Here is a 115343-nt window from a genome sequence, read left to right on the forward strand (position 1 = left end):
CGAGAAGGGTGGTGTCGCCAATGGTTCGGGTGGTGTGGTTGCCAGCGGCAACGTGCTGACCAACGACACCGATCCGGATTCCGGCGACACCAAGACGGTGAGTGCGGTCAACTTCGGCGCGACGTCGGGCACACTCGGCTCGGCGCTGAACGGCACCTATGGCAGTCTCGTTCTCAATGCATCTGGTGCCTATAGCTATGCCATCAACGAGAGCAATGCGGCCGTGCAGGCGCTGCGGCAGTCGACCAATACGCTGAGCGATGTCTTCAGCTATACGATGCGCGATAGCGCCGGCGCGACGGCCACGGCAAACCTGACGGTCACCATCCACGGGGCCAATGACGCGCCGGTGCTGGCCGTCCAGACGGCGACCCAGAATGCCACCGTCGGCTCCGCCTTCTCCTTCGTGCTGCCGACGACCACCTTCACCGATGTCGACAGCGGCGAGACGCTGACCTACTCGGCAACGGCCGCCGATGGCACGGCGCTGCCCGCCTGGCTCGCCTTCAACGCCACGACGCGGACGTTCAGCGGCACACCGACGGCAGCCGGCACCTACGGCGTCAGGGTGACGGCGACCGACCTTGGCGGCCTTGCCGCCAACGAGAGCTTCAACATCACTGCGACAGTGGCGCCTGTGACCTACAGCCTGTTCAACGCCTCCAGCACGCCGACCCAGACGAACCTCAACGACGGTCAGCAGCTCGAGGTCGGCGTCAAGTTCCAGTCGAACGTCGTCGGTGATGTCACGGGCATCAAATTCTATCGCAGCGCCAACGACAACGGTCAGAACGTCGTCGACCTGTGGACCACGACCGGCACCAAGCTCGCCACCGCCACCTTCGCCAGCACTACGGGGAGCGGCTGGCAGACGGTGAACTTCACAACCCCGGTCACGATTGCCGCCAACACCAACTATATCGCCTCCTACCACACGACCGGCGCCTACGTGGCAACGGATGGCTTCTTCGCCAGTGCCGTCACCAACGGTCCGCTGACAGCCCAGTCAAGTGCCGTCGCCGGCGGCAACGGTGTCTATGCCTATGGCGGATCCGCCACCACAGGTCTCTTCCCGACGAACTCCTTCGATTCAGCGAATTACTATGCCGACGTTGTCTTCCGGCCGCAGCTCGTCGGGTGACGAAAAGTATGAGGTTAGGGATCGGTTTCGAATGAGGCGCATACGACGCAAATGCTGGTCGCGGCGAAGAGCGCTTCGATCGCCCACGTTCAAGGAATGCCGATGAACAGGATCGAGCGGCTCCCGGTGACCGTGCTGGCTGGCTTCCTCGGAGCTGGCAAGACGACGCTCCTCAGCCACGTCCTGATGAATCGTCAGGGCCTGCGGGTCGCCGTGATTGTCAACGATATGAGCGAAGTGAACATAGACGCCAGTCTCATCCGAGACGGCGGCTGCAACCTGTCGCATACGACGGAGACATTGATCGAGCTCAGCAATGGCTGCATATGCTGCACCCTGCGCGACGACCTGCTGGCGGAAGTGCGGCGACTGGCCGAAGAGGGGCGATACGACTATCTGTTGATCGAGGGGACCGGCATTGCCGAGCCATGCCCTATCGCGGCAACCTTTTCATTCCGCGACGAGAAGGGCGTCTCGCTCGCCGATTTTGCCAGCCTCGACACAATGGTGACCGTGGTCGACGCTGCAAACCTGTTAGCCGACTATAGCAGTGCCGATCTGCTCGCCGACCGCGGCCTGCAGCGCGACGGTGAGGATCGGCGCACGCTCATCGACCTGCTGGTGGATCAGATCGAGTTTGCCGATGTTGTCGTGATCAACAAGATCTCGGAGGCGAGCGAAGAGATCCGCGCTGATGTTCGCAAGATCGTTGCCGCGCTCAACCCGGATGCGCGCCAGGTGGAGACGGACTTCGGCAAGGTTTCTCTGGCAACCATCCTCAATACGGGCCTCTTCGATGAAGCAAAGGCCGCCGCGCACCCGTTGTGGCACAAGGAATTGTACAGCCCGGGCGACCATGTTCCAGAGACGGAGGAATACGGGGTCTCGAGCTTCGTCTATCGCACGAGGCGTCCCTTCGACCCCATGCGGTTTCGAGCATTCCTGGACGAGCCCTGGCCGGGGGTGATGCGTGCCAAAGGCCACTTCTGGCTTGCCACGCGCCCGCGTCATGTGGGCCTGATGTCGGCTGCCGGCATCCAGCGGCGCTGCGAGCCCATGGGGCTCTGGTGGGCAGCCGTGCCCCGGCAGGACTGGCCGAACCATCAGCAGTTTCGTCAGCATCTCGAGAGCCGGTGGGATAGCGCTTGGGGCGATCGTCGGCAGGAATTGGTCTTTATCGGCGTTGATATGGACGAGACAGCTGTGCGGACCGCACTGGACGGATGCCTCGCCAGCGCCGATCCGCGCGACTGGGCGACCCTCGAAGATCCGTTTCCGGCGTGGTAGCACGGGGCGGCGCAGGACACCCCCTGCGTCAACTGGCTTGACCAGCCGGACCGGCCCAGAATTCCCTTTCAACCAGCGTCAGCCACTGAGAGCGCCGCGCGTCTTTTCAGACGCGCTAAGGACGCTCTAACACTTTGAATGGGCGCATAAATCCTTCCAAAAATCGATTCCGATTTTCGGGGTCATGCGCTGGCAGTAGCCGCAGGCAGCTTTGGCGCCTTGTCGGTCGGGTATGCGGTGAGGGTCATCATATCGGCGTATGGGGTACCACCCACATACCCCAGATTGGTGTCATACGTTCCCTTGGCAAAGGTGCCAGAATGAATGTCTTCTATAGCGGTCGAAGGGCCGGCCGGTGCGGAAGGGGACGCCGCTAATGCGGAGAATTCATGTGAGTAATCGTGAGTACCTGAGTACATTTGGTGGAGCGTTGAGTATCTGTCGTGCATCCTCTGCCTGGAGCGCAGTCCTTGGATCCGCGACGGTCGTATCTTCGAGTACCGATGGTTCCCCAAGCTTTGCCAATCAGAGCAGCGCAACCGTCCAATCCTCGTTCACCGGCACGGTCACATCGTCCTTGATATCATCAGGCGACGTGCAATCGTCCCCTGCATCGTCGACCCCGATGCCGGCGTCTGCGGCCGATGGCGGGGCGCAGGACACGTCCACGAAGACGGTGTCGGCTGCGACGGTCTTCCAGGCGGCTTCCTCGCCGCCGCAACGCACTGTGCTTGGCCCGGATCCTTACGAGGAGGCTGCGACGCTGCCTGCCGCTCCCACCCTTACGGGTGTTACCGGCGACGCCGATACCGGCAGCGCCAAGACGGTGGCGCCGGTCAGTTCTTCCAGCAGTCTCGACACGGCTTCGTTGCGCCTTCAGGCGTCGATAGCATCCATCTCGGTTGAGCCGAGCCAGGACGTTTCTGCCGAGACGACTGCGGCCCCGACAGCACTGGCGGCACCGCTGGCGGCGGCCGCGGCTGCGGCGACGCCCAACAAGATCGCGCTCGAAAACCTGAAGCAGGGCAACCCGATCAGTGAGTGGGGTCTGGAGGGCGACGGCGGCGGCACCATCCAGGGCTTCGCCACCGAGATCAGCACGAATATCGGCCAGACCGTCGATTTCAAGATCGCCACCGATTCCACCCATTACCGCATCGATATCTACCGCATGGGCTATTATGGCGGGGACGGGGCGCGCAAGGTCGGCTCCATCGAACAATCGCTGACCACGGCGCAGATCCAGCCGCACCCGATCGTCGATATGTCGCTCGGCCTGATCGACTGCGGCAACTGGTCGGTCTCGGCGAGCTGGCAGATTCCGACGGACGCGGTCTCCGGCGTCTATTTCGCCAAGCTGGTGCGCGAGGACGGCGTCGAAGACGCCAGCATCATTCCTTTCGTCGTGCGCGACGACGCCTCCACCAGCAATATCGTCTTCCAGACGTCCGACACGACATGGCAGGCCTATAATGCCTGGGGCGGCGCCAGCCTCTATTATGGCGAAGTGCCCGTCGATCCCGCAGACATGATCGGCTACCTGCCGCCGAATTGCAGCTGCGGCCTGCAGGCCATCGGCCGGGCCTCGGCGGTCAGCTATAACAGGCCGATCATCACCAATACGAGCCCGATCGGTGGTTCGCACGATTACATCTTCGGCGTCGAATCCTCTGCCATCTCGTGGCTGGAGCAGAACGGCTACGACGTTTCCTATATTTCCGGCGTCGATGCGACGCGCAACGGCGCGCTGCTGCTCAACCACGATGCCTATCTCTCCGTCGGGCATGACGAATACTGGTCTGCCGAACAGCGCACCAATGTCGAGGCGGCGCGCGATGCCGGCGTCAACCTCGCCTTCTGGAGCGGCAACGAGTGCTACTGGAAGGTTCGCTGGGAAAGCAGCATCGACGGCAGCGGCCAGGCCTACCGCACCATGGTGTGCTACAAGGAAACCTGGGGCACGAGCACGGATCCGAGCAATGTCGGTACCGGCACCTGGCGCGATCCGCGTTATGCCGATCCGGGGCAGCAGCCGGAGAATGCGCTGACGGGCACGATGTTCCAGGTGGACAGCTACCGCCAGGATACGATCTCCATCCCTTACGACTATTCGAACCTGCGCTTCTGGCGCAATACCGACGTTTCGGAGCTGCAGGAGGGCGAGACCTATAGTCTCGTGCAGAACCTGCTCGGCTATGAGTGGGATTCCGATGTCGAGAACGGTTTCCGTCCAGCTGGACTGATCGACCTGTCGCTCTCGTCGGTCTCGGTGAGCACGTATCTGCGCGACTACGGCGCGACGGTCGGCGATGCGGTGGCGACCCATAGCCTGACCATGTACCGGGCGGCAAGCGGCGCGTTGGTCTTCGGCGCCGGCACCGTCTTCTGGTCCTGGGGGCTGAGTGACAACCACCAGGGCCCGGCCACGTCAACCGATCGCAACGTGCAGCAGGCGATGGTCAACATGTTCGCGGACATGGGCATTCAGCCGACGACGCTGGATGCGAGCCTGATCCTTGCGACACAATCGACCGACACGCTGAAGCCCACCTCGTCGGTCACCTCGCCGATCGTCGGCGCAAGCTTCCTGGAAGGGCAGCATGTGACGATCACGGGAACGGCGCAGGATTTCGGCGGCGGCATCATTGCCGGCGTGGAAGTCTCGACCGATGGCGGCCAGCACTGGTTCAAGGCCACCGGCCGCGAGAGCTGGAGCTATAACTGGGTCGTCCAGGCGAGCGGAACCTACACGATCACGTCACGGGCCGTCGACGACAGCGTCAATATGGAAGCGCCATCGGCGGGCAAGCAGGTGACCGTTACCCTGCCGGGAGCGACGGGCCTCTGGACGCTTGCGGAAAAGCCGGCGGTCGAAGTGGCGATCGATCGCGATTCCGTCGAGCTCGGCCTGCGCTTCCAGACGACGACGGCAGGCTCCCTGGAGGGCATCCGCTTCTACAAGGGCTTCTACAATATCGGCGACCATGTCGTCAGCCTCTGGAGCGCCAACGGAACGCTGCTGGCGACCGGCGTGTCCGTCGGTGAGTCGCTCTCCGGCTGGCAGACAGTGATGTTCTCCAGCCCGATCCAGATTGCCGCCGGCACGACCTATGTGGCTTCCTATCACAGCAGCGGCTTCTACTCCGCCACCGAGAATTATTTCGGCAGCCCCTATGCCAGCGGTGCGCTGAAGGCCGTCGATGGCGGCGGCGTCTATGCCTATGGCGACAATGCCGGCACATTCCCCGGCCAGAGCCTCGGCACCGGCACCAACTACTGGGTCGACGTGGTCTTCGATGCCGGGCCCAACAGCGCGCCGGTTGCGACCGACGATACGGGGCTGACCATCACCCGCAACGACAGCGTCGTCATCTCGATCGCCTCGCTCATCGGAAACGATACGGATCCCAATGGCGATGCGATGACGATTTCGGCCGTCGGCAATGCCGTCAACGGCACGGTGACGCTCAATAGGCAGAACGGCACCGTCAACTTCACGCCGACCAACAATTATTCGGGGCCGGCAAGCTTCACCTATACGCTGTCGGATGGGCGCGGCGCCACGGATCAGGGCAACGTCAGCCTCACCGTAAACCAGGGCCCTGCCGGGGAAACGCTGTTTACATCAAGCGAAGGGCCGACGGGCGCAAGCTTCAACGAAGGTCAGTCGCTGGAACTCGGGATGAGGTTCGTCGCTTCGTCCAGCGGCATGATTACCGGCATCCGCTACTACAGGGCGGCCGGCGATACCGGCGCCCATACCGGCTCCCTGTGGACGGCCGACGGCACGCTGGTCGCGACCGCCAGCTTCGCCGACAGCGGATCGGTGAACGGCTGGCAGACCGCGACATTCACCAACCCAGTGCATATCGCGGCCGGCACGACCTATGTCGCCTCCTACCACACGACAGGCTCCTACGTGGCGACGGCAAGCTATTTCACGACAGCCCATACCAATGGCGCGCTGACGGCGCTGGCCGGCAGCAATGGCGTCTACGCGGTCGGGGGCTCGGCATTCCCGACCTCCAGCTACCAGTCGTCGAACTACTGGGTGGATGTCGTCTACAATCAGTCGACGGGCAACGCGGTGCCGGTCGCTGCCAATGACAACGGCTACACGACGTATTCCAACACGGCGCTGTCGATTGCCGCAGCCAGCCTGCTTGCAAACGACACCGATGCCGATGGCGACCCGCTCAGTATCACCGGCGTCAATGGTGCGGTCAACGGAACGGTGACCTTCGACAGCCAGACCAAGTCCGTCATTTTCACCCCGACGGCGGGTTATACGGGTGCGGCAAGCTTCTCCTATTCGATCTCGGATGGATATGGCGGCATGGCGTCAGCCACGGCCAGCCTCACTGTCAGCACGCCGCCCGCGGGAGGCGCGACGTCAAGCCTGTTCACCGGCGCCGACACGTCGGGCGTTACCGCCGCCAATGACGCCAACTCGGTCGAACTCGGCGTCAAGTTCATCGCTTCCGCCAGCGGCCAGATCACCGGGCTCACCTATTACAGGAGCGCCCAGGATACCGGCACGCATGTCGGCTCGCTCTGGACGGCGAGCGGCCAGCTTCTGGCCCAGACGACCTTCATCAGCGAGACGGCGAGCGGCTGGCAGACGGTTTCCTTCACCCAGCCGATCAATGTGACCGCCGGCGCGACCTATGTGGCGAGCTACCATTCGAACGGCTTCTATTCCGCAACGGCGAACTACTTCACGACGGACCATACGAACGGCGCGCTGACGGCACCGTCGAGTGCTGCGAGCGGCGGCAACGGCCTTTATGCCTATGGCTCGGGCAGCCTGTTCCCGACCGCTTCCTACAATGCGAGCAATTACTGGGTCGACGTGCTCTATCAGCAGGGCGGCGCGCAGAATGCGGTTCCGGTTGCCGCCAATGACAGCGGCTTGTCGACCAATACCGGCACGCCGATCACCATCCAGGCCTCAGTGCTCCTGGCAAACGACACCGATGCCGATGGTGACCCGCTTGTCATCACCGGCGTCAGCGGCGCGATCAACGGCTCGGTCGCCTACGATGCCCAGGCACAGACGCTGACCTTCACGCCGACGGCAGGTTATTCGGGACCGGCGAGCTTCAGCTACGCAATTGCAGACGGCAAGGGCGGCACGGCGTCGGCGCAGGTGGCACTCACCATCACCGGCGGCCAGACGGCAGGGCCGGAACAGAACCTCTTTGCCGCCAATACGACGCCTTCAATCGTCTCCGTCAACGATAACCAGCCGGTCAATCTCGGCATGAAATTCCAGGCCGATACGGCAGGCTGGGTCACCGGCATCCGCTTCTACAAGGGGGCAGACAATACAGGCGCGCATACCGGCTATCTCTGGACCGCCTCGGGCACATTGCTCGGCAGCGTCAGCTTCAGCAACGAAACGGCAAGCGGCTGGCAGACCGCGACGCTCACCCAGCAGGTCGCGGTCGCCGCCGATACGACCTATGTCGTATCCTACAGCACCAACGGCAATTATTCGGCGACCGGCAATTACTTCAGCACCGATGTGACGAACGGCGACTTGACGGCGCTCAGCGGCACCAACGGCGTCTATGCCTATGGGTCGAGCGGCGTGTTCCCAAATGCCAGCTATAACAGCACAAACTACTATGTGGACGTAGCATTCAGACCGCAGCTCGCGGCGTAAAAGAAGCGAGCGGGGAGTACCGATGATGAGTGCAGACAACAGACTTCCGGTCACGGTCCTTGCCGGTTTTCTTGGCGCCGGCAAGACGACGATCCTCAACCATGTCCTACGCAATCGCGAGGGACGCCGGGTCGCCGTCATCGTCAACGACATGAGCGAGGTGAATATCGATGCAGATCTCGTCCGCGACGGGGGAGCGAACCTGTCGCGCACGGACGAGACACTGGTGGAGCTCACCAATGGCTGCATCTGCTGCACATTGCGCGACGATCTCCTGAGCGAAGTGCGCCGCCTCGCTGCCGCCGGCCGTTTCGACTATCTGCTGATCGAGGGCACCGGGATCGCCGAGCCGCTGCCGGTCGCAGCCACCTTCTCCTTCCGCGACGAGAGCGGGGCAGCCCTCTGCGACGTCGCGCGGCTCGACACGATGGTTTCCGTCGTCGATGCGGTCAATCTTCTGGCCGATTATGCGAGCGCGGAATTCCTGAGGGATCGCGGCGAGAGCCGAGACGGAGACGACGAGCGCAGGCTGGTGGAACTGCTCGTCGAGCAGATCGAATTTGCCGATGTCGTGGTCATCAACAAGGCGCAGGATGTGCCGCCTGCAGCGCTTGCCGAGGTTCGCCGCATCGTTGCCGCACTCAACCCCGATGCCCGCGTCATCGAGACCGGTTTCGGCCGGTTGAAGCTCGACGCTATCCTGAACACCGGCCTCTTCAGCGAAGCGAGAGCTGCCCGCCATCCGCTGTGGCACAAGGAACTCTTCGGTTGGGGCGACCATGTGCCGGAGACGGAGGAATACGGCATTTCGAGCGTCGTCTATCGCAGCCGCCGGCCGTTCGATCCCTCCAGGTTGCGGGATTTTCTCGACAGGAAATGGCCGGGCCTCATCCGCGCGAAAGGCCATTTCTGGCTGGCAACAAGGCCCGACGAGATCGGACTGCTGTCGATTGCCGGCACGCAGTGCCGCATCGACACCAAGGGCTTCTGGTGGGCGTCCGTGCCGAAGGCGCAATGGCCGCGTTATCCGCAGTTTCGCCAGCTCATCGACCGGCATTGGGACGAGGTCTGGGGCGACCGCCGCCAGGAACTCGTTTTCATCGGCGCCGGCTTCGACGAAGACGCAATCCGCACCGCGCTCGGCGACTGCCTGATCGGTGAGGAGACGGGCTTCGATCCGCAGATCGCCGCCGGGCTTCGGGACCCGTTTCCGGCCTGGCAGCACGCACATTCAAATAGTTAGGGCATCCTAATGGACGTAAGACGCCCTGAGATGAAGACGTTTTGATTATCAACCGGAGGAGAGAACAATGAGCAACGAACTTTACGCAGATGGCATCGGCGAAATCACCATCACGGGAACGATCGTGCGGATCGACCTGATGTCGCTCTCGGCCACCGATCGTGACGCCAACAACAATCCGAAGCCGGTTTTCCGCCAGCGCATCATCATGCCGGTCGATGCCTTCGCCAATGCGGTCGATCTCATGCAGAAGGCGCTTGGCGGTTTGGTCGAGGCGGGTGCGGTCCGTCGCGTCGGCGATATGTCAACTGCGGCGGCTGCCGATATCCAGTCAGTGCAGGCCGGGGCTTCGAACGCCTCGCCGAACTTCAACTGACAAAACAAATATTGCCTCGGTCTCGTATTGTTTCGGGTGGGCCATGAGTGGTTTTCTGCATACTAACCTGCACTGTCTTGCGCTGGTCGCGCGTCATCACGGCGTCGATCTTGCTCCTGAACGATTGCAGCACGATTATGCCGTCGGCAACGATCCTGTTGCCTTGCGGCAGCTGCTGCGCATGGCCAAGGATGCCGGCCTTAGGGCAAGGCATCTGACGCTCGACTGGCGATCCCTGTTCCAACTTGGCGAGGCATTCCCGGTGCTCGCCGAGCTGACGAACGGCAACTGGGTGGTCATCGCCGGCGCTGTCGGGAGCGGAGAGGATGAGAGAATCCGCGTTCTCGACCCGCTGGCATCACGCGCCGAAGTGATGATGCTCAGCGAAGAGCAGTTCGCCAAGGCCTGGCTCGGATCGGTGATCCTGCTGAAGCGCAACTATCGCATGTCCGATGAGGACCGGCCCTTCGGCTTCCGCTGGTTCGTCCCCGAGATCATCAAGCAGCGCAGCTTCTTCCGCGATGTCGCGCTCGCCGCCTTCGTGCTCTACGGGCTGGGGCTGACGACGCCGATCTTCTTTCAGCTCGTCATCGACAAGGTGCTGGTGCATCAGAGCTATGCGACGCTGACGGTTCTGACAGTGGGCATTGCGATCGCGCTCGTCTTCGACGCGACCTTCACCTTCCTGCGCCGCTATCTGCTGCTCTATGCGACGAACAGGATCGACATCCGCGTCGCGACCCGCACCTTCGGCCATCTGCTCAACCTGCCGATCGCGCTCTTCGAGCAGGCCTCGGCCGGCGTTCTCGTCAAGCATATGCAGCAGACGGGGCGCATCCGCGAATTCCTGACCGGCCGGCTGTTTCTCACACTGTTGGACGGCGTTTCGCTCCTGGTCTTCGTGCCGATCCTGCTTCTCTACAGCGTCAAGCTGACGCTTGTCGTGCTCGGTTTTGCCGCCCTCGTCGGGCTCGTGGTGATGATGCTCGTCGGGCCGTTCCAGCGCCGGTTGCAGGCGCTCTATCAGGCCGAAGGCGACCGGCAGGCATTGCTTGTGGAAACCGTGCACGGCATGCGCACCGTCAAATCGCTGGCGCTGGAGCCGCGCCAGCGCAAGGTGTGGGACGATTATTCGGCCCAGTCGATCTCCGTGCGTTTCCGGGTCGACAAGATCTCGACCATCGCCCAGGCGATGACCGGACTGCTGGAGAAGCTGATGAGCGTCGCGATCATCGGCCTCGGCGCGCTCGATGTCTTCAGCGGCGCGATGACGATCGGCGCGCTGGTTGCCTTCAACATGCTCGCCGGCCGGGTCTCGGGACCACTGGTGCAGATCGTCACCATGGTGCACGAATATCAGGAAGTCGCGCTCTCCGTGCGCATGCTCGGCGAGATCATGAATCAGCGGCCGGAGCAGGCGGGCCGCGGGCGAGGTGTTCGGCCGCATCTGCAGGGTCGCATCGAATTCGACCGGGTCACCTTCCGCTACAGCCCGGATAGCGCGCCGGCGCTCGACAATGTCTCCTTCGCCATTCCGACGGGCTGCCTCTTCGGCGTGGTCGGCAAGAGCGGCTCGGGCAAGACGACGATCACAAGGCTCATCCAGGGCCTCTATCAGAGCCAGGAAGGCCTCGTGCGCATGGATGGCTATGACAGCCGCGAGATCGACCTCGTGCATCTGAGAACGAGCATCGGCGTCGTGCTGCAGGATAGTTTCCTGTTTCGCGGCTCGGTGCGCGAGAATATTGCCGCCGCCAAGCCCGATGCCAGCATCGAAGAGATCATGGAAGTTGCCCGTATCGCCGGCGCCGAGGAGTTCATCGAGCGCCTGCCGCGTGGCTTTGACACGATGCTGGAGGAAAACGCCTCCAACCTGTCAGGCGGCCAGAAGCAGCGGCTTGCCATTGCCCGCGCGCTGATCACCGATCCGAAGCTGTTGATCTTCGATGAGGCGACGAGCGCGCTCGACCCCGACAGTGAGGCGATCATCCGCGAGAATCTGAGCCGCATCGCCGCCGGCCGCACCGTCATCATCGTCTCGCACCGGCTTTCGACGCTCGTAGATGCCGATGCCATTCTCGTCATCGATCGTGGCAAGGTCGCCGATATCGGCCGGCACGATCAGCTTGTATCGCGCTGCATGACCTATCGCCACCTGTGGTCCCAGCAGATGAGGCAGGTCGCATGAACGCGCACACCAGAAAACCCAGCGAGAACCTGCCGGTCCCTTCAGGCAAAGGCCCTTCAGACAAGGCGCCCTCAGGCAAGGGAAGGGAACTGACCGCCCGCCCGCCGCTGCCGCCGGCAATTGCGGAGTTCCAATCCGATGCGGTCGAGCTCGAGGAACGCGCGCCGCCCAGAGTTGCGCGCATGACGCTCTATTGCGTGACGGCGCTGATTGCTTCGGCGATCATCTGGGCCTCGGTCTCGTCGATCGACGAGGTGGTGATCGCGCCCGGCAAGCTCGTCACCACCCAGCCGACCATCGTCGTCCAGCCGCTCGAAACCTCGATCATCCGCACGATCGAGGTGAAGGCCGGCGAAGTGGTGCATGCCGGCCAGACGCTCGCGACCCTCGACGCTACTTTCAGCCAGGCCGATGTCGACCAGCAGCAGGCGAAATTCTCCGCGCTCGACGCCCAGGTGCGGCGCATCGAGGCCGAGCTTGCCGGCAACGATTACACGGCGGGAGATACGCCCGACCAGATGCTGCAGGCGCAGCTCTTCGGCCAGCGACGGGCCTTCTACACGGCGCAGCTGCAGAATTTCGAGCAGCAGATCGCCGGCCAGTCGGCCGCTCTTCTAGCGAGCAAGAACCAGGAGGCCGTGCTCAATGACAGGCGCGATGGGCTCTCTCAGATCGAGGCGGCGCGGGAGCGGCTCTACAACAAGCAGAGCGGCTCGCTGATCACGCTGCTCGGCTCGCGCGACGCCCGCCTCGACGTCGAGTCCGATCTGACGGCCGTCCGCGGCCGGGCCGACGAGGCCGCGCACGCCTATGCCAAGCTGAGCGCCGACCGCCAGGCCTTCATTGAGGATTTCCGCCGGGCGGCGATGGAGCAACTGGTGGAGCTGCGCGGCCAGCGTGACATGGCGGACGAGGAACTGAAGAAGATGGCACTGCGCCGCAACATGGTCGTGCTGACGGCGCCGGCCGATTCCGTCGTGCTCGACCTGGCGCAGCGCTCGGTCGGTTCGGTGGTGCGGGAGGCGGAGCCGGTGGTCACACTCGTGCCCATTAACGTGCCGCTGGAAGCGGAAGTCTCGATCAACACGCGCGATATCGGCCGGGTCGCCGTCGGCAAGGAAGCCCGTGTCAAGCTCGACGCCTATCCGTTCCAGAAATACGGAACCGCGACAGGCGAGGTGAGGACCATCAGCCAGGACACGTTCCTCACGGGCCAGCAGGAGCAGACAGCCACGCCCAGCCAGCCGGCCGCCCCCTTCTTCAAGGCGCGGATCCTGCTTGCCGATACCCGGCTGAATGCCACAGATGTGCCGGTGCGACTGCTTCCCGGCATGACTGTGACCACGGAAATCAAGGTCGGCAACCGTACGGTGATCTCCTATTTCCTGTATCCGCTGCTGCGTGGCCTCGACAACGCAATACGCGAACCGTAGGTCGTGACGATCAGTTTGCCCCGAACGAGATCCCGAGTGAGATTCAAGGCAGATATTTCGCATCCCATGGCCGCGGCCTGGCCCGCCCGCATGTCGTGAAGTCGGATTTGCCCGGCTTTCAGGGGCGCGCACTATCAACGAATCGCCGAACGCGCCAAGCTTTCGCTCAGCATTAACTTCGATCGATTGGGAATGAGTGTCGCAATGATTCACGACGTCTGCATCATAGGCGGCGGTATAGTTGGTCTTGCCACCGCCATGGCCGTTCTGGAAAAGCGCCCCGGTGCAAGTGTCGTTCTCCTTGAAAAGGAGCCTGGCTTGGCCCTCCACCAGACAGGCCACAACAGCGGCGTCATCCACGCGGGAATCTACTATGCGCCAGGCAGCTTGAAAGCGCGCCTTTGTCGGGAGGGGGCCGATGCCATCAAGGCGTTCTGCAGGGAGAAGGCTGTACCCTATGAACAATGCGGAAAACTGGTGGTTGCCACCAACGAGCTCGAACACCGCCGCCTGAAGGATCTGGCCGAACGGGCAAAGATCAACAACATCGATATCGAATGGCTCGATCGGAAGACGCTGAAACATCGGGAGCCCATGGTCGAAGGCGTCGCGGCAATTTTCGTTGGGGCGACGGGTATCGTTGACTACAAGGCTGTGTGCGTCGCCATGGGCGCTCATCTGGCCGCTCAGGGCGTGGAAATCGAATTGAATACGCAGGTTTCCGCGATCCGCGAAACCTTGGATCTCGTGGAGATTGCAGCGGGTGATCGCCAATGGCGGGCCAGACAGCTGATCGCCTGCGCCGGCCTGCAGTCCGACCGCATCGCCAAACTTGCGGGCCTCAAGATCGATCATCAGATTATACCGTTCAGGGGCGAATATTTCCGTCTGCCGCCGTCGCGGAATGGACTGGTCAGGCACCTGATCTATCCGGTGCCCGATCCGTCGCTTCCATTCCTTGGCATTCATGTCACCAAGATGATCGACGGCAGCCTTACCGTCGGACCCAATGCGGTTCTGGGAATGGCGCGCGAGGGGTATCCGAAATTCAGCATAAACATCCGGGATCTCAGCGAGTGTCTCTCGTTTCCGGGCCTATGGCGGCTTCTCTGGAAGAACGCAGGGGGCGCCGTGAACGAATTCAGGGACTCGCTGTGGCGGAAAAACTATCTGGAAGCGTGCCGCAAATACTGCCCATCGCTGACACTCGAAGACCTTCAGCCGATGGAAGCGGGCATCCGGGCCCAGGCCGTCATGCGGGACGGGCGCCTGGAGCATGATTTCCTGTTCCTAAAAACGGGTCGCATGCTGCACGTCTGCAATGCGCCGTCGCCAGCGGCCACATCGTCGATCCCGATCGGCCGGGATATCGCCGACAGGTGCTTTTCCGCCGGCTGAACGAAGCCGTGAGAGAAACCGCATGACGTTCAAGACAAGATTTCTCGAAGCCGGAATGAACGATGCCGGTCGCTCCGGGCTGCGGAGCCAGCGGGAGGTCGACCTCGTGCCAGGGCAGGACAGGGAGATCTGGCATAGCTTCGATGCGACCGGCGCCGCGCCGTTTATCCGGCTCCGGGTGGCAGCCTTTTTCGTTTCTTCATTCTGCCGTCGCCGGAAGACGGGCTGACGCCTGAGATCGATCGAGAGATCAACGCGACAGCCGCACCGGAGTACAAAATCCATGCCTGTGCCGATCTACGACATCTTCGACGGTATCGACCGGTTCGTTGAGCCCCATGCCGCGAGTACGCTGGTCCGGTTCGATGGAGGCGATCCGCCAAGCCTTGCGTCCTCACCAGAAGCTTTGTCAGTCTTGCTCGGTTGCCCTGAGCGGTAGGGCATCCCTCCCTGTTGCCCCGTTCCAATAGGCCGGGGCCTGCGCCAGAGACAAGAACTATTGGTGCTTCCTTCCGCCGACGGCGTTCCTTACAATCTTGCCTGTTCTCCCCGCCCTGGAAATGAGGTTTTCATGAGCACGCTTACCCGCTTCTCCGTTCAGCCGCTCTCGACCATGACCCGCCGTCTTGCCGATGTCGCCTCCGCTCGTCGCGAACCAGACCTGGTCATCCAGGGCGCACGCGTCTTGTCCACCTATTCGGAGCGCTTTCTCGACGGGCGGGAAGTCTGGATTTCGGGGGGCCGCATTGCGGCCGTCAAGCCGGCCGGCAGCTACAGGGGCGCGAGCGCTAAGCTCTACGACGCCAAGGGCGGCATCATCGCGCCCGGTCTGGTCGATCCGCATATCCATATCGAATCCTCGATGGTGACGGCCTGCGCCTATGCCGAGGCGGCGCTCCTCAACGGCACGACGACGATCTTTTGCGACAGCCACGAGATCGGCAACGTGATGGACGTCGCCGGCGTCGAGGCCATGCTCGAGGATGCACGGCAGGCGCCGCTGTCGATCTTCCTGACCGTACCGAGCACCGTGCCGGCGACGACGCCGGATCTGGAAACAGCCGGCGGCGACCTGACGCCGGACAAGATCGCGGCGCTGTTCGACAAATGGCCGGAAGCGGTGGCTCTCGGTGAGAAGATGGATTTCGTCCCCGTTGCGATGGGCGACGAGCGCAGCCATGCGATCCTGGCTGCAGCACTCGAGCGCGGCAGGCCGGTATCGGGCCATGTCTACGGACGAGAGTTCGTTGCCGCCTATGCCGCATCCGGCGTTACCGACACGCATGAAGCCATAGACCGCGACATTGCCGACGACCTGCTGGAAGCCGGCGTGTGGATCTTCCTGCGCGGCGGCCCGCCGACGACTCCCTGGCATTCGCTACCGCAGGCGATCAAGACGATCACCGAGCTCGGCGCCTCCCACAAGCGCGTCGCCGTCTGCACCGACGACCGTGATGCGGAGGATCTGCTCGCCTTCGGCCTGGACTGGGTAACGCGCGAAGCCGTGAAATACGGCATGAGGCCGGAACAGGCCTGGGCGATGGGTTCGCTGCACGGCGCGACGCGGTTCGGAATGGAAGGTGAAATTGGCGGTCTCGGCGGCGGACGCCGCGCCGACCTGGTGCTTCTCACCGACGACCTTACGCCGGTCAGCACCTGGTATGGTGGCGAACTCGTCGTCGACGGCAAGAAGATCACGCCGATCCTCGACGAAGCCCTGTCGAAACCGTACCGCTATCCGGATGCCGCCTACCACACGGTCAAGCTGCCAAAGAACCTCAAACTGACGCCGGACCTGCCAACGGAGACGGTCGTTGCTCATACGATCAAGACGGAGCTGCCTGGCATCACCCTCGGCCATGTCACCGTCACGCTGGAGCCGGCCAATGACTGGCAGGCGCATTTCGACAAGCACGACCTCTGCTTCGTGACAGTGGTGGAGCGTCACGGCAAGTCTGCCGGCAATGTCGCCCACGGACTGCTCAACGGCTTCGGCCTCAGACAAGGCGCGGTCGCATCTTCGGTTGGCCACGACAGCCACAACATCATTGTCGCCGGCACCAATGCAGCGGATATGCAGGTGGCGCTCGATGCGATCGCCGAAAGGCAGGGTGGCGTCTGTGTCGTCATGGATGGCAAGGTGACGGCCATGGTGCCACTGCCGATCGCCGGGCTTTTGTCCGACAAGCGCGTGCACCAGGTTGCCGACGAGGTAAAGGCCTTGAAGCTCGAATGGGAAAAGGCAGGCTGCACCATCGCCTATATGGGCTTCAACCTCATCCCGCTATCGGTCATCCCGGAAATCCGGATAACCGACAAGGGTCTGGTGCTGGTGCCGGAAATGGTGATCTCGCCACTCTTCGAAAAGGCCTGACCGGCAAAAAACAGTCGGCGCGTGCGGCGAGGATGCCGACATATAATAGCGTTTGCGCCAAAGGCAGCCTCGGCAGACGCTACTCGGCCTGCCCGCTTTGATCCTTCGGCAGCAAAATCGTCATCGCCGCCGCGACGGCGGCCGTGACTGCAACGGCGAGATAGATGCCGCTGAAACTCTCCGTCGATGTCTTGATCACGCCGCCAAAGAAGTTCCCTGTAGTGCCGCCGATGCCTTGGAACACGGTGCAGATGCCCAAGACGGTCACCGCAAGGCGTGGCGTGGCGCGATGTGAGACGTAGGCCGGCAGCAGGCCATAGATCGGATAAAAGCCCAGCGAAAAGAAGATGCCTGACAGGATCGAGAGCTCCATCGAGGGATCGAGGACGACGAGGGCGCCGGCGGCGAGGAAGCTTGAGTAACAGGCTAGCATGGCATAGCGCGATCCGAGGCGCGACGATATTGTGCCGATGGCGAAGCCTGCGCCGATCCCCACGGCCCCGATCGTTGCCCAGAGCCAGGAGGCAAAGCCGACGGAATAGCCGAGTTCCTCGCGCAGGAACGGCGACAGGTAGGTGAGATAGGGATAGGGCATCAGGCCGTTGATGAAGCCGAGCGCGAAGATCAGCACCACCCATGGCATGATGGAGCGCAGGCTTGCTGAAGCGCCGGCAGTTGACGCGAGCGTTTCGTGACTTGTCCCGCCGTCGAAGAGGCCGGCCCGCCCGAAGAGGATGTGGGTGACAATGGCCAGTGTGATCGTGGCGGCGCCTGTGAGATACCAGACCATCTGCCAGTGACCGCTTCCGGCGTATGCCGCCACGAGTGCGCTGTTGATGAGGACGCCAAAGGCCGGGGCGCTGGAGATCAGGCTCATGGCAAAGCCGCGTTGTTCTGCTCTCACCACCCGCGAGGCGAGGTTAATCATCGGCACGAAGGTCGATGCGCCCGTCGCGCCGGCGACCATCAGCAGGCCGGCAACAATATAGAGATTGTCGATGATGGGGATGCCCGACAGGCAAAGCCCACAGAGCGACACGGACGCCACCACCGTCCGTGCGGCACCGATGCGATGGACGAGCCAGGTACCGAGCACGGCAAATGCCACCGTGGAAAACTGGACCAAGCCGGTGACAGTGCCGACGAACGCATAGTCGAAGGCAAGATCTTTCCGCATGTCGGGGATGATCTGGGGAAACAGGCTGAGGCCGAAGCCGTAACACGTGGCGACGCAGGCGATCATGACGGCGACGAGAACGTTACCCGGGAGACGCACGCTAGTCATGATGATCGGCCTCTGTTGGCATCGCGGTCACGCCTGTTCGACACGATGATCATCTAGCATGGGCAGCCGGCGGACTGTCGGGTCTGCGACGCCGGCTGCCGATATTGCCGGCACTCGAGTTCACCGGAGGCTTCGGCCATATAATGCGTCTCGAGCCATGGTGGCAAAATACCTGACAGTCAGCAGTCGTTCAGTGCCGCGTGCCGGGCAGAAAACTGTCCTGATCGTTTGCCTGGGAGAGGGATACGCCGCTTCCATCCAGGTCCTGCAGCAGGGCGCCCAGCGCAAGATCCAGGCAATAGGCAGAGAATTCGGCGTTCAGCTCCCTGGCGTTCTCTCGGGCATAGGCGACCAGCCTGGCGAGTGATGCCAGCTCCTTGAGCTCTTCCTCACTCTTCCGCGTGACTGTTGCTTCGGCTGTTTCGTGCATCTGAGTGTTCCCCCGGCTTCCTTTGCCGGCACATGCCGACAAAGCGGAGACAGCTTAGTCCTCTTCAAGGAAGGACGCGCGTGACACGGGCGTGACAGGACTTTCCCGCCGTTCGGAACCAGATCTCAGAAACCGGCCCGGCGCAGCGCCTCACGATACTGCTCCTTCTGCCACTGCTCCTTGAAGGGAACGACGGAAAGCCATTTGTCGACATCGAAATCCGGATAGATCGCGCGCACCTTGCGCCTATAGAGACGCGCATTTTTCGTATCGCCGAGCATGGCCCAGCAGCCGTGCTCGGGAATGTGTGAAGCCGGCAGCCGGAAGGCGGCCAAGGCCCGCCAGACGCCAAAACCACGCAGTCATCGTTCCAGGTCGAATAGTGCTTGCGTTCGGGATATGATTTTCTATTATTTTAGTAGAGAATTATGCGACTGGTCGGATCGGGCGAATTTAGATCGACCGGTCCAACGCAGAAGGAGCCGATGAATGACTCTTCTCTCGTCACGTTCTTCGAATTCGAAGAGCCAGGATGCGGACCACCTCGCAAGGATTGCGATTGTCGGCCGAGGCTTCACGGGGATCATGACCGCAATCGCTCTTTTCAAAAGAGTTGATCGGCCTTTCCATCTGGTGATGTTCGATCCGCGAGCAAAGATAGATATCGGCGAGGGCATAAGTCAGCCCGCGTCGACGGTGCTGACCAGCCGCGTTCGCGACCTTTCCGTTGATCCCGAGCTGCCGGACGATTTTCGCCGGTGGCTCGAAACCGATGACACGTGCCGCGATCGGCTGATCTCGGATCCTACCGGTCTCGAACACGCCTTTGTGCCGGGAGAAATCTTCAGCACCTATGTGTACAAACGCTTCGCCGAAGCCCTGGCCGATCGGCCTGATGTCATCGTCCAATTTGGCTCCGATACTGTAACGGCGATCGATAGGCATCTGGACGGAGGCTATTCCGTATTCCTTGGAGCGGAGCAGCGAACCCGCTTTGACGCGGTGTTTCTCGCCACTGGTTACGGGATGCGGGAAAATTCGGACACGGCGCCTGCCGGTGGAGCGCAAAGCGCCGTCGTGATCGGCGGCGGCATCCACGCGGTCGACAGGGCGCTCGGACTGCTGGCGGACGCCAAGATTTCCCATGTCACGTTGATCTCGGAATCGGGCTTCCTGCCTCAGTCGCATGCTCCCGCCGCCGTCGGAGCTATTGTCACCGACCAACCCATGCCGGGGACGCTACGCGGCGCGTTCCGTTTCCTGCGTGAGGCCGCCGGCAAAGCCGATCTGGAAGGTTCGGGATGGCAAGGCATTATGAACGGGTTTCGTTCACGTGCGCGCGACCTCTGGGCGGGATTGACGCCGGAAGAGCGGGCGCGGTTCAAACGCCACGTGAAGGCCATTTACGACAGTCATCGCAACCGCTTGCCGCCGGAGCACTATCAGCGCCTGCATCATGCGATCGCCAGCGGCGCGATCGCCGTGAGGAAGGGAAAAGTGAATTGCATCGCCACGAACGGCGTGCTGTTTTCAGGCCCGGCCGGGCTCGAGGTCCTTCCCGCGGACCTGACGATAGACTGCCGCTTCCGGCCGTCCGGGACCGATAGCCCGCTTGTCCGTTCGCTTATCGTTGCGGGGCTTGCAACGCGTGACGAACTCGAGATCGGTATCGTCGTAGATGAATGCGGGCGGACCAAGGCGAGCGCGTTACATGGGCTGTTCGCAATGGGACCGCTCGGCCTGGGCAGCCTTCCGGATATCGATCTGGTGCCTCAGATCGTCGTGCAAAGCCATGCGGCTGCGTCGTTGCTCAACAGCTGGATTGGTGACGTGGCCAAAAGCGCAGCACGTCGTCAAAGCCTGTGACGATGTGTGAGAGTCCCAACCTGTGAATGGATGGCAACAGCTGACCAATGCTGCATCGCCGCGCTGGGCGATGCAGCGGGTCGCGAATGGGGCGCCGTCAGGCTGTTCGCGATGCCTGGATGACTGTCGGTGGCGCAAGCGGCGGCAGGCACCGCGGCATATGAAGCTGCACGGTCGCCCCCTGTCCGACCGCGCTCACGCGGCCTTTGCTTTCGGCTTGGCGGCCTTGACGTGGGTTATGCTGCGGCGGCCGTCGACGCTGACGGGGACGTCGCCGTCAACGGTGGCGCGGCGCACGACCCGGTGCTGGTCGCCGTAGTCGTTGACAGCATAGTGCTGGGTCGCGCGATTATCCCAGATCGCCACATCCCCGGCTCTCCAGCGCCAGCGCACGGTATTTTCCGGGGCGGTAACGTAGGACTGGAACACCTCGTAGAGTTTCGCGGAGTCGCTTTTCGACAAGCCGACCAGGCGCTGAACGAAATTGCCGAGCAGCAGCGATCTTTCGCCGGTTTCGGGATGGACACGCACGACCGGATGCTCGGTCTCGTAGATGGTCGAGGTGAAAACGTCCTCGAAATGCTTCTTCTCTTCAGCGGTGGCACGAGGGCGCACGGCTGCGTAGTCATAGGCATTGCTGTGAATGGCCCATAAATTGTCCGCCAGCAATTTGAGCGATGCCGGCAGACTTTCGTATGCGGCATGGGTGTTGGACCAGATCGTATCACCTCCAGCTGCCGGAATGACGACGCCGCGAAGGACCGAGAATTTAGGATAGGCATCCACGAAGGTGACATCTGTGTGCCATTGGTCCGCCCTGCCGCCGCCGCGGCTGGAATCGAGATTGAGGATGGAGGCCGTGCCGGTCACCGGACCCTGGGTTGGATGAGGCACAAGGTCGCCCAGGCGGCGTGCGAATAATTCCTGTTGGGCATCGTCAAGATGTTCCTGGTCGCGGAAGAAGACGACCTTGTGTTTCAGGAGAAGCTGGTTGATGGCCGCCACCGTTGCATCCGAAAGGTCTCCGCCGAGGCGGATACCCCTGATTTCGGCGCCGACGCGGCCAGTCAGCGGCTCGACATCGGACTCGGGAATGATCTGATTGACGAGAACTGGATTGCTCATGGAAATCTCCTGGTTGATCTTGGAAGAAGACGGCAAGTCACATGCGCCGAGCGAAGCATCCGCCGGGCGTTCGAAAATCTCATTGTCAAAATCGACAGGGCGATGGAACGATATAATCTATGAAATCCATAGATAGAATTTTCTAATTTTGGCCGCTTGCCCGAAACAGCCGCCTTCGATAGCCTCTTCTTCCCAACGAATTCCTCACTTGGGGCCTTCAGCGATGCATCGTTTCACCGAAGGCGTTGGTGCGCTTCTGCAAATCAGGGTCCGCAGACCAGCAGTGCCTTGGCCAACCGGTTTTGTTCAGCAAGACGCTCAGCGTGGCAGGGATCCTGCTTGTTTCTTCGGAGAATTTCGGCCCCGATTCGTTACGCCGTGGCGTGGGGATATGCCGCTCAGCGCTTCCGTCCGGATATGTCGGATACTTCGGGCGCTTGGCACTCAACACGTGCCATCAAGAACTGTTCGCAGCATCGGGTTCACTCTGTGACGCGAGACACGAACCCCGTCGATCCGACGGCTTTCACCTCCGCGGCTTAAAAAAGAGAATATTCGCCCAAAAAAGAAACAGCCTATGCGTTCATCGCATAGCTGAGGTGAGAGATTGTCGCTGTTTTAAACCGATTGAACCTCCTATATTCCAATCATCGAAACGACGCCGGAGCCAAGCAAGGTTGCTGACGTCAGACAGCCCTCAGGAAAGGGGATTATCATGAACGTAGCACGCTCTTTCAACAACTGGCGCAAGTTCCGTCAGACCGTCACCGAACTCGGCCGCATGTCCAGCCGTGAGTTGCAGGACCTCGGTATCGACCGCGCTGACATCCGCAGCGTTGCCCGCGCATCGATCGCGCGCTAACCGCACAGCATTTGATATCGAACGCCGCTTGACGCCCGCTCCTGATGCGGGCGTTTTTGCGTCGAACTCCGTGGCTGAGCTCGTTGGGGTCCTCGTTCGTATTGTAAGCTTTCCGCCTTGTTTTCCTTGCATAGCTGCAGTGCAGCATAAGACATTGGCACCATCCATGGTCGGTGTATAATCAGACCCATCGAAGCAATGCACCTCCTCCCGCAAAGCTTCGACTTTCAGACGGCCCACTCCTCCTCCCAAGGGACGTCTGTCGGAACAGCGGCACTCCTCCTCCCAGTCGCTGTTTGGTTTTCAGAAAGCCTGCCGCACCTCCTCCCGCGGCAGGCTTTTTCGTATGCCGAACCTTCCCTGTTGCGGATCGAGTGCGACTGTTCCAACGTCGCGTCACTCCACTCATCTGGACCCGTCTTCCTTTGGAATCGGTTGGAGGCCACTGGAAAACCCACGAGGCCGGCGAAATTCTTGATCCGGCTGCTTCCCTCGATCATCAGATGCGTTTCGAGCCATAATGGCAAAACACCTCGGCGGTCGGTCCGTGCCGCATGCCGGGCAGAAAACTGTCCTGAACGTTTGCCTGAGACAGGGACATGCCGCTTCTATCCAGGTCCTGCAGCAGGGCGCCCAGCGCAAGATCCAGGCAATAGGCAGAGAATTCGGCGTTCAGCTCCCTGGCGTTCTCTCGGGCATAGGCGACCAGCCTGGCGAGCGATGCCAGCTCCTTGAGCTCTTCCTCACTCTTCCGCGTGACTGTTGCTTCGGCTGTTTCGTGCATCTGAGTGTTCCCCCGGCTTCCTTTGCCGGCACATGCCGACAAAGCGGAGACAGCTCAATCGCCTTGAACGAAAGACGCGCGTGACGCAGGCGTGACAGGACTTTCCCGCCGTTCGGAACCAGATCTCAGAAACCGGCCCGGCGCAGCGCCTCACGATACTGCTCCTTCTGCCACTGCTCCTTGAAGGGAACGACGGAAAGCCATTTGTCGACGTCGAAGTCCGGATAGATCTCGCGCACCTTGCGCATATAGAGACGCGCATTTTTCATATCGCCGAGCATGGCCCAGCAGGCAGCCGAAAGCCGGTCGGCCGGTGTGCGGTCGTCCATTGCGGAGATCTGCTCGAGCGCCTCGGTATAATGGCCGAGTGCGAAATTGGCGCCGGCCGCCGTCCATAGATAATCTGTCGGGCTCAGCGGGTTGAGCGAGATGGCCCGATCGATCTTGATCAGCGCATCGGCCGGACGCGACGCATGAACGAGGGTATCGGCATAACTTGCAATGCCGTCGGCATAATGCGGACTCAATTCTTCCGCGAGCTTCAGCGCCAGAAGGCTTTCATCGATGTCCCCGAGATAAAGCTTGGCGACGCCGAGCTCGCGAAAGCCGGCAGCGAGCGATGGATCGGCGACAATCGCCCGGTTCGCATAATCTTCTGCAAGTCCCAAAAGCTCTCTGTCGCCACGTGCCGTCAGCAGCCATTCGACGACAAAGGTGCGCGACAATCCGCTAAGTGCAGGGGCAAAATGCGCGCTGTGTTGAAGCGCTTCGCGGAACGCCTTCCGGGAGCGGCGAATATCGGGAAGGGAAAGCCGCTTCACGTCCCGCAGGCCAAGAAGGTAGCTGTGATAGGCGGCCGAATTGCCCTCGAAGGAGTGGCGCATGGTTTCATGCCGGCGAACCTGCCCGGCAAGCTCCCTGGCGATCCGCTGCGCAATGTCGCGCCGGTGACTTATCAAATCATATTTCTCAAGGTTGAAACGCTCGGCCCAGATGACCTCATCGCCGCTGGCATGGATCAGCTGAACAAAGAGCGCATGATCGGTCAGCCTCGTATCGAGAACATAGGAAATCGAGTGACGCAGGATCAGCTCGGCCTTGTCGGCATGACCGGCGATCCGAGCGGCCGTATGCGGCGCCACGACGGACACGGTATTCAGCGCGCAAAGGCCGATCGTCACGTCCTCGATCAGCGGTCCGCAGAGCATCGGCAAAGCACCGGCCGCATCCATCCCGCCAGGTGGCAGCAGCACGAGACGGGGCAGGGGACGAGCAACCCGACTGCCGCCGTCGCTCAGTGGCTCCATAACGCTCGGCGGCGATTGACTGCCGGCAAAGACCTTGCGGACCTCTCTCAAAGCCTGAACGTCAAGGCCGATATCGAGTGCGCTTTCCAAACCATGCCTGCTGGCCTCAAAAAGCCGGCGGGCATTCTCCAGCTGCCCCTCGGATTCGTAGGCTTCGAGAAGGATACGACGAATATTCTCGTCATCAGGTGCATCGCGGAAAATCCTGAGCGCCGCCTCCTTGATCAGGCTTATATCCTCTCGCGACCGGGCCGTAGGCAGCGCCGTCTTCAGCGCATCCACCAGGATCGCCATGTGCCTGTCGCGCTGGCCGGCGATCCATTGCTGCGTGCTGACGCTTTGGTCGGCGAGCACAGCCAGGAAATCCTGGCGTAGGACGGCAACCAGCCGCCGCAAATTTTCAAGTGCGCCACCGCCATCGGGCTTGGCGAGTTCGAAGAGATCGCAAACAAACGCATCCGGCTTGATCCGCACACCGGTCGCCGTGAAGATTAGAAGCTCGGTGCCGAGCTCGGTCTGACGTGCCTGAATGCGCGATATGGTCTTGCGCAGGTTGGCCATGATGTCAGGATTGTCATGGCTGTCCCATAGGAACCGCGCCAACGCCGAGCGCGGATATTCGCTCCCGGCCCCGTTCTGCAGATAACGATCCAGCAAATAGCAAATCGTAAGCAGACCCTTTTCCGGGAACGCCACGGGTTGCCCGGCCAGATCGATCAGCCGCAACTCACCAAATGACTCGAGCCTGAGCTTCATGCGGATACTGCCTGCCGATATCCCTGGCTATTCTCCGAGCGGAAGAGTGATATCCGTTACGGAGGTTCGCGATGTTACGCCGCGACTTTCCGCCTGCGCCATCGCCTTCACCAGCGCGATGACCGTTTCGCGGATATTGCGGTCGGCAATCTTCAGAAAGGCGCGATTGAGCACCAATCCCTCTTTCGTTCGCAGGAATTCGGCAACTGGATCAGTATTCGCCGACAGATCCAGCCCTTGCAGCGTCAACGGCTCGGAGTTCTCCTGTTCGAAGAAGAAGCTCGGCGACGTGTGAAGCACATCGGCGATCCGCTGCAGACGGCTCGCGCCGATGCGGTTGATGCCCTTCTCGTATTTCTGAACCTGCTGAAAGGTCACGCCGATCTGCTCGGCGAGCCGTTCCTGGCTCATCCCGAGCAACTGCCGGCGCATCCTTATGCGCGCTCCGACATAGCTGTCTATCGCATTCGCTGTCTTGACATTCATCGTGTGTTTTCAGCCTCGATCGCTTTTTTCAATCGGTGCAGCTGTAGTATCCCCTGCGTGGCTTTTCCATGGTTGTTTTCACACAGCATACTGGATATGCGATGATCGCGACTGACTGTGATATGAATGCCCGTCTGGAAAGACGCTAAGCTGGGCAGAAATCACTTGTCCGGAGAGCAAATCGAACAAAAGCCGTACCAAAACGGATAAAACTGGGCTGTAATTGCGTCTCCGCTTACGCTAAATGCACTTCAGCGACCGTCGCACGAGAGTCTTCCCAGCCCCGATCGCCCGAAAATCCATCGAACAAAGCGACGTGGCACGGCACCGGCCGTGCCTGTGCAGGAGAAGCATTGATGGCAACCGTTGCCGAGAGCGCCCCCCGTTTCGAAAAAACAACGATGTCCATCCTCATGGCGGTCAGCTTCTGCCACATGCTGAACGACATCATGCAGTCACTGCTCGCCTCGCTCTATCCGCTGTTCAAGGCGAACTACGATCTCGATTTTGTGCAGATCGGCCTCCTTACCATGACTTTCCAGGTCACGGCTTCGCTGCTGCAGCCGCTGGTCGGCATCGTCACCGACCGCTGGCCGATGCCCTATTCGCTGCCTGTGGGCATGGCGAGCACCTTTTGCGGCCTCATTCTGCTCGGCAATGCCGGCAGCTTCGAACTGCTGCTGGTTGCCGCAAGCCTGATCGGCTTCGGCTCGGCGGTCTTCCACCCGGAATCGTCGCGCGTTGCCCGTCTTGCCTCCGGCGGTCGCCATGGTTTCGCGCAATCCTTCTTCCAGGTCGGTGGCAATGCCGGCCAGGCGATCGGTCCGCTGCTTGCCGCCTTCATCGTGCTGCCGCTCGGCCAGCACAGCGTCTCCTGGTTCGCCGCCATCGCCATGGTCGGCATGTTCGTGCTGAGCTGGGTCGGCAACTGGTACATGAGCCACAGGCGCCAGAATGCCAGCAAGCCGGCAATCAGCCGGGCCCTGCCGCTGCCGCAGAACCGGGTCATCTGGGCGCTGCTGATTCTCGTGCTGCTGACGGCAACCAAGAATGTCTACATGGCCAGCGTGTCGAGCTACTTCACCTTCTATGTCATCGACAAGTTCGCGCTCAGCGTACAGCAGGCACAGCTGATGCTCTTTCTGTTCCTCGGCTCGGTCGCCGTCGGCACCTTCCTCGGCGGGCCGATCGGTGACCGCTTCGGCGCGCGTTTCGTCATCTGGTTCTCGATCCTCGGCGTCATTCCCTTCGCGCTCCTGCTTCCCTATGCGAACCTTTTCTGGACGGGTGTGCTCAGCGTCGTCATTGGCCTGATCTTCGCTTCGGCCTTCTCGGCAATCGTCGTCTTCGCACAGGAACTGGTGCCCGGGCGCGTCGGGCTGATTGCCGGCGTCTTCTTCGGCTTCGCATTCGGGGCAGGGGGGCTTGGTGCGGCACTGCTCGGCGATTTCGCCGATACCCATGGCATCGATTTCGTCTACCGCATCTGCTCCTATCTGCCGCTGCTCGGTCTCCTGACGGTCTTCCTGCCGCGTATTCCCAAGCAGAAACCAGTCTGAGGCGACATCGCTTACGGACAATCGATCGAGCCGGAATGTCACCGGCACTCCGGCTCGATGCATCCTGCAGTTACGCGCGTCGCCATCGCCCACAGGCCCGAACGTATTTTTCTCCTCCTATGGGGAAGAGGGATCACCATTCCTTTAATCCACTATTTTTATAGATAATATTCGTGAGAATGATGACGTCGGTTTCGGCACGATATTGGAAGGAAATGGCATGTCTGCTCCCAAACTGGTCGGCCTTGCGGGTAGTTTCAACCGCCCCTCGAAGACCTTTGCGCTTGTTGAAAACATTGCCGGTCTCGCCGCCGAGAAATACGGCTTCGACAACACCATCTACGACCTGACCGATATCGGCCCTTCGCTTGGCCAGGCGCAGCGCCGTGACGATCTCGACAATCGCGCCAGGCAAGTCATCGACGACATCGTCAATGCCGATGTGCTGGTCATCGGAGCGCCAACGTACAAGGGCAGCTATCCCGGCCTCTTCAAGCATCTGATCGACTTGATCGACCCGCATGAGTTGCGCGCCAAGCCGATCATCATCACCGCGACCGGCGGCGGCGATCGGCATGCGCTGATGGTCGAGCACCAGCTTCGCCCGCTCTTCGGTTTCTTCATGTCACACACGCTGCCGACGGCCGTCTACGCGTCCGACCGTGACTTCACCGATTACCGTGTCTCATCCGACCCGCTTTCCAAGCGGATCGGGGAGGTGATCGGCGAGCTCGCGGCCTTCTTTCCCAGCCGGAATCAAGCGCTTATCGCCGCCGAGTGAAGTGTGCGGGATAGGCTTGAAACGGCGCCGCTAAGGCGCCGTTTTCATTTCGGCCATCCCTCTCAACTAAATATAGTCCACAAAATTGATGGAAATTTATCCTGCCGATATCGATGGCAGGGCAAGAGTTTTTCCGGCCCTTCCTCCACATCAGACATTCGTGCTTCGCTCCCGATACGCGCATTTGCCATGATCGGTCTGCTCGGGGCGCTTGGCCTCATTCAGTCAGACGGGATATAAAATGACCAAGAACAAAAATCTTCACGGCTTCCACCTTTCGCGCGGGGCGGCTCTTGCCGCCGTCGCCGTTTCTGCTGCCGCCCTCTTTGCCTTTGCAGCACCCGCTCCTTCCTTTGCCGAGGACAAGTCGATCAAGGTCGGCATCATGGCCGGCGAGGAGGAGGACATCTGGCGCGTGGTCGCGAGCGAGGCGGCCAAGAAGGGCCTCAAGATCGAGACCACCACCTTCAACGACTATACGCAGCCGAATGAAGCGCTGGAACGCGGCGAACTCGACGCCAACGCCTTCCAGCACCAGCCCTATCTCGACAACCAGATCAAGCAGCACGGCTATCACATCGTTCGCGTCGGTTATACCGGGGTCTGGCCGATCGGCCTTTACACCAAGAAGTACAAGTCCGTCGCCGAGATCCCGGAAGGTGCCGTCATCGGCGTGCCGAACGATCCCTCGAACGAAGGCCGTGCGCTGCGCGTTCTCCAGAGTGAAGGCCTGATTAAACTCAAGGATGGCACCGGGATTCTCGCGACCGTCGCCGACGTCACCGACAATCCGAAGAAGATCGAGATCAAGGAACTCGACGCCGGCATCGTCGGCCGCTCGATCGACGATCTGGATGCCGGTATCGTCAACACCGACTGGGCGCTGAAAAGCGGTCTTTCTCCGGCCGAACGCATTGCCCAGGAGCCGATCGCCGACAATCCATACCGCAACTTCATCGCCGTCAAGGACGAGAACAAGGATGCCGACTGGGTCAAGACGCTTGTGTCTTCTTATCAGAACGAGACCGTCAAGGCCGAGTTCGACAAGGTGTACAAGGGCACGGGTCTTAGCGCCTATTGATCCGGGGCAGGGCTGGGGTTAAGGCCTGCCGAGAGGCGGTCCGGGCGTTCTTTGCCCGGGCCGCCTTCAGCATTTGTAAGGAAAAACACATGAATTCCTTTGTTTCCAGCACGGCGATCGCGGCAGAGCCGCAAACGGCGACCGAAGAGGTGGTGAGGCTTACCGACGTGAAGCGGCGGTTCGGAACCACTGCAGCCCTCGACGGCATTTCGCTGACGGTGAAGAGAGGCGAAATCCTCGGCATCATCGGCCGCAGCGGCGCCGGCAAATCGACGCTGATCCGATGCCTGAACGGCCTGGAGCGCGCCGATAGCGGCGAGATCCTCATCGAAGGCCGAGATATCACCGGACTTTCAGAACAGGACCTGCAGCCGCTGCGCCGCCGCATCGGCATGATCTTCCAGCATTTCAATCTGCTTTCCGCCAAAACCGTCGAGGAAAACGTCGCCCTGCCGCTGAAGATCGAGGGTCTTGCAAAGAGTGAGCGCCTGAAACGGGCGCATGAGCTGCTCGAGCTCGTCGGCCTTGCCGACAAGGCGAAGGCCTATCCCTCATCGCTGTCCGGTGGCCAGAAACAACGCGTCGGCATCGCCCGGGCGCTTGCGGCACGCCCGGCACTGCTGTTGTCCGACGAGGCGACATCGGCGCTCGATCCGGAAACGACCCGGTCGATCCTGGCATTGCTCAAGGACATCAACCGTAAGCTCGGGCTGACCATTCTGCTGATCACCCATGAGATGGAAGTGGTCCGCGGCATTGCCGATCGCGTCGCAGTCATCGATGCCGGGCGGATCGTCGAGGAAGGGCAGGTCTGGTCGATCTTCGCCAACCCGCAGGCTGACATCACCAGGAGCCTGCTCGGCGGCATCCGCCCGCAGCTTCCTGAGCATATCGCCGGCCGGCTGTCGGCTGCGGCGGGCAGCGAAGCGATCCTCAGCGTCGATCTCGCCGGCCCGCAGGCGCAGGGCGCGCTGTTTGCCGAACTCTCGGCGGCGCTGCCGCATTCCTTCCGCCTCGTCCATGGCGGCATCGACCACATCCAGAACCAGCCGGTGGCGCGGTTCTTCATCGCCGTTCCCGCGCGTGACCCCGCCCTTGCCGGAAAGGTCGAACAATTCCTGATGGCCCGGTCCGCCCGGGTGGAGGTGCTTGGTTATGACACCGATCATGCTTGAACTGCTTATTCGCTCCCTTTGGGAGACGATCCTGATGACCGTCGCCTCGGGAGTGATTTCGCTCGTCGCCGGCCTGCCGCTCGGCCTTGCTCTGGTCGCAACGGCGCGCGGCGGCATCGCCGAAAACCTCTGGATCAACCGCGTGCTCGGCAGCGTCATCAACGGCTTCCGCTCGGTGCCCTTCATCATCCTGCTGGTGGCGCTGATTCCGCTGACGCGGCTGATCGTCGGCACGGCGCTCGGCACCTGGGCGGCCATCGTGCCGCTCGCCATCGCCGCAACGCCCTATTACGCCCGCATCGCCGAAGTATCGCTGCGCGAGGTCGACCGCGGGCTGATCGATGCCGTGCGCGCCATGGGCGGCAATCGCTGGACCATCATCCGCGAGGTGCTGGTGCCTGAAGCGCTGCCAGGCATCGTCGCCGGTTTCACCGTCACGCTGGTGACGCTGATCGGCGCCTCGGCCATGGCGGGCGCGATCGGCGCCGGCGGCCTCGGTGATCTCGCCATCCGCTATGGCTATCAGCGTTTCGAAACCAGTGTGATGATCGCGGTGGTGGCCGTCCTCGTCGTGCTCGTCTGCGGCATCCAGTGGCTTGGCGACCGGCTGGTTGCCAGGCTGGACCACCGATAAATCAGCGTCGGAACTGGGCTGCGGGATGAGCGGCGGGCAACCTGCCGTTCCCGCCGCCGAAAAGTTTCTGCCGCAGCGGCCCTGCAGCATAGTCCGCCTTGAAGACGCCGCGCTCCTGCAGCACCGGGACGACCAGCTCGACGAAATCGCGCAGGCTTTCCGGCGCCACTGTCCGCGCCAGATTGAAGCCGTCGATGTCACCCTCTCCGATCCATGTCGTGAGATGATCGGCGATCTGGTCGGGCGAGCCCACCATCGGCTTCATCCGGCTGCCGAGTACCATCTGGTCGATGATGTCACGCAGCGTTACCGGCTTCGCTGCCTGTTTCGTGATGGCCGCAAGTGCGGATTGATTGGCGTTGGTCGAGCTCTGGTCGATGACGTCGTCCAATTCATACTTCGAAAAATCGATGCCTGTCGAAGCGGAGTAATGCGCAAGCGAGGCCTCGACGCTCGCATGGCGGCGGTACTCCTCCAGCTTGTCCTGGGCTTCCTTCTCCGTCCGCCCGACGACAACAGTGATCAGGCTCAGGATCTTCAATGCGTCGGCGCCGCGGCCGAATTCCTCCGCCTTCGCCCGCAGCGCATCGACGGTCGGCCTGGCCGCCTTGGGATTCGGCCCGGCGATGAAGACGCATTCGGCGTGGCGGGCGGCAAAGTCCTGCCCGCGTGCAGAGGCGCCGGCCTGAAAGAGCAGGGGCGTGCGCTGCGGTGAGGGTTCTGAGAGATGGATGCCCTCCATCCGGTAATATTTGCCGTCGTGACGGACAGTGCGCACTTTCGAGGGATCGGCATAGGTGCCGCCCGCCTTGTCGCGTAGCACTGCATCGTCGTCCCAGCTCCCTTCCCAGAGCTTGTAGAGTATTTCGAGATATTCCTCGGCCGCATCGTAGCGCGCATCATGTTCCGGCAGCTTGTCGAAACCCATGCTGCGGGCGGCACTGTCGAGATAACCGGTGACGATGTTCCAGCCGATCCGTCCCTTGGTCAGATGATCGAGCGTCGACATGCGCCGCGCCAGCAGGAAGGGTGGCTCGTAGGTGGTGTTGACGGTGACGCCGAAACCCAGATGTTTCGTGACATAGGCCATCGCCGAAATCGGGATCATCGGATCATTGACCGGGATCTGCGCGCCCGTCTCGATCACCGGCGCCGGGCTACCCTTGTAGACATCATAGACACCGACGATATCGGCCAGGAAGATGCCGTCCAGCTTGCCGCGTTCGGCGGTCTTGGCAAACTCTGTCCAGTAGTCGAGATCGGTATAATGCGCTGAGCGGTCGCGCGGATGCGTCCACAGGCCGTGGTTGATATGCCCGACGCAGTTCATGTCAAAGGCATAGATCTGCATGGTCTTCATGAGGCGGGTCCCAAAGCCGGCAATAGAAATCAAGGATTTGCCGCATTAATTATCCTAGAGCATGATGCCGAAAAGTGTGAGCGGTTTTCGGACGACATCATGCTCTAACTATATAATATAGAACAGGATTCAGATTTTGGGCCGGCTCGGCCTAAAATCATCCTGTTCGGGCTCTATCGCACGAGGAGCCGGTGAAATGGCAGGGTGGGAATGAAAAAAGCCGGAGGAACCGCATGACGAAGAAGACGCTGTCGGATTGGGCGGAGCTTGCGCAAAAGGAACTGCGCACCTCGCCCGAAACGCTGATCTGGCAGACGCCGGAAGGCATTGCCGTCAAGCCGCTCTATACGGCCGAGGATCTCGACGGCGCCGGGCATCTTGATTCGCTTCCCGGCTTCTCGCCTTTCACCCGCGGCCCGAGGGCGACGATGTATGCCGGCCGGCCCTGGACGATCCGCCAATATGCCGGCTTCTCGACGGCAGAGGAATCGAATGCCTTTTATCGCCGCAATCTGGCCGCCGGCCAGAAGGGCCTGTCGGTCGCCTTCGATCTTGCCACCCACCGCGGTTACGACAGCGATCATCCGCGCGTCGAGGGCGATGTCGGCAAGGCGGGTGTGGCAATCGACAGCGTCGAGGACATGAAGATCCTGTTCGACGGCATTCCGCTCGGCGACATGTCGGTGTCGATGACGATGAACGGTGCCGTCATCCCGATCCTTGCCTCCTTCATCGTGGCCGGCGAGGAGCAGGGCGTTCCACGGGCCGAACTTTCTGGCACCATCCAGAACGACATCCTCAAGGAGTTCATGGTCCGCAACACCTATATCTATCCGCCCGAACCATCCATGCGGATCGTTGCCGATATCATCGACTATACCGCCCGCGAGATGCCGAAGTTCAACTCCATCTCGATCTCCGGCTACCACATGCAGGAAGCCGGCGCGACGCTGGTGCAGGAACTGGCCTTCACGCTCGCCGACGGCCGCGAATATGTCCGCGCCGCCATCGCCAAAGGCCTGAGCGTCGACGAGTTCGCCGGCCGCCTGTCCTTCTTCTTCGCCATCGGCATGAACTTCTTCATGGAAGCCGCCAAGCTACGCGCCGCCCGCCTGCTCTGGACGCGGATCATGGAAGGGTTTCACCCGAAGAAACAGTCCTCGCTGATGCTGCGCACCCATTGCCAGACCTCCGGAGTCTCCCTGCAGGAACAGGACCCCTACAACAACATCATCCGCACCGCTTTCGAGGCGATGTCGGCCGTGCTCGGCGGCACGCAGTCGCTGCACACCAACTCCTTCGACGAGGCGATCGCGCTGCCGACGGAATTCTCCTCACGCATTGCCCGCAATACGCAGCTGATCCTGAGCCACGAAACCGGCGTGACAAAAGTGATCGATCCGCTCGCCGGCTCCTACTATGTCGAAAGCCTGACGGCCGAGCTTGCCGACAAGGCCTGGGCCTTGATGGAGGAGGTCGAGGCACTGGGCGGCATGACCAAGGCCGTGGCCGATGGCCTGCCGAAACGGCTGATCGAGGAAGCGGCCGCACGCCGCCAGGCGGCGGTCGACAAGGGCGAAGAGGTCATCGTCGGCGTCAACCGCTACCGGCTCGACAACGAGCAACCGATCGACATTCTGGAGATCGACAACAGCGCGGTGCGCAAAGCGCAGATCAGACGTATTGAGGAAACGAAGCGGCGGCGCGATGGCGGAGCCGTGCGCGAGACGCTGGCGGCCCTGGCGAAGATCGCACAGAACGGCAAGGGCAACCTGCTGGAAGCCGCCATCGAGGCGGCGCGCGCCCGCGCCACGGTCGGCGAGATATCGGATGCGATGCGCGCTGCCTTCGGCGATCATTCCGCCATTCCTGAAGTCATCAAGGGCGTCTATGGCGAAGCGTATGAAAATGAGCCGGAACTCGCTGTCTTGAGGACCCGCATGACCGAAGTGACGGAAGCCATGGGTCACCGGCCGAAGATCATGGTCGCCAAGCTCGGTCAGGACGGACACGACCGAGGCGCCAAGGTGATCGCCTCGGCCTTCGGCGACATCGGCTTCGACGTGCTCGCCGGTCCCCTTTTCCAGACACCGGAGGAAGCTGCCGGCGTCGCACTCAGCGAAAAGGTCAACGTCGTCGGCGTCTCGTCGCTGGCGGCCGGTCACAGGACGCTGCTGCCGCAGTTGATCGACAGGCTGAGGGAACAGGGCGGTGGTGATATCATCGTCGTCTGCGGCGGTGTTATCCCGCGGCAGGACTACGAATTCCTGCATGAACACGGCGTTGCAGCCGTGTTCGGCCCTGGGACAAACGTTCTCGAAGCGGCAAACTCCGTTCTCGACTTGCTGCAGGGCAGGCGGCGAAACCAGTAGTTTAGAGCAGACCGCGCTTTGCGAGGTTGCTCATCAGCGCCGAAATACCGAAGGTCCAGGGCGGGCATTCGGTGGAGAGCCGAACGGTGTTGACGAGCGCGCCGAGGCCCGCCGAGGAAATCTCGACGACATCACCGATCTTGTGGGTGAAGCCTTGCTTTGGCGCGTCGCGGTCCTGCGTCGGCGCAAACAGCGTGCCGAGAAAGAGCATGAAACCATCGGGATATTGGTGATGGGCGCCGACCGTCTGCTTGACGAGATCGGTCGGGTCGCGGCTGATCTTTGACATCGAACTCTTGCCGTGCAGCACGAAACCGTCCTGGCCGGTGACTTTCAGGTCAAGCTCGGCATTGCGGACGTCATCCAGGCTGTAGCCGGCATCGAACAGGCGGATGAAAGGACCGATCGAGCAGGAGGCGTTGTTGTCCTTGGCCTTGCCGAGCAGCAGTGCCGAGCGGCCCTCGACGTCGCGCAGATTGACGTCGTTGCCGAGTGCCGCCCCCTTGATCTCGCCGCGGCTATTGACCGCGAGCACGATTTCCGGCTCGGGATTGTTCCAGGTCGAGATCGGATGCAGGCCGACATCCGCACCCCAGCCGACCGAGGAGAGCACCGGCGCCTTGGTGAAGACTTCGGCGTCCGGCCCGATACCGACCTCGAGATATTGCGACCACATGCCCTCGTCGATCAGCGCCTGCTTGACCTTGGCCGCCTCCGGCGAACCGGCCTTCAGATTGGTGAGGCTGCCGCCGATCAGCGTGCTGACACGCTCGCGGATCGAGGCGGCGCGTTCCGGATTGCCGGCCGCCTTCTCCTCGATGACGCGCTCGATCATCGACTGCGCAAAGGTAACGCCGCAGGCTTTGACTGCCTGCAGGTCGACGGGCGCAAGGAGATAGGGGCGCGTTTGATCCGGAGCTCCGGTACTGTTGGCGGCGATGTCCGCCAGCGAGCCAACCGCCTTGCCACTTGCTGCACGGACGAAGCCGGCGGCATCCTGCCGCTCGAGCAGGGCGCTCAGCGTCGGCGCCTCGCGCGACGTGATGTCGACCAGCACGCCCTTGCGTGATGTCACAATGCTCGGTCCGGCAACCTCGGGATTCCAGATGCGACCGACAAAAAGACCATCCGAAGCGGCGACATCGAGAAGAGCTTGAGACATGGTGATCTTTCATCAAGACGAGCGAGAAGCGCTCTTTTTAAAATTGCGGGGTATTGCCGCCCTCCGACCCGGCGGCGACCAAAATCGATCACATTCATGAAGACGGGGCAAGATGCGTTGGGGAAAAAGACTTTTTCTCGATCGGCTCAAGCGCGGCCTTTCTCGGGAATCCAATCGCAAAACCTCACAAAATAACTATTTAGATACAAATTAACTGTTAAATTTCAAATATTTAAATACAGGCTGTGACGATTTTGCCCTCCATCTCGCCTTGACAGGAGCCGGCTTTCGTTATCTGTTTTGCCCAACATGGAGGAGGCTGGCATTAGCCGGCCGCACGAAAATCCCAGGAGGATATTGCAGCGATGTTGAGATTTGCCGTCGTCGGAATCGACCATGGGCACACGTTCGATCACGTGAAGGGATTGCTGGCCGCAGGCGGAGAGTTCGTCGGCTATTGCCCGCAGACCTCGGTGCCGGCATTGCGCGAGGCCTTTGAGAAGACCTATCCTGACGCGCCGCAGATCGACCGAGAAAAGCTGTTCGACGATCCGTCAATCGATGTCATCTGCATTTCCGCAATCCCCCGTGATCGTGCCGGACTTGCCATCCGCGCGATGAGATCGGGCAAAGACGTGATGACCGACAAACCTGGCGTGACGACCTTCGCCCAGCTCGAGGAGGTCAGGCGCACCGTTGCCGAGACCGGCAAGATCTTCTCGATCTGCTTTTCCGAACGCCACTGCGTGCGCTCCGCCGTCAAGGCCGGCAAGCTCGTCGCCGAAGGCGCGATCGGCAAGGTAATCCAGACGCTCGGTGTCGGTCCACACCGGCTGCAGCTGCCGACCCGACCGGACTGGTTCTTCGACCCGGAAGCCTTCGGTGGGATCATCGTCGATATCGCTTCACACCAGGTCGACCAGTTCCTGTTTTATACTGGCTCGACCACAGGCGAGGTCATCGCCAGCTCGATCGGCAATTTCGGCATGCCCGACAAGCCCGCCTTCGAGGATTTCGGCGAGGTGCTTCTGCGGTCCGACAAGGCGGCGGGTTATGTCCGTGTCGACTGGTTCACGCCGGAGGCGCTGCCGACCTGGGGCGACGGGCGCCTCACCATTCTCGGCACCGAAGGCTACATCGAACTGCGCAAATATATCGATATCGCCGGCCGGCCGGGCAAGGATCACCTCTTCCTGGTCAACGGCAGGGAAATGACCCATATCGATTGCAGCGGCGAAAAGCTTGATTATTTCGACGCTTTCACCGCCGACGTCGGCAACCGCACGCAGACGGCGATGACCCAGGATCACGTTTTTGAAGTCTGCCGTCTTTCGCTGGAAGCCCAGGCGAAAGCCGCGCGCATCGGCGCTCGCTGAGGAGGATATCATGACCAGGAAATTGCGCGTCGGCGTCATCGGCGCAGGCATCGCTGCGCGGCATCTGGCCGGCTTCGGCTGGAACAAGGAGCTTTTCGAAGTTCCCGTGCTCTGCTCGCTCGATGAGGAGCGCGGCAGGGCGCTGTGCGAGGAATTCGGCATTGGCGAATATACCCAGGATGCGGATTCGCTGTTTGCCCGTGACGATCTCGACATCATCGACATTTCGACGCCGCCGAGCTCACATTTCGAGTTGTGCCGCAAGGGTATCGAATCCGGCAAGCATGTGATTTGCGAGAAGCCGCTGTTCGGCTCGATCGCCGAGGTCGACGAGATGGGCCGCATTCTTGCCCGTTACCCCGGCAGAAAGCTGATGCCGATCTTCCAGTATCGCTATGGCTCCGGGCTGCAGAAACTGAAACTGCTGATCGAGCGCGGCCTTGCCGGCAAGCCGTTCCTGACGACGATCGAGACACATTGGTGGCGCGGTCCGGATTATTATGCCGTGCCGTGGCGCGGCAAATGGGCGAGCGAACTGGGCGGCGGCCTCCTCGGCCACGCCATCCACGCCCATGACATGCTGAACTATGTGCATGGCCCCTGCGCCGAGGTGTTTTCCTATGGGGCGACACTGGTCAATCCGATCGAGGTCGAGGATACGGCAGCCCTTTCGGTGAAGATGCAGAACGGCTCGCTGGCGACGCTGTCGATGACGCTTGGCTCGCGCAAGGAGATCTCGCGGCTGCGCTTCTGCTTCAACGACCTCGTCGCCGAAAGCATCATCGAACCCTATACGATGGGCCGTGATCCGTGGACGTTCGTCGCCGGGACAGAGGAACATCAGGCCCGGATCGACGAAGTGCTCGCCGCCTATGTGCCTGGCGAGGATGGCTACACCCGTCAGTTCGAGCTCTTCCACAAGGCGATCGTCGAGGACACCGGCCCACCGGTGACATTGCAGGATGCCCGCAATTCGCTGGAACTGGTAACGGCCGCTTATTTCTCGCAGCGCACCGGACAACCAACGCCGATGCCGATCGCCGCCGATCATCCGCTCTACCGCTCCTGGCTGCCGGCAGGGGAATGGCGTGCTGCGGCCACCGTCTGAACCGGGAAGGGCTTTCCCATGCTGAAATCCTTCGAGCATGTCGGCATGACGGTCAGTGACATGGACCGCACCATCGATTTCTACTGTGGCCTGCTCGGCCTCAGCCTCGTGCTGCGCAAGACGATGGCGAATGGCATGCAGGTCGCGTTCCTCGATGCGGGCGGCGGCATGCTGGAGGTCTTTGCGCCGCGCGGCGGCGCGTCGAGGGCGATCGACGTGCCTGAAGATACGGCCGGCGTCCGGCACCTCACCTTCCATTTCGACAATGTCGACGAGGCCTTCGCCCGCCTTGAACAGGCGGGCGTCGAGATCAAGGAGCGGCCGCGCTTCGCCGTCCACTCCGAGATGCTGAACAAGATCGCCTTCGTTCGCGATCCCGACGGCATCATCGTCGAGCTTGCCGAACGCTCGCAGAGCCGCCAAGGCTGACACAGGCGCCGCCGATCGCTTCGCTGCGGGCGGTCAGACCGTCCCGCAGCAGATCGATCAGGCGCCGGATGAGCTTTGCTGCCATGCAAGGCTTCCCTCAGCTCGCCAGCTTGGCGCTGATATAGTTGCGCCAACCGCCAAGCGCCGTGATTTCCTCGGCACCTTTCACCGCATGGGCCTCGCAGACGAAGCCGGAGACGCTGGAACCGTCTTCGAGCGTCAGCTTACCGATGCCGAGGGGTGCCGGAATCTTCTGGACGAACCGGCCGAAGGCATCGGCCGGCAGTGCCCAGACCTCGACCTCCAAGCCCTGACCCTTATGGCCGGGGTCGCGCAGCAGCCCTGGTTTCGCTGGCGTGGTATTGGGCAGAACGAAGAGGCGATAATCGCCGGCCGTGCGGCAGGTCTTGACCAGACGCCCGCCCGAGCCTGCCAGTTCGTGATTGAGCGGCATGCCAGTCAGATGCGCACCGACGACCGCGATCTCGATGAAACCGTCATCGCCAGGCACAACACGGCTTGCTTCGGGGATCGCAGCCTGCCGGTCGATGCCCATGCCGGAACCTGCTGCGCGGTGCAGCGCATCGGCAAGCGGCGCCAGCGCATCGTCGGTGAAGGCAGGTGCGATAACGGTAACGCCGCCCGGCAGGCCACCTTTTCCGAAGCCGGCCGGAACGGCGATCGCCGCGCAATCGAGCAGGTTGACGAAATTGGTGTAGCGGCCGAGGCGGCCGTTGAGCACGACGGGATTGGCCAGCATGTCGGCGACCGTATAGGTGGTCGGTGCGGTCGGCAGCAGAAGCACGTCGGCCTTTTCCCATTCGGCCTCGGTCTTGCGACGCAATTCTTCCAGCCGATATCGGCCGTTGAAAGCCTCGACCGCGGTCTTGCCCTTGGCGCCTTCGATAATCCCCCTGACCGTCGGGTCGAAATCGGCCGCGTTCGTGGCGAGGAAGGTCTCGACCGCCGCCAGGCGTTCGGCGACCCACGGCCCGTCATAAAGAAGGGCGGCCGCCTCGCGGAATGGCGCGTAATCGAACGCCACGATGATGGCGCCGAGCCCTCGGGCCCGCTCGATCGCCTGGTCGTAGAGCGCCTCCACCTCCTTGTCGCCGAAGAATTCCCGTTCGGCGTCGGCGAGGACGCCGATGCGCAACCCCGACACAGGCAGGTTCGCCGGCTTGGCGCGACGCGAGAAAGCATCGGCGGCATCGAAGCCTTCGGCGACCTTGCGGATCGTAACACCGTCGCCGACGGTCGCGGCAAAGATCGTGATGCAGTCGACGCTCTTGCAGGCCGGTATGGCGCCGGTATTCGGCAAGAGACCCGGCGTCGGCTTGATACCGACCAGATTGTTGAAGGCAGCCGGCACCCGGCCGGAGCCTGCCGTATCGGTGCCGAGTGCGAAGGCCGCAAGGCCGGAGGCCACCGTGACCGCCGATCCGGAGCTCGAGCCGCCGGAGATATAGGCCGCATCGAAGACCGAGCGCGGCGCGCCATAGGGCGAGCGCGTGCCGTTGAGGCCGGTCGCGAACTGATCGAGATTGGTCTTGCCGATGATGATGGCGCCGGCTGCCTTCAACCGGGCAACGACGGTGGAGTCCGCTTCCGGCCGATACGCGTAGGCCGGGCAGGCCGCTGTCGTCGGCAGGCCGGCGGCATCGATATTGTCTTTCACCGCGAAGGGAACGCCCCAGAGCGGCAGGCTGTTTGCCTCAGGCGCGCGTGCCATTAAGGCTTTCGCGGCGGCACGCAGCTCGTCATCCGGCACCGGGGTGATGAAGATTGCCGGATCTTTCGAGGCGGCACGCCGCGCGATCACCTCTTCGATGGCGTCGAGCGGCGTCAGGCCGGATTGATAGGCGGCGCGAAGGCTTGAGAGATCGAGGATGGTCGGCAGCATGTCAGCATTCCTCCAGAACGACGATGATATCGCCAGCTTTGACGTTTCTTCCCGGCCCGGCGCGCAGGTCGCGGACGCGGCCTGCCGCATGGGCGGTGACGTTGATTTCCATTTTCATCGATTCGATGATGGCGAGTGTGTCGCCGGCCGCAACCGAGGCCCCCGGCTCGACCAGCAATTTCCAGATATTGCCGGGTACGGCGCTGGCAACACCGAAACAGCCGTCGGGAATATCCCCGTCTGGACTTTCGCCCGTGCCTTCGTCGGTGACGAAGCTGTCGAGCCCGGCTTCCTTCCAACGCTGGCGCTCAGTATCGAAGGCGGCCTGCTGTGTTGCCTTGAAACGGCCGATCGACGCCGCGTTCGCCTGCAATTCCTTCTCGTAGGCGGCATAGGAGAATTCCGTCTCCTCGATCCGGATCGGATAACCCCCGTGCGGGAAGGCGGCGCGCGCCTCGGTCAGCTCCTGATTGCTGACCGGGAAGAAGCGGATCTGGTCGAAGAAGTTCAGCAGCCAAGGTTTTCCCTTGGCAAAGACCGGCGTCTCCCGCCAAGTGTTCCAGACCTGGATGGTGCGGCCAAAGAGCTGGTAGCCGCCCGGTCCCTCCATGCCATAGATGCACATATAGGCGCCGCCGATGCCGACGGCATTTTCCGGCGTCCAGGTGCGGGCCGGATTGTATTTCGTCGTCACGAGACGGTGGCGCGGATCGGTCGGGGTCGCAACCGGCGCGCCGAGATAGACATCGCCGAGTCCCAACACGAGGTAGCTGGCATCAAAGACGATGTCGCGGACGGCCTGTTCGTCGGGAAGACCGTTGATGCGGCGGATGAACTCGATGTTCGACGGGCACCAGGGCGCATTCGGGCGCACCAGCTCCTGATATTTGCGCATCGCAAGCTCCGCATCCGGATCGTTCCAGGAAAGCGGCAGGTGCACGATGCGGCTCGGCACCGTGACCTCCTGGGCTGCCGGAAGCGTGGCCTCGATCTCGCAGAGCAGCCCCAGCAGGCGCCGGCGCGTCAGCTGCGTGCCGTCATAATGGATCTGCAGCGAGCGGATGCCGGGGGTAAGGTCGACGATGCCGGGAAGGCGAGCCTCGACAACGGCCTGCATCAGCAGATGCACCCGCAGCCGAAGCGCGATATCGAGCGTCATCGGTCCATATTCGACGAGCAGGTTGTCGTCGCCCTGGCGGCGATAGACGACCGAAACCGGTCCGTCCTCGCTGGTGCCGACGATCGGCGAACCCGTCTCTTCCGCGACCCGCCGTACCGCTGGACCAGCGACCGGGTCTTCCGGCCGCACGACTGCATGAAAACGGATGCGGTCGCCGGGCTTGAACTGGCCCATCTTCCACTGCTCGTCGCGGGCAATCACCGCCGGGCAGACGAAGCCGCCAAGGCTCGGCCCGTCAGGACCGAGAATGATCGGCATGTCGCCGGTGAAATCGATTGCACCGATCGCATAGGCATTGTCGTGCAGGTTGGAGGGGTGCAGCCCCGCCTCGCCGCCATCGTGGCGCGCCCAAACCGGGGCCGGGCCGATGAGGCGAACGCCGGTGCGGGCGCTGTTGAAATGCACTTCGTAGGCCGTCGAGAACAGCGTCTCGATATCGCTGTCCACGAAGAAATCTGGCGCGCCGTGCGGGCCGTAGACCACGCCGACATCCCATTCGCGCGTCAAGGCGGCTGGCTCCGCCGCGGGTATCACCGGTTCGGCCGGCACTTGGCGGGCAAAATGCAGCACGTGCCCCGTTTTCAGCGTACCGGTGGCGTTGCCGCCGAACTGACCAAGACCGAAAGTCGCCCGCGAGCCGAGCACGACGGGTGCTGCAAAGCCGCCGGCGACGGCGAGATAGGCGCGCTGCCCCGGTCCATCGATGGTGCCGATCGATAGAATCTGACCGGCGCGGATCAGGACTGGCGCATCGTGCGGCAACTTTATGCCGTCACATGTCATCGCCATCCGGGCGCCGGCAAGCGCGATCGTCTGGTCGGCATAAAACCGCAGCGTCGGGCCGGAAACCGTCAGTTCGAGTGCCGCTGTCACGTCGGCATTGCCGACGAGGCGGTTGGCATGACGGAAGGAGCGCTCGTCCATCGGCCCGCTCGGCGGCACGCCGACATGCCAGAGGCCGAGCCGGCCCGGTAGTTCCTGAATGCTCGACTGCGCACCCGGCGCAAGCACCTCGACGACATCGGGAACGAAGGCGAAGTCACGAAGCGCCGTCGTCGCCACCTTGGCGCCGGCAAGCAGTTCGGAAGCGGCGATCGTTTTCAAATAATCGAGATTGGTCTCGATGCCTGATATCGACGTTTCGGCGAGTGCTGCCTTCAGCTTCTCGATCGCCGCCGGCCGGTCTCTCGCCGCCACGATCAGCTTGGCGAGCATCGGATCATAGAAGGGCGTGACCTCGGTTCCCGTCTCGATCCAGCCGTCGACGCGGGCATTGTTCGGGAAGACGACTTCGGTCAGCAGGCCGGCACTCGGGCGGAAATCGGCATGCGGCATCTCGGCGTAGATCCGCATCTCGATCGCCGCGCCCTTCGGCATCAGGCTTCTAGCGCCCGAGAGCACGTCCTCGCCGGCCGCCTGCCGGATCATCCATTCGACGAGGTCGATGCCGAAGACGGCTTCCGTGACGGGATGCTCGACCTGCAGGCGGGTATTGACCTCGAGGAAATAGAATTCCTCGCGCTGGGGATCATAGATGAATTCGACGGTGCCGGCCGATTCATAGGAGACCGAACTTCCCAGATCGACCGCCGCCTTGTGCAGCCGCGCCCGCGTTTCCGCGGAAAGACCGGGGGCAGGGGTTTCCTCGACGACCTTCTGGTTTCGCCGCTGGAGCGAGCAGTCGCGCTCGCCGAGCGCGATCACCCGGTCCTTGCCGTCGCCGAAGATCTGCACCTCGACATGGCGGGCTTCGGCAACGAAGCGCTCGATATAGACGCGCGCATCGCCGAAGCTGGCCCGCGCCGTCCGCTGCACGCTTTCGAAGGAGGCCTTGAGGCCTGCTGCATCGGCGCAGAGCTGCATGCCGATGCCGCCGCCGCCGGCCGTGCTTTTCAGCATGACGGGATAACCGACGGTCTCGGCGGCCGAAAGCGCCTCTTCGACGCTCTGCAAGAGATCGGTGCCGGGCAGCAGCGGCACGCCGCTCGCCTTTGCCAGTTCGCGCGCCGTGTGCTTCAGGCCGAAGGCCGACAGATGTTCCGGCCGCGGGCCGATAAAGGCGATGCCTTCGGCGGCAAGCCGCTCGGCAAAGCCGATATTCTCCGAGAGGAAGCCGTAGCCCGGGTGAACGGCCTCAGCACCCGTCGCCTTGCAGGCGGCGATGACGGCGTCCACGTTGAGATAGCTTTCGGCAGCGGGCGCCGGACCGAGGCGTATGGCCTCGTCGGCGGTCAGCGCCGGCATCGAGAACCGATCGGCATCGGAATAGACGGCGACTGAGGCGATGCCCATCCTCTTCAATGTGCGGATGACGCGGACGGCGATTTCGCCGCGGTTGGCGATCAGGACCTTGGTGAACATCGATCAGTCCTCGCCGTCCCAGATCAGCACCCGGATCGGCGTCGGATCGAAGCCGTTGCAGGGATTGTTGATCTGCGGGCAGTTGGAGATGACGCAGAGCACGTCCATCTCCGCCACCAACTCGACATAGTCACCAGGCGCGGAAATGCCGTCGACGATGGTCATCTCGCCGTTCGGCTTGATCGGCACGTTCATGAAGAAATTGATGTTCGGCACGATGTCGCGCTTGCTCATGCCGTGCTTTGTCACCTCGAGCACGAAATTGTCGCGGCAGGCATGCAGGTATTTGGTGCCGTGGCCGAAGCGCACGGTGTTGCTCTCGCAGGAGCAGGCGCCGGCGGATGTATCGTGCCGGCCGCAGCTGTCGGCCGTCATAATGAGCATGACGTTGCCTTCGTTCGAAATGATCTTCGTGCCGGTGCCGATATAGGCGCCGCCCTGCGCCCGCATCGTATCCTGGTTGGAATAACGCTCGGCAAAATCATCGGCGCGATAAAACAGCGTGTCGATCGCCTGCTGGCCGTAGCTGTCCTCGATGCGGATGGTCTGGCCCTTGCGGACGATGCCGGACCATGGCGCTTCGGCCGGGATGAAGTGGTCCTGCACGGCATTTTCGAGGCTGCGCGAAGCTGAAGTCTTGATGAAATCGGTCATCGTCATCCTCCTCAGGCCAGCATCGCGGCGTTATTCTCGAAGCCGCGAACGGCTTCGGCGGTCGCCGTGCGCGAGAGGTCGTCGACTGCAGGTGCGGGCGCGCGAAAGCGCGTGACGATGACCGGCTTCGGCGCATAGACCGGATCGGGATCGAGTGGATGCGGGCAATTCGAAAAGCCGACGATCATGTCCATCTCGGCGCGCAGTTCGGCATAATCGCCGCTGTTGGAGAGCTTGCCGCGCCACTGGAAGCCGCCGTCATCGTCGACTCGGACCGGGGCGAAGAGGTTGAGAATCCCAGGGATGTCGCGCCTGGTGAGACCAAGCTTGCCAGCGACGAGCACGAGATTGTCGCGGGTGTTGCGGGTCTTGACGCCGGGATATCTTGCAGCGTTCGAAGCTGCCGTCGAGCCGCCCATCAGGCAGTCATGGGCGCCGGAACTATCCTCGATCAGCGAGAACATCACCCGGCCCATATCCGAGAAGATGACGCGGCCCTTGCCGAGGGCGGTCGTCCACTGCACCTTGACCGTATCGACGAGATTGAGCCGCTCGCTGGTATCAGTGGCGTTCCAGGCAACGAGCGCCACGGTCGATCCGCCTTCTCCCTGATCGATGCGGAGCGCCTCGCCGCGCTTGACCGTAGTCGACCAGTACCAGCCGCCGGGGATAGTCTCCTGATGGATGATCGCAGCCGCATCGATGGCAGGCGCAGGCAGGGGGCTTGGCGCCGGCAAGGCCTTCGGGGCAAATTCCAACCCCTTCTTCTGATGTTCCTCGTAGCGCTGCCGGTTGGCGGCAATTTCTTCGGGTGAACGCCTGACATGCATCATGGTTTTTCTCCTGACGGACTGGAAGCCGGGTCGTCCCGGCGAAGGCCCAGAGAAATGACCGGGCCGTCCCGGTCGGGGCTGAAGATGGAGGGCGCGCCGGCAAGCCTCGGCGGCCAGATCGAAATATCCTTGGTGATCGTCGCGCCGTAGCGCTCCTTTTCTTCCGGGCGGTCACGCTTGCGCTCGAAGGCGACGACCCGCGTCGCCAGCGTGAAGGCCTCGCGCATGTCGTGCGTCACCATGACGACGGTCATCTGGGTTTCGTGCCAGAGCCGCTTCATCAATGTGTGGATTTCGGCGCGAATGCCGGGGTCGAGTGCGCCGAAGGGCTCGTCGAGGAGCAGCACCTTCGGTTTCATGATCAGGGCCTGCGCCAGCGCCAGCCGCTGCTGCATGCCGCCTGAAAGCTGCGCCGGATATTTGTTCTCGGCGCCGGAAAGGCCGACTTCGGCAATCAGCCGCCGGGCTTCGTCAATGGCGTTGCGACGGGCAGCGCCGAAAAGCTTGGCTTTATAGCGAGACGCTGTGAGTTCCCGCCCAAGCAGCACATTGCCGAGCACGGTCAGATGCGGGAAGACGGAGTAGCGCTGGAAGACGACGCCGCGATCCGGCCCCGGCTCCTGCGGCAGAGCTTTGCCGTCGAGCAGGATTGTCCCTCGCGTCGGCCGCTCCTGGCCGAGCAGCATGCGCAGGAACGTCGACTTGCCACAGCCGGACGGGCCGACAAGGGCGACGAAGGCGCGCGAGGCAACCGTCAGCGACACGTCCTCAAGCACGATCTGGTCGCCATACTCTTTCCAGACCTTTTCGATCACCAGTTCGCTCATGCCTGCTTCTCCAGTTCAGACCAGGGGAAGACAGCAATGCGGATGCGATCGAGGATATAATTCATGACCACGGCCAGCAGCGTGATCCAGACGACATAGGGAAAGATGATGTCCATCGAGAGATAACGGCGGACGAGGAAGATGCGGTAGCCGAGGCCGGAATCCGATGAGATCGCCTCGGCTGCGATCAGGAACAGCCAGGCCGGGCCGAGCTGAAGCCTGAGGCAGGTGATCAGCCGCGGCAGGATCTGCGGCAGCACGACGCGAAGGCCGATCTGCCAGGAGGAGCCGCCGAGCGTTTCAGCCTTGACGATCTGTTCGCGCGGCAGCTCCAGCGCCTTCAGCGCAAGGTCGCGGATCATCGTCGGCGCAACGCCAATGACGATCAGCGCGATCTTCGAGGCTTCGCCAAGACCCATGGCGATGAACAGGATCGGCAGCAGCGCCAGCGGCGGCACCATCGAGATGACGGCGACGAAGGGCGAGAGCAGGGCTCGGAGATAAGGCAGCATGCCGATCAGCATGCCGATGATAAGCGCGGTAAGCGTCGAGATGCCGAGGCCTGCGAACAGCCGGACCAGGCTCGCGCCCGTATCGGACCAGAGCAGATATTGTCCGGTGCGCGGATCGGCGATGAAGGCCAGGCGATCGATCGCATCGGCAAAACCGGCAAGACCAGGCAGCAGCTTGTCGTTGGCGTTTTCCGCCAGCCGTGCCGCCGAGCCGACCGTGTAGGCAACGATCAGCAGCACGAAGGGCAGCAGCGTCAAGGCAAGCTGCGCGCCCCGGCTCGGCCTCGTGTTGATCCAGCGCATGAGGAAAGCTCCGCTGATGAAGGTTGGGCGGTGCGGTCAATGCCGCACCGCTGCTTGGACATCGCTCAGAGCGAGCCGTCGGCGGCTGCCTTCATGTAGGTCTCGGTGAAGCGCAGCTTGACGTTGCCGCTATCGCCGAGGATCTTGCCATCCGGCATTTCGATGCCAATGACGTCGGCCGATGGCGCGCCATTGCCGAGCAGGCCCTTTTCGAACAGGAAGTTGCGGACGAGATCCATCGTCTTCGGCAGGCTGGCCGAGGCGGTGAAGGCAACGGCATCGGCCGGCTTGGCAAACAGCTTGGTGACGGCAAGCTGGGACTCGTAGCCCTTGAGATCGGTGCCCGATGCCTGGCCCATCGCCTCGCGGGCGGCTTTGCCGTCGGCGCTGTCGGCGGTCAGCAGTGCTGCGGTCTCATACCAGATGCCGGCGAGCGCCTTGCCGAAATTCGGATTGTCCTTCAGCACGCCTGAATTGGCGACCATCAGGTCGATGATCTCACCCGGCACCTGCGAGCTGTCGAAGACCTTCTTGGCCGTGGGATCCTCGAGGATGGTCGAGACCAGCGGGTTCCAGGTGACGACTGCGGTGACATCTGCCGTCTTGTAGGCGGCGACCATATCGGCGTCGGACGTGTTGACCACCTTGACGTCACGCTCGGTCAGTTTGATGCTTTCGAGCGCGCGGGCAAGCAGGTAGTGCGAGACGGAAAATTCGACGAGATTGACGTTCTGGCCCTTGATGTCGGCAAGGCTCGCCTTGTCCTTCAGGATGACGGCATCATTGCCGTTCGAGAAGTCGCCGACGATGACGGCTGTCGTATCGACGCCGCCGGCAGCCGGGATCGACAGGCCGTCCATGTTGGTCAGCGTCACGGCGTCGAAGGCGCCTGCTGTATACTGGTTCATCGATTCGACGTAGTCGTTGAACTGGGTGACCTCGATCTTGATGCCGTATTTGTCGGCCCATTTCTTGACGATGCCGTGATCAGCAGCATAACCCCAGGGCATCCAACCAACATAGATCGACCAGGCGACCTTGAAGTCGGTCTTCTGTTCGGCCTTGGCGATGGAGCCGAGTCCCAGCGCCAGGGACGCCGTCAGCGCGGTAATCGATAGAATCTTCGAAAAAGTCTGCATTGAAATTCCCCTTTTGCTTTTCTTCAAAAGGGATCGGCAATGACCATCGTGCCGCCAATCCCTTGGCTTACGAGGTCTCCCGGGCTTTTGTCCCGCCGTGCACCCGGCGGGATGTCTCCCCTGCCGGTGGTAGCTCTCGGACCAGCCACGCCTTGCGACGCCGGAACCCTAGCCACCAACTCTGCAACTATCGAAGCAAAGTGCGTGCCAAATTATAAATCATTGATTTTATTGAGAGTGCGATGGCACCAATTTCCTGGAAAATGCAATAGTGCATGCACTTGCACAGAAAATGTGCGTATTCTGCCGCCACCTTAGGCGTTGGTTCTTTTTTGCCCAGTGAAAAACAAGTCGCAGGCAGCCGCACCAGAACGCCGAATTGCGGCTGGCTCTGAGCTAGTTGCGGAAAGCGCCGGAGGGCATCGTCGTCACCAGCCGGATATCGCGGCGGAAGTCCGACGGGGACATGCCGGCGATGTGGCGGAAGGATTTGTTGAAGGCGCTGATCGAGCCGAAGCCGCTGTCCATCGCCACCTGCAGCACATTGGCGCCCTCGCTCATCAGCATCGCCTGGGCGCGCGACAGCCGCAGCAGCGTCACATATTTGCTGAGCGTCATGCCGGTCGATCGCTTGAAAAGGTTCATCGCATATTTCGGATGAAGGTCGGCGGCGCGGGCGATATCGACCGAATCGATGTCGTGCAGGAAATTGGCGGCGATGAAATCGCACATGCGCGCGACGCTGCGCGAGGAATGCGGATACGGGTGATCGCCGTCGAGATTGATGGCCGCCTGCGACGTCATCGAATAGGGTTCGAGCGCGATCCGCTCGATGCGCAGCAGCAGCTCGTCGACGGCGTGCTGGGCCTTGGCGGGATCGCCTGAGTTGGCATAGCGGAACCAGCGGGTGAAGTTCTCGCTGTCGGCGGCATCCGTTGCCGAGGTCAGCAGCGTCTCGCCCTTCATCAGCCGGCTGGAAACGCTGATCGGCAGGCGCAGCCGGAAGAAATAGACGAGCGGCAGATGGGCGCCGGCATAGAGTGAATCATCCGAGGATTCGTCCATCTGATGCGGCTGACCACCCCAAAAGAGGCACATTTCGCCGGCGTTCAGCCGGAATTCGTGGTCGCTCATCCGGTAGTGCACGGTGCCGCGCATCACGTAGTTGACCTCGACCTGCGCATGCCAGTGCGGCATGGCCATGACAGGCGGATGGGCATGAAACATCTGGAGCGCTGTCGGCAAACCCTCGATGCTGCTCGCGCCGGGCTGGTAGATTGCACGTGTGCCGACCTTACTTTCCGCCAAATTCATGTTCCCTTTTTAGGAGACAGCCGCTCCCTTACAGATAGTTTAACCGCGTTCGTAAGATCGGCAATTGAAAAGGGAGGATTTTCAATGCGCTTCAAACTTCTCGCTGCGACCGCAGCTGTCGCAGTGCTTGCTTCCGGCTCCGCATTCGCGCAGTCGGCCAATCTCACCATCTGGAGCTGGAATACGGCCGCGTCGGGACTGAAGTCCACGCTCGCAGGCTTCAACAAGCAGTTTCCCGATATCAAGATCACCGTCGAGGACCTTGGAAACGGCCAGGTCTTCGACAAGACGCTCGCAGCGTGTGCTGCCGGCGGCGACGGCTTGCCCGATATTGTCAGCATCGAAAACTTCGAGGCTGAAATCTTCTGGAGCCGTTTCCCGGATTGCTTCGCCAATCTGAAGGAACTCGGCTACACGGCCGATATCCAGGCGAAATTCCCAGATTTCAAGCGCACCGAGCTCGAGGTCGGCGATGTCGCCTACGCCATGCCGTGGGATTCCGGTCCTGTCGCCGTCTTCTATCGCCGCGACCTCTACGAAAAGGCCGGCGTCGATCCGAGCACGATCAACACCTGGGACGATTTCATCGCTGCCGGTAAGAAGATTTCCGCCGCCAATCCCGGCGTCGTCATGGCGCAGGCCGACTTCAACGGCGACAGCGAATGGTTTCGCATGATTGCCAACGAACAGGGCTGCGGTTATTTCGCGACTGATGGCCAGTCCATCACCATCAACCAGCCGGCTTGTGTCGCCACGCTGCAAAAGGTGAAGGAGATGAAGGATGCCGGCACGCTGACGGCGGCCAATTGGGAAGAGAAAATCCAGGCCGATACCGCCGGCAAGGCTGCGAGCCAGATGTATGGCGGCTGGTATGAGGGCACCGTGCGCTCGACCTCCCCGGACCTCAAGGGCAAATGGGGCGTCTACAAGATGCCGAGCCTGACGGCAGACGGCCCGCATGCTGCCAATCTCGGCGGTTCGTCGCTCGCCATTTCGGCGACGTCCGCGAACAAGGAAGCCGCCTGGAAATTCGTCAACTACGCCCTCGGCACAGATGAAGGCCAGATCACCATGCTGAAGGAATTCGGTCTGGTCCCATCGCTGCTTTCAGCCGAGAAGGATCCCTTCGTCAGTGAGGCGCAGCCCTATTGGGGCGGTCAGAAGGTCTGGGCGGATATCCTGGCGACACTACCGAAGATCGTACCGAGCCGCGGCACCGCCTTCCAGAGCGATGCCGACGCCATCTACAAGGCGACGCAGACGAAGTTCTTCTCCGGCGGTTATCCCGATGCGAAGGCGGCTCTCGACGATGCCGCCAACCAGATCGCTTCGGCGACCGGCCTTCCGATCGCGCAATGAATGACGAAGCCGGGCGTTTAAGACGCCCGGCCTTCGCCCGGCTTGCAAGGCGGCCGGTCATTCATTGGTTTTGTAAGGAGGAGGCCCGATGCCGTTCAGAACCCGGAGCGCCTATGCGTTCCTCGCCCCCTATCTGCTGGTCTTTGCCACCTTCTGGCTCTGGCCGATCATCAATTCGTTCCTGATCTCCTTTCAGAACACGCGCATCAACCCGTGGAGATACAGCCTCCAGGCCAACTGGGGCCGGCTCTTCTATGACCCGGCCTTCTACAATGCTCTCTACAATACGCTGATCATCCTGGTGATCCAGGTGCCCGTCATGATCGCGCTGGCGACTGTCATGGCCGTGCTGCTCAATTCGCCGCTCTTGAAAGCGCGCCCGCTCTTCCGCTTCGCCTTCTTTGCCCCCGTCGTCGTCGGCGAGGTCGCCTATGCCGCTGTCTTCCGGCTGATGTTCAGCCTCGATTTCGGGATCATCAACAAAATGATTTCAGCCATCGGCCTCAGCCCGGTCTCCTGGTTCGACAATGCAAATGCGGCAATGGCGGTGTTGATTATCGCCGTCACATGGCGCTGGGCGGGCTATAACGCCATCATCATCCTTGCCGGACTGCAGTCGATCCCCGAGGACGTCTACGAGGCGGCAACGCTCGACCGGGTGAGCAAGGTCCAGCAGTTTTTCCATATCACCCTGCCGCTCCTCAAACCGATCATCCTCTTCTGCGTGGTGCTCTCGGTGATCGGCACGATGCAGCTCTTCACCGAGCCCTACCTCATCACCTATCGCGGCGGCCCCGGCGGCGGCACGGAGACCCTCGGCCTGCTGCTCTACCGCCAGGGCTTCACCTCGCTGAACTTCGGCTATGCCTCGTCGATCGCCTATACGATAGCAGCCCTTGCCGTGGTGATCTCGCTTCTCAATCTCTGGGTCGGGAGGGATCCGAAATGAGATCCAAATCGCAATCTCTTCTTCGGCGCCAGATCGCGCTGCATGCCGTCCTGGCGCCGCTGGCGATAATCTGGCTGTTTCCGCTCTGGATGATGTTCGTCTTTTCGACCATGCCCGACAACGGCATCTTCAGCCCTGACATCGTGCTCTGGCCGTCGACCAACTTCGTCGAGAACTTCAAGAACCTGCAGGCCGATACCGATTTTGTCGGCGCGATGGTGATCTCCATCGGTGTCGCGGTCATCTACACCGTGCTCTCGGTGATGCTGACCTCGATGGCCGGCTGGGCGCTGGCGCGTTATCGTTTCGTCGGCCGCTCCATCGTCATCGCCATCATCCTCGGCACGATCACGCTGCCGTTTTCGGTGGTCGTCATCCCGCAGTTCATCATGGTGGCACGGGAATTCAAGCTGGCAAACACCTGGGTAGCTCTGATCGTGCCACCGCTGTTCAATTCGCTCGGCGTGCTGTTCATGCGACAATCCTTCTCGATGATGCCGGGCGAGCTCTTCGATGCGGCCCGGGTCGAGGGCGTCAAGGAATGGCAGATCTTCCTGCGCATCGCCTTGCCACTGGCGCGCCCGACCATGGCGGCATTGGCGATCATTCTCTTCCTGCACTCGTGGAACAATTACCTCTGGCCGCTGCTGATCAATTCCAGACCGGGAATGATGACGGCGCCTGTGGCATTGGGAACGCTGATCGGTCTCACCAAGGTCTCATGGGGCGGCATCATGGCCGGCGCGGTGCTGCTGACGGCGCCGATCCTCGTCATCTTCGTGGCGCTTCAACGCCATTTCATCGCCGGCATCGCGGCCGGCGCAATCAAATAATCGGGAGGCTGCATGGCAGAGCTTTCACTCAGCAACATCGTCAAGCGCTTCGGCGGCTTTGAGATCATCCACGGCGCCAATCTGGAGGTGAAGGACGGCGAATTCGTCGTCTTCGTCGGCCCCTCCGGCTGCGGCAAGTCCACGCTGCTCAGGATGATCGCCGGCCTCGAGGACATTACATCAGGCGAGCTTCAGATTGGCGGCAGGGTCGTCAACGACGTCGAGCCGGCCGATCGCGGCATCGCCATGGTCTTCCAGTCCTACGCGCTCTATCCGCACCTGACCATAGAGGAAAATTTGAGCTTCGGCCTGCGCATGAACGGCAACCCGAAAGCCGACACCGAGCGGCGCGTGCGCCATGTCGCCGAGATCCTGCAGATCACCGAGTTGATGAAGCGGCGGCCGAAGCAGCTTTCCGGCGGCCAGCGCCAGCGTGTCGCGATCGGCCGCGCCATCGTCCGCGAACCACAGGTCTTCCTGTTCGACGAACCTTTGTCGAACCTCGATGCGGAACTGCGCGTGCAGATGCGCGTCGAAATCTCCAGACTGCACAAACAGCTCGGCACGACGATGATCTACGTCACCCACGATCAGACGGAAGCGATGACGCTCGCCGACAGGATCGTCGTGCTGCGCGCCGGCAATATCGAGCAGATCGGCGCGCCGCTCGACCTTTACGACGACCCCGCCAATCAGTTCGTCGCCGGCTTCGTCGGTTCACCGAAGATGAATTTCCTGAAGGCCGTGGTGGTCGAGGCGCAGCCGGGCAGGGCGGTGATCGCGTTGGAAAGTGACGCCAATACCCGTCTGACGCTGCCAGTCGCCGATCCGATCGAAGCCGATGCAAAGGTAACACTCGGCATCCGTCCGGAACATTTCGTCGATGCGGGCGCAGGCGATGCCGACCTCACCGTCACCATCGACGTCGCCGAGCATCTCGGCAATACCAGTTATATTTACGCCACCATCGGCCCCGAGCAACTGATCATCGAGCGGCCGGAATCGCGCGTCGCCGGCAATCGCGAAACGCTGACAGTCGGCCTTCCCGCCAGCCGCACATTCCTTTTCGACGGCGCCGGCAAACGGCTTCGCTGAACCAAATCCCAGGACAGAAAGACGAAAGAGGATTTTCCATGACTTCAGATCAACCAATCCGCTGGGGCATCATCGGCCCCGGCACCATCGCCCGCACCTTTGCCGATGGCGTCGCTCATTCTCGCACAGGGAAGCTGGTGGCGATCGCCACCCGCAATCCTGCAAAGCCGGGCCTTGCCGAAAACTTCCCCGGCGCCCGCATCGTCGATGGTTACGAGGCGCTGCTCTCCGACAAGGAGATCGATGCGATCTATATCGCCGTCCCCCACACCGGCCATGCCGAATGGGCGATCAAGGCGGCACGCGCCGGCAAGCACATCCTGGTGGAAAAGCCGATCGCGCTCTCGGCCTATGATGCCGAAGCGGTTTACTACGAGGCGAAAAAAGCCGGCGTCTTTGCCGGCGAGGCCTTCATGTACCGCGTGCATCCGCAGACCGAGAAGCTGGTCGAGCTCGTCAAAAGCGGCGTCATCGGCACCGTTCGGATCATCCGCTCGAGCTTCGGCTTCAATATGGGCAGCTACAAGCCGGAACACCGGCTTTTCGCCAACGATACTGCTGGCGGCGGTATTCTCGATGTCGGCGGTTATCCGGTCTCGATGGCCAGGCTGATCGCCGGTGCCGCAGAGGGCAAGGCCTTCCTCGAACCGGAGAAGGTTTCGGGCGTCGCCCATCTCGGAGAGAGCGGCGTCGATGAATGGGCATCTGCCGTGCTCAAGTTCCCGAACGAGATCATCGCCGAAGTCTCCTGCTCGATCATGGCGCAGCAGGACAATGTGCTGCGCATCATCGGCTCCGAGGGCCGGATCGAGGTTCAGGACTTCTGGTTCGCCTCCGGCCATAAGGGCGGCGTCGGCAAGATCGAAATCTTCAAGGGCGGCAGCCGAGAAACCGTCGAACTGAGGGAAGACCGCTGGCTCTATTCCTTCGAGGCGGATGCGGCCGGCGATGCCATCCGCGCCGGCAAGACCGAATTCAGCTCTCCTGGCATGAGCTGGGCAGATTCGATCGGAAACCTGCGTGTACTCGACCAGTGGCGCGCCTCGGTCGGTCTTGAATACGGCGTGGAAAAAGCCAGCAAGCGCACGGCAAACATTGCTGGCGGCACGGTCGCGCGCGGCAATAGCGTTCCGCAGCGTCAGATTCCCGGCATTTCCAAGCCGGCCTCGGTGGTGACACTCGGCTTCGAATTCTTCCCGAATTTTGCCGCCGCCTCGCTGACGCTCGACGCCTTCTACGAGGCCGGCGGCAATGCCTTCGACACGGCCTATGTCTATGGCGGCGGTAAGACGGAGGCGATCTTCGGCGACTGGCACACGAGCCGAAAGGTGCCGCGCGAGGAGATCGTGCTGATCGGCAAGGGCGCCCATTCGCCGCTCTGCTATCCCGATATGATCGCAAAGCAGCTCGACCAGTCGCTTTCCCGGCTGAAGACCGACTATGTCGATATCTATTTCATGCATCGTGACAATACCGACGTGCCGGTCGGCGAGTTCGTCGATGCCATGGATGCGGAGGTCAAGCGCGGACGCATCCGCGGCATATTCGGTGGCTCGAACTGGGCGGGGGCGCGCTTCGACGAGGCGATCGCCTATGCCGAAAAAACCGGCAAGACGGCACCGGCAGCACTTTCCAACAACTTCTCGCTCGCCGAGATGCTCGACCCTATCTGGGCCGGCTGCGTCGCCGCTTCCGATGACGACTGGAAAAAGTGGCTGAACGAGAAGCAGATCCCGAACTTTGCCTGGTCGAGCCAGGGCCGCGGCTTCTTTACCGACCGCGCCGGCCGCGACAAGCGAGATGACGAGGAGATCGTCCGGGTCTGGTATTCCGAGCGCAACTTCGGACGCCGCGACCGTGCCATCGAGCTTGCCAACAAACTCGACCGCAATCCGATCCACATCGCACTCGCCTATGTGATCGCCCAGCCTTTCCCGGTCATTCCACTGATCGGCCCGCGCACCGTCGCCGAGTTGGAAGACAGTCTCTCGGCGCTCGACATCAAGCTCACACCCGATCAGGTGAAGTGGCTGGAAGGCTGACGAGACAGGCAAAGGGTGCGGTGCGAGCCGCAAGCCCTCTTAGCCATTGCTTCATCAACACCCCTTGTAACCTCGGTTATCAGGGGTGTTTCGCATGGTGGATTTCATCATCGTCGTCTGCGGACAGCATCTCGACTGGAGCGTAAGCATCCTTCTGCCGCGCGTCTCTGATTGCCGCAATTTCAACAATGCCGTCTCGCGAGCGAATTGTGAGCACGAAGGGAGGCATACTCACCTTGCGCGTTCCTTCCAGGATTCCCCTTTCGGTCATTTGGGGGAACGATGAAAGAAGCTCTCTTTGCCTTTCCAGGCGTTCAACGAGTTTCTTTGCGGCGGCTGGGTTAACCTCTGCGAGTTCGGCAATCTTGCTCAAAAACCAGCGTTCTGCACTTTTGGAAAGGCGAACGCGAGGCATCAACCCACCCGCATACGGCGTCGATACTCGGCAGCATCGACGATTGCCCGAGCCTTCTCAAGCACGTCCTCCAGATCGACGCTGTCCCCTCGATTCAGTTCATCGAGCCCTTGAGCATCTGCAAGGATTTCGGCCCCTTCAATTGCAAGATATTGACTGAGCGCCTTCTGCATTATCCAGGTACGATCACGTTCAAGAATTGCCGCGATACGATCGAACTCCGAAACCAGGGACGTGGGCAGTCTCAGAGAAACTTGAGATTTTTCACTGTTCAGCATGATTATCGCTCCGTAATACAGTGAATTACATCGTAACCCAAACCCAGGCGAAGTCAAGGCGTTTGACCCTCGCGGTGGCGCGATCAGCTTCAACGGCACTGTGCTCTGGGAAGGACGATGCCGCCCATTCCGCCCATTCCACATTTAGGTGAGGGGCGCGTTTTGAGCCGCGCTCTTGCATTTCTACTTGCGAGGCTCGGAAGCCTTCTTCCTGGCTGCGTCGTCCATCAGCTCATACCACATGGCGTTGAGGACGGCGAAGGCGGCGGCCAGCGGCAGGCCGAGGATCCATGCGAAATACCACATCGTTTCATCTCCCTCAGAGCAATTCCACGAAAAGTGCGAAGCGGTTTTCCGTCCGGAATTGCTTAAAAACAAAAGGTTAGAGCGGTTCTGCTGAGCCGCTCTAGTAAGCGTGGCTATTTTTATCGGTGATCGACTTCTCATCGACCTTGCCCCACAGAACCTTGTAGACCCAGGCTGTGTAGGCGAAGATGATCGGCAGGAAGATCACCGTCACCACAAGCATGATGAACAGTGTCATGTGGCTGGAGGATGCATCCCAGACCGTCAGGCTCGATCGCGGATCGAGCGAGGAGGGCAGGATGAACGGGAACATCGACAGGCCGACCGTCGAGATGATGCCAAAGATCGCCACCTTGCTGAAAAGCAGCGTCATGATCTCGCGCCTTGCCCGCATGGCAATGAAGGCCAGTGCCGCGCCGACGAAGCCGAGGACGGGCGCGATGATCATCCACGAATGAGCGCCGTAATTGGCAAGCCATGCGCCTTTCTCCAGCGCCACGGTCTTCAGCAGCGGATTGGAGGGACCGATCGGGCTGATATCGCTGGTGATGCGATAGCCACCGACGCCGATCCAAAAAAGGAAGAGGCCGCCGAGTGCGAAAAGCACGATAACGGCAAGGGCGGCGATGCTGCCATAGCTTCTGGCACGCATTGCGACCGGGCCACTCGATTTCAACACCAGCCAGGCCGCACCATGCATCGTCAGCATGGCTAGGGAAAGCAGGCCGCAGAGCAGCGCATAGGGGTTGAGCAGCGCGAAGAACGAGCCCTCATAGAAGATCCGCATATCGTCGGCAAAGCGGAAAGGCACGCCCTGCAGCACATTGCCGACGGCGACGCCGAAGATCAGCGACGGCACGAAACCGCCGACGAAGAGCGCCCAGTCCCAGCCGCTGCGCCAGCTGGCGCTTTCCCGCTTAGACCGGTATTTGAAACCGACCGGGCGCAGGATGAGTGCGAAGAGGATCGCGAACATCGCCAGATAGAAGCCCGAGAAGGAGACCGCATAAAGCGGTGGCCAGGCAGCAAAGATGGCGCCGCCGCCGAGGATCAGCCAGACCTGATTGCCTTCCCAGGTGGCGCCGATGGTGTTGATCGCCACGCGCCGTTCCGTATCGGTCCGGGCGACGAAAGGCAGCAGTGTGCCGACGCCGAGATCGAAACCGCCTGTCGTCGCAAAGGCGATCAGCAATACGCCGAGCAGCAGCCACCAGATGAGACGCAGGGTTTCATAGTCGATGAGTTCGTGAAGGATCATGGCAGGTCACTCCGCGGCCGGGACGAGGGTTTCGGAAATCAGATGGGCTTCCGGCTCGTCGTCCGGCTCCGGCCCTTGCCTGATCGCCTTGATCATCAGGCTCATCTCGATGACGATCAGCGTCGTATAGAGTGCCGCAAAACCGATGATGGTCAGAAGCACCGTGCTGGCGCCGAGGCTGGAGACGGCAGCAGCCGTCGGCAGCACGCCTTCGATCACCCAGGGCTGGCGGCCGAACTCGGCGACGATCCAGCCGAATTCGATGGCGACCCAAGGCAGCGGAATGGCAAACACCGCGATCCGCAGAAGCAGCGGGTACTTTTCGAGCTGGCGCCGCGCCGACAGCCAGAAGAAGGTCGCCGTCAGCAGGATGAAAAACATACCGAGACCGACCATGATGCGGAAGGACCAGAAGAGCGTCGGCACGTGCGGGATGGTGTCGCGCGCGGCCTGAACGATCTGCTCGTCGGTCGCCTGGCGCGGATCGTCGACGTAGCGCTTCAGAAGAAGAGCGTAACCGAGATCATGGCCGAGATCCTCGAAGGAGGTGCGCACTTCCTGCGCAACCTGGTCCTGTGCCGGTGCCGAACGGATCTGCATCAACGCGTCGTAAGCCTTGATGCCGTCGCGGATGCGGGTTTCGGCCTGCTGTTCGAGCTTGTCGATGCCGGGGATTTCGGTCGTCAGCGAGCGCGTGCCGATCAGGCCCATGACCCAGGGAATGTGCACGGCAAAATGCGTTTCGCGGGCCTCCTGGTCGGGGAAGCCAAAGGCGGTGAAGGCCGCCGGCGCCGGTTCCGTCTTCCACATGCCCTCGATTGCCGCGAGCTTCATCTTCTGGTTCTCAGTCGCGAGATAACCGCTCTCGTCGCCAAGCACGACGACTGATAGAGCCGAGGCGAGGCCGAAGGAGGCGGCGACCGTTATCGAGCGCTTGGCAAGTTCGATATGCCGGCCCTTGAGGATATACCAGGCGGAGACGCCGAGCACGAAGATCGAGGCGCAGACGTAACCTGCCGACACCGTATGGACGAATTTCGCCTGGGCGACGGGATTGAAGACCACGTCGAAGAAGCTTGTGATTTCCATGCGCATCGTCTGCGGGTTGAGCGCCGATCCCACGGGGTTCTGCATCCAGCCATTGGCGATGAGGATCCAGAGTGCCGAAAAATTCGAGCCGATCGCCACCGCCCAGGTGGCGACGAGATGCCCGACCTTCGACAGCTTGTCCCAGCCGAAGAAGAACAGACCGACGAAGGTCGCCTCGAGGAAGAAGGCCATCAGGCCTTCGATCGCCAGCGGCGCACCGAAGATGTCGCCGACATAGTAGCTGTAGTAGCTCCAGTTCATGCCGAACTGGAATTCCATGACGATGCCGGTGGCGACGCCGAGCACGAAGTTGATGCCGAACAGCCCGCCCCAGAATTTGGTCATCTGCCGCCAGATCTGGCGGCCGGTCATGACATAGACGGTTTCCATGATCGCCAAGAGCACGGACAGGCCGAGCGTCAGGGGCACGAACAGGAAGTGGTAAAGCGCCGTCAGCGCAAACTGGAAGCGCGAAAGCGCTACGATATCTAGTTCCATTGTCTTTCTCCCACGGTCCCACGCGGTACAGGCGTTCCTCAGCGCCGATCAGCGCTCAGGGCATGCGGCTTTGCTCAGTCCGGCCGAAGCCGGTCGAGCGCCCTTTCGAACGCCGCCTCTCCGCGGCGCGAAATTTCTGTGATACGGCCGCCTTCGATGACGGCGATGCGGTCGGCAATCGCAGCCTCGCGGCGGATATGCGTTGCGATCACCAGCGAGCGGCCCGCCGCCATCGCGGAAAGACGGGCGAGCACGTCGCGGGCAGTGACACCATCGAGGCCCTCGGTCGGCTCGTCGAGCAGCCAGAGCGGCGTGTCGCGCAGGAAAAGCCGGGCAAGCGCCAGACGGCGCGACTGGCCGCCTGAAAGTCCAAGGCCACCTTCGCCGAGCCGCGTATCGATCCCCCCAGGCATGGCCTCGACATCGGTAAGCAGGCCGGCGGCGGCAAGCGCTTCGCGAAGACGGGCCTCGTTCGCATCCGGGTTCGCAAGGAGCAGGTTGCCGCGCAGGCTGTCTTCGAAAAGCTCCGTCCGTTGCGTCAGCAGCGTTGCCGTCATCGCGGCAACGCTTCCCCTCCTTGCCGGCAATTCGCCGGAAAGGAGGGCAAGCAGGCTCGACTTGCCGGCACCGCTGCTGCCGATGACGGCGAGGCGTTCGCCCGGTTGAAGCGTGAGTTCGATATCCTCGAGCGCCGGCACGGTGGAGTTTTCATGGAAGGCTGACACCTTCGCCAGCGAAAAAACGCCTCCCGGCAACGGCACCGCCAATGGTTCGGGTGCCGCCGCAACGGCAAGCCGCGGCGCGATGCGCCTTGCCGCAAGCAGCGTCCTACCGAGTTCCAGGGCACCACGGCGTAGCGCTGTGAAGGGTTCGACTGCCGCAAAGGCGACGAGCAGGCCGAGTGCGGCGACAGGAGCGGTAATCACCTTCGTTTCCGCAAGTGCCGCAACGGCAAGCAGCGATGCCGTCAGCAGCAGGGTCGAGACAAGGCCGAAGCCGAATGTCAGGCCGGTTTCGACACGGTTCAGCCGGTCGTCGGCGCGGGCAGAGTAGGCGTCGGCCGCAGCGATGATACCTGTCTGCGCGGCAAGGCGGCCGGCCATCAGCAGATCGGTCTGGCCGGCGACGAGATCAATCGCTCGCGACCGCAGCGCCTCGATGCCATGGGCGCGTCTGCGGGCATGTTTGCGCGCCGCCCGCCCGGCGATCAAGGGCAGGGCGAGGCCGGCACCGGCGAGAAAAAGGCCGAAGCATAGACCGAACAGGGGATGCATCAACCCCAGCACCACGCTTGCCGCCAGGGCTGCACCGATCGCGACCGCAGCCGGCACGAGGATGCGCAGGTAGAGGGAATCGAGCGCATCGATATCGGCCGTCAGCCGGAAGAGCAGCTTTGCGGGACGATGCAAAAGGGTGCGAGCCGCACCCGGTTCGGCAAAGCCGCGAAACAGCCTTTCGCGCAGGGCGGCGAGTACACTGAGGGTTGCGTCATGGGTCGCAAGCCTTTCGCCGTAGCGCGCGGCCGTACGGACGATAGCGAGCAGGCGGATGCCGGCTGAGGGCGCAAAGACGTCGAAGGTGATGGCGGCAGCGGCCGAAAGGCCGGCGAGCGAGGTGGCGGTGATGAACCAGCCGGACAGGCCGAGCAGGGCGATGCCGGCTGTCACCGTCGCTGCCGAAAGTGCTGCACCGAGCAACAGCGCACGCCGGCGCTCGGCAAGGAACAGACGCAGGATCGGCTTGAGGTCTGCAGCAAATCCGCTCATTCAGCGGCCTCCCTCATAACGATGTCGGCATCGATGCGCATGGCGCGATGCATGCGGGCGGCAAGCAGCGGATCGTGGGTCGCGACGATCAAAGTGCGGCCCCTGGCGAGCGAAAGCAGGCTGTCGGTAACCTCGGCGGCGGTGGCGGCGTCGAGATGCGCTGTCGGCTCGTCGGCCAGGATAATCCGGAGATGCGGATTGCAGGCGGCCCGAGCGATCGCAAGCCGAAGTGCCTCGCCGCCGGAAAGCCCGATCCCGCCTTCGCCGAGCGGCCGGTGGCCATAGGCGGCGGCGACTTTTCCGAGCCGGGCGGCGTCAAGTGCATCTGCCACATCGCCGCGTGGGATACCGGGCCTGCCGAGCGTGATATTGCCGGCGATGGTGCCGGCGAAAATATGCGGTCTCTGGCCGATCCACGCCATGCTGGCGCGCAAGGCGTGGGCGCTGTCATCCGCAAGTTCGATGCCGCCGATGACGATGCGGCCAGCGGTGCAGGGCGCCAGTCCTGAAATCAGCGAAAGAAGCGTCGACTTGCCGGAACCGCTGGCGCCAAGAAGCGCCAGATGTTCGCCGGCCGCGATATCGAGGTTGAAATCGTCGAGGATCAACGGCTCAGTGGCGGCGTAGCGGAAATCGACATTCTCAAGACGGATGGCCGGCGCTTCGGCGACGGCAGAGACCGCTGGCGCGACGTCGACTGCTCCTCGAATGGACAGGCCGCCGGCAGCGAGGGCGTCCAGGGCCTTCAGCGCCGCTTCGCCGGCCGCCCGATCGTGCCAGACAGCCGAGAGTTCGCGCAGGGGCTCGAAGAAGGCCGGCGCAAGCAGCAGGATGAACAGTCCCTCGGTCAGGTCGAGCCGGCCCACCCAAGTGCCGAAGCGAATTTCGCCGAGCAGGCTGAAACCGACATAGACCGCAATCATCGCCACGCCGAGCGCGGCGAAAAGCTCGAGCACCGCCGAAGACAGAAAGGCAATCTTCAGCACCGCCATGGTGCGCGCGCGCAGCGACTCCGCCTCCGACCGTAGGCGCAGTGCCGTGGCATCGACTGCGTCGAGCGCACGGATGGTCGCCAGTCCGCGCAGCCGATCGAGCAGGAAGCCGTTGAGGCCGCCGGTCGCGACGAGTTGTTTTTCGCTGGCAGCTTGGGCACGCCAGCCGATCAGCGCCATGAAGATCGGGATCAGCGGCGCGGCGAATAGCAGAACCAGCGCGGCGATCCAGGAGACCGGCAGGATGAAGGCAAGGATGATGAGCGGCACGAGGCTCGCCTTCATGCGCGCCGGCTGGAAACGGGCGAGGTAAGGCACGATCAGTTCGGCTTGTTCGCCAATGACACTTGCGGCTTTGCCAGAGGCGGGGCGGCCGCGATCGATGGGTGACGACATGGAAAGGGCCGCGGCGGCAATCTGCCGCCTGCGGCTGAGCTCGGCGCGGGCGGCGTGAAAGGCCAGGCGGCCGCCAGCCGCGTCGAGACAACTTCTTGCAAATCCGAGGACAAGGATGCCGAGGGCTGGCCAGAGAACGTCATGCAATCCGCCGCCATCGGCGATGCGCCCGACCGAGACGGCCAGCAATCCGGCCTGCGGAATCCAGATGGCCGCAGCCAGCGCCTGCAGCATCGCCGCCCTGCGCAGCCCGATTTTCGCCCCGTCGCGGCCGGGCGTAACGGCACCACCATCCCGTGGCCGAGCCTCTTGTGTGTCCTTCGCGTCGAAGAAAGCAGTGCCCATGGCGCTAACTCTTGTTCGCAGGGTTCGGCCGGCGGCTACGGCCGAGCGAAACGACCCGGTCCTTGGCCTCCAGAAGCTTGGTCACTTTCGCGCCGAGCGAGAGTAGCGTTGCAAGCCTCTCTGTTTCAAGTTGTTTTACGTCTTCATACCAATGCGTCAGCTGCTCGATCAGCGTGTGCATCTCGCTCATGCGCTGCTGCGCATGCCGCTCTGCGTCGCTCGCCGGCCGTTGCATCAGGATCTCCCGCAGAACCGAAAGCGTCGGATCGACTTCACGCTTCTTTCTCTCCTCGGCCAGCGTCCTCAATATGTGCCAGACATCGTCCGGCGTGATGAAGAAATCGCGGCGATCGTCCGGCTTGTGTTTCAGGATGACGAGGTTCCAGGCCTGCAATTCGCGCAGGCTCATCGACACATTGGAGCGCGAGATGCCGAGCGATTCGGCGATCTCCTCCGCGCAGACGGGCGCGGGCGAAACGAAGAGCAGGGCGTAGATCTGGCCGACCGTGCGGTTGATTCCCCAGCGCGACCCCATTTCGCCGAAGTGGAGAACGAAGGACTGGACGAGAGGCGGAAGGTTCATGGTCGTTTCCGTTGCGTCTGTGATTTCAGAAATTTCTGAAATCACTATACTGACCTTCGCGTTCCTCCGGCAATCGGCAAGGCTGGCCTGCGTCAATTTGGATGTCCCTTCGTTGATCGTTGGCTGGATATAGCCGGACGCGACGTGGCTGAATTTGACTTGGATCAAATCCGTAGCGCTTTGCAGCGACGACGCAAAAACGCCCGGCGATGCGTTACGCATGCCGGGCGTTCTGTCGGATTGAGATGTCTAGGCCGCCGCCTGGTTTTGGTTCAGAAATGCCGTCAGGCTCAGATCAAGCCGGCCAGAAGACCGACGCCTGCTATGGCGGCAATGCCGCCGGCCGTACGCGTCACGAAAACGCCCTGACGTTCACCGGCGCGGCCGATGACGTAACCAAGCGCAAGGCCGGCGAGGTGCAGCAGTGCGGTTGCGATCATGAAGCCGGCGGCATAGGCGGCGCCGGCGGCATTTTCCGGCATTTCGGCGCCATGTGCGTGACCGTGGAAGATAGCGAAGACGCCGATGACACCAAGTGCTGCGGCCAGCGGCGCCTTGACGTTGAGCGCAACGACGGCGCCGAGGACGACGACGGACAGCGCGATGCCGATTTCAACGAAGGGAACGGCAATGCCGGCAACGCCGAGGGCACCGCCGAGCGCCATCACCAGGACGAAGGTCGTCGGCACGAGCCAAGTGGCGCGGCCACCGAGCTGAAATGCGAAAACACCGACCATCACCATGGCGAGGACATGATCGAGGCCAGAGATCGGATGGGCAAAGCCATGGCTGAAGCCGGCAGCTTCGCCGATCGCGGGATGGGCCGAGGCGACGGCTGGAAGCGCTGCGGCAGCCAAGGCAAGCAGGCCGCTCTTGATTGCTGATTTCATTGCTCATTCCCCTCGTGAATTTTCGAATATCCTGCGGCTGCCGAACACCGGCATGGTTCCAAGTCGCGTACATCACGCTAGTTCAAAGAATTCGCGCCGTCAACGAAAATGCCATGAAATACCAAGCCAATTCAAGTGCTTATCTGATAGGCAGATGCCGCCTTCGATAGCTTCTCCCAGCGCCCCGCGACTCAAGATCGAACTGGAAACCGTCCCCCACAGAGGCTATCAATCGTCCGATAGAGACGGCGCAGACCGCCGTGATGGAGGAGACGCCATGACGAATACCGAACGGCCGCTGGCGATCAGCGCGCCCGAGCCGCGCACGCTCGATCTGATTTTCAGCGACAAGGCGCGCGCCGAACTGCATGCGAAATACGAGATCGTCGAGGCCGATCCCGAGAATATCGCCGGGCTTAGCGACGAGATCCTCGGAAGCGCGCGCTACATCATCGGCCAGCCGCCGCTTTCGGCCGAAACGCTGGCCAGAATGCCGGCCTTGCGCTCGATCCTCAACGTCGAAAGCAATCTTCTCAACAACATGCCCTATGAGGTGCTCTTCCAGCGCGGCATCCATGTCGTCACCACAGGGCAGGTCTTTGCCGAGCCGGTCGCCGAAATCGGCCTCGGCTTCGCGCTGGCCTTGGCGCGCGGTATCGTCGACGCGGATGTCGCCTTCCGAGAGGGCCACGAGCTCTGGGGCGGTGAGGGAAATGCAAGCGCGCGACTGATCGCCGGTTCCGAGATCGGCATCGTCGGCTTCGGCGATCTCGGCAAAGCGCTGCGCCGGGTCCTGTCCGGCTTCAGGGCCCGCATCAGGGTGTTCGATCCCTGGCTGCCGCGCTCGGTCCTCGAGGAAAATGGCGTCGAGCCCGCAAGCCTTCAGGACGTTTTGACAAAGAGCGATTTCATTTTCGTCGCCGCCGCCGTCACCAGCGAAAACAGCAAATTTCTCGGCACTGAGGCCTTCGCCAGCATGCGCAGGGGCGCGGCCTTCATCCTGCTCAGCCGCGCCGATGTCGTCGATTTCGATGCGCTGATGGCGGCCGTATCGTCAGGCCACATCGTCGCCGCGAGCGATGTCTACCCCCAGGAACCGTTGCCGACCGATCATCCGGTGCGGAGCCTGAAAGGCTTCATCCGCTCGGCGCACCGGGCTGGGGCGCTTGACAGCGCCTTCAAGAAAATGGGCGACATGGTGCTCGAAGACATGGACCTGATGGATCGCGGCTTGCCGCCGATGCGCTGCAAGCGGGCGGAACGCGAGACGGTTTCCCGCATGCGTTCCAAACCGGTCGAAGTGAATTAGAACAGAATGCCGACGTGACGCGCCGCCTCAGGCGGCGCGCTGCTCGGCACCCTGGATCGCGGCGAGCTTCCAGTCGGCGTCAGGCTTGCGCACGAAGGTCCAAACCTCGGTGCTTTCGCTCGGACGGCGGTCGTCGCCGGAAACAACGCGGCCGCTGTCGCGTTCGACCATGGCGTCGACCGACGAATAGCGCATGGCGAGCGTCGCATATTCCTGGCCGTCTTCGCGCCAGGCCTCGGCTATGTCGCCCTGCAGCAGCTTGACATCGGAGACGCGGTTGCGCACGCCGTTGGTAGCGTTTTCGCCGAGTTCCTCGGCAAGATAGGACATCGCCTCGGGCGTCGTCAGCCGGCGCAACGTGCCGTAATCCTCGGCACCGTAAGCGGTCTGCACCTGGGTCAGCAGTTCTTCGAACTGATCGAGATCGGCCTGCGCCAACCCGATCTCGTCGCTCGGCCGATTGCCGCGCGACTGCCCACCGAAACCGCCTCCCGACCCGATCGCCGGGATTTGGAAGGACGACTTATTCGTCGGCGACATGTTATAGGACTGGCTCTGGCCCCCGACGCCGTAGGAAGGCTGGCGGCGGTTGGCGAAATAACGCATGGCGAGCATGACGCCGCCGCCGATCAATGCGATCTGCAGCAACATTCCGAGGAAGCCGAAGCCGCCGCCGAAACCGTGGCCGAGCAGCATGCCGAGAAGACCGCCAGCAATCAGACCGCCGATCATCGAACGGCCGAAGCCGCCGAAGAAACCGGGGCGCTGAGCGCCGAGGGGCTGCTGAGCGGTAGCAGGTGCCGTGGTCTGCGGACGCGGCGTCATCGACCGTTCGATCGGCGCTGCGGGGGCAGGTGCGGTGCGGGTGACAGGCGGGGCCTGGAAGGTGCGCGTGCCGCGGCTTCCAAAACCGAAGCTGCCGGCGCGGCGCGCCTCGGCATCGTCGAGGGAAGCAAAAACGGTGGCGCTCGTCAGTGCGGCAATTGCCGCGATCTTGGCAAAACGCGAAACGGCACTCGGCATTCCTGATCTCCTGTCATGCACAATCACGGCATGTCGGGACCTAATATAGGTACTCTTTCCCCGGTGTGAAGTTCTTCGGCTTCATTACTGGCAGACGTCGACCCAACTGGCGCCGGTCAGCTCGGCCAACCGCCCAGTTTCGATGCGCACGGCCGAGTTCGTCGAGCCGGCCGCCGGCACGACTTCATCGAAGCGTTTCAGCGAGATATCGCAATAGATGGGCAGTGGCGAAGGCAGGCCGAAGGGGCAGACGCCGCCGACCGGATGGCTGGTGATCGCCACGACCTCCTCAGCGCCGAGCATGCGCCCCTTGGCGCCAAAGGTGTCTTTGAACTTGCGATTGTCGAGCCTTGCCGTGCCGCCGGCTACGACCAGCATCATCTGCTCGCCGACGCGCAGGCAAATCGTCTTGGCGATCTGGGCTGGCTCGACGCCGTGGGCTTCGGCGGCAAGCGCCACCGTCGAGGAGCTCTCGGCGGTTTCGATGATTTCGATATCGGGTGCGTGGGCGCTGAGGAAGGCGCGGACAGATTCAAGGCTCATGACGCGATGCTAGCCCAGGAAATACGCAATTTGAAGCGTAAAAGACGCCTGTCGAAAACCGCCGCTTGCAAGTCGCGCGGACATCGTCATAATAATTTTGCACACGTGCTCAATTTTGTCATTCGGCCGTTACGTTCAACCCCTAGAGCGGGATACGCCACGTTTTCGTGGGGTTTCGGAGCGGTCATCATCAGCAGTGCTGACCCGTCAAGAGGCCTCACACTGCTCTTCTAGGGAGACGAAGAAGATGACCATTTTGCCGACACTGAAATCGCTTGCCGTCGCAGCCGCCATCCTGGCCTCGACCTCCGCAATTGCACTCGCCAAGGACGTTCACATCAGCGTCTGGGCCGGCGGCACCGGCCCGAACGATGTCTATCGCCTCGACGCCATCGAGATCGCAGCCCAGCAGTTGCAGCGCGAAGCTGCTCTGAAGGGCGAAGACCTGAAGATCACCGTCGAGAAGAAGCCTTATTCCGGCTGGGACGACTTCAAGCAGGCGCTGACCCTTGCCGCCGAAGCCAAGACCGCCCCGAATATCGTCGTCAGCGGCCATGAAGACATCGCACCCTGGTCGCAGGCGGGCCTCATCGTTCCGATCGAAGATTATGTCGATCTCGACTCATGGCCGCTCAGCGACATCTATGAAAACCTGTTGAAGATCGCGTCCTATAACGGCACAGTCTACGGCATCCCGCAGGATGCTGAATCCCGCCCGATGTTCTTCTGGAAGCCTTACATGAAGGCGATCGGCTACAGCGATGCCGATCTGGATGCGCTGCCGCAGAGCGTCCAGGACGGCAAGTACACCATGAAGAACCTGCTCGAAGACGCCAAGAAAATGCAGGACAAGGGCCTCGTCCAGGCCGGCTACGGTTTTTATCCACGCACCAGCAACGGCCCTGATTACTGGCAGTTCTACACCAGCTTCGGCGGCACGATGGAAGAAGGCGGCAAGCTCGTTTTCGACAAGGCGGCGATGACCCGCACCTATCAGTTCTTCGCCGATGCCGTGAAGGCAGGCGTCACCAAGAAGAACCACATCGGCATGCCGGGCGACCAGTGGTGGAAGGAAGTCGCCACCGGCAAGGCCGGCATCTGGGACGGCGGCACCTGGCATTATGCCCGCCTCGTCAACCAGGAGGGCTTGAAGGACTTCTTCGGCAACGTGATCTTCACGCTGATCCCCGCCGGCGAAGGCGGCAAGGCCAACACGCTGACCCATCCGCTCGTCTACCTGCTGACCGCGGGTCACGACCAGGAAGACACCGAGATCGCCGCCCAGCTGGTCAAGATCGCCTCCGAGCCGCGCACCAACGCGCTGCATGCGGTCAAATCAGCTCATCTCGGCATCTCCAAGTCGGAATCGACGGTCGACTTCTATTCGGCCGACCGCTGGACCCGTGAAGCCACCGAACGCCTGCTGCCGCATGCCAATGCGATGCCGAACAATTCCGATTTCGGCAAATATTGGAACATCATGTGGAAGAACCTCGAAGCATCCTGGACCGGCGCCAAGACCGTAGACGCCGCGGTCAGTGATGCAGAGAGCGAGCTGAAGAGCACGCTCGGCGACAAGATCGTCATCCGTTAAGATCGAAGCACTCTTCCGGGCGGCGGCAGCGCCGCCCGGTCGGTCCGCGACGAGGGGGCTTCCATGAAATCGTCCAGAACGCTCGGACTGGTGATGATCGCGCCTGCCGCGATCATGATCATCCTCTTCTTCCTGATGCCGGTCGTTCTGACGGCGGTCTTTTCGATGACCAGCATGACGACGGCGACCGGCATATCAGGCGGCGTCTACCAGATCGCGCCTAATTCCCTGATCGCGCTGAAATCGGCGCTGCCCGATATTGCCGCCGAGATGGCCGAACCGCGCTACACGATCGACGAGGCGGGGATCAAGGCTGTCGAGGGCCTCGGGCTGACACCGGGGATTGCCGCGGAATTGCGCACCAAACATGCAGGTGAGGTGTTCACCGCACGCCGCGACGTCGAGCGCATGATCAAGGATCTCGCCGACCGGCCTTCGACGCGCGACGTCAAACAGATTTCCGAACAGTTCAACCGCTCCGTCCTCAACACCCGCTTCGACAGCAAGGAGCAGCTCTTTTCGGCGCTGGATAGTCTGGGTTTCAAACTCACGCCCGAGCAGAAGGAAACGGTCGCCAAGGCCACCTATACCGGCTGGGTTTGGACGACCGACAATTTCTCGCGCATGACAACCTCACCCGACATGGCGCGCGTGCTCTTGAATACTGTGCTCTACGTCGCGCTGGTGCTGATGCTGTTCAATGTCGGCTATGCGCTGCTGCTGGCCATCTGGACGCATTACATGCCGCCGACGCCAGCCTCGATCTTCCGCGGCGTCTGGCTCCTGCCGCGCATCACCCCTGTTGTCATCTACGTCATGCTGTGGAAGTGGCTTGCCTGGGATACCGGTTTCATTTCGATCCTGATGGGCAAGTTCGGCTATCCGCCGAAGAACTATCTTCTCGACAACGCCTATAACGCCTGGTTCTTCGTCGTGCTGATCAACGGCTTCATCGGCGCCTCGATGGGCATGCTGGTCTTCTCCTCGGCGATGAAGGCCATTCCGAAGAGCCAGTTCTATGCGAGCGAGGTCGACGGCGCCTCGCGCTGGCAGCAGATCCGCTACATCATCCTGCCGCAGATGCGCTGGCCGATCCTCTTCGTCACCTGCTACCAGACGCTGTCGCTGCTTGCCTCCTTCAATGAAATCCTGCTCGCGACCAATGGCGGACCGGGCAACGCGACCGAGGTCTGGGCGCTCTCCGCCTATCACACTGCGCTCAGAAACTATGCCGGCAATCTCGAATACGGGTTGGGTGCTGCCATGGCGCTGGTGCTCGTCGTCATCGGCGTGACGCTGTCGCTCCTCTATCTGCGCGTCTTCAACTACGGCACGCTTGTCGCCAAGCCCCTGATCGAGGATTGACCATGGCCGAACGATCGCAGCCCTCGGCAAATTACCGCAGCTGGCCGGTCATAACGGCGCTGACCATCGTCAGCCTGCCGCTGCTCCTGATGTATGTCTATCTCTTCCTCGACACTGTGACAATCAAGCAGGCGGACGCGCTGCTGCCTTCGGGCTTGACGCTCGACCACTGGCGCTTCCTGTGGCAGACGACAGAGGGCAAGGCGAACATCTGGCAGGTGACTGTAAATACGCTGCTCTTTGCTGCCTGCACCACCAGCCTCGTGCTTATTGTCTCGTCGATGGCGGGCTATGTTCTGTCACGACTGAACGTACCGGCGCGCGGCTTCTTCCTTGCCGGCGTCATGGTGCTGCATGCCTTCCCGTCGGTGACGCTGATCATCGCCATCTTCATCGTGCTGCAGATGATCGGCCTCTACAATTCGCTGCTCGGCGTCATCCTGGTGAAGGCGGCGATCGACCTGCCGCTCGGCATCTGGCTGATGAAGGGCTTTTACGACACCGTGCCCTGGGAAATCGAGATGGCCGGCGTCGTCGACGGCGCCTCGCGCTTCCGGGTCTGGCGCAGCCTCGTGCTGCCGCAGGTCAAGCCCGGCATCATGGCGCTCGGCCTGTTCTCTTTCCTCTCCGGCTGGGGCGAATTCATCCTGCCGCAGGTGCTGGCGCCTGGTAATCAGGTGCAGGTGCTTTCGGTCTATCTCGCGGCCTTCCTCGCCGACGATAACAATTATGACTTCAACATGTTCAAAGCGGTCGGCGTCTTCTACCTCGTTCCGGTGCTGATCGTTTACGCGCTCTTCAACAAATATCTCATGAACATCTATGGCGGCGGGAGCAAAGGCTGATGCGCATCCTCCTCGACAATTTTTCGAAGAGCTTCGGCTCCACCAAAGTCATCGAGAACATGACGCTCGAAGTCGGCAGCGGCGAGATGCTGGCGCTGCTCGGCCCTTCCGGCTGCGGCAAATCGACGACGCTGTTTTCCGTCTGCGGCATCCACCGGCCGAGCGGCGGGCGCATCCTCTTCGGCGACCGCGATGTCACCGATCTGCCGAGCCAGGCCCGCAATGTCGGCGTCGTTTTCCAGTCCTATGCGCTCTATCCGCACATGACGGTCACCGAGAACATCGGCTTTCCGCTGAAGGTGAAGGGCATGCCGGCTGCCGAGATCCGCAAGGAAGTCGACCGCATCGCTGCCCTCGTTCAGATCGGCAACCTGATGGGCCGCAGGCCGGCCGAGCTTTCCGGCGGCCAGCAGCAGCGTGTGGCCCTGGCGCGCGCGCTGATCCGCAAGCCGGATGTGCTGCTGCTCGACGAGCCGCTCGCCAATCTCGACGCCAAGCTGCGCCTCGAAATGCGATCGGAAATCCGCCGCCTGCAGCGCGAAACCGGTATCACCGCCATTCTCGTCACCCACGACCAGGTGGAGGCGATGAGCATGTGCGACCGCATCGCCATCATGAAGGAGGGCGAGATCGTCCAGATCGCCACGCCGGCTAAGATGTACAATGATCCGAAGACCGCCTTCGTTGCCGGCTTTCTCGGCAATCCGCCGATCACCTTCCTGCGCGGCGTCGTGGACAAGGGCGCCTTCACCATCCCGCAAAGCGAGATCCGCGTGCCGCTGCCTGTGACCATCGGCGCCGCCGAAGGTACCAAGCTGATGCTCGGCGTCCGGCCGGAGCATTTCACGCCGGCAGGCGACATTACCGTGCCGGGCAAGGTCACCTTTGCCGAAACGCAGGGCCGCGAGAACCTCTACGACGTGGCTCTTGCCGGTGGACCGCTGTTGCGTTCGATACAGCCGGTCCGCAGCGATATTCACGTCGGCGACGACGTCCGCTGGGCGATCGACAGCCGCGGCGTATTCGTTTTCGACGAAAATGGCAGGAGGCTCTGATGACCCGCGATTTCTCTGTATTCTTCAAGCGGTACGGCTGGCCAACGACCAAGGGCCGGCTTCCCTTCTGCATCGGCCATCGCGGCGCCAGCGGCCATGAACGTGAAAACACCATCACCGCCTTCCGCCGCGCCGCCGAACTCGGGGCTGAGATGTGGGAGCTCGACACGCAACTGACCAAGGACGGCGTGGTCGTCGTCTCGCATGACGACCACCTCGAGCGCGTCTTCGGCATCGACCACCGCATTTCCGAGATGACGGCGGCGGAGCTTGCAGGGCTCGACGGCGTCGACGTGCCGAGTTTTTCGGAAGTTGCCGCTCTCGGCCGCGAGACCGGAACCGGTCTCTACGTCGAACTCAAAGCGCCCGGAACCGGCTTGCTTTGCTGGCGGCACCTTGCCGAGATGAACCAGCATTTCGCCTGTCTCGGTTCCTTCGATACGGCTCAGGTGCGCGAACTTCGCGACGCCGCCTGCGATTTGCCGCTTTCCGTGCTGATCCGTGTCGGCCACGATCCGCATGCGCTCGGCGACGAGGCCGGCGCCGATATTCTGCATCTTTGCTGGGAGAGGGCAGGCGAGCGTCCGCAGGATCTGGTGACGGACGCGCTGATGCGCCGCGCCTTCGAGGAAGGCCGCGAGATCGTGCTCTGGCACGAGGAACGGCCGGCCATCCTCGCTGATATCATGAAACTTCCGGTTCTCGGCATCTGCACGGATCTGCCCGATCTGATGCGGCCCCCGGCAGGCAGGGAAAAAGCAGTTGGCAGACAAGGGTAAGGGACCGCGCAAGGTAACCTCCTTCGACGTGGCGCGCGTGGCCGGCGTCTCGCGCGCTGCCGTGTCGCGCGCCTTCACGCCGGATGCCAGCGTCTCGCCGAAGACGCGCGAAAAGGTCTACCAAGCCGCCAAGGAACTCGGCTACCGGGTCAACTATCTTGCCCGAAGCCTGACCAACAAACGCTCCGATCTCGTCGGCCTCGTCGCTGCCGGCCTCGACAATCCGTTCCGCACGCTGCAGATCGAGAATCTGGCAAGAGTGCTGCTCGCCCGCAATTTCCGCCCCATCCTGCTGCCAACCTCGCCTGAGGCCGATACTTCGACGGTCATCGGCCAGCTGCTGCATTACGCCGTATCAGGAGTCATTGTCACCTCGGACGCACCGCCGACCGAGATCTGCGAGCAGTGCGCGGCCGAGGGTGTGCCGATCGTGCTGATCAACAAGGGCAACGACATTCCCTTCGTCGACCGCATCATCTCCGACGACCGCATGGCCGGCCATCTCGCCGCCACCCACCTGATCGACAGCGGTGTGCGAAAGCCCGCCGTGATGGCCGCCCCTGCCATATCCTATACGGCGCGGCGGCGCAGCGAGGCCTTCATCGCACGCTGCAAGCAGCTCGGCGTCGAGGCGCAGTTTCTGCAGGTCAGGATCAACGACTACCGGAGCGGCTACGATGCTGCAGCCGAACTTGCCGCATCCGGCATCGACGGGCTGTTCTGCGCCAACGACTACATGGCCTGCGGCGTGGTCGATCGCATCATGCGGGGCCGCGGCCGCGAGGATGCGCCGCCGCTCTCCATCATCGGCCATGACGACATTCCTCAGGCGAGCTGGGCCGCCTACGATCTCACGACCATCCGCCAACCCTGCGACGTCCAGGCCGAAAAGACGGTCGACCTGCTGATGAGCCGCATAGTCGAGCCGGACCTGACGGCGCGTGTCGAATTCACGCCGGTGACACTGATCAAAAGAAGGACTGCGTGATGAATTCCGTATTCGATCCCGCCGCCATCCGCGCACGGGCGGAGGTCGCGATCACCGTCGCCCTTGAGGTCGGACGGGAGGTTGCCCGGTTTCGGCGCGACTCTGACCCCGGCTCCCTTGCCGTCGAGAACAAGGGATTGCAGGATTTCGTCACCATCGCCGACAGGAGGGCCGAGCAGGCAATCCGCGACGGCCTGCTCTCGCGTTTTCCTGATGATACGTTCATGGGCGAAGAGAGCGGCGGACGATCGGGTAAGGGTGGCACCTGGGTCGTCGATCCGATCGACGGCACGACCAACTATATCAGGGGCTTCCGGCACTGGGGCGTCTCGATCGCCTTCGTCGTCGGCGGAAAGGTGGAGATCGGCGTGGTCTACGACGCCGCCGGAGACAAAGTCTTTCACGCCGTGCGCGGCGGTGGCGCCTTCAAGGACGGGATTCCGGTCCATGCGGCGGCGACCGCCGATCCGTCCAATGCTCTTGTCATTCTCGGCCATTCCCGCAAGACGAGTTTCGACGACCATCTCGCGCTCTCGCGGCGGCTCCATGAACGCGGCATGGATTATCGCCGCATGGGCGCGGCCGCGATCGACCTCGTTCGCGTTGCCGAGGGTGCTGCCGACCTTTATTACGAACGCCATCTCAATGCCTGGGACATGCTCGCCGGCGCGCTGATCGCCGAAGAGGCCGGTGCTGTCGTGGCGATGCCGCCGGTCGACAAACTGCTTGCGCAGGGCGGACCCGTCATCGCCTACTCGCCGGGGCTTGCCGGCGAATTCGCCTTCATCCTCGACATCGAGGGGCTATAGATACACCTCTCCCGGAGACGCGATCTGCCCGATTTCTGAGACTGCGAACTTTGCCCGAAGTTAGGGAACGCCTGTTACGCAACAACGCGATTGCGACCGGTCTTTTTCGCCGCATAGAGATTCTGATCGGCGATCGCCAAAATCTCGTTCGGAGACTTGGCAGACAGGGTACTGGCGAGACCTATGCTGATCGTGACGTGCAGCCCGTTGCAGATCTCGGGCCAGTCCCATCGTTCAATCGCCGAACGCAGCCTCTCGCAGAGATCTGCGGCGCCTCGGGGAGCGCCGGCGAACAGGACGACGAATTCTTCGCCGCCAAAGCGAATTGCCTGATCGGTAATGCGTAGCTGGCCGCGCAATATAGTTCCAATGGCGCCCAAGACCCGGTCGCCGATCATGTGAGAGAAGTTGTCGTTGATCGACTTGAAGTGATCGACATCCAGCATCGCGATGGAATATGGACGCTTCTCGGATGTCAGCGCTTTAAAGCGGCTGTCGAGATATTTGCGATTATAGAGCCCGGTCAGTGCGTCCAGATAGACGGCATTGGCAAGGATATCGGTTTGCTCCTGCAATTTCTGATAGGAGGCCTCCAGCGTGTCTGCGCGCTTCGACTCCGTTTCGGCAACTTCCTTGAACCGTTTGGTTTCATAGTAGATTTCAGCGAGACGTGCGCGTCGCTGCGTACTCTCGGCACTATTGCGCAGATAGGCTTGGTGGTATTTCTTATGTGCCTCCAGCGCCGGATCGAACTGCCCCAGCCCCTCATAGGCCTGCGACAGATAAAGATAGATCTGCACATAGGAATCGAAACTTCCGCCGGCGTCGATCAGCTCCACCGCCTCGAGCAGCGGCGACAGGGCTTCCGTGAATTTTCCGGAATTGTTGTAGATCTGGCCCAAAGTGTAGAGATATTGCTGCCTGTCCCTGACATAGCTGTTCTCTTGAAACAGCCGATAGCGGACCATGCACTGGAGCGCCTTCTCATGCTCGCCCAGGTGGCTGTAGAACTCGGCTTGGTTGCCGAGACAGAGGCGAGCGGCCCAGCTGTCGCCGATCTCGATTGCGATGTCGAGCGCCTGTTCGGTCAGTGCCAGCGCTCTGACCAGCATCTGGTGTTCTTCCTCCGGCTGGCCGAGCGCCCGCGCGATATATCCGCCTTCCGAATGAGCGCCGCCGAGATTGATGAGCCACCAGCATTCATAGTTCTTATTGCCAATCGATCTGGCGAGTTCGACAGACCTCTCGCTCATCAGGATGGCCCGGTCGGGCTGTTTGTTGCACCAGAAGATAATTCCGATGACGTTGGTGGCCAGGCTTTGTGCTTTCGGGTCCGCGGCCTTGTCGGCCAGATCCAACGCGCGGGTCGCTTCTTCGATTGCTTCCTCCGGCAAGCCCAGTTCCAAGAGCAACCATCCGAAATAGGCCCGGGCAACGGCTTCCTCTTTGCGCTCCCCGGTCAATTTCCAGAAGTCTATCGCCCGCCGGACATGCGTCAGTCCAAGTTCGGCCTTGCCGATTTGAAAACAGTACCAGGCAATATCCGTGTCGCATTGCGCGGCGAGCCGGTCGTCGCCCCGCGCCTTGGCATCAACAAGAATTTCGCCGGCCAGTGTAAGGGCCTCAACCGAACGGCCTGTACATCCAAGGTGCCACGCTTCCTGTAAGCTGGAATTTGCTTGTCGAGTATTTGCTTCGGCATCAACAACTTGCATATCGGACACCAACATTTGTCTGCTGGCTATGGATAGCATCAGAAGTTTAAAATGATGCAAACTGCAAAAAGCAGGCGACAAACCTGGAAACAGGGTATCGAAAGCCTCTCACACCTTTCGCCATCATGCTCCAACGTCCGCCGGTTAATCGGCCATGCGGCGGCGCCAGGCGCGTTCGGTCGCCGGTGCCTCGTCCGTGGTGATCTGATCCGGCTTCAGGGCCATCAGCGTCGAAAAGCCTAGCCATTCCTCTTCGCTGAAACCTGCCTCCGGATCCTTCAGGGTGAAGGTCCAGGCATCGACGCGTTTGCCTTCGTCCTGGCAGAGCGCGATCATGTCGAGGCCTTCATTGGCGGCACCAAGGATCAGCGGCCAGTGGAGATAGATCGTGTCCGGTTCGGTCGGGCCGCGCAGGTCGGCGCGCAGTTCCGTCTCGACCGCCTTCCAGCCGTTGGCCTTTTTGATATCGTAGAGCTTGTCGGTCGGATCGATCCCTCGCAGAAGATGGGGAAGCTTCTCCTTGACCGCGACGATGAGGTCGAGGCTGCCGCCGCTGACGATCACCGAGGCGGCGATATCCTGGAAATGCGCGGCCAGATGCGCAATGCCCCTGGCGCCGATCGCTTCAAAGTCATCCTTCATGTCGAATTGCAGCAGCGCGGCCGGGTGGGCCGATTGGAGCATGGCGGCGAGATCCTCGCTCAAGATCAGCGGCCGGTCGCCCTCCTGCATCCTGATAGCGGTGAGGTCGCCGATGCTCTTCTTGCCGATCGCTCCCTGCCCAGTCGTTTCACCTTCGAGCTCCTCATCGTGCAGCACGACGAAACCGCCGTCGGCGCGGACGCGCAGATCGAGCTCCATCGAGGCGCCTGCTGCAAATCCCTCCGCCATCACTTCGGCTGAGAACAACGGATCGGCAAACCGCTTGCGCAACCGGTGCCATTTCAGGCGGGTGCGATGCCCCTCATGTGAAATCTCCAGGCCCTGCGCATCCAGCAATCTTGTCATCTGCACCAAGTCTCCGCGATTGCTACTCTCCTGCCTTGATGAACCATGATTATCAAGGGCCGAAGACGGCTTTCATCGACTGTAGGCTGCGGATATTGCCTCCGAAGCGGCTGATATATCCGAGGGATGGCCTGCCTGCCTGAGGGCGGCGCCATACGCCACGACATTCGACAGCACCGTCTGGAATGCGGCGCGCGGGCCCGTGTGGTTCAGCCGCACGAGACGGGCCGGCGCGGTTCCGACGCCTTCGGTCACCTCAACCCCGAGCTGCCCGGCAGCTGCGATCAGCGCGGCAGGCGCCAGCGCCTCCGGCACAGGCACGGCCGTGACCAGGTTCGACGCTTTTACTGCCGGCACCCAGGCTGGGGCTCCGAGTGCGGCAAGCCCCGCTCGTGTCGCCGATGCTGCCAGCGCATGGCGGGCGACGACATTTTCCAGGCCTTCAGCCTCGATGCGGTCAAGCGCCGCCTCCAGCGCGAAGAATTCCAGCGGCGCCGGTGTTCCCGGCAGGCCGCGTCGGCCGCCATCGACCCATGACTTCTGATCCGCCAACGACAATATCGAATCGCGCGCGGCGCCATCTCTGAGAATGAGATCCCAGGCGCAGCGGCTGACCGAGAGTGCGGACAGACCGGCCGGCCCGCCGAGCGCTTTCTGCGGGCCGATCACGGCGATGTCGATGCCGAGATCGTCGACATTGAGCTGATGGCCACCGACAGAGGCGACCGCATCGACGACGGTGACGACGCCGCGGGCACGCGCAAGCGCCAATATCTCCGGCAGGGGGTTGAGAATGCCGCTCGCGGATTCGGCATGAACCAGCGCGAGCACGTCGATCTTCGGACCCGTCTGGAGCGCTTTGGCGACTGCTTCGATCTCGATCGGAAGGCCCGGTTCGGCGACGATATCGGCGACCGCCGCGCCACCCCGCCGCAGCCATTGCCCGAACCAGCCGCCATAGGAGCTGGTGACGATGTTGAATGCTGTCAGGCCAGGGCGCGCAAGGCTCACCGCCGCCGCCTCGAGCGCCACCACCGCTTCTGCCTGCACCAGCAATATATCGTTGCGGCTGTGCAATATGCCGCCGATCCTGTCGGCGAGGACGGCGTAGCGCTCCGCGGGATAGGAGGGCACGCCATGCAGGGGATTCCAACCAAGATCGGGCATGGATACTTCCTTCAGCAAGGATCGGTCACGAGACGAGGGACGGCTGCAACGAGTGCGCGGGCGGCCTCCGATTGCGGCGCGGCAACGACCGCCGCTGCCGGGCCGGTCTCGACGATCCGCCCGCCATCCATGACGGCGATGCGGTGGGAGACGGCCCGGACCACGGCAAGATCGTGCGAAATGAACAGACAGGCAATGCCCTGTTCTTTCTGCAGATCGACCAGGAGCTCGAGGATCCGGCCGCGCACGGTCACATCGAGCGCCGAGACCGCCTCGTCGAGCACCAGCAGCGATGGCCGCGTCGCAATCGCCCGCGCAATCGCCACACGCTGCCGCTGACCGCCGGAGAGCGAACGCACCGGACGTGCGGCATGATCTGCGGTGAGGCCGACACGCTCGAGCAGCATGGCGATCTCGCCGGGGCGCTGGTTCTTCGCGGCGACGCCGTGGATGCGAAGCGGATCGTCGAGCACCGCACCGACGCTCGCCAGCGGATTGAAGGCCGCAAGCGGATCCTGAAACACCATCTGCATACGCGCCCGCCGGCGGCGCAAAGACGCGCTATTCAGCGCGAGCCAATCCTCACCCTCGAAACGGATCGAGCCGGCATCGGCGCTGAGAAGCCGCAGCAGGATGCGCGACAGCGTCGATTTTCCACTGCCGGAGGCGCCGACGAGACCGAGCGTTTCCCCTGCCGCGATGGTGAGCGACACATGATCGACGGCAGCAACCTGGCGGCCTGAGGAAGAAAACCCTTTCGACAGGTTTTCGACGGAAAGCAGCATGTCGTTCATGACGCCACCTCTTCGATCAGCGGTGGCGTCGCGAGGTCGCGATGGCTGGCGATGAGGGCGGCGGTATAGTCGCTTTTCGGCGCAGAAAGCACCGAACGGACGGGGCCTGCCTCGACCAGCCTCGCATTGCGGAAAACGGCGATGCGATCGACAAAGCCGGAGGCAAGCGCGATGTCGTGGGTGATGAAGAGCAGCGTCAGGCCGTCCTCGCGCACCAGCCCGTCGAGCAGGCCGACGATCTCGGCCTGGACCACCATATCGAGCGCGCTGGTCGCCTCGTCGGCGATCAGCAGCGCCGGTTTCGCAGCGATGGCCGCCGCGATCGCCACGCGCTGGCGCTGGCCGCCAGAAAGCTGGTGCGGAAAAGCCCGCATCGCCTTATCAGGCTGCGGTATCCGCACCCGCCCGAGCAGCTCCTCCGCCCTGGCATAGGCCTGTTGCCAGCTGAGGCCGAGATGGCGCCTGGCGCCCTCGGCGATCTGCTCGCCGATCGTCAGGACGGGGTTGAGGCTCGAGCCCGGGTCCTGGAAGACAAGGCCGAAATCGCGGCCCGGGCGGGGTGGATGCCCAAGTGCAGGCCAGAGCAATTCGCCCTGGACCTTCGCTCCCTCCGGCAGCAGGCCGGCAAGTGCTCGCGCGAGCGTGCTCTTGCCGGAGCCGCTTTCGCCGATGATCGCCAGCCTTTCGCCGGCTGCGATATCGAGGTCGACGCGGTCGAGGGCGGCATTCCTGCCGCGACTATAGGTGACCGAAAGCTGCCGCAGGCTGCAGAAAATGCTCATGCCGCCCTCGCACCGTCGTCGCCAAGCGCCTTGCCGAGGCCTTCGCTGAAGAGATGGACGCCGAGCACGGTGATGGCCAGTGCCGCACCCGGTATGACGGAGAGATAGGATGCCGAACGCAACACGCTGCGGCCCTCGGCTATCATCGAGCCCCAGGTGGCGATATTGGGGTTGCCCAGCCCCAGGAAGGAAAGTGCTGCTTCGGTGAGGATCGCGCCGGCGACGATGGTGGCGGAAAGCGCCAGCACCGGCGGCAGCGCGTTCGGCAGGATTTCCCGGAGGGCGATCTCGGCCGGATGCATGCCGATCACCCTTGCCGAGGCAACGTAATCCTGCTCACGGATCGCCAGCACCTGCGCTCTCGTCAGCCGCGCCGGATCGGCCCAGGTGCCGAGCGCAATGGCAATGACGACGACAGGCGTCGACACCCCGATGGTGCTGACGAAGGCAAGGGCGAGCAAAAAAGCCGGCACGATCTGGAAGGCGTCGACAACCCGCATCAGCGCCTCGTCGACGAGCCCGCCGGCAAAACCGGCCGCCATGCCGACGCAGAGCCCCAGCACCATGGCCGAAAACGCTGCCGCCAGGCCGACGGCAAGCGAGGTTCGCGCGCCATAGAGCAGCCCCGCCAGGACGTCGCGGCCGAGCCGGTCGGTGCCGAGCGGAAAAGCCGGATCGGTGAATGGCGTCAGCAATGCACGGCCGGCAATTCGCAACGGATCGCCCGGTGAAAGGATAGGGGCGAGCAGTCCGGCCAAAATCAGGACAAGAAGGATCGCAAACCCGATCACCCCTTCCGGCGTGCGCAGCAGGCGGCTCATGCACCGCCCTCCGAGGCGCCGATGCGCGGGTCGAGCGCGGCATAGACCAGATCGACGAGGAAATTGACCGAGATGACGAGGACGGCACTGGTGACGACGATGCCCATTAACAGCGGCGCGTCGCGGCCGTTGACCGCCTCCTGCGCCAGCCGCCCGAAACCCGGGATCGCAAAGACGCTTTCGATCACCACGCTGCCGCCGAGCATCGCCGCCGATTGCAGCCCGAGCATGGTGACGAGCGGCAGCAGCGCATTGCGCGCCACGTGGCGCAGCACGATCCGGCTTCGCGACAAGCCCTTGGCCCCGGCGAAGAGCACGAAATCGAGCTTCCACGCCTCGGCCATGCCGCTGCGCATCACCCGCAGGAACAGAGCGAGATAGATCAAGGCGAGCGCGCCGACCGGCAGAACCAGATGGTCGGCGATATCAAGAGCACGCGAAAATCCTGTGTTGCCCGAAGCGATCGTCTCGACGCCGGCGATCGGAAACCAGCGCAGCTTCACCGAAAAGGCGATGCTCAAGACCAGACCGAGCCAGAAGCTTGGAATGGCATAGACGATCAGCGAACCGATCGACAGCAGCCGGTCACGCAGGCTGCCCGGCCGCGCCCCGGCGAGAATGCCGAGCGCCGAGCCGAGGCCGAAGGAGAGTGCGGTCGCGCTGCCCATCAGCAGCATCGTATTGGGCAGGCGTTCGGCAATAAGCGCGCCAACCGGCCGGCCGAAGGCGACCGACCAGCCGAGATCGAAGCGTGCGAGTGAGGAAAGATAGAGCCAGAGGCGGGCGAACATCGATTGGTCGAGGCCGTAGCTCTGGCGCAGCGACTGCCTAAGTGCGGCATCGCCGCCGCCGATCGAGCCGAGATAGGCGTCGACGGCATCGCCCGAGGCGGATTCGAGCAGGAAAAAGGTGAAGATCACCACGATCAGCAGCACCGGAATACTGCTGATCGCCCTGCGCCTCAGGAGGATGATGGCTCGTTTCACGCCTGACAGGGCCTCTGGAAGAGAATTGCCGCCGATTCTATCACGATTGCAGCGCGGTATCGCCCCAGTTCGAAACGGCCCAGCGCGGATTGTTCGAGACGTTGAGCACGGTATCGCGTGCAACGGTGATGAAGCCCCATTCCGCAACGTTGATCAGCGGCAGGTCGGCGACGACCAACTGCTGGAACTTGCGGTAGAGATCGGTGCGCGCCGCCGTGTCGATGGTTTCGGATGCCTGCAGGATGATCTTGTCGAGTTCCGGATTGACGTAGCCACCCTGGTTGGAGAAGGGCACGCCGGCTGGCGTACCGGACTGGACGAGAATGGTGGTGGAGATCGCCGGGTCGCCGCGGAAGACCGGCGGGCCGACGGCGAGATCGAAGTCGTGATCGGTATAAACAGCTTTCTGGTGCGCGGCCGCATCGGCATTGACGATCTCGGCATTGATGCCGATCACGGCCAGCGCCTGGCGAAGGTAATCGCCGAACTGGCGGGTTTCGTTGAAATAGGGCGCGGGGCGAAGCTTCAGCGTAAAGCGGTTGCCATCGGGCCCCTGCTTGTATCCGGCCTTGTCGAGAATGTCGTTGGCCGCCGCCGGATTGAAATCATAGGCCGCGACATCCTGCGTGTAGAACTGCGGCGCATTCTTCGGCACGGGACCGGTGGAGGCGGCGGCGTAGCCGAGGAAGATCGTGTCGACCACGAATTTCTTGTCGATTGCCTGGGCGATCGCCTGACGCACCCTGAGATCGGCAAGCTCCTTGCGGCGATGATTGATCTCGACGACGAGCTGGTAGGTCAGGGCCTCATAGCCCTTCGAGATCACCTTGATGCCGGCGACCTTCGAGATACGATCGAGATCGGCCAGCGGCACAGCCGAGAAGGCGGCAAGCTGGATTTCCTCGGCTTCGAGCGCCGAGCCCGCTGCTTCGCGATCGGGCAGCACGCGGAAGACGATCTCATCGAGTTTCGGCTGGTCCTTGTCCCAGTAATTCTCGTTGCGCGTCAGCCGGTAATATTCGCCGGCCTTGTGTTCGGCGAACTTGAACGGACCGGTGCCGACGAGCGTGTTGTTGGCCGGATTGGTGGCGATATCGGTCCCGTCGAAGATGTGCTTGGCGACGACGCTGGTCACGACCGGCAGCGCGTTGCGGATCAGCTGGAACGGCGTCGGCTTGGAGAAGCGGAAGATCGCGGTGTAATCGTCAGGTGTATCGACGGCTTCGAGATTGGCAAAGACCAGGCGGCCGAGATTCTGCAGCGGCTTCCAGATGTTGAGCGCCGAGAAGGCGACATCGACCGAGGTAAACGGCTTGCCATCGTGCCAGGTGACGCCATCGCGCAGCTTGAAGGTGACGGAGAGGCCGTCATCCGAGCCCTCCCAGGAGGTGGCGAGGCGCGGCGAAAGCCCATCCTTGCCGTCGAACGACGCTTCGGCCAGCGGCTCGATCACCTTGCTTGCGACGAAGAAGACGCCGTTCGAGGCGACGATGGCAGGGTTGAGGTTCTTCGGCTCGGAATCGGCCGCAACGATCAGCCGGCCGCCGCTGGGTGCAGCCTGCGCAAACGCCTGCCGGGCGAGCGCCGTCGAAGCAAGCAGCAGGGCGGTGCCCTTCATCAGCGTGCGCCGCGAGATAGATGATACGGTCATGACCCCTCCTGATCGGTGAAATTCGGGTGCCCATATTCAGGGCGAAATGCAAATTGTCATAGAGGTTAGATTCGAATGGTTGGGCTGGGCGAGATATTTTTTGTCACCCAGCCATTATTCGCTCAGCCGTTGGCCGCGACACGGGCAGGCTCGGTGAAGAGATTACGATAAGCGGCACCCGGATGCGGCGCGACGAGCCGTGGCCCCGCTCCCCCAAGTTTTTCCCGCAACGTCCCCTTGGCGTAGTCGGTCTTGTAGACGCCGCGCTTCTGCAGTTCCGGCACCAGCAGATCGACGGCATCCTCGAAACTCTCGGGCGTCACGGCATAGGCAAGATTGAAGCCGTCGACATCGGTGTCCTCGATCCATTCCTGCATCAGATCGGCGACCGTTTGCGGCGAGCCGACGAAAACAGGACCGAAACCGCCGATGCCGACCCAGTCGGCCATTTCGCGCACCGTCCATTCCTTGGTGGGATCGATGGTGGTGAAGGTCTCGACGGCCGATTGCACCGCATTGGTATGGCGGTGCCGCAGCACCTCGTCCGGTCCGAACTGGCCGAAATCGATGCCCGTCCAGCCGGAGATCAGCGTCAGCGCGCCCTCGAAGGAGGCGTAATTGCGGTATTCGTTGAACTTCCGCTGTGCTTCCGCGTCGGTCTCGCCGAGAATCACGGTCTGCAGGTTGAAGGCGAGGATTTCGCGCGGGTTGCGGCCGACCCGTTCGGCCGCCTCGCGGACATTGGCGACGTAACGCTTCAGCACTGGCTTCGACGGAGAGGCGACGAAGATGCATTCGGCATGGGCGCCGGCGAAATCCTTGCCGCGGCTGGAGGCGCCGGCCTGATAGAGCACCGGTGTACGTTGCGGCGAGGGTTCGCTCAAGTGAATGCCGGGCACATTGAAGTGCTTGCCGGAATGGCGGATCGGATGGACTTTGTCAGGATGGGTGAAGATACCGCTTTCCCGGTCGCGGACGACGGCGCCGTCTTCCCAGCTTCCCTCCCAGAGCTTGTAGCAGACCTCGAGATATTCCTCGGCGAGATCGTAGCGATCGTCATGCTTCGTCTGTGCCGGCTGGCCGATATTGAGCGCGCCGCTGTTGAGGTAGGAGGTGACGATATTCCAGCCGACACGTCCCTTGGTCAGGTGGTCGAGCGTCGAGATGCGGCGGGCGAAGGTATAGGGATGCTCGAAGGAGAGCGACGCCGTCAGGCCGAAGCCGAGGTGCTCGGTCTCGTAGGCCATGGTGGGGATCAGCTGCAGCGGATCGTTGACCGGCACCTGCGCCGAATGGCGAAGTGCGGCGTCGACATTGCCGTTCAGCACATCGTAGACGCCGAGCACGTCGGCGATGAACAGCCCGTCGAACTTGCCGCGCTCCAGCGTCTTTGCCAGATGCACCCAGTAGTCGAGATCCTTGTAGGTCCAGGACTTGTCGCGTGGATGGCGCCAGAGCCCTGGCGACTGGTGTCCGACGCAATTCATGTCGAAGGCGTTCAGCCTGATTTCGCGGGTCATGTCTTTCTTCCTTGGAATTAGGGATTGCTGCGGCCGAGGCCGTAGGTCAGCGCTAAGGCTCCGACGAGCACGGCGCCCTTGACGAAATCCTGGGTGTAGTAAGGGGCGTTCAGCATGGTGAGGCCGTTCAGCAGCACACCGACGAAGACGGCGCCGGCAATGGTGCCAAGCACGTTTGGACGTCGCAGGTTGAAGACGGCAAAGCCGATCAGTGCTGCGGCAACCGAATCCATCAGCAGCGAGCCGCCGGAGGAAATGTCGCCGCGCCCGACGCGGGCGGCAATCACGATGCCGCCGAGCGATGCCAGCGTGCCCGATAGGACATAGGCGAGCGTCTTCAGCCGCACGGTCGAGGCGCCGGCAAGCCGGGTCGCGACCTCGTTGCCGCCGGTCGCAAACAGCAGCCGGCCGATGCGGGTGCGTTCGGTGAGAATGAAGAGTGCGATGGCGACCACCGCCATCAGCACCACCGAAACGGGCAGGGTGCCGAGAATGCTGTAGCGGCCGATCAGCAAAAAGGCCGGATCGTAGGCGCCGGTCGCTTTTGAGCCGTCGGGCAGGGTGAGGCCGGCCGAAATCGACCGGCCGGCGGTCGGGATCAGTTGCAGGCCGGAAAGCAGGAACATCATCGCCAGTGTCGCGAGCAGATCAGGCACTTTCAGGCGGACGATGAGGAAGGCGTTGACGAGGCCGACCAGCGCGCCGAAGGCGAGCACCAGCGGCACGGTCGCATAGGCATCAAGGTGCCAGACGATCATCGCGTAGCTCGCCGCCATTACGCTCGATGCGGCGACGGCTCCGATCGACAGGTCGAAACCGCCGACGGCAAGGGTGACGGTGACGCCGGCGCCGAGAATGGCGACGACGGACACCGCCTGCAGGACGCTCATCAGATTGGCGATATTGATGAAGGCGGGTTGGGCGATGGTGAAGCCGACGACGAGCAGTGCCAGCAGGATGAACACCGCGCCCGCCCGCAGGAACGCGCCGAGGGCGGCAAGACGACCGCTATCGGCTTGCGGCGATGCCTTCGGCCGGGCGCTTGCCTGTGGAAGAGTGTCGTCATCGATCGTCGTCATGCGGATATTCCCTGAATGGCGGAAGGAGCGGCAATTCCGCCTGCTGCTGGCCTCAACACGTGGCGGTCGATGACAAGGATGCGATCGGCCACCTCATAGGCCTCCTCCGGGTCCGAGGTCGCAATCAGCGTCGCCCGGTCGCTGCGGGCGCGAATTGCCCGGATGATGTCGTGACGGGCGCCGACATCGACACCCTGGAAGGGTTCGTCGAGCAGCAGCAGCCGGCTCGGTTCCGCCTCCCAGCGGGCGATCACCGCCTTCTGCTGGTTGCCGCCGGAGAGCGACCAGACCGAAGCGAGCGGTCCCGCGGCCTTGATGCCGAGACGAGTGATCGCCTGTTCGGCCTCGCGTCGTTCACGGCCGCCGAGAAGGAAACCGCGCGGATACCATTTGGCAAGATGCGGCAGGCTGATGGTCGCCGACAGCGAATGGCCCGGCCATGCCGGCGGCATCAGCGAGGAACGGTGACGGTCTTCGGCGGCCATGGCGACACCCGCCGCAATTGCCTCAGCCGGGCTTTTCGGCCGATAAGGCCGACCATCGAGGAACATCTGGCCGCCGGCAAGCGCCGTCACGCCGAAGATCGCCTGGAGCAACCGGCTCTTGCCGGCGCCGAGCACGCCGGTTACCGCCACCACCTCGCCCTCGTGCAATGACAGATCGAAAGAGACGGCCTCAGAGAGCAGTCTGATATCGCGCATCTCGAAAATCACTGGTCCGGTCGCGGGCCGCGCATCCGGCCGGGCCGCATCCAGTCTGCGGCCGATCATCGTTTCGATGGCGCTCGCAAAATCGATCGGCCGCGAGAAGGTACCGACGACACGGCCGCCGCGCATGACGAGCGCGCGGTCGGCAATCGCTTCGAGATCGGCGGTACGGTGCGAGATATAGAGGACCGCCAGGCCCTTTTGGCGAAGCCTAAGCAGAATATCGAAGAGGCGGCGGCTTTCCTCTCCGGAAAGGCTTGCCGTCGGCTCGTCGAGGATCAGGAGGTCGGCGCGATTGGCAAGCGCCCGGGCGATCGCCACCAGCTGCCGATCGGCGCTGGCGAGGGTGCCGAAATCACGGTCCAGCGGCAGGGTGAAGCCGGCGGCATCGAGCATTGCCTGCGCGGCGCGGCGGATGCCGGCGCGCGAGACGAAGAAGGGTGTGCTGCGATCGGCAAAATGATTGAGAAGCAGTGCATCGGCAACGCTCAGGCCGGCCGCGCCGACAAGATCCGTCGACTGATGCACGGTGACGACACCGGCCTTTGCCGCTTCGGCCGGGCTACGTGGCGCAAAGGCGCGGCCATCGAGGCTGATCGTGCCGCCATCAGCCGGAAGCACGCCGGAAAGGATCTTGACCAGCGTCGATTTGCCCGCGCCGTTTGCGCCCATCAGCGCCACGATCTCGCCGCGCTCCATCGAAAAATCAGCGCCGGCAAGCGCCCGCGTCGACCCGAAACTGCGGGTGATATTTTCAATGTGAAGAAGCGGCATCGATAAAGGTCCGGGGCTGCAATCGAAGCCGGAGTGTGCCCTGTCCGGGCGGTCGAACTCCAGGCACGCCTTTCCCCCGCGAACTGCCCTCGGGAAACAAAGAATCTCCCACAGCCCATAAAATCGGATCATTTACTCTACTAAAAACATAGAGATTATATCTAATAATCCGACGCGTCGCGAGGGCTGCCAGACCTGTCAGACGACGCTCCCGATTGCTAGAAGGAACGCGACGATGAAATCCCTCGCACGGCTCGCACTGTCTGCCGCCGTCATTCCGTTCATTTTCATTCAAGGCGCAAAAGCCGACGGTCTGTCCGGCGCTCCTGCCCCTTTCGACAAGGGCGGCGTCAAGGTCGCGCTGATCAGCTACATCTCGGCCGGCGATTTCTTCCAGGCCTATCAGGCGGGGGCTGAAGCCCAGGCCAAGGCGCTGGCTATCGACCTGCGCATCTTCCCCGGCCGGCAAGACGCCGCCGAGCAGCGCGAGCAGATCCTCCAGGCGATCAATCTCGGCGTCTCCGGCATCGTCATCGACCACGGTCTGCCTGAATCGCTCGGCGACATCGTGCAGCAGGCGCTCGACAAGGGCATCAAGGTCGTGGCCTTCGACGTCAACCTCAACAATCCCAAGATTCCGCAGGTGGAGCAGAGCGATCACGAACTCGCATCATCGGCGCTTGAACAGGTGGTGAAGGACAACGGCAACAGCTTCAGCGCCGGTTATGTCTATGTCGCGGGCTTTGCGCCGCTCGACCGCCGCAACGAGGTCTGGGACAAGTTCAAGACGGACAATAAAGGCGTGGTCGAAAAGGCCCGCTTCGGCAATGTCAGCGACACGACGGCGACTTCGACCGCCGATCAGGCGAAGGCCGTGCTCACTGCCAATCCCGATATATCGGTCGTCTTCGCCCCCTATGACGAATTCGCTCGCGGCGTGAAGCTCGCCGCCAACGATCTCGGCATCGCCAAGAAACTGAAGATCTATTCGGCCGACGTGTCGACGGCCGATATCCAGGAAATCACCGAGGAAGGCAGCCCGTGGGTTGCGACCGTCGCGACCAATCCTGCCGTCGTCGGCGCCGTCTCCATTCGCGCCGCAGCCCTCGAAATCGCCGGGCAGACGGTTCCCCACCAAATCACCGTGAAGCCGACGCTTCTGACGCAGGAGAGCCTGCGTGCAGCCGGCGTCAAGACGATCGAGGAACTGGCCGAAAAGATCCCGGCCTTCAGCACGAGCGATGCGGCGACCGCCAGCTGGATCCCGGACAAGCTGTTCTGAGACCTTGCACTTCGATCCTTCCGGCGGAAGCGTGTGGCTCCCGTCGGATCATCTTTTTGGAGAATTGGAGTTCCGCCCATGAGCCAATCCAATGTCGTCTTCGCGGCCAGCCGCAACCCGACGCGCGAAGACCTCTTTGCCCGTGCCGAGGATATCTCTGCCGACCTTTCCAGGCGCGCCGCAGACCTCGATCGCGAAGGCCGACCGCCGCTTGGCGAAATCGTCAAATTGAAGAATGCCGGCCTGCTCAATGCGCTGCATCCCCGTGAGATCGGCGGCGGTGGCCTCGATTGGGTCGACGGGCTGAGGCTGGTGCGCATTCTCGCCCGTGGCGAGAGCTCGATCGGCCAGCTGCTCGGCTACCACTATGTCAACAGCCAGTACATCTATTGGGCGCTTGATGCCGCCCGCGCCCATGCGCTGGGTAGCGATACGGTCGCCAGGAACCTCTATTGGGGTGCGGCCGTCAATCCGCGCGATCCCGGGCTGGTGCTCACCCGTCGCGGCAACGGCTATGTGCTGAACGGACGCAAGTCCTTCTCCACGGCAGCGCGGGTCTCCGATTACATCAATGCCAATGCGACGCTCGACGACAAGATCGCCGGTTTCGCCGTGCCGACCAATCGTCAAGGTTACGTCGCCAATGACGACTGGGACAATATCGGCCAGCGCCTGTCGGACAGCGGCAGCGTCGAATTTCATGATTTCCCCGTTTACGAGGAAGATTTCGTCGGAGCGCCGGCTGCAGCCGACGCAGCGCCGCCGGTGCTTTCGACCTTCAATACGCCGTTCATCCAGCTGGTCTTCGTCAATTTCTATCTCGGCACCGCCGAAGGCGCGCTGCAGGCTGCCGTCGACTATGTCCGCACCACCACCCGGCCGTGGATCACCTCCGGCGTCGAGCGTGCGGCGGATGATCCTTATATCCTCGAACGCGTCGGCGAATTCACCGCAGCTGTGAAGGCCTCGGCAGCCCTTGCCGACAATGCGGCAGCCGCCGTGCAGGCGGGCCTTGCCCGCGGCCGCGATGTGACGGCGCGCGAGCGCGGCGAGGCAGCAGCGGAAGCCTATGCCGCCAAGGTCCACGCTACCCATGTCTCGCTCGACATCACCTCGCGCGTCTTCGAGCTGACGGGCGCGCGCTCGACGGCCGACAAATACCGTTTCGACCGTTTCTGGCGCAATGTCCGCACCCATACGCTGCACGATCCGGTCTTCTACAAGGCGAAGGAAGTCGGTGAATTCGTGCTGAACGACAAGATACCGGAGGTCAGTCTCTATAGCTGAGGCGGCCACGCTGTCATCGAACATGAATAACCCCATTGCCGGCGCCGGCAATGGGGTTTTCGTTTGGACGAGCGGGAGATTTCAGAGTGCGCCGTTCTTCGGCGGTGTCACACCGTTCAAATGGTAGTTGCCGACGACGTGATATTTCCAACGCACGGGATCATGCAGCGTATGGGTGCGGGCATTGCGCCAGTGGCGGTCGAGGTTGAGGCCTGTTTGTACCGACGAGGTTCCGGCAAGCTCGAAAAGCGTGTTCGAGGCCTCGAGTGCCACTTCGGTCGTCAGCACCTTCGCCGCAGCGACCGCCAGCGTCGCCGCGATCACCTTTTCCTCCGTCGTCTCGACCTGCGCGGCATCGACCTTGTGGCCGGCGCGCTCCACCAGAGCCGTTGCGGCTTCCAGCCGGATGGCGATCTGGCCGACTTTGGCGATCGTCAGCGGATCGTCTGAGGCACGCTCAAGGCCGCTGTCCATCCAGGGGCGCGATTTCGTCCTGACGAACTCCAGCGTTTCGGCAAAGGCCGCCCGTGCGATGCCGAGATCGACGCCGGCATGGATGATCTGACCAACGGAACCGATCGTCGTCGGCCGCTCGAAGCCCTTGTGATGGAAGACCACGGAATCGGCGCTGACATAGACATTGTCGAGGATCGTCGTGCCGCTGCCGGTGGTGCGCTGGCCAAAACCGTCCCAGTCGTCGACAATCTCGACACCTTCGGTGCCCTTCGGCACAAAGGCCATGGTCAGCCGATCCTCCGGATCGAGCGCAAAGATGGTGATCCAGTCGGCGAAGAGGACGCCGGTCGAATAGAATTTGCGCCCGTTGATCCGGTAACCCGGACCGTCGCGGCTGATGCGCGTATTGTAGTGGCCGACGGTCTTCGTGCCGCGCTCGGACAGCGCATTGCCGAAACGATCGCCGGCCAGCACGCGGCTGAAGAAATAACGCTGCTGCTCCTCGCCGCCGTCGGTTCTGAGCGCCTCGAGAATATAGAAATGGTTCTGCGGGATCTGGCCGATCGAGCCGTCCGCCTCCGACAGGATCGCGGTGATCTCGGCAAGCACGGCGTTGGAGACGTCGAGCCCGCCATATTGCGAGGGCACGGTGATCGCCAAAAGGCCGGACTGGGCGAGAAGATCGAGTTCGCTAAAAGGCAGGATCCTGTCGGCGTCGCGCTCGGCAGCGCGTGCGGCAAATTGCGCCGCCAGTCTGCGGGCAGTGGCGATCGCCTCCTCGTCGCTGCCGATACGGTCGGCCACGGGCCGGATCTGGTCTGCTTGCCTCAGCACGGTGTTCATCGATGTCTCCATTTCTGACGGCCCTATCGGTGAAAGAAATCGAGCGTCGAGATAAGAGTACAAATTCTATAGATGTGATAGAAAATGAAAAGTGTTTGCTTATCAGCCTCCGGCGGTCGCGATTAGGCTTCCGGTCTGGCGTTCGCGCGAAAACGCGGGTCGGAGAAGCAATGAAATTCCTGCCGGAAATTAGCGGAGCCGGCCTCGATTTGAATTCGTCGAGTTCCTACGTAACCGATATCCGATGCGTCGCTGCAGCGGCTCCAGACAGAACGCCCAATGCGGGGCAGGCGGCCGCCTTGCCCGATCCATGAGGAAAGTCATGACCCCACGGCAGTTGCGCCTCGGCGCCTTCATGCGTCCCGTCAGCCTGCATACCGGCGCGTGGCGCTATCCCGGCTCCTATCCCGACGCCAATTTCAATTTCGCGCATCTGAAGTCCTTCGCGCAGGCGTTGGAGCGGGCGAAATTCGACGCCTTCTTCATGGCCGATCACCTTGCCGTGCTCAACATGCCGGTCGAGGCGCTGCGCCGCAGCCACACCGTGACCTCCTTCGAGCCCTTCACGCTGCTGTCGGCGCTGGCGGCGGTGACGGAGCGTATCGGCCTCGTCGCGACCGCCTCCACCACCTTCGACGAGCCCTACCACATCGCTCGTCGTTTCGCCTCGCTCGACCATATCAGCGGTGGCCGCGCCGGCTGGAACATCGTCACGACGTCCAACCCCGACGCAGCGCTCAATTTCGGCCTTGACGAACATGTGGAGCACGGCGAGCGGTATCATCGCGCCCGGGAATTCTACGATGTCGTGACCGGGCTTTGGGACAGCTTCGCCGACGATGCTTTCATCCGCGACCGGGAAAGCGGCCTGTTCTTCGATCCGGAAAAGATGCATGTGCTCGGCCACAAGGGCGAGGAACTGAGCGTGCGCGGGCCGCTCAATATCGCCCGGCCGCCGCAGGGCTGGCCCGTCATCGTCCAGGCCGGCCAGTCTGACCCCGGCCGCCAGCTTGCCGCGGAGACCGCCGAAATGGTCTTCTGTTCGCCGCGCGATCTGGCCGCCGGCAAAGCGCTTTATGCCGATATCAAGGGTCGCATGGAAGCCATCGGCCGCAACCGCGACCATCTGAAGATCCTGCCCGCCGCCTTCATCATCGTCGGCGACAGCATCGACGAGGCCCGCGCCAAGCGCGCCACCCTCGACAGCCTGGTGCATTACGACAGCGCCATCGCTTCGCTTTCGATCGCGCTCGGCCATGACGCTTCGGGCTTCGATCCCGACGCACCACTGCCGGCCGATATTCCCGACACCAATGCCAGCAAGACCGGTCGCGCCCAGGTGCTGAAGCTTGCGGCGGAAGAAAATCTGACGGTGCGCCAGCTGGCGCAGCGTTATGGCGGTTATGCCGGCCTTGCCTTCGTCGGCACGCCGGCCAGCATCGCCGACGAGATGGAGCGCTGGCTTGACGAGGAGGGTTCGGACGGTTTCAACATCGTCTTTCCCTATCTGCCGCAAGGTCTCACCGACGTCACCGAACGGCTGGTTCCCGAACTGCAGCGCCGCGGCCTGTTCCGCAGTGAATATGAGGGCACGACGCTGCGCGAGCATCTCGGATTGCCGCGGCCGGAGAACCGGTTCTTTGCATCAGGTACATGAGGGGGCTCGCTTCTGCTTTCCGGAAACAAGCCGATAGCGCTCAGGCCATGACCCCAACCCGAAACGCGTCGCTTTCGCCCGGCATCAGTTCGAGGGGCCAGATGATGTTGCGGTCGCCTCCCGGATAGAACTGCCGATAAGCCGGCATGGTGGCGAGAAGCATCCGGCCGAGCGCGACACCGAGATCGTAGAGCGAGATGCGAAAGCAGCTCAGCGACGGCTGCAGGAACCGTGCGCGCGGAGCGTCACGGAAGCCGATCACCGCAAGGTCGCGGCCGGGCTTGACGCCCGATTCCATCAGGCGGCGGTAAAGGCCGATCGCCATCAGCTCGTAGATCAGGATCACCGCCGTCGGCCGCTCTTCGAGCAGCAGCAGCTCATGGGCCGCCTGATAGCCGCCCTGTTCACTCGACTTGACGCGAATGACGAGCGAGGGGTCGAAGGGAATATCGTGGCGCTCGAGCGCGCGGCGATAGCTGTCGATAAAGAGATAGCCGAGGTTGGCCTCGCTCGATGGCGCGGTGATCGCGATCCGGCGGTGGCCCAGCGTGATCAGCCGCTCGACGGCATGGTCGGCCACGCCCTCGAAATCGAGATCGATCCAGGGGAAATTGCTGGCCGAAAGGCTGCGGCCGAGCGCGACGAAGGGGATCTTCGCCCGCGATAGAAAGTCGATGCGCCGGTCGACGCGCCGCGTGTCCGAGATGATCATCGCATCGACGATGCGCCGCGCCACCATCCGCTTCAGATATTCGTGCGGGTCCTCGTCACTCGGGCAGGGCAGCATGATGAGGTCGAGCTTGTGGCGGGCAAAGACGCTCTGCAGGCCGCTGGTGACGCCGAGGAAGAAGTTGTCGGCGTTCTCGACCGTCTCCTTACTGGATTCGATCATCAATCCGATGACCTTCGTCTCGCCCTGCCTCAGGCTCCGCCCAGACTGGTTGGCGACGTAGCCGAGTTCCTCGGCTGCTGCCAGCACCCGCCGGCGGGTTTCCTGATTGACATCAGGCTTGCCGTTCAGCGCGCGGGAGACCGTGCCGATCGAGATATTCAAGTGTTCGGCAAGCTGGCGAATCCCCTTCATCGCTGACGATTTTCCTCCCATCGGTAATTTCCCATTTGGCGTCTATTGACACCGCAAAATGTTTCCGCATACAGTCGTAAACGTTTACGGAGTGCGTGTCACGAGGAGAGTTGACACCATTCCCCTGGAGGAAATCGTGAAATTCAGTGCCATTCTGTGCGGGTGCGGAGCTATGTCCAAAGGTTGGTTGCGAGCCATCGCTTCCAACCCGCTGCTGGCCGACTCCATCACCATCGTCGGCCTTGTCGACCTGAACCGGGAGACGGCGGAAAAGCTTGCCGCGGAGTTCGGGCTTGAAGGCGCCGTCATCGGTTCGGACCTGTCCGACGTCATCGCGGCCACGAAGGCCGACCTGGTCTTCGACATCGTCATTCCGGCCGCACGCTACGACGTCGTTTCGACGGCACTCAAGGCCGGCTGCCATGTGCTCAGCGAAAAGCCGATGGCGGCCTCGCTTGCCGAGGGCGCTGCGCTGGTCGACCTTGCCGCCGAGACCGGCCGCATCCACGCTGTCATCCAGAACCGTCGCTTCATATCAGGCGTGAGGCGCCTGCGTCGCTTCGTCGACAGCGGCGCGATCGGCGAACTCACCGGCATCCATTGCGACTTCTTCCTGGCGCCGCATTTCGGCGGCTTCCGCGAAGAGATGGACAACGTCCTGCTTCTCGACATGGCGATCCACACCTTCGATGCGGCGCGCTACGTCGCCGGCCGGAAGCCGCTCGCCGTCTATTGCGTCGAGCGCAATCCGAAGGGCTCGTGGTATCGGCACGGCGCCTCGGCCAACGCCATCTTCGAATTTTCCGATGACATCGTCTTCACCTATCGCGGCTCCTGGTGCGCTGAAGGCGAACGCACCAGTTGGGAAAGCCAGTGGCGCCTCGTCGGCTCGAAGGGAATGCTCATCTGGGATGGCGAGGAGAGTTTCAAGGCGACTGTCGCCGGTGAAGAGCCCGGCCTTTTGCGTGGGCACGCTGTCGTAAACGTTCCCGGTCCGGAACACGACGAGGAAACCCATGGCCACGCCAGCGTCATCGCCGACTTCATCGCGGCGATCAGCACCGGCAGACGGCCCGAGACCGCCAATTCCGACAATATCCGAAGCCTTGCCATGGTCTTCGGCGCGATCGAAAGCGCCAGGACGGGCAAGCGCGTCGAAATTTCAGCATAGGATGAACTGACGTGAGCAACCCTGCAAAATCCATTCGCATCGGCACCATGGTCAGCGGCAACAAGGGCGATGCCGCTACCCGCATCGGCGAGATCGCCGAAATGGGCTTTGAAAGCTTCGAGCCTTTCTTCTGGCAGACGACGAAGGGCCAGGACCTTGCCGAACTCGGCAAACGCTGCCTCGATGCGATCGGCGACCGCGACATCACCATCTCGACGCTCGGCATGTTCGGCAATCCGCTGGAGGAGACCGCGATCGACCTCGAGACGCTGCAGGGCTGGAAGGACTGCATCGACAATGCCCATCATTTCGGCGCCACCTGCGTTGCAGGCTTCACCGGCCGCATCCGCGGCAAGCCGCTGACAGACAGCCTGCCTCGCTACAAGCAGATCTGGAGCGAGCTCGCCAAGCGCGCTGCCGACAAGGGCATCAAGATCGCCTTCGAGAATTGCGCCATGGACGGCAATTGGGCAAGCGGCGACTGGAACATCGCCCACAATCCCGATGCCTGGGAACTGATGTTCAACGAGACCCCGGATGATAATATCGGTCTGGAATGGGAGCCATGCCATCAGATGGTCTATCTGATCGATCCTTTGCCGCAGATCCGCAAGTGGGCGCACAAATTCTTCCATGTCCACGGCAAGGATGCGACCATCCGCTGGGAGGTCATCAAGGAACACGGTATCTTCGGCAAGGAGAAGTTTGTCTTCATGCGCACGCCGGGCTTCGGCGACAGCAACTGGACCGACATCATTTCCGAGCTGCGCCTTGCCGGCTGGTCCGGCTCGATCGACATCGAAGGCTGGCATGACCCGGTCTATCGCGACGCGCTGGAGATGACTGGTCAGGTTCACGGGCTCAACTATCTGAAGAAGTGCCGGGGTGGAGATTTCGTTGTTGATCCCTGATCGACCGCCTAAGCTATTGCCACCGGGCTGGGAGGCCCGGCGGCTCCATGACTGACTAACTTGGGTCTTTTCGCGGCGCGGCCGCTTTTTTGGGAGGAAAGCATGAAAAGAATTGCAAGACTTGCGCTAGCACTCGGCACGGCGATGCTGATGACTTCGGTCGGCCATGCCGAACAGAAGACCTTCAAGATTTGGTGGTTCGAGGAGCCGACCACGGCTCAGGGCATTGTCTGGAAGAAAGCGCTCGAGGAGTTCAAGGCGAAACATCCGGACATCAACGTCAGCTTCGAGCAGAAGACCTTTCAGCAGTTGCAGGCCTCAGGCGGCATGATCCTCAATTCCGATCAGGCCCCCGACGTGCTCGAGTACAACAAGGGCAATGCGACCGCTGGCTTGGTTGCAAGCCAGGGATTACTGACCAATCTGGATGACTATGTGAAGAAGGAAGGCTGGGACAAGATCCTTAACGAAGGCGATCTTGTCCTTAGCCGTTATGACGAAAAGGGCATCTATGGCTCCGGCCCTGTTTGGGGCGTTTCGGTCTTCGGCGAATATGTTTCGTGCTTCTACAATATTGACATGTTCGAAAAGGCAGGCCTCAAGCCGCCGACGACGCTCGAAGAGTGGGTCGCTGACATGGAAGCCTTCAAGCAGAAGGGTCTCACACCTCTCGCGCTCGGCGCCATCGACACCAGTGGCCAGCACTTGCTAGCCTCTCTAGCCTATACCAAGGCCGATGACGCCTGGGTCCAGAATTATCAGGGTTTGAAGGCTCCCCTCGACGGCGCGCCCTACCTCTATGCGGCGCAGACATTGCTCGACTGGGTCAAAAAGGGCTACATCAACAAGGACTCCACGGGCATGAAGGACCCGGACGCGGCTCTGCTCTTCACCTCCGGCAAGGCGCCGATGTACGTCTCGGGCACTTGGAATCTCGGCACCTTCGCCTCGACCATCAAGGACTTCAAGTGGGGTCAGTTCGTCATTCCGACGCCGAAATATTCGGTCGGCTCGACAGGCAATCTCTGGGTCGTTCCCAAGGGTAGCAAGAATCCCGATCTCGCCGCCGAGTGGATCAGCCTGACCTTATCGCCGAAATATCAAGCTGAACTCGGCAATGCCGGCGGCGTGCCGATCGCCGCTGATCTTTCCGTCATCACCAACCCCATCGGTAAGAACGCCGCAGCGGTTTTCAAGCAGATCTCTGACAAAAGCGGCCTCGGTTTCTATCCTGACTGGCCGGTTCCCGGCTACTACGACGTGCTCAACCAGAAAGACACCGGTCTCTTCCAGGGCAGTCTTACTGCGGAGCAGTTCGTGGAACAGATCAAGCAGGTTTACGACGACACGCAGGAAAATCAGTAGCGCGACCTTGAATGCTGGGCTGCGCCCAAGGCGCAGCCCAGCATGCGAGGCTGAAGGAAGAATGATATGGCCATATCCAGCCAGCGATCGAGCGACGGTTCACGAAGCTATAGCCTCTATCTCATTCCGGGGACGATCGGCTTCATTCTAATCGTACTCATACCGCAGCTTGCTAATCTCGGGCTGAGCTTCACGGCATGGAAAGGCGTCGGCACGCCACGACCGGTCGGCCTGCAGAATTATCATCGCCTGCTGACGGATGATCAATTCTGGGGATCGATGTATCACACGCTGCTGTTCATCGTTTCGATGACCGTCATACCGGTGTGCATTGGCCTGGTGTTGGCCGCTCTGCTGTTCGACTATGTCAGGGACCAATTCGGTGAATGGGTATCGAGCTTTTTCAGGGCCGGTTTTTACTTACCGCAGATTCTGCCCGTAACGGTCGCGGGCGTTCTCTGGGGCTGGATTCTGAATCCCGTCGGTGTCATCAACATCACGCTAAAGGCCATCGGCCTGGGTAATTTTGCACAGAACTGGATCGGCGATGCGACATACGCGCTTGCTGCCGTCTCGCTCGTCATTGTCTGGATACAGGTCGGCTACTGTCTGGTGGTTTTCATGGCCGGTCTTTCGCGTATCGACCCTTCTCTCTACGAGGCTGCGGAGCTCGATGGGGCAAACTGGTGGAGCCGGTTTGTGACGATCACCATTCCACTTCTGGCGCCGGAGATTTTCGTCGTTGTTCTGACCACGCTGATCGCAGCGCTTAAAGTCTTTGCGCCAATCTTTGTCATCACCGCCGGCGGCCCCGACAATGCCACCCTCGTGCCATCCTATCTGACTTACTACCACTTCTTCACAACACAGCGCGTCGGCTATGCCGCGGCCATCGCGGTCGTGCAAACGACTCTGACGATTGCGTTGGCTGTCATTTTCCTACGCTTCCAGAGCCAGCAGGAGTCGAAGGAGTAGATCATGGCTTACTCAGTTCTCAGCGATGTTACGACCAAGACAAAGGCGACGGCGGCAGCCGATCGCGCGCGACGCGATCCCATGCGGTGGGTGGTGCTGGCCATCCTTATTCTACTCCTCGCCTTTACGCTCTTTCCCTTTTTCCTTGCTCTGCTCAACGCCGTCAAGGCCAGTGCCGAATACGCGGTTGGCGGACCGCTATCGATTCCCCGGTCGATCGATCTCACGGCGATCGAGAAATTCTGGACGGTGTCTGATTTCAGCCGCAAGCTGCTCAACAGCGTGGTGATCAGTCTCGCTGTGTCAGTGTTGGGGGTGCTGATAAGCCTGTTCAACGCCTATGCGATTGGGGTCGGCAAGGTGCCGGGTTCGCGCGTGATTTTGGTGGTCTTTCTTCTGGGCATTATGGTGCCGCAGGAGTCGATCATTTACCCGCTATACTACATGGCCAAAGCGAGCGGTCTCTACGATACGCAGCTTTCCGTGATCATCATTTTCGCGGTCTTGCAAAGCGCTTTCGGGACTTACCTGCTATCGACCGTGCTGAGTACCTTTCCCAAGGAAATCCTCGAAGCGGCCGAGATGGATGGTTCGACCCACTGGAAAACGCTCTGGTTCGTCGTCGTCCCAGTACTGCGGCCGACACTCATGGTCCTGGGAACCTTCTTTTTCATCTGGACTTGGAACGAATTCTTGATCCCGCTCGTCATGCTGGTGTCCAATAACAACCAGACGGTCTCGGTCGCCATGGGCCTCACCCGCGGTCAGAATATGTCGGACCCGGTGCTGCAGGCCTCGGCGGCTTTCCTGGGTATAATACCGACCGTGATCTTCTTCTTGATCTTCCAACGCACGCTAACGCGCGGCATCGCCGCCGGAGCAGTCAAATGACGACATTTTTCACCCTTGGCCATCTCATCGGTCCCGGTTGGGGACCAGCAAGGTTTTCGGCATGAGCCAGGACATCCAGATCGAACTCTTGGGCATCGAGAAGCACTACGGCGCCTTTCACGCGCTTAAGAATGTCAACCTTTCAATTCCCAAGGGCACGTTCGTCGCGCTGGTCGGTCCGTCCGGATGCGGCAAGTCCACGTTGCTCCGCTCGCTTGCCGGGCTGGAAAAAATTACCGGCGGCACGCTGAAGATTGCCGGCGAGGTGATGAACGACGTGCCGCCGCGGGCGCGTAATATCGCCATGGTTTTTCAAAGTTACGCCCTGTATCCGCATATGACGGTGGAACAGAACCTGACCTATTCGCTGAAAATGCACGGCGTCCCCAAGGCTGAGGCAAAGCAGAAAGCCGAGGAAGTCGCTGTCATCACCGGTCTTTCCCGGCTGCTCGACCGTTATCCGCGCCAGCTTTCGGGAGGCCAACGGCAGCGTGTAGCCATGGGCCGCGCCATTATCCGCAATCCCCAGGCCTTCCTGTTCGACGAGCCGCTTTCCAACCTTGATGCAGCGCTCCGTGTCTCGATGCGCAAGGAAATCCGCGCCCTGCACGACCGGCTGGGCGCCACCTCGGTGTACGTCACCCATGACCAGATCGAAGCGATGACGATGGCCGACCATGTGGTGGTGATGCGCGATGGCGTCATCGAACAGCAGGGCGCGCCGCTCGACCTCTACGACCGGCCGGCAAACCGGTTCGTTGCCGGTTTCATTGGCTCGCCGGCCATGAATTTCATTCCCGCGATTGCCGCGGAAGACGGCAAGAGCCTGATCCTGGACTTCGGCGCGATGAAGCAGACGCTTGCGATCACCCGTGCCATCGAGCCCGGACGTAAGCTCATCGCCGGCATCCGTCCGGAACATATCGGCGTCGTCGAGCCCGGACACGGCAGCTTCGATGTGCCGATTGCATTCGTCGAATCGACCGGCTCCTCGACCTTCATCGTCGCGGAGACCCAGCCGGAACTGACGATCGTCGAGACGCGCCGCGACAGGGTCAAGGCAGGAGACATGATCGGACTGTCGGTCGATCCCGACCAGATCCATCTCTTCGACGCCTCGACGGACCACGCCATATAAAGGCCGCGGCCCGTCGGCTTGCTATTGTCAAAATCGAACCGGGTGACACCGTCGAGCCAGATCTCGAAAGCATCGCCGGCGACTGGCTGCGCGACAAGCTCGAGCCGACGATCGCCTGACGGCCTGCCAGTCGAGCTTCGATCGGCAAGAAAAATAGATCCTGCACATTCATCGCTGTTGACAACGGCGAGCAATCGATATTGTCTTGTAAAGCGCTTTACTAAACCGCTTTACAATAGGTCCAATCAATGGCCAAGGGAACGACACCAAGTCTGAAGGATGTTGCAGCCGCGGCCAACGTGTCGGTCACGACAGTGTCGCGTTTCGTCAACGGAAGCCTCGATCTTCCCTTTCAGACCAAGAAGCGCATCGAGGATGCGATCAAGACGCTGAACTACCGGCCGAACCCGCATGCGCGTCGCTTAAGCAGGGGGCGCTCGGACACGATCGGCCTCGTCGTGCCCGATATCGCCAACCCTTTCTTCGCGACCCTTGTCGCCGCCGTCGAGCAGGCGGCCGATGAAAAGAAGCTTGCGGTCTCGTTGCACGCCACGCTCAACCGGCCGGGGCGCGAGATCGAATATCTGCAACTGATCGAGCGCAATCACGTCGACGGCCTGATCTTCGTCACCAACCATCCCGACGACGGTGCGCTCGCTGCCCTCATCAACGGCAGCGGCAAGGTCATCATCGTCGATGAGGACATTCCGGATTCGAAGGCGCCGAAGCTGTTCTGCGACAATGAGCAGGGCGGTTATCTCGCCGGCCAGCACCTGGCCGAGCAAGGCCATCGCCACGTTCTCTTCATCGGCGGCGACGAGCGCATGATCAGCGCCCGCAGGCGTTATGACGGCCTGCTGAAGGCGCTGAGGGAGCGGCATGGCGAGGAAGCCCGGGTCGACCGCTATGCCGGCGAATACACCATCGAATACGGCCGTGCGGCGGCGCTCGAATATCTCGCCGGAGACCGAGAGGCGACGGCGATCTTCGCCAGCTCCGACGAGATCGCCATCGGGCTCGTCGAGGTCTTCGGCAGCCGGGGCGTCTCGATCCCCGGCGACATCTCGGTCATCGGCTTCGACGATGTCGGCCCGCTTCATCTTTTTGCGCCGCCGCTGACGGCCATCCGCCAGCCGGTGCGCCAGATCGGCCGGCGATCGCTGGAGCTGCTTCTAGAAACCAATTGGCACGAGTGGAAACCATCCGCTTCGGAGGAATTGGTGCCTGTCGAAATCGTGGTGCGGAACTCCGTTGCGCCGCCTGCGAAATAATAATCAGCAACGTCAAAAAACCAAAAGAGGATGAGAACATGACACTGAATTTGACAAGACGAACGATGATCGCAGCCGCCGGCTTTACGGCATTGACCTTCATCGGCCTGTCCAGCGCTGAGGCGCAGGAAAAGAAGACGGTCGCACTGGTGCAGATCAACCAGCAGGCGCTTTTCTTCAACCAGATGAATGAGGGCGCCCAGAAGGCGGCCGATGCTGCCGGCGTCAAGCTGGTGATCTTCAACGCCAACAACGAGACGACGGCGCAAAACAGCGCCATCGAAACCTACGTCCAGGAAAAGGTCTCCGGGCTTGCCGTCGTGGCGATCGACGTCAACGGCATCATGCCGGCGGTCAAGCAGGCGGCCGATGCCGGCATTCCCGTCGTCGCCATCGACGCCATCCTGCCTGATGGTCCGCAGAAGGCGCAGATCGGCGTGGACAACGCCGCGGCCGGCGCCGACATGGGCAAATACTTCCTCGACTACGTCAAGGCGAACATGGGCGGCAAGGCCAAGCTCGGCGTTGTCGGCGCGCTGAACTCGTTCATTCAGAACATCCGCCAGGACGGCTTCGAGAAGACCCTGAAAGGCGTCGACGGCATTGAAATGGCCGGCGTCGTCGACGGGCAGAACATCCAGGACAACGCCCTTGCGGCGGCCGAAAACCTGATCACCGCCAATCCTGACCTGACCGCGATCTACGCCACCGGCGAGCCGGCCCTGATGGGAGCGATCGCCGCCGTCCAGAGCCAGGGCAAGCAGGATAAGATCAAGGTGTTCGGCTGGGATCTGACTGCCGAAGCCATTGCCGGCATCGATGCCGGCTTCGTCATCGCCGTCGTCCAGCAGGATCCGGCCGCGATGGGCGGTGCCGCCGTCGACGCGCTCGTCAAGGCCTCGGCCGGCGAAGCCGTCACCAAGACGATCTCGGTGCCGATCACCATCGTGACCAAGGAGAATGTCGAGCCATACCGGGCCGTCTTCAAATGATCGAGAGCGGACAGCGTGACATCGCTGCCGCCGGTTCCGGAGGGGTCGCACCCTCCGGAACCGGCACATCCGGCGGCACCCGATCCGACCCGCGCATCTCGCTGCGCGGCATCCGCAAGTCCTTCGGCTCGCACCAGGCGTTGCGCGGCGTCGATCTCGACATCTTCCCCGGGGAATGCCTGGGCCTCGTCGGCGATAACGCCGCCGGCAAATCGACGCTGACGAAGATCATCTCGGGAACCTACATTCCCGATGCCGGCACCATCACCATGGAAGGTGAGGAGGTTCGCTTCTCCGGCCCCGCGGACGCGCGTGGCAGAAATATTGAAATGGTGTTCCAGGATCTCAGCCTCTGCGACCATATCGATGTCGTCGGCAATCTCTTCCTCGGCCGCGAACTCAGTCGCGGGCCGTTTCTCGACACCAGGACGATGCTGTCCGAAGCCCGCAAGATGCTGGATTCGCTTGAGATCCGCATCCCGAGGCTGACCGGGAAGGTCGCCCAGCTTTCCGGCGGGCAGCGTCAGGCGATCGCGATCGCACGCGCCGCCTCCTTCAAGCCGAAGGTGCTGATCATGGATGAGCCGACGTCCGCACTTGCCGTCGCCGAGGTCGAGGCGGTTCTGGCCCTGATCAACCGCGTCAAGGCAAATGGGGTTTCGGTGATCCTCATCACCCACCGGCTGCAGGATCTCTTCCGGGTCTGTGACCGCATTGCGGTGATGTACGAGGGCACGAAGGTGGCCGAACGGCAGATCGGCAGCACCAATCTCGAAGATCTCGTCAGGCTGATCGTCGGTGAAGGAGCCAGGCAATGACGGCTTATACGGAACGCGGCCACGGCTCGCGCGTCGCCGATTTCTTCGGTGAACACGCACAGGTCCTGTCGATCGCCATTTTCTTCCTCGCCTGCATGATTTTCTTCTCGATCGGCAGCGAAACCTTCTTCACGCTCGGCAACATCCTGAACATCGTGCGCCAAGCCGCTCCCATCCTGATCGTCGCCATCGCCATGACCTTCGTCATCATCACCGGCGGCATCGATCTTTCGGTCGGATCGCAGGTCGCGCTCGTCAATGCGGTTGCGGCGATCATCATGGCGATGGGTGTTCCCTGGCCGTCGGTCGTCATCGGCATGATCGTGCTCGGCGGCTTCATGGGGCTGGTGCAGGGCTGGTTTACCGCCTATCAGGGCATCCCGGCCTTCATCGTCACGCTTGCCGGCCTCTCGATCCTGCGCGGCCTGGCGCTCTATCTGACCCAGGGCTATTCGATTCCGATCAAGGATGCGCCGGGCTTCTTCGCGCTCGGTCGGGGCGAAATCCTCAGCTTCCCGATCCCAGCGGTCATTGCCGTCGCCATCGCCATTCTCGGCTATGTCGTCATCACCGCGACCAAATATGGCCGGCAGGTCGTGGCGGTCGGCTCCAATGCAGAGGCGGCGCGGCGCGTCGGCATGCCCGCCAAATGGATCATCGCCTCGGTCTATATCATCTCCGGCGTCGCCTGCGCCGTCGCCGGCCTGCTGATCGCCGCTCGCCTCGGCTCCGGTTCGTCCAATGCCGCCGTCGGTTTCGAGCTGCAGGTAATCGCCGCCGTGGTGCTCGGCGGAACGTCGCTGATGGGCGGACGCGGCACCATCCTCGGCACCGTGCTTGGCACGCTGACCATCGCCGTCATCGGCAACGGCCTGATCCTGATGCACATATCGCCGTTCTTCACCCAGATCGTCACCGGCGCCATCATCCTCGTCGCCATCTGGCTGAATACGCGCATCTTCACGGCCAATTTCCATTTCCGGCTGGGCAGGAAAGGATGAAGCGATGAGCGAGCAGACAACAGAAAGCCTATCCGAAGCCCATGTCCGCTCCGGCAAGGTGATGACCGTTACCGGCTCCATCTCGGCGGATGCACTCGGCGTGACGCTGATGCACGAGCATATCCTCAACGACTGCCGCTGCTGGTGGCATGCGCCGAAGACGCCGGAACGGCAATATCTCGCCGAAAGCTTCGTCTGCATGGAGATCCTCGGCGAACTCCGGCAGGACCCCTTCGTCAACAAGCACAATATCACGCTGGATGACGAACATCTGGCAGTGACAGAACTCAAGGATTTCGCCGCGGCGGGCGGGCGCACCGTGGTGGAACCGACCTGCAAGGGCATCGGCCGTGATCCCCTGGCACTCCAGCGCATCTCGAAAGCATCCGGTCTCAACATCGTGATGGGGGCGGGTTATTACCTCGGCTCCTCACATCCTGAAGGCGTCGCCGCGATGGGCGTCGACGACATCGCGGGTGAAATCGTCCGCGAGGCGAGGGAAGGGGTCGACGGCACCGGCGTCAGGATCGGCCTGATCGGCGAGATCGGCGTCTCCTCGGATTTCACCGCTGAGGAGGAGAAGTCGCTGCGCGGTGCGGCACGCGCACAGGTGCTGACCGGGCTTCCGCTGATGGTGCATCTGCCGGGCTGGTTCCGTCTCGGCCACCGCGTGCTCGACGTGGTGGCGGAGGAGGGGGCGGATCTCCGCCACACCGTGCTTTGCCATATGAATCCGTCGCATGACGACATCGCCTACCAGAGCGAGCTGGCGGAGCGCGGCGCCTTCATCGAATACGACATGATCGGCATGGATTTCTTCTATGCCGACCAGCAGGTGCAATGCCCGAGCGACGAGGAGGCGGCGCGTGCGATCGTGCGTCTCGTCGAGGCCGGTTATCTCGACCGGATTCTTCTGTCGCACGACGTCTTTCTGAAGATGATGCTGACGCATTACGGCGGCAATGGCTACGCCTATATCCTCCGCCACTTCCTTCCCCGTCTTCAGCGGCACGGCCTCGACAGGACGGTTCTCGACGAAATGATGCGCAGCAATCCGCGCCGCGTCTTTCATGCCGGAGCTTAGCTCCATCAATTCAATCGATCACAGGTACCGCAGACCATGACAAAAAAAATCCTCCTTGTCGGCGAGAGCTGGGTCAGCTCCGCCACGCATTACAAAGGCTTCGACCAGTTCGGCAGCGTCACCTTCCATCTCGGCGCCGAACCGCTGGTCAAGGCGCTCGCCGGCAGCGCCTTCGAGCTCACCTATATGCCGGCGCATGAGGCGGTGGAGAAGTTCCCCTTCGAGATCGCCGGGCTCGACGCCTATGACGCCATCATTCTCTCCGATATCGGCGCCAACTCGCTGCTGCTGCCGCCGGATGTGTGGCTGCATTCGCGCACCGTGCCGAACCGCCTGAAGCTTCTGAAGGCGTGGGTGGAGAAGGGCGGCGGCCTGCTGATGGTCGGCGGCTACTTCTCCTTCCAGGGCATCGACGGCAAGGCGCGCTGGCGGCGTACCCCCGTCGAAGACACGCTGCCCGTCACCTGCCTGCCGTATGACGACCGCGTCGAAATTCCCGAGGGCACCGTTGCTGAGGTCGTGAAGCCGGAGCATCCGACGATGCAGGGTCTCGAAGGCGCCTGGCCGGTGCTTCTCGGCGTCAACGAGGTCGAAGTGCGAGACCATGCCGATGTCGAGATCGTCGCGCGCCTGCCGGAGGATCAGGGCGGCCATCCGCTGCTCGTCGTCGGCACGCACGGCACTGGGCGGACGGCGGCCTGGACGTCGGATATCGGCCCGCACTGGCTCTCGCCCGCGTTCTGCGAATGGGAAGGCTACGGCCGGCTCTGGAAGAACATCCTCGGCTGGCTCACCGAAAAGCAGGCGTGATTTTACCGCGCACGGAATTGGAAAGGGAGTGACATGCAGGAAATTTCGGACAGGCCGTCCAACGCCATCAGGGATATCTTCGGCAGGGACAAGGTTCTGATCGGCATGATCCATTGCCCGGCCTTTCCGGGCGCGCCGCGCTACCGGGGGGCTGCGATGGATGCGATCTACGACGCGTGTATGCGCGACGCTGAAGCCTGCGTGGAAGGCGGCCTGCATGGGCTGATCATCGAAAATCACGGCGATGTGCCGTTTTCGAAGCCCGAGGATATCGGCCCCGAGACGACCGGCTTCATGTCCGTCGTCACCGACCGGATCGCGCGCGCCGCCGGCATTCCGCTTGGTGTCAACGTGCTGGCCAACGCACCGATTCCAGCCTTCGCCATTGCCATGGCGGGTGGCGCCAAATTCATCCGCGTCAATCAATGGGCCAATGCCTATGTCGCCAATGAAGGCTTCATGGAGGGCAGGGCGGCCGAGGCCATGCGCTACCGCTCGCTGTTGAGGGCCGAGCACATCAAGGTCTTTGCCGACAGCCACGTCAAGCATGGCAGCCACGCCATCGTCGCCGACCGCTCGATCCAGGAACTGACGCGCGATCTCGCCTTCTTCGATGCCGACGGCGTCATCGCTACCGGCCAGCGAACCGGCAATTCGGCAACGATGGAAGAAATCGAGGAGATCGGTGCGGCGACACACCTGCCGCTGCTCGTCGGCTCCGGCGTCAACAAGGACAATATCGTCGATATTCTCCGCCGCACCAACGGCGTCATCGTTGCGTCTTCGTTGAAGCGCGGCGGCGTCTGGTGGAACCCGGTCGACGTCGAGCGGGTGCGCGCCTTCCGGGCGGCGGCCGAACCGGGACTGGAGGGCTGAGCATGGCGGCAGAGAGCCTTTCGGCCCGCATCCTGCGCGAGAACGATGCTGTCTTCCGGACGATGCTGAGCCACCGCTTCGTCGAGGACGTCAAGAACGACACGCTGAGCAAGGCGGCTTTCGAACGTTATCTCGTCTATGAAGGGGCCTTCGTCGACAGCGCCATCTCGATCTTCGCCTATGCGGCGGCGACCGCCAAGACGATGATGCAGAAGCGTTGGCTGATCGCGGTTCTCGATGCGCTCGCCAACGAGCAAATCGCCTATTTCGAGCGCACCTTCGCCAGCCGCGGCATCGATCCCTCGTCCTTCGATACCGGCATCGCCGAGGTCGAGGCCTTTCGCACCGGCATGTTGGAGATCGCCCGCCAAGGCGGTTTCCTCGACACGGTCGCGGCGATGTTTGCGGCCGAGTGGATGTATTGGACATGGTCGAAGGAAGCAGCCAACCGCCCGATCAGCGATCCGCTCTTAAAAGAATGGGTCGACCTGCATGTCGATCCGAATTTCGCCGCCCAGGCGCAATGGCTGAAGAATGAACTCGACATGACAGGCGAAACGCTGGAAGAGGATGAAAAAGCGCGGCTCAGCGCGATCTTCGGCCGGGCGATGCAGCTCGAGGTCGATTTTCACGATGCGCCTTACCTTTAGCCTCACCTTGCGAAAGCGGATGCATGCGCGCCTACATAATCGGTAACGTCGCCATCGACGAAACCATCGCCGTTTCCGAACTTCCCGTCATCGGCGCCTCCATCCTGGGCAATGCCGGGGGTAGCGATCTCGGCGGCAAGGGCACGAACCAGGCTGTCGTCATGGCCCGCTGCGGCGTTCCGACAACGCTGGTGGCGCCTATCGGCAGGGATGCGAGGGCCGATACGATACGCCATTACCTCGCAGACGAGCCGCTTCGGAGCGAACTGATCGAAATGAAAGATGCATCGAGCGACGTCTCGATCATCTTCCGGCTGCCGGGCGGCGAAAATGCCATCGTCACGACGACGCAATCGGCGCAAAGCCTGTCCCTCTTCGATGTCAGGCGTATCCTGTCGACGGCCGGCTCCGGCGATCTGATGATGCTGCAAGGCAATCTGTCCGACCAGACGACCCGCGACATCCTGGAGCATGCAAGAGCGATCGGCATGGTCACCGCCTTCAATCCCTCGCCGGTGCGCTCCTATTTCTCCGATCTCTGGGATCTGATCGACATCGCCTTCCTGAACAAGGGCGAGGCGCAGGCCCTGACGGGAACGACGGGCAGGGATGCTGCCGAATATCTTCTGAGCCGGGGGCTGCGCGAAATCGTCCTGACGCTGGGCGGCGACGGCGCGACGCTCGTGAACCGGCACGATAGTATCGAAGTGCCCGCCCAGATCTGCGATGTTGTGGATACAACGGGCGCAGGCGATACCTTCATGGCCGCAGCACTTGCATCCTGCGCGCTGCGCGGGCAGCGGCTGGACAGGCTAGCCATCGAACACGCAGTTGCAGCCGCAGCCATCACCGTCTCAAGACATGGAACAAGAAAGGCATTTCCGACCATTTCCGAGCTTGAAGCGATCCTGAGATAGCCGCTCGGTGTGGCTTGCAGCTTCATAAAACCATCATCAGCCTCTGCGAAGGGATGGGCTCCTTGCGATTCACTCCGTCATATCAGCAGCATCCGGACTTTTCTCATGACAACTTCCCCGATTTCCGCGCGTCTTTCCCCGACCGCCTCCTCCCGCCTCGTCGTGCTTGCCGAAACGGTATTGAAGGCGGGCGAAACCGCCCGCGGCTCCCTGCGGCGACGAACGTCGGCAGAAATGCTCGCCAAGGCGCCGCGCGATTATCAGACCGAAATCGATGTTGCCGTCGAGCGAATCATCGTCGACGAGATGACGAAGGCCTTCCCGGACTATGCCATCCAGGGCGAGGAAGCCGTCGGCAACCGCACGGCGGGTCCGGAAACGCCAATCATCTACATCGACCCGATCGACGGCACGACCAATTACGCCTGGGGCATTCCGCATTTCGGCATGACGATCTCGATCGTCGAAGGCGGCAGGCTCGTCATGGGCGTCGTTTATGATGCCATGCAGGACGAGCTGTTCAGCGCCGAGATCGGCGGCGGCGCCTATCTGAACGGCGAGCGCATCCGCTGCGCCGATGTCGGCGACATCGAAAATGTGCTCGTTGGCGCCGGCCTGCCGATCCCGGGCCAGCTCAAGGCGGTTTCCGAAGAGATCTATTTCGATGCGATCAAACGCCTGATGGCGAATACGGCAGGCGTGCGCCGCCTCGGCTCGGCGGCACTGTCGATCGCCTATGTCGCCTGCGGCCGGCTGGACGGGTTCTTCGAAGACGGGCTGTCTCTCCACGATTTCGGCGCCTCGGCGCTGATGGTCGAAGAGGCGGGCGGCATCGTCACCCGTTTTTCCGGCGCTAAGGTTGTCGGAAAGAGCGATATCCTGGCCGCCAGCAAGGCGTTACATCCATGGCTGCTGGGAGGCTTCCAGATCAAGACATGAACCGGCGCATTCCGGTGCAATCATCCCGCTTCCGCATGAGCGGATGCCAAGCCGACAACTGTGTTGGCGCGGTGCTAGAGCATGATGTCTATGGGCGGATTTCGGACGACATCATGCTCTACTCTTTGATTTGAACGCCGAACCGGGACAACTAAGCGGCCAATGCTTTGTCGTCGTCAGCGAACATTCTGGTCAAGCTGAGAAAGTAAATCATCCCAGACTGGTGAGTGATAATTCCTTCACAGTATGAGCGGTCCGGCGAACTGACAATCTCTGGAGCCTGTTGCAGATCATCGGCGTTGATCGAAAGCATATCGGTGACCTGATCCACCATTAGGCCGATCGGTTTGCCGTGAACTTCCGCGACCACGATTGCACTGCGTTCGGTCGCTTCCGACGACGGCATCCCCAGCTTGCGACATAAGTCGATTGTGGGAATGACGACGCCTCGCAAGTTAATGATACCGACCATTTCCGGCGGCGCATGCGGGATCGGCGTCGAAGCCGCCCATCCACGTATCTCTCGAATGGAGGTGGTCTCGATGCAGAAGCTCTGACCATTCAATTGGAATGCAATGATTTCAAGAGACGTACGTCCCTCGCGATTTTTGGATATCGACGCCATCAAAACTCCTCCCAGCTGTCGCCGCCTTTAAGCGCGCCATTCCCGTTGAATGCTCGGGCCACCTTCGCCGTCATCTGACGGGCTGGCGACGGCATAGCCCGCAAATGCCGGTCGGCTGCAACCGGGGCAGCACGAGATGCACCGGCACCTGTCCCGATGTTGAACTGACCGAGGAGATCGAAGAGCTGCTCTGCTTCCTTGGCAAGGCTATGCGCCGAGGCCGTCGTCTCCTCGACCATGGCGGCATTCTGCTGTGTGCCCTGGTCCATCGTGTTGACGGCGGTGTTGATTTCCTTGAGACCCGTTGCCTGCTCTTTGGAGGCTTCGACGATGGCGCCGACATTACCGTCGACTTGCACGACCTGGGTCACGATTTCCTGCAATGCCTTGCCGGTATTACCAACCAAGGCAACCCCGCTTTTGACGTGTTCGTTCGAGGCATTGATCAGCTCTTTGATCTCCTTTGCCGCCTTGGCCGATCGCTGGGCGAGTTCGCGAACTTCCTGGGCAACGACGGCGAACCCCTTGCCAGCGTCGCCGGCTCGGGCCGCTTCGACGCCGGCATTGAGCGCCAGAAGATTAGTCTGGAAAGCGATCTCGTCGATCACGCCGATAATGTTGGCGATCTCGCCGGCGGACTTTTCGATCTTGCCCATCGCATCCACGGCTTGACTGACAATGTTGCCAGAATTCTCCGCGTTCTCCTTGGTCTTGCGAACAAGCTGCCCTGCTTCCTGGGCGCGGGAACTGGAATCAGCGACGGTGGTTGTGATCTCCTCAAGCGCTGCGGCCGTCTCCTCGACGGAAGCAGCCTGCTGCTCGGTACGCTTGGAGAGATCGTTCGAGGCAGATTGTATTTGTTGCGATGCCGCAGCGATGGCGCCAGCGTTCTGCGAGATTGTCTGCAATGTAACGCGAAGCTTCGATGAAGCGTCGTTAAAATCAGCGCGCAGCTTCTCCAAGGTGGGCAGGAAGGGCAGGGCGATGGTCTGAGTCAGATCGCCTTCTGATAAAGCCTTCAGCGCTCCCGCGAGTTGGTCGACATTTCCGACGCGCGTGGTGACATCGGTCGCAAATTTGACGACCTTGAACACTTTGCCGTTCATGTCAAAGATCGGATTGTACGATGCCTGGATATGGACCTTCTTGCCGCCCTTGCCGATACGCAAGAACTCATCCGCAACGAATTCTCCCGCGGCAAGCCTCGTCCAGAACCGACGATAATCTTCACTGTTGCTATAGCTTGGCTCACAGAACATGGAGTGATGTTTGCCCTGGATTTCCGTCAGCTCATAGCCGAGTGTCGTCAGGAAATTGTCATTTGCATTGACGATTTCGCCTTTCGGAGTGAACTCGATGACCGCCTGGGCGCGCGAAATGGCGTTCAGCTTGCCGCCATCTTCGGCCGCCTTCAGCTTCTGCGCGGTGATATCGGTCGCGAATTTGACGACCTTATAGGGTTTGCCACCGCTAAAGACCGGGTTGTAGGAGGCTTCGATCCAGACCTCCGTGCCGTCCTTGCGAATGCGTTTATACTGCCGTTGATCGAACTCACCGCGCGCCAGTTTTGCCCAGAAGTCTTTGTAGTCGGAGCTGGCTGCTTCTGCCGGATCGACGAAGAGGCGATGATGTTGACCAACGATTTCAGAAAGCTGATAACCGAGCGCCCGGCAAAAGTTTTCATTCGCGAAGATGATTGAACCGTCAAGCTTGAACTCGATGATCGCCTGAGATTTGCTCATCGCTTCGAGAACGGCCTTTGCATCGGCGCCAGCGCCAAATCCCAACATTCATTCCTCCAACGTTTCACAATGGGCCGTTAACGTGTGCGGAAACCCATCAAATACCATTACTTTTGGTAGTGCTAATTCTTAAATAAAGACGTTTATAATATGTAAATGTACTAATGCACTCGTGTAAAATTCCTTCATTTCTGTTTGAATTTTTTAAGATAATCGAAATGGCGGTCGCTCCGCACAACCGCGGATACACAAAAAGACCATGGAAAACGCGGACTAAACTTTAACTTTAGTTCGAAACATCAGGCCTGGCATCAGATCACACGGCGTGAGCTGGCATAGTCAACAGCTTGAAGCGCCGTTCATGCCGAATCAAAGGCATCTATGTGTGCGACTTAATGCGGTCGCCGAGGTACTGCGGCATGATCTGCAACTCGGCGTGGACAAGCTCGTTGTCGCGGAAGATGAAAAAGCCGGCGAAGCTCGGCTCGACTCTCATCCCGGCCCGGATCTGATCATCCGGCGCCACCATCGCCTTCAGGCGTGTGCCATCGGCAAGATCGACATCGACCATCTTGTGGGTGCCGAAATCGACGATGCGATGGACTGTCGCAGCATCGACCCGGCCCGAGGAACGGATCGTCAGCGCTTCCGGGCGGGCGGCCAGCGTCACCGGCCCGTCCTCGACGGGAACGGCAAGCGTAAACAGCGGATGCTCGCAGACGCCGTTTTTGATGCGGCTCTGGACAAAATTCATCGAGCCGATGAAGCCGGCGACGAAGGCCGTCTGCGGCTGCCGGTAGATGATGCTTGGCGGAGCGATCTGTTCGGTGCCTCCGTCGCGCATGACGACGATGCGGTCGGCGAGCGCTAAGGCCTCGTCCTGGCCATGGGTGACGAAGAGCGTGGTGATGCCGAGGCGCTGCTGGATATCGCGCACTTCCTCCCTCAACCTTTCGCGTAAGTGCTGGTCGAGGCTGGCGAAGGGCTCGTCGAGCAGAAGGATCTTCGGCTCGAGCACGAGCGAGCGGGCAAGGGCGACACGCTGCTGCTGGCCGCCGGAGAGCTGCGTCGTCATCCGCTGCCCGTAATCGGCAAGACCGACCAGGGCCAACGCATCCTCGACACGCTCACGGATCTCCGCTTTCGGCAGCCGGCGGAGCTTCAGACCGAAGGCGATGTTGTTGAAGACATCCATGTGCGTCCAGAGCGCATGGCTCTGGAACACCATGCCGGTCGGACGCCGCTCGGGCGGCAGCGTCGTCACGTCCTTCGCGTCGATGCGGATCGTTCCGCCGCTCGGGCGCTCGAAGCCGCCGATCATCCTGAGAAGCGTCGATTTGCCGGAACCGGATGGGCCGAGCAGGCAGACGAGTTCGCCGTCGCCGACTTCGAGCGAGAAGTCGCGAACGGCAAAGGTGGTCCCGAACAGCTTCGAAACGCCCTCGATCGAAAGATGTGCCATTCTCAAACCCTTCCCTGAACTAGAGCATGATGCCCAAAAGTGTGAGCGGTTTTCGGACGACCTCATGCTCACCATCTCTGATGTAGCAAAGCTTCACGCGCCGAAGCCTCTCGCAAAGGCGCCGGTGCCGATCACGCGGCGCGCAAACATCAGCGCGATAAAGGACGGCACCCACAGCATGACTGACAGTACGGCGCCGTATTGCACGACGATCTGGTTGTTGATGAAGCTGATCATCAGCACCGGCATGGTGCGAATCTCGGGCGCGCCGATCAGCCAGGCGCCTTCGGTCTCGTAGAAAGTGCCGACGAAGGTCAAGAGCAGCGCGGCTGATATCGTCGGTGCGGCCTGCGGCAGGGTGATCGACCAGAAGACGCGCAGCGGTGTGGCACCGGCGTCGCGTGCTGCCTCTTCCATGCGCCGGTCGACATTCTGGAAGGCTGCGACCGGAATCCAGATCATCAGCATCAGCGTGCCGACAAGCTGGATCAGCACGACGCCCCAGAAGGTGCTGATCAGGCCGAGCTGCAGGAAGATGCCGGCAATGGCGACGAGCAGGCCGAATTTCGGAAAGGCATGCGATGCGAGGAACGACAGGAACAGGATGTTCCTGCCG

At 62.0% G+C, this 115343-nt stretch carries 98 protein-coding genes and 1 riboswitch (1 of these 99 running past the window's edge); of the genes, 53 read left to right on the plus strand and 45 right to left on the minus strand.

Features of this window, described 5'->3' with window-relative positions; all coding sequences use genetic code 11:
- The 10 genes from AC1ECN_RS05100 to AC1ECN_RS05145 form a co-directional block, all read left to right on the plus strand.
- Positions 1-1141 (plus strand): DUF4082 domain-containing protein (locus tag AC1ECN_RS05100; protein ID WP_477952361.1); only part of this gene is annotated, 1141 nt, incomplete at its 5' end.
- A gap of 102 nt (positions 1142-1243) precedes the next feature.
- Positions 1244-2428, plus strand: coding sequence for a GTP-binding protein (locus tag AC1ECN_RS05105; RefSeq protein ID WP_130764352.1), 1185 nt, complete (start codon positions 1244-1246; stop codon positions 2426-2428).
- A 376-nt stretch (positions 2429-2804) separates the two neighbouring features.
- Positions 2805-8096 (plus strand): DUF4082 domain-containing protein, encoded by a 5292-nt coding sequence (locus AC1ECN_RS05110; protein WP_477952363.1) that lies wholly within the window; start codon positions 2805-2807, stop codon positions 8094-8096.
- Between the two features lie 22 nt (positions 8097-8118).
- A complete protein-coding gene (locus AC1ECN_RS05115; RefSeq protein WP_477952365.1) occupies positions 8119-9339 on the plus strand; it encodes a GTP-binding protein in 1221 nt (406 codons plus the stop codon).
- 67 nt (positions 9340-9406) lie between these two features.
- Complete coding sequence (locus tag AC1ECN_RS05120; RefSeq protein WP_130657632.1) at positions 9407-9715, plus strand: hypothetical protein; 309 nt, start codon at positions 9407-9409, stop codon at positions 9713-9715.
- Positions 9716-9758: 43 nt separating this feature from the next.
- Positions 9759-11903 carry a peptidase domain-containing ABC transporter gene (locus AC1ECN_RS05125; RefSeq protein WP_018484248.1) on the plus strand — a complete coding sequence of 715 codons (2145 nt, stop codon included), beginning with the start codon at positions 9759-9761 and terminating at the stop codon, positions 11901-11903.
- Entirely contained in the window at positions 11900-13336 is a 1437-nt protein-coding gene (locus AC1ECN_RS05130; protein ID WP_130663029.1) for an HlyD family type I secretion periplasmic adaptor subunit, read from the plus strand. The genes AC1ECN_RS05125 and AC1ECN_RS05130 overlap by 4 nt, the downstream gene beginning before the upstream one ends.
- A 192-nt stretch (positions 13337-13528) precedes the next feature.
- Entirely contained in the window at positions 13529-14734 is a 1206-nt protein-coding gene (lhgO, locus tag AC1ECN_RS05135) for an L-2-hydroxyglutarate oxidase (protein ID WP_130705792.1), read from the plus strand.
- A 22-nt stretch (positions 14735-14756) separates the two neighbouring features.
- Positions 14757-14963 carry a hypothetical protein gene (locus AC1ECN_RS05140; RefSeq protein WP_165418140.1) on the plus strand — a complete coding sequence of 69 codons (207 nt, stop codon included), beginning with the start codon at positions 14757-14759 and terminating at the stop codon, positions 14961-14963.
- Between the two features lie 342 nt (positions 14964-15305).
- Positions 15306-17108: an adenine deaminase gene (locus AC1ECN_RS05145; RefSeq protein ID WP_027688832.1), complete on the plus strand. Its 1803-nt coding sequence runs from the start codon at positions 15306-15308 to the stop codon at positions 17106-17108.
- Positions 17109-17187: 79 nt separating this feature from the next.
- On the opposite strand, the gene AC1ECN_RS05150 is transcribed toward AC1ECN_RS05145, so the two are convergent.
- From AC1ECN_RS05150 to AC1ECN_RS05160, 3 genes are all read right to left on the minus strand, one after another.
- The gene (locus tag AC1ECN_RS05150; protein ID WP_130705791.1) at positions 17188-18393 is read right to left on the minus strand and encodes an MFS transporter; all 1206 of its coding nucleotides are present in this window, start codon (positions 18391-18393) and stop codon (positions 17188-17190) included.
- A gap of 190 nt (positions 18394-18583) precedes the next feature.
- Positions 18584-18823, minus strand: a complete 240-nt coding sequence (locus AC1ECN_RS05155; protein WP_024323471.1) for a hypothetical protein — start codon at positions 18821-18823, stop codon at positions 18584-18586.
- A gap of 125 nt (positions 18824-18948) precedes the next feature.
- Positions 18949-19158, minus strand: coding sequence for a hypothetical protein (locus tag AC1ECN_RS05160; protein WP_024323470.1), 210 nt, complete (start codon positions 19156-19158; stop codon positions 18949-18951).
- A 154-nt stretch (positions 19159-19312) separates the two neighbouring features.
- On the opposite strand from AC1ECN_RS05160, the gene AC1ECN_RS05165 reads away from it, so the two are divergent.
- Positions 19313-20689: an FAD/NAD(P)-binding protein gene (locus AC1ECN_RS05165; protein ID WP_130705790.1), complete on the plus strand. Its 1377-nt coding sequence runs from the start codon at positions 19313-19315 to the stop codon at positions 20687-20689.
- A 195-nt stretch (positions 20690-20884) separates the two neighbouring features.
- On the opposite strand, the gene AC1ECN_RS05170 is transcribed toward AC1ECN_RS05165, so the two are convergent.
- Positions 20885-21814 (minus strand): TauD/TfdA dioxygenase family protein, encoded by a 930-nt coding sequence (locus AC1ECN_RS05170; protein WP_477952367.1) that lies wholly within the window; start codon positions 21812-21814, stop codon positions 20885-20887.
- Between the two features lie 715 nt (positions 21815-22529).
- Between AC1ECN_RS05170 and AC1ECN_RS05175 the strand changes: the two genes are divergently transcribed.
- Positions 22530-22676, plus strand: coding sequence for a DUF1127 domain-containing protein (locus tag AC1ECN_RS05175; protein ID WP_003552150.1), 147 nt, complete (start codon positions 22530-22532; stop codon positions 22674-22676).
- A gap of 499 nt (positions 22677-23175) precedes the next feature.
- Here AC1ECN_RS05175 and AC1ECN_RS05180 read toward each other — a convergent pair whose 3' ends face one another.
- The 3 genes from AC1ECN_RS05180 to AC1ECN_RS05190 all read right to left on the minus strand — a co-directional run bounded on the left by AC1ECN_RS05180 (position 23176) and on the right by AC1ECN_RS05190 (position 26009).
- Positions 23176-23460, minus strand: a complete 285-nt coding sequence (locus AC1ECN_RS05180; RefSeq protein WP_130657637.1) for a hypothetical protein — start codon at positions 23458-23460, stop codon at positions 23176-23178.
- A gap of 125 nt (positions 23461-23585) precedes the next feature.
- Complete coding sequence (locus AC1ECN_RS05185; RefSeq protein WP_130657638.1) at positions 23586-25523, minus strand: AfsR/SARP family transcriptional regulator; 1938 nt, start codon at positions 25521-25523, stop codon at positions 23586-23588.
- Positions 25524-25550: 27 nt separating this feature from the next.
- Positions 25551-26009, minus strand: coding sequence for a helix-turn-helix domain-containing protein (locus AC1ECN_RS05190; RefSeq protein ID WP_024323465.1), 459 nt, complete (start codon positions 26007-26009; stop codon positions 25551-25553).
- A gap of 356 nt (positions 26010-26365) precedes the next feature.
- On the opposite strand from AC1ECN_RS05190, the gene AC1ECN_RS05195 reads away from it, so the two are divergent.
- The 5 genes from AC1ECN_RS05195 to AC1ECN_RS05215 all read left to right on the plus strand — a co-directional run bounded on the left by AC1ECN_RS05195 (position 26366) and on the right by AC1ECN_RS05215 (position 31239).
- Complete coding sequence (locus tag AC1ECN_RS05195; RefSeq protein WP_130657639.1) at positions 26366-27568, plus strand: MFS transporter; 1203 nt, start codon at positions 26366-26368, stop codon at positions 27566-27568.
- A gap of 220 nt (positions 27569-27788) precedes the next feature.
- Positions 27789-28349 carry an FMN reductase gene (msuE, locus tag AC1ECN_RS05200; RefSeq protein ID WP_477952368.1) on the plus strand — a complete coding sequence of 187 codons (561 nt, stop codon included), beginning with the start codon at positions 27789-27791 and terminating at the stop codon, positions 28347-28349.
- A 241-nt stretch (positions 28350-28590) separates the two neighbouring features.
- Positions 28591-29430: a MetQ/NlpA family lipoprotein gene (locus tag AC1ECN_RS05205; RefSeq protein ID WP_477952370.1), complete on the plus strand. Its 840-nt coding sequence runs from the start codon at positions 28591-28593 to the stop codon at positions 29428-29430.
- Positions 29431-29519: 89 nt separating this feature from the next.
- The gene (locus tag AC1ECN_RS05210) at positions 29520-30605 is read left to right on the plus strand and encodes a methionine ABC transporter ATP-binding protein (protein WP_130690431.1); all 1086 of its coding nucleotides are present in this window, start codon (positions 29520-29522) and stop codon (positions 30603-30605) included.
- Positions 30586-31239 (plus strand): methionine ABC transporter permease, encoded by a 654-nt coding sequence (locus tag AC1ECN_RS05215; protein WP_130657642.1) that lies wholly within the window; start codon positions 30586-30588, stop codon positions 31237-31239. The genes AC1ECN_RS05210 and AC1ECN_RS05215 overlap by 20 nt, the downstream gene beginning before the upstream one ends.
- 1 nt (position 31240) lies before the next feature.
- On the opposite strand, the gene AC1ECN_RS05220 is transcribed toward AC1ECN_RS05215, so the two are convergent.
- Positions 31241-32599 carry an LLM class flavin-dependent oxidoreductase gene (locus AC1ECN_RS05220; protein ID WP_130657643.1) on the minus strand — a complete coding sequence of 453 codons (1359 nt, stop codon included), beginning with the start codon at positions 32597-32599 and terminating at the stop codon, positions 31241-31243.
- 233 nt (positions 32600-32832) lie between these two features.
- Between AC1ECN_RS05220 and scpA the strand changes: the two genes are divergently transcribed.
- Positions 32833-34971 (plus strand): methylmalonyl-CoA mutase, encoded by a 2139-nt coding sequence (scpA, locus tag AC1ECN_RS05225; RefSeq protein ID WP_130676606.1) that lies wholly within the window; start codon positions 32833-32835, stop codon positions 34969-34971.
- Between the two features lies 1 nt (position 34972).
- Here the strand turns inward: scpA and AC1ECN_RS05230 are convergent, their stop codons facing one another.
- Positions 34973-36133 (minus strand): fumarylacetoacetate hydrolase family protein, encoded by a 1161-nt coding sequence (locus tag AC1ECN_RS05230; protein WP_130691977.1) that lies wholly within the window; start codon positions 36131-36133, stop codon positions 34973-34975.
- A gap of 365 nt (positions 36134-36498) precedes the next feature.
- On the opposite strand from AC1ECN_RS05230, the gene AC1ECN_RS05235 reads away from it, so the two are divergent.
- Genes AC1ECN_RS05235 through AC1ECN_RS05245 form a run of 3 tightly spaced genes read left to right on the plus strand, consistent with a single transcriptional unit; the run spans position 36499 to position 39046 of the window.
- Positions 36499-37509 (plus strand): Gfo/Idh/MocA family protein, encoded by a 1011-nt coding sequence (locus tag AC1ECN_RS05235; RefSeq protein WP_075223646.1) that lies wholly within the window; start codon positions 36499-36501, stop codon positions 37507-37509.
- 10 nt (positions 37510-37519) lie between these two features.
- A complete protein-coding gene (locus tag AC1ECN_RS05240) occupies positions 37520-38617 on the plus strand; it encodes a Gfo/Idh/MocA family protein (RefSeq protein WP_130691979.1) in 1098 nt (365 codons plus the stop codon).
- 18 nt (positions 38618-38635) lie between these two features.
- Positions 38636-39046 carry a VOC family protein gene (locus AC1ECN_RS05245; RefSeq protein WP_130691981.1) on the plus strand — a complete coding sequence of 137 codons (411 nt, stop codon included), beginning with the start codon at positions 38636-38638 and terminating at the stop codon, positions 39044-39046.
- A gap of 97 nt (positions 39047-39143) precedes the next feature.
- Here AC1ECN_RS05245 and atzF read toward each other — a convergent pair whose 3' ends face one another.
- From atzF to AC1ECN_RS05285, 8 genes are all read right to left on the minus strand, one after another.
- The gene (gene atzF, locus AC1ECN_RS05250; RefSeq protein ID WP_130691983.1) at positions 39144-40949 is read right to left on the minus strand and encodes an allophanate hydrolase; all 1806 of its coding nucleotides are present in this window, start codon (positions 40947-40949) and stop codon (positions 39144-39146) included.
- Position 40950: 1 nt separating this feature from the next.
- On the minus strand, positions 40951-44490 hold the full coding sequence (gene uca, locus AC1ECN_RS05255) for an urea carboxylase (RefSeq protein ID WP_477952374.1): 3540 nt from the start codon (positions 44488-44490) through the stop codon (positions 40951-40953).
- Positions 44491-44493: 3 nt separating this feature from the next.
- Complete coding sequence (locus tag AC1ECN_RS05260) at positions 44494-45144, minus strand: urea amidolyase associated protein UAAP2 (protein ID WP_018069310.1); 651 nt, start codon at positions 45142-45144, stop codon at positions 44494-44496.
- Between the two features lie 11 nt (positions 45145-45155).
- Positions 45156-45977 (minus strand): urea amidolyase associated protein UAAP1, encoded by an 822-nt coding sequence (locus AC1ECN_RS05265; protein WP_130792198.1) that lies wholly within the window; start codon positions 45975-45977, stop codon positions 45156-45158.
- Positions 45974-46804 (minus strand): ABC transporter ATP-binding protein, encoded by an 831-nt coding sequence (locus AC1ECN_RS05270; protein WP_130663013.1) that lies wholly within the window; start codon positions 46802-46804, stop codon positions 45974-45976. The genes AC1ECN_RS05265 and AC1ECN_RS05270 overlap by 4 nt, the downstream gene beginning before the upstream one ends.
- On the minus strand, positions 46801-47619 hold the full coding sequence (locus tag AC1ECN_RS05275) for an ABC transporter permease (protein ID WP_024323449.1): 819 nt from the start codon (positions 47617-47619) through the stop codon (positions 46801-46803). Before AC1ECN_RS05275 ends, AC1ECN_RS05270 begins: the two co-directional genes overlap by 4 nt.
- A gap of 65 nt (positions 47620-47684) precedes the next feature.
- A complete protein-coding gene (locus tag AC1ECN_RS05280) occupies positions 47685-48758 on the minus strand; it encodes a putative urea ABC transporter substrate-binding protein (protein ID WP_130657650.1) in 1074 nt (357 codons plus the stop codon).
- 74 nt (positions 48759-48832) lie between these two features.
- Positions 48833-48941, minus strand: a riboswitch (guanidine-I (ykkC/yxkD leader).
- A 213-nt stretch (positions 48942-49154) separates the two neighbouring features.
- Positions 49155-50072, minus strand: a complete 918-nt coding sequence (locus AC1ECN_RS05285) for a helix-turn-helix domain-containing protein (RefSeq protein WP_130657651.1) — start codon at positions 50070-50072, stop codon at positions 49155-49157.
- 84 nt (positions 50073-50156) lie between these two features.
- On the opposite strand from AC1ECN_RS05285, the gene AC1ECN_RS05290 reads away from it, so the two are divergent.
- The 5 genes from AC1ECN_RS05290 to AC1ECN_RS05310 all read left to right on the plus strand — a co-directional run bounded on the left by AC1ECN_RS05290 (position 50157) and on the right by AC1ECN_RS05310 (position 56350).
- Entirely contained in the window at positions 50157-51431 is a 1275-nt protein-coding gene (locus tag AC1ECN_RS05290) for an extracellular solute-binding protein (protein ID WP_477952377.1), read from the plus strand.
- An 88-nt stretch (positions 51432-51519) separates the two neighbouring features.
- The gene (locus AC1ECN_RS05295; RefSeq protein ID WP_477952379.1) at positions 51520-52380 is read left to right on the plus strand and encodes a carbohydrate ABC transporter permease; all 861 of its coding nucleotides are present in this window, start codon (positions 51520-51522) and stop codon (positions 52378-52380) included.
- A complete protein-coding gene (locus tag AC1ECN_RS05300; protein ID WP_477952381.1) occupies positions 52377-53213 on the plus strand; it encodes a carbohydrate ABC transporter permease in 837 nt (278 codons plus the stop codon). The genes AC1ECN_RS05295 and AC1ECN_RS05300 overlap by 4 nt, the downstream gene beginning before the upstream one ends.
- Positions 53214-53225: 12 nt before the next feature.
- Entirely contained in the window at positions 53226-54308 is a 1083-nt protein-coding gene (locus tag AC1ECN_RS05305) for an ABC transporter ATP-binding protein (protein ID WP_130707127.1), read from the plus strand.
- A 38-nt stretch (positions 54309-54346) separates the two neighbouring features.
- Positions 54347-56350: an aldo/keto reductase gene (locus tag AC1ECN_RS05310; protein WP_477952383.1), complete on the plus strand. Its 2004-nt coding sequence runs from the start codon at positions 54347-54349 to the stop codon at positions 56348-56350.
- A gap of 79 nt (positions 56351-56429) precedes the next feature.
- Here the strand turns inward: AC1ECN_RS05310 and AC1ECN_RS05315 are convergent, their stop codons facing one another.
- The 9 genes from AC1ECN_RS05315 to AC1ECN_RS05355 form a co-directional block, all read right to left on the minus strand.
- Positions 56430-56765, minus strand: coding sequence for a type II toxin-antitoxin system RelE/ParE family toxin (locus tag AC1ECN_RS05315; RefSeq protein WP_130714323.1), 336 nt, complete (start codon positions 56763-56765; stop codon positions 56430-56432).
- A complete protein-coding gene (locus AC1ECN_RS05320; protein ID WP_130714322.1) occupies positions 56765-57043 on the minus strand; it encodes a CopG family ribbon-helix-helix protein in 279 nt (92 codons plus the stop codon). Before AC1ECN_RS05320 ends, AC1ECN_RS05315 begins: the two co-directional genes overlap by 1 nt.
- Before the next feature lie 183 nt (positions 57044-57226).
- Positions 57227-57349 carry a cytochrome bd-I oxidase subunit CydX gene (cydX, locus tag AC1ECN_RS05325; protein WP_017957645.1) on the minus strand — a complete coding sequence of 41 codons (123 nt, stop codon included), beginning with the start codon at positions 57347-57349 and terminating at the stop codon, positions 57227-57229.
- A gap of 100 nt (positions 57350-57449) precedes the next feature.
- Positions 57450-58607, minus strand: coding sequence for a cytochrome d ubiquinol oxidase subunit II (gene cydB / locus AC1ECN_RS05330; RefSeq protein WP_477952385.1), 1158 nt, complete (start codon positions 58605-58607; stop codon positions 57450-57452).
- 6 nt (positions 58608-58613) lie between these two features.
- Positions 58614-60194: a cytochrome ubiquinol oxidase subunit I gene (locus AC1ECN_RS05335; RefSeq protein ID WP_018496135.1), complete on the minus strand. Its 1581-nt coding sequence runs from the start codon at positions 60192-60194 to the stop codon at positions 58614-58616.
- 74 nt (positions 60195-60268) lie between these two features.
- On the minus strand, positions 60269-61960 hold the full coding sequence (locus tag AC1ECN_RS05340) for an amino acid ABC transporter ATP-binding/permease protein (protein ID WP_130765632.1): 1692 nt from the start codon (positions 61958-61960) through the stop codon (positions 60269-60271).
- A complete protein-coding gene (gene cydD / locus AC1ECN_RS05345) occupies positions 61957-63693 on the minus strand; it encodes a thiol reductant ABC exporter subunit CydD (protein ID WP_477952387.1) in 1737 nt (578 codons plus the stop codon). The genes AC1ECN_RS05340 and cydD overlap by 4 nt, the downstream gene beginning before the upstream one ends.
- Before the next feature lie 4 nt (positions 63694-63697).
- On the minus strand, positions 63698-64276 hold the full coding sequence (locus tag AC1ECN_RS05350) for a GbsR/MarR family transcriptional regulator (protein ID WP_130765630.1): 579 nt from the start codon (positions 64274-64276) through the stop codon (positions 63698-63700).
- Positions 64277-64566: 290 nt separating this feature from the next.
- Positions 64567-65166: a HupE/UreJ family protein gene (locus AC1ECN_RS05355; RefSeq protein ID WP_018069325.1), complete on the minus strand. Its 600-nt coding sequence runs from the start codon at positions 65164-65166 to the stop codon at positions 64567-64569.
- A gap of 277 nt (positions 65167-65443) precedes the next feature.
- On the opposite strand from AC1ECN_RS05355, the gene AC1ECN_RS05360 reads away from it, so the two are divergent.
- Positions 65444-66475 (plus strand): hydroxyacid dehydrogenase, encoded by a 1032-nt coding sequence (locus AC1ECN_RS05360; RefSeq protein WP_477952390.1) that lies wholly within the window; start codon positions 65444-65446, stop codon positions 66473-66475.
- Positions 66476-66502: 27 nt separating this feature from the next.
- On the opposite strand, the gene AC1ECN_RS05365 is transcribed toward AC1ECN_RS05360, so the two are convergent.
- On the minus strand, positions 66503-67498 hold the full coding sequence (locus tag AC1ECN_RS05365; RefSeq protein ID WP_131706481.1) for a Tim44 domain-containing protein: 996 nt from the start codon (positions 67496-67498) through the stop codon (positions 66503-66505).
- Between the two features lie 84 nt (positions 67499-67582).
- Complete coding sequence (locus tag AC1ECN_RS05370; RefSeq protein WP_018069328.1) at positions 67583-68041, minus strand: YbaK/EbsC family protein; 459 nt, start codon at positions 68039-68041, stop codon at positions 67583-67585.
- Between the two features lie 247 nt (positions 68042-68288).
- Here AC1ECN_RS05370 and AC1ECN_RS05375 point away from each other — a divergent pair, with 247 nt between their 5' ends.
- The 7 genes from AC1ECN_RS05375 (at position 68289) to AC1ECN_RS05405 (ending at position 75476) form a co-directional block, all read left to right on the plus strand.
- Positions 68289-69635, plus strand: coding sequence for an extracellular solute-binding protein (locus tag AC1ECN_RS05375; RefSeq protein WP_018069329.1), 1347 nt, complete (start codon positions 68289-68291; stop codon positions 69633-69635).
- Positions 69636-69698: 63 nt separating this feature from the next.
- On the plus strand, positions 69699-71000 hold the full coding sequence (locus AC1ECN_RS05380) for a carbohydrate ABC transporter permease (protein WP_477952391.1): 1302 nt from the start codon (positions 69699-69701) through the stop codon (positions 70998-71000).
- 2 nt (positions 71001-71002) lie between these two features.
- On the plus strand, positions 71003-71845 hold the full coding sequence (locus AC1ECN_RS05385) for a carbohydrate ABC transporter permease (RefSeq protein ID WP_130657666.1): 843 nt from the start codon (positions 71003-71005) through the stop codon (positions 71843-71845).
- Complete coding sequence (locus AC1ECN_RS05390) at positions 71845-72900, plus strand: ABC transporter ATP-binding protein (RefSeq protein WP_130705718.1); 1056 nt, start codon at positions 71845-71847, stop codon at positions 72898-72900. Before AC1ECN_RS05385 ends, AC1ECN_RS05390 begins: the two co-directional genes overlap by 1 nt.
- Positions 72900-73679, plus strand: a complete 780-nt coding sequence (locus AC1ECN_RS05395; protein WP_130666048.1) for a glycerophosphodiester phosphodiesterase — start codon at positions 72900-72902, stop codon at positions 73677-73679. The genes AC1ECN_RS05390 and AC1ECN_RS05395 overlap by 1 nt, the downstream gene beginning before the upstream one ends.
- Positions 73663-74667: a LacI family DNA-binding transcriptional regulator gene (locus tag AC1ECN_RS05400; protein ID WP_477952394.1), complete on the plus strand. Its 1005-nt coding sequence runs from the start codon at positions 73663-73665 to the stop codon at positions 74665-74667. Before AC1ECN_RS05395 ends, AC1ECN_RS05400 begins: the two co-directional genes overlap by 17 nt.
- Positions 74667-75476: an inositol monophosphatase family protein gene (locus tag AC1ECN_RS05405; RefSeq protein ID WP_477952395.1), complete on the plus strand. Its 810-nt coding sequence runs from the start codon at positions 74667-74669 to the stop codon at positions 75474-75476. The genes AC1ECN_RS05400 and AC1ECN_RS05405 overlap by 1 nt, the downstream gene beginning before the upstream one ends.
- Before the next feature lie 74 nt (positions 75477-75550).
- Here the strand turns inward: AC1ECN_RS05405 and AC1ECN_RS05410 are convergent, their stop codons facing one another.
- The 11 genes from AC1ECN_RS05410 to AC1ECN_RS05460 all read right to left on the minus strand — a co-directional run bounded on the left by AC1ECN_RS05410 (position 75551) and on the right by AC1ECN_RS05460 (position 88480).
- Entirely contained in the window at positions 75551-77206 is a 1656-nt protein-coding gene (locus tag AC1ECN_RS05410) for a GGDEF domain-containing protein (RefSeq protein ID WP_164042774.1), read from the minus strand.
- Between the two features lie 129 nt (positions 77207-77335).
- Positions 77336-78199 (minus strand): glycerophosphodiester phosphodiesterase, encoded by an 864-nt coding sequence (locus AC1ECN_RS05415; protein ID WP_024320122.1) that lies wholly within the window; start codon positions 78197-78199, stop codon positions 77336-77338.
- Between the two features lie 72 nt (positions 78200-78271).
- The gene (locus tag AC1ECN_RS05420; RefSeq protein ID WP_027688795.1) at positions 78272-79366 is read right to left on the minus strand and encodes an aminotransferase class V-fold PLP-dependent enzyme; all 1095 of its coding nucleotides are present in this window, start codon (positions 79364-79366) and stop codon (positions 78272-78274) included.
- 11 nt (positions 79367-79377) lie between these two features.
- Positions 79378-80160: an ABC transporter ATP-binding protein gene (locus tag AC1ECN_RS05425; protein ID WP_018069339.1), complete on the minus strand. Its 783-nt coding sequence runs from the start codon at positions 80158-80160 to the stop codon at positions 79378-79380.
- Complete coding sequence (locus AC1ECN_RS05430) at positions 80157-80942, minus strand: ABC transporter ATP-binding protein (protein WP_018069340.1); 786 nt, start codon at positions 80940-80942, stop codon at positions 80157-80159. The genes AC1ECN_RS05425 and AC1ECN_RS05430 overlap by 4 nt, the downstream gene beginning before the upstream one ends.
- Positions 80939-81763, minus strand: a complete 825-nt coding sequence (locus AC1ECN_RS05435) for an ABC transporter permease (protein WP_130705722.1) — start codon at positions 81761-81763, stop codon at positions 80939-80941. Before AC1ECN_RS05435 ends, AC1ECN_RS05430 begins: the two co-directional genes overlap by 4 nt.
- Positions 81760-82749, minus strand: coding sequence for an ABC transporter permease (locus AC1ECN_RS05440; protein ID WP_075223669.1), 990 nt, complete (start codon positions 82747-82749; stop codon positions 81760-81762). Before AC1ECN_RS05440 ends, AC1ECN_RS05435 begins: the two co-directional genes overlap by 4 nt.
- A gap of 40 nt (positions 82750-82789) precedes the next feature.
- A complete protein-coding gene (locus AC1ECN_RS05445; protein ID WP_477952399.1) occupies positions 82790-84400 on the minus strand; it encodes an ABC transporter substrate-binding protein in 1611 nt (536 codons plus the stop codon).
- Between the two features lie 122 nt (positions 84401-84522).
- On the minus strand, positions 84523-85920 hold the full coding sequence (locus AC1ECN_RS05450) for an LLM class flavin-dependent oxidoreductase (RefSeq protein WP_075223671.1): 1398 nt from the start codon (positions 85918-85920) through the stop codon (positions 84523-84525).
- Positions 85921-85937: 17 nt separating this feature from the next.
- A complete protein-coding gene (locus AC1ECN_RS05455; protein ID WP_075223672.1) occupies positions 85938-86999 on the minus strand; it encodes an ABC transporter permease in 1062 nt (353 codons plus the stop codon).
- Positions 86996-88480 (minus strand): sugar ABC transporter ATP-binding protein, encoded by a 1485-nt coding sequence (locus AC1ECN_RS05460; RefSeq protein WP_130676588.1) that lies wholly within the window; start codon positions 88478-88480, stop codon positions 86996-86998. The genes AC1ECN_RS05455 and AC1ECN_RS05460 overlap by 4 nt, the downstream gene beginning before the upstream one ends.
- A 235-nt stretch (positions 88481-88715) precedes the next feature.
- On the opposite strand from AC1ECN_RS05460, the gene AC1ECN_RS05465 reads away from it, so the two are divergent.
- Both AC1ECN_RS05465 and AC1ECN_RS05470 read left to right on the plus strand, forming a co-directional pair.
- On the plus strand, positions 88716-89762 hold the full coding sequence (locus tag AC1ECN_RS05465; protein WP_075223674.1) for a substrate-binding domain-containing protein: 1047 nt from the start codon (positions 88716-88718) through the stop codon (positions 89760-89762).
- Between the two features lie 78 nt (positions 89763-89840).
- A complete protein-coding gene (locus tag AC1ECN_RS05470; RefSeq protein WP_477952402.1) occupies positions 89841-91049 on the plus strand; it encodes an acyl-CoA dehydrogenase family protein in 1209 nt (402 codons plus the stop codon).
- A gap of 81 nt (positions 91050-91130) precedes the next feature.
- Here AC1ECN_RS05470 and AC1ECN_RS05475 read toward each other — a convergent pair whose 3' ends face one another.
- Complete coding sequence (locus AC1ECN_RS05475; protein WP_130662994.1) at positions 91131-92348, minus strand: SfnB family sulfur acquisition oxidoreductase; 1218 nt, start codon at positions 92346-92348, stop codon at positions 91131-91133.
- Positions 92349-92670: 322 nt separating this feature from the next.
- Here AC1ECN_RS05475 and AC1ECN_RS05480 point away from each other — a divergent pair, with 322 nt between their 5' ends.
- Positions 92671-94005 (plus strand): LLM class flavin-dependent oxidoreductase, encoded by a 1335-nt coding sequence (locus tag AC1ECN_RS05480; protein ID WP_131706468.1) that lies wholly within the window; start codon positions 92671-92673, stop codon positions 94003-94005.
- A gap of 40 nt (positions 94006-94045) precedes the next feature.
- Here the strand turns inward: AC1ECN_RS05480 and AC1ECN_RS05485 are convergent, their stop codons facing one another.
- Complete coding sequence (locus tag AC1ECN_RS05485) at positions 94046-95089, minus strand: substrate-binding domain-containing protein (RefSeq protein WP_477952404.1); 1044 nt, start codon at positions 95087-95089, stop codon at positions 94046-94048.
- A gap of 136 nt (positions 95090-95225) precedes the next feature.
- Between AC1ECN_RS05485 and AC1ECN_RS05490 the strand changes: the two genes are divergently transcribed.
- The 16 genes from AC1ECN_RS05490 to AC1ECN_RS05565 all read left to right on the plus strand — a co-directional run bounded on the left by AC1ECN_RS05490 (position 95226) and on the right by AC1ECN_RS05565 (position 110898).
- Positions 95226-96260: a Gfo/Idh/MocA family protein gene (locus tag AC1ECN_RS05490; protein WP_477952405.1), complete on the plus strand. Its 1035-nt coding sequence runs from the start codon at positions 95226-95228 to the stop codon at positions 96258-96260.
- Positions 96261-96271: 11 nt separating this feature from the next.
- Positions 96272-97171 (plus strand): sugar phosphate isomerase/epimerase family protein, encoded by a 900-nt coding sequence (locus AC1ECN_RS05495; RefSeq protein ID WP_477952406.1) that lies wholly within the window; start codon positions 96272-96274, stop codon positions 97169-97171.
- A gap of 102 nt (positions 97172-97273) precedes the next feature.
- The gene (locus tag AC1ECN_RS05500; RefSeq protein WP_075223681.1) at positions 97274-98536 is read left to right on the plus strand and encodes an ABC transporter substrate-binding protein; all 1263 of its coding nucleotides are present in this window, start codon (positions 97274-97276) and stop codon (positions 98534-98536) included.
- 66 nt (positions 98537-98602) lie between these two features.
- On the plus strand, positions 98603-99511 hold the full coding sequence (locus AC1ECN_RS05505) for a carbohydrate ABC transporter permease (protein WP_024320141.1): 909 nt from the start codon (positions 98603-98605) through the stop codon (positions 99509-99511).
- Positions 99512-99514: 3 nt separating this feature from the next.
- Positions 99515-100402: a carbohydrate ABC transporter permease gene (locus AC1ECN_RS05510; RefSeq protein ID WP_018069356.1), complete on the plus strand. Its 888-nt coding sequence runs from the start codon at positions 99515-99517 to the stop codon at positions 100400-100402.
- 61 nt (positions 100403-100463) lie between these two features.
- On the plus strand, positions 100464-101540 hold the full coding sequence (locus tag AC1ECN_RS05515) for an ABC transporter ATP-binding protein (RefSeq protein ID WP_130679458.1): 1077 nt from the start codon (positions 100464-100466) through the stop codon (positions 101538-101540).
- A 248-nt stretch (positions 101541-101788) separates the two neighbouring features.
- Positions 101789-102811 (plus strand): LacI family DNA-binding transcriptional regulator, encoded by a 1023-nt coding sequence (locus tag AC1ECN_RS05520; protein WP_477952409.1) that lies wholly within the window; start codon positions 101789-101791, stop codon positions 102809-102811.
- 38 nt (positions 102812-102849) lie between these two features.
- A complete protein-coding gene (locus AC1ECN_RS05525) occupies positions 102850-103803 on the plus strand; it encodes an ABC transporter substrate-binding protein (protein ID WP_131706466.1) in 954 nt (317 codons plus the stop codon).
- Positions 103800-104621 carry an ATP-binding cassette domain-containing protein gene (locus AC1ECN_RS05530; protein WP_024320145.1) on the plus strand — a complete coding sequence of 274 codons (822 nt, stop codon included), beginning with the start codon at positions 103800-103802 and terminating at the stop codon, positions 104619-104621. Before AC1ECN_RS05525 ends, AC1ECN_RS05530 begins: the two co-directional genes overlap by 4 nt.
- The gene (locus AC1ECN_RS05535; RefSeq protein WP_018069361.1) at positions 104618-105622 is read left to right on the plus strand and encodes an ABC transporter permease; all 1005 of its coding nucleotides are present in this window, start codon (positions 104618-104620) and stop codon (positions 105620-105622) included. The genes AC1ECN_RS05530 and AC1ECN_RS05535 overlap by 4 nt, the downstream gene beginning before the upstream one ends.
- Before the next feature lie 4 nt (positions 105623-105626).
- On the plus strand, positions 105627-106706 hold the full coding sequence (locus tag AC1ECN_RS05540) for a phosphotriesterase family protein (protein WP_477952412.1): 1080 nt from the start codon (positions 105627-105629) through the stop codon (positions 106704-106706).
- Positions 106707-106742: 36 nt separating this feature from the next.
- Positions 106743-107516: a glutamine amidotransferase gene (locus AC1ECN_RS05545; protein WP_477952414.1), complete on the plus strand. Its 774-nt coding sequence runs from the start codon at positions 106743-106745 to the stop codon at positions 107514-107516.
- Between the two features lie 33 nt (positions 107517-107549).
- Positions 107550-108392 (plus strand): BtpA/SgcQ family protein, encoded by an 843-nt coding sequence (locus AC1ECN_RS05550; RefSeq protein WP_477952415.1) that lies wholly within the window; start codon positions 107550-107552, stop codon positions 108390-108392.
- 2 nt (positions 108393-108394) lie between these two features.
- Complete coding sequence (locus tag AC1ECN_RS05555; RefSeq protein ID WP_477952416.1) at positions 108395-109042, plus strand: TenA family protein; 648 nt, start codon at positions 108395-108397, stop codon at positions 109040-109042.
- 23 nt (positions 109043-109065) lie between these two features.
- Positions 109066-109959, plus strand: coding sequence for a ribokinase (locus tag AC1ECN_RS05560; protein WP_130657692.1), 894 nt, complete (start codon positions 109066-109068; stop codon positions 109957-109959).
- 105 nt (positions 109960-110064) lie between these two features.
- Positions 110065-110898, plus strand: coding sequence for an inositol monophosphatase family protein (locus AC1ECN_RS05565; RefSeq protein ID WP_024320151.1), 834 nt, complete (start codon positions 110065-110067; stop codon positions 110896-110898).
- Between the two features lie 151 nt (positions 110899-111049).
- Here AC1ECN_RS05565 and AC1ECN_RS05570 read toward each other — a convergent pair whose 3' ends face one another.
- The 4 genes from AC1ECN_RS05570 to AC1ECN_RS05585 form a co-directional block, all read right to left on the minus strand.
- Complete coding sequence (locus AC1ECN_RS05570; RefSeq protein WP_018069369.1) at positions 111050-111523, minus strand: chemotaxis protein CheW; 474 nt, start codon at positions 111521-111523, stop codon at positions 111050-111052.
- Positions 111523-113313: a methyl-accepting chemotaxis protein gene (locus tag AC1ECN_RS05575; RefSeq protein WP_018069370.1), complete on the minus strand. Its 1791-nt coding sequence runs from the start codon at positions 113311-113313 to the stop codon at positions 111523-111525. The genes AC1ECN_RS05570 and AC1ECN_RS05575 overlap by 1 nt, the downstream gene beginning before the upstream one ends.
- Before the next feature lie 331 nt (positions 113314-113644).
- Positions 113645-114727, minus strand: a complete 1083-nt coding sequence (locus AC1ECN_RS05580; protein WP_026170684.1) for an ABC transporter ATP-binding protein — start codon at positions 114725-114727, stop codon at positions 113645-113647.
- Between the two features lie 93 nt (positions 114728-114820).
- On the minus strand, positions 114821-115343 hold the 3' portion of the coding sequence (locus AC1ECN_RS05585; RefSeq protein WP_131716286.1) for an ABC transporter permease. 305 nt of this gene lie beyond the right edge of the window; 523 of the gene's 828 nt are visible here — the last part of the coding sequence; its start codon lies off the right edge, out of view; it ends in the stop codon at positions 114821-114823.

The sequence above is a fragment of the Rhizobium sp. 01N447_2 genome (assembly GCF_056399245.1).

What these genes read in the sequence shown, in the direction of transcription:
- AC1ECN_RS05415 (WP_024320122.1), bottom strand. Translation starts at nt 78,199, where the DNA reads ATGACAAGATTGCTGGATGCGCAGGGCCTGGAGATTTCACATGAGGGG.
- AC1ECN_RS05320 (WP_130714322.1), bottom strand. Translation starts at nt 57,043, where the DNA reads ATGCTGAACAGTGAAAAATCTCAAGTTTCTCTGAGACTGCCCACGTCC.
- AC1ECN_RS05180 (WP_130657637.1), bottom strand. Translation starts at nt 23,460, where the DNA reads ATGCACGAAACAGCCGAAGCAACAGTCACGCGGAAGAGTGAGGAAGAG.
- AC1ECN_RS05445 (WP_477952399.1), bottom strand. Translation starts at nt 84,400, where the DNA reads ATGACCGTATCATCTATCTCGCGGCGCACGCTGATGAAGGGCACCGCC.
- AC1ECN_RS05425 (WP_018069339.1), bottom strand. Translation starts at nt 80,160, where the DNA reads ATGAACGACATGCTGCTTTCCGTCGAAAACCTGTCGAAAGGGTTTTCT.
- AC1ECN_RS05470 (WP_477952402.1), top strand. Translation starts at nt 89,841, where the DNA reads ATGAGCCAATCCAATGTCGTCTTCGCGGCCAGCCGCAACCCGACGCGC.
- AC1ECN_RS05520 (WP_477952409.1), top strand. Translation starts at nt 101,789, where the DNA reads ATGGCCAAGGGAACGACACCAAGTCTGAAGGATGTTGCAGCCGCGGCC.
- AC1ECN_RS05370 (WP_018069328.1), bottom strand. Translation starts at nt 68,041, where the DNA reads ATGAGCCTTGAATCTGTCCGCGCCTTCCTCAGCGCCCACGCACCCGAT.
- AC1ECN_RS05275 (WP_024323449.1), bottom strand. Translation starts at nt 47,619, where the DNA reads ATGCGCTGGATCAACACGAGGCCGAGCCGGGGCGCGCAGCTTGCCTTG.
- AC1ECN_RS05235 (WP_075223646.1), top strand. Translation starts at nt 36,499, where the DNA reads ATGTTGAGATTTGCCGTCGTCGGAATCGACCATGGGCACACGTTCGAT.
- AC1ECN_RS05145 (WP_027688832.1), top strand. Translation starts at nt 15,306, where the DNA reads ATGAGCACGCTTACCCGCTTCTCCGTTCAGCCGCTCTCGACCATGACC.
- AC1ECN_RS05310 (WP_477952383.1), top strand. Translation starts at nt 54,347, where the DNA reads ATGACTTCAGATCAACCAATCCGCTGGGGCATCATCGGCCCCGGCACC.
- cydB (WP_477952385.1), bottom strand. Translation starts at nt 58,607, where the DNA reads ATGATCCTTCACGAACTCATCGACTATGAAACCCTGCGTCTCATCTGG.
- AC1ECN_RS05430 (WP_018069340.1), bottom strand. Translation starts at nt 80,942, where the DNA reads ATGAGCATTTTCTGCAGCCTGCGGCAGCTTTCGGTCACCTATAGTCGC.
- AC1ECN_RS05315 (WP_130714323.1), bottom strand. Translation starts at nt 56,765, where the DNA reads ATGCCTCGCGTTCGCCTTTCCAAAAGTGCAGAACGCTGGTTTTTGAGC.
- AC1ECN_RS05120 (WP_130657632.1), top strand. Translation starts at nt 9,407, where the DNA reads ATGAGCAACGAACTTTACGCAGATGGCATCGGCGAAATCACCATCACG.
- scpA (WP_130676606.1), top strand. Translation starts at nt 32,833, where the DNA reads ATGACGAAGAAGACGCTGTCGGATTGGGCGGAGCTTGCGCAAAAGGAA.
- AC1ECN_RS05195 (WP_130657639.1), top strand. Translation starts at nt 26,366, where the DNA reads ATGGCAACCGTTGCCGAGAGCGCCCCCCGTTTCGAAAAAACAACGATG.
- atzF (WP_130691983.1), bottom strand. Translation starts at nt 40,949, where the DNA reads ATGCTGCCGACCATCCTCGATCTCTCAAGCCTTCGCGCCGCCTATCAA.
- AC1ECN_RS05300 (WP_477952381.1), top strand. Translation starts at nt 52,377, where the DNA reads ATGAGATCCAAATCGCAATCTCTTCTTCGGCGCCAGATCGCGCTGCAT.
- AC1ECN_RS05515 (WP_130679458.1), top strand. Translation starts at nt 100,464, where the DNA reads ATGAGCCAGGACATCCAGATCGAACTCTTGGGCATCGAGAAGCACTAC.
- AC1ECN_RS05220 (WP_130657643.1), bottom strand. Translation starts at nt 32,599, where the DNA reads ATGAAGACCATGCAGATCTATGCCTTTGACATGAACTGCGTCGGGCAT.
- AC1ECN_RS05140 (WP_165418140.1), top strand. Translation starts at nt 14,757, where the DNA reads ATGACGTTCAAGACAAGATTTCTCGAAGCCGGAATGAACGATGCCGGT.
- msuE (WP_477952368.1), top strand. Translation starts at nt 27,789, where the DNA reads ATGTCTGCTCCCAAACTGGTCGGCCTTGCGGGTAGTTTCAACCGCCCC.
- AC1ECN_RS05390 (WP_130705718.1), top strand. Translation starts at nt 71,845, where the DNA reads ATGCGCATCCTCCTCGACAATTTTTCGAAGAGCTTCGGCTCCACCAAA.
- AC1ECN_RS05105 (WP_130764352.1), top strand. Translation starts at nt 1,244, where the DNA reads ATGAACAGGATCGAGCGGCTCCCGGTGACCGTGCTGGCTGGCTTCCTC.
- AC1ECN_RS05110 (WP_477952363.1), top strand. Translation starts at nt 2,805, where the DNA reads ATGCGGAGAATTCATGTGAGTAATCGTGAGTACCTGAGTACATTTGGT.
- AC1ECN_RS05565 (WP_024320151.1), top strand. Translation starts at nt 110,065, where the DNA reads ATGACAACTTCCCCGATTTCCGCGCGTCTTTCCCCGACCGCCTCCTCC.
- AC1ECN_RS05365 (WP_131706481.1), bottom strand. Translation starts at nt 67,498, where the DNA reads ATGCCGAGTGCCGTTTCGCGTTTTGCCAAGATCGCGGCAATTGCCGCA.
- AC1ECN_RS05355 (WP_018069325.1), bottom strand. Translation starts at nt 65,166, where the DNA reads ATGAAATCAGCAATCAAGAGCGGCCTGCTTGCCTTGGCTGCCGCAGCG.
- AC1ECN_RS05580 (WP_026170684.1), bottom strand. Translation starts at nt 114,727, where the DNA reads ATGGCACATCTTTCGATCGAGGGCGTTTCGAAGCTGTTCGGGACCACC.
- uca (WP_477952374.1), bottom strand. Translation starts at nt 44,490, where the DNA reads ATGTTCACCAAGGTCCTGATCGCCAACCGCGGCGAAATCGCCGTCCGC.
- AC1ECN_RS05215 (WP_130657642.1), top strand. Translation starts at nt 30,586, where the DNA reads ATGACACCGATCATGCTTGAACTGCTTATTCGCTCCCTTTGGGAGACG.
- AC1ECN_RS05185 (WP_130657638.1), bottom strand. Translation starts at nt 25,523, where the DNA reads ATGAAGCTCAGGCTCGAGTCATTTGGTGAGTTGCGGCTGATCGATCTG.
- AC1ECN_RS05175 (WP_003552150.1), top strand. Translation starts at nt 22,530, where the DNA reads ATGAACGTAGCACGCTCTTTCAACAACTGGCGCAAGTTCCGTCAGACC.
- AC1ECN_RS05350 (WP_130765630.1), bottom strand. Translation starts at nt 64,276, where the DNA reads ATGAACCTTCCGCCTCTCGTCCAGTCCTTCGTTCTCCACTTCGGCGAA.
- AC1ECN_RS05560 (WP_130657692.1), top strand. Translation starts at nt 109,066, where the DNA reads ATGCGCGCCTACATAATCGGTAACGTCGCCATCGACGAAACCATCGCC.
- AC1ECN_RS05285 (WP_130657651.1), bottom strand. Translation starts at nt 50,072, where the DNA reads ATGAATTTGGCGGAAAGTAAGGTCGGCACACGTGCAATCTACCAGCCC.
- AC1ECN_RS05460 (WP_130676588.1), bottom strand. Translation starts at nt 88,480, where the DNA reads ATGCCGCTTCTTCACATTGAAAATATCACCCGCAGTTTCGGGTCGACG.
- AC1ECN_RS05420 (WP_027688795.1), bottom strand. Translation starts at nt 79,366, where the DNA reads ATGCCCGATCTTGGTTGGAATCCCCTGCATGGCGTGCCCTCCTATCCC.
- AC1ECN_RS05115 (WP_477952365.1), top strand. Translation starts at nt 8,119, where the DNA reads ATGATGAGTGCAGACAACAGACTTCCGGTCACGGTCCTTGCCGGTTTT.
- AC1ECN_RS05245 (WP_130691981.1), top strand. Translation starts at nt 38,636, where the DNA reads ATGCTGAAATCCTTCGAGCATGTCGGCATGACGGTCAGTGACATGGAC.
- AC1ECN_RS05155 (WP_024323471.1), bottom strand. Translation starts at nt 18,823, where the DNA reads ATGCACGAAACAGCCGAAGCAACAGTCACGCGGAAGAGTGAGGAAGAG.
- cydX (WP_017957645.1), bottom strand. Translation starts at nt 57,349, where the DNA reads ATGTGGTATTTCGCATGGATCCTCGGCCTGCCGCTGGCCGCCGCCTTC.
- AC1ECN_RS05230 (WP_130691977.1), bottom strand. Translation starts at nt 36,133, where the DNA reads ATGTCTCAAGCTCTTCTCGATGTCGCCGCTTCGGATGGTCTTTTTGTC.
- AC1ECN_RS05170 (WP_477952367.1), bottom strand. Translation starts at nt 21,814, where the DNA reads ATGAGCAATCCAGTTCTCGTCAATCAGATCATTCCCGAGTCCGATGTC.
- lhgO (WP_130705792.1), top strand. Translation starts at nt 13,529, where the DNA reads ATGAGTGTCGCAATGATTCACGACGTCTGCATCATAGGCGGCGGTATA.
- AC1ECN_RS05435 (WP_130705722.1), bottom strand. Translation starts at nt 81,763, where the DNA reads ATGAGCCGCCTGCTGCGCACGCCGGAAGGGGTGATCGGGTTTGCGATC.
- AC1ECN_RS05530 (WP_024320145.1), top strand. Translation starts at nt 103,800, where the DNA reads ATGATCGAGAGCGGACAGCGTGACATCGCTGCCGCCGGTTCCGGAGGG.
- AC1ECN_RS05505 (WP_024320141.1), top strand. Translation starts at nt 98,603, where the DNA reads ATGGCCATATCCAGCCAGCGATCGAGCGACGGTTCACGAAGCTATAGC.
- AC1ECN_RS05545 (WP_477952414.1), top strand. Translation starts at nt 106,743, where the DNA reads ATGACAAAAAAAATCCTCCTTGTCGGCGAGAGCTGGGTCAGCTCCGCC.
- AC1ECN_RS05405 (WP_477952395.1), top strand. Translation starts at nt 74,667, where the DNA reads ATGAATTCCGTATTCGATCCCGCCGCCATCCGCGCACGGGCGGAGGTC.
- AC1ECN_RS05260 (WP_018069310.1), bottom strand. Translation starts at nt 45,144, where the DNA reads ATGACCGATTTCATCAAGACTTCAGCTTCGCGCAGCCTCGAAAATGCC.
- AC1ECN_RS05265 (WP_130792198.1), bottom strand. Translation starts at nt 45,977, where the DNA reads ATGATGCATGTCAGGCGTTCACCCGAAGAAATTGCCGCCAACCGGCAG.
- AC1ECN_RS05150 (WP_130705791.1), bottom strand. Translation starts at nt 18,393, where the DNA reads ATGACTAGCGTGCGTCTCCCGGGTAACGTTCTCGTCGCCGTCATGATC.
- AC1ECN_RS05335 (WP_018496135.1), bottom strand. Translation starts at nt 60,194, where the DNA reads ATGGAACTAGATATCGTAGCGCTTTCGCGCTTCCAGTTTGCGCTGACG.
- AC1ECN_RS05130 (WP_130663029.1), top strand. Translation starts at nt 11,900, where the DNA reads ATGAACGCGCACACCAGAAAACCCAGCGAGAACCTGCCGGTCCCTTCA.
- AC1ECN_RS05290 (WP_477952377.1), top strand. Translation starts at nt 50,157, where the DNA reads ATGCGCTTCAAACTTCTCGCTGCGACCGCAGCTGTCGCAGTGCTTGCT.
- AC1ECN_RS05540 (WP_477952412.1), top strand. Translation starts at nt 105,627, where the DNA reads ATGAGCGAGCAGACAACAGAAAGCCTATCCGAAGCCCATGTCCGCTCC.
- AC1ECN_RS05205 (WP_477952370.1), top strand. Translation starts at nt 28,591, where the DNA reads ATGACCAAGAACAAAAATCTTCACGGCTTCCACCTTTCGCGCGGGGCG.
- AC1ECN_RS05450 (WP_075223671.1), bottom strand. Translation starts at nt 85,920, where the DNA reads ATGACCCGCGAAATCAGGCTGAACGCCTTCGACATGAATTGCGTCGGA.
- AC1ECN_RS05535 (WP_018069361.1), top strand. Translation starts at nt 104,618, where the DNA reads ATGACGGCTTATACGGAACGCGGCCACGGCTCGCGCGTCGCCGATTTC.
- AC1ECN_RS05385 (WP_130657666.1), top strand. Translation starts at nt 71,003, where the DNA reads ATGGCCGAACGATCGCAGCCCTCGGCAAATTACCGCAGCTGGCCGGTC.
- AC1ECN_RS05510 (WP_018069356.1), top strand. Translation starts at nt 99,515, where the DNA reads ATGGCTTACTCAGTTCTCAGCGATGTTACGACCAAGACAAAGGCGACG.
- cydD (WP_477952387.1), bottom strand. Translation starts at nt 63,693, where the DNA reads ATGGGCACTGCTTTCTTCGACGCGAAGGACACACAAGAGGCTCGGCCA.
- AC1ECN_RS05165 (WP_130705790.1), top strand. Translation starts at nt 19,313, where the DNA reads ATGACTCTTCTCTCGTCACGTTCTTCGAATTCGAAGAGCCAGGATGCG.
- AC1ECN_RS05485 (WP_477952404.1), bottom strand. Translation starts at nt 95,089, where the DNA reads ATGAAGGGGATTCGCCAGCTTGCCGAACACTTGAATATCTCGATCGGC.
- AC1ECN_RS05210 (WP_130690431.1), top strand. Translation starts at nt 29,520, where the DNA reads ATGAATTCCTTTGTTTCCAGCACGGCGATCGCGGCAGAGCCGCAAACG.
- AC1ECN_RS05190 (WP_024323465.1), bottom strand. Translation starts at nt 26,009, where the DNA reads ATGAATGTCAAGACAGCGAATGCGATAGACAGCTATGTCGGAGCGCGC.
- AC1ECN_RS05410 (WP_164042774.1), bottom strand. Translation starts at nt 77,206, where the DNA reads ATGTTGGTGTCCGATATGCAAGTTGTTGATGCCGAAGCAAATACTCGA.
- AC1ECN_RS05240 (WP_130691979.1), top strand. Translation starts at nt 37,520, where the DNA reads ATGACCAGGAAATTGCGCGTCGGCGTCATCGGCGCAGGCATCGCTGCG.
- AC1ECN_RS05360 (WP_477952390.1), top strand. Translation starts at nt 65,444, where the DNA reads ATGACGAATACCGAACGGCCGCTGGCGATCAGCGCGCCCGAGCCGCGC.
- AC1ECN_RS05475 (WP_130662994.1), bottom strand. Translation starts at nt 92,348, where the DNA reads ATGAACACCGTGCTGAGGCAAGCAGACCAGATCCGGCCCGTGGCCGAC.
- AC1ECN_RS05395 (WP_130666048.1), top strand. Translation starts at nt 72,900, where the DNA reads ATGACCCGCGATTTCTCTGTATTCTTCAAGCGGTACGGCTGGCCAACG.
- AC1ECN_RS05280 (WP_130657650.1), bottom strand. Translation starts at nt 48,758, where the DNA reads ATGCAGACTTTTTCGAAGATTCTATCGATTACCGCGCTGACGGCGTCC.
- AC1ECN_RS05125 (WP_018484248.1), top strand. Translation starts at nt 9,759, where the DNA reads ATGAGTGGTTTTCTGCATACTAACCTGCACTGTCTTGCGCTGGTCGCG.
- AC1ECN_RS05380 (WP_477952391.1), top strand. Translation starts at nt 69,699, where the DNA reads ATGAAATCGTCCAGAACGCTCGGACTGGTGATGATCGCGCCTGCCGCG.
- AC1ECN_RS05455 (WP_075223672.1), bottom strand. Translation starts at nt 86,999, where the DNA reads ATGACGACGATCGATGACGACACTCTTCCACAGGCAAGCGCCCGGCCG.
- AC1ECN_RS05375 (WP_018069329.1), top strand. Translation starts at nt 68,289, where the DNA reads ATGACCATTTTGCCGACACTGAAATCGCTTGCCGTCGCAGCCGCCATC.
- AC1ECN_RS05550 (WP_477952415.1), top strand. Translation starts at nt 107,550, where the DNA reads ATGCAGGAAATTTCGGACAGGCCGTCCAACGCCATCAGGGATATCTTC.
- AC1ECN_RS05305 (WP_130707127.1), top strand. Translation starts at nt 53,226, where the DNA reads ATGGCAGAGCTTTCACTCAGCAACATCGTCAAGCGCTTCGGCGGCTTT.
- AC1ECN_RS05570 (WP_018069369.1), bottom strand. Translation starts at nt 111,523, where the DNA reads ATGGCGTCGATATCCAAAAATCGCGAGGGACGTACGTCTCTTGAAATC.
- AC1ECN_RS05575 (WP_018069370.1), bottom strand. Translation starts at nt 113,313, where the DNA reads ATGTTGGGATTTGGCGCTGGCGCCGATGCAAAGGCCGTTCTCGAAGCG.
- AC1ECN_RS05465 (WP_075223674.1), top strand. Translation starts at nt 88,716, where the DNA reads ATGAAATCCCTCGCACGGCTCGCACTGTCTGCCGCCGTCATTCCGTTC.
- AC1ECN_RS05270 (WP_130663013.1), bottom strand. Translation starts at nt 46,804, where the DNA reads ATGAGCGAACTGGTGATCGAAAAGGTCTGGAAAGAGTATGGCGACCAG.
- AC1ECN_RS05500 (WP_075223681.1), top strand. Translation starts at nt 97,274, where the DNA reads ATGAAAAGAATTGCAAGACTTGCGCTAGCACTCGGCACGGCGATGCTG.
- AC1ECN_RS05295 (WP_477952379.1), top strand. Translation starts at nt 51,520, where the DNA reads ATGCCGTTCAGAACCCGGAGCGCCTATGCGTTCCTCGCCCCCTATCTG.
- AC1ECN_RS05480 (WP_131706468.1), top strand. Translation starts at nt 92,671, where the DNA reads ATGACCCCACGGCAGTTGCGCCTCGGCGCCTTCATGCGTCCCGTCAGC.
- AC1ECN_RS05555 (WP_477952416.1), top strand. Translation starts at nt 108,395, where the DNA reads ATGGCGGCAGAGAGCCTTTCGGCCCGCATCCTGCGCGAGAACGATGCT.
- AC1ECN_RS05525 (WP_131706466.1), top strand. Translation starts at nt 102,850, where the DNA reads ATGACACTGAATTTGACAAGACGAACGATGATCGCAGCCGCCGGCTTT.
- AC1ECN_RS05340 (WP_130765632.1), bottom strand. Translation starts at nt 61,960, where the DNA reads ATGAGCGGATTTGCTGCAGACCTCAAGCCGATCCTGCGTCTGTTCCTT.